Source organism: Salinibius halmophilus, from assembly GCF_003577475.1.
Classification (GTDB): Bacteria; Pseudomonadota; Gammaproteobacteria; order Pseudomonadales; family Natronospirillaceae; genus Salinibius; species Salinibius halmophilus.
In genome coordinates, this window is record NZ_QPEP01000008.1 from 80,128 (window position 1) to 195,470 (window position 115,343).

The following is a 115,343-nucleotide window of genomic DNA, read 5'->3' on the forward strand; positions in this document are numbered from 1 at the left end:
CCATCCCTGTCCGCACCGCAATCATGCTCCTGCGACTTGCTCTGTACGGACATCCCTGTCCGCACCGCAATCATGCTCCTGCGACTTGCTATGTACGGACATCCCTGTCCGCAAGCATTCGCTTCGCGAATGACTTACGGACCTACGGTTAAATGCTTTACAATGTTTCACGTGAAACATGGAGTGCGAACTTGTGAAGCTTGCTGATATTGACCTTAACTTATTGATTTTCTTAGATGTTTTGCTGGATGAGCAGAATGTTTCGCGGGCAGCTGAGCGGATGAATATGACTCAGCCAGCAATGAGTAATGCGTTAAAACGGCTGCGGGCATTATTGAACGATCCTCTGCTCGTACGCACGCGCAATGGCATGACGCCAACTCCAAAAGCGATTGATCTCGCTCCTCAGGTTAAGCAAATCGTAGAGTCGTTGGAGCATATTCTCAGCCCCAGTGGTGAGTTTGAACCGGCTGCCAGTGACCGAGTGTTTCGCATTATGGCGAGCGACTATGCAGCTTCAACATTGATGCCGCCGATCATTGAGCGCATCTCCCCTATCGCACCTAATATCGCCATTGATGTAATGACCCCAAGTGATGTGTCGGTAGCAGACGTTGAGTTGGGCAATGTTGATTTGGCCATTAACCGATTTGATGCGCTACCTGGCTCGTTTCACCAGCGACAAATCTGGCATGATGATTTTGCTTGTGTCATGTCGGCAAACAACCCGATCAGCTCACTTGATTTAACCACCTATTTGCAAGCACAACACGTTTGGGTGTCGAAAACAGGCTATGGTGTTGGTGTTGGTATGAAACGCGAGTCGGTGCAGCAGCAGGGCTGGGTGGATGCCGCGTTGCAAGCACTAGGTCATGAGCGCCATATTCAAGTATTTACACGTAACTACCAGGTGGCCATTCATCTCGCTCGTACTACCAATATGATCGCGACACTTCCCTATCGTGCGGCGATGCTAGTTAAGGATGATCCGGCGCTAAAAGTAGTTCAGGTTCCCTTTACGATTCCTCAGATTGAGTTAAAAATGATTTGGAGTGAGTTGCTTCATAAAGACGCGGGACACCAATGGTTACGTGGTTTAATCATCCAAGCAGCGAACGAAATATCCTTTTAAATTAACAACTTGTCGCACTTTTTTCGTACTCGTCATAAAGTTCTCAAACAGCACTGATACATATTGACCTAATCTTAGATTAGCGATATTAAGATGGCATACCGCCAGCATAAGGTTGGCGCTGTCATCGGTGTGAATTGGAGTCCTCATGACCGTAGATGAAGTGATCGCGCAGTTACAAGCGAACGGCGACGAAAACCATATTGAACAGTTTCAACGCCAAGGGGTTAAGCTTGAAACCTTTGGTGTTTCCTACAGCAAGTTAAAGCGAATTGCTAAAACCATCGACTGCGATCACGAACTGGCGGAAGCGCTCTGGCAGGCGCCAGTTCATGATGCGCGCGCGCTGGCTTGTATGATTGTTGATTTACAGGCAATTGCTAGTCAACGTGAAGCCTGGGCCGATGCAGTGGATAATATTCAGATCTGCGACGCTGTCGGACGTATGTTATCTAAAGTGGTGGCTACGGAGTCTGCCGAGCCGTTGCCTAACTGGCGACAACATGAGAACCCATGGCATCGCCGTATGGGCTGGCAAGCAGTGTTGCTCTCGGCGCAAAAGCATCAGATGTCGGATGATGATGCTGAGGCGTTCCTAGCGGAAATTCATCGCACTATTCGAGGTGAACAAGGTGTGGTGCAAGAGATGCAGCTGATGGCGCTGATGGCGATTGGTTTAATCGACCCAACCTGGCGCGCTGAAGTTGAGCAGGTTGCCGAAGATATTGCTGATTTAAAGATCAAGCACCCAGACAGTAAGTTTCGCCAGCCAGATCCAATTAAGTACCTAGAGAAAAAATGGGATCGCGAGGACTTCTAATCAAAAAAGCCGCACTGAGATGAGTGCGGCTTTTTATTTGGCAAGTATGCTTGCAACTGTTAAGGCTCTATCGCCTCGCACACTTGTTTTTCAATCTGTTTGATGTGTGCTGCAAGTTTGCCTTCTTGAATGTCTACAGCAGGCAAAATTCTCACTACAATGGTGCCTGGGCGTTTGCTAAAACCCTTGGCCGGCCAGAACTTACCAGCATTGTGCGCTACGGGTAGAATTTTTGCGTTGGTTTTTTTAGCCAGCATAAATCCACCTTGTTTAAAGTCACCCGCTTCTCCATGCGCTTTGCGCGTACCCTCAGGGAAGATCAACACGTGAAAGCCTTGTTTTAAGCGTTCACCACCTTGTTCGATGATTTGGTTTAATGCGGCACGGCCATCGGTGCGATCGATCGCAATAGGGTTCGCCATTGCAAAGGCCCAACCAAAGAATGGAATCTTTAACAGGCTGCGCTTCACCACTTGCGTTTGTGGTTGCAGTAGTTTTTGTAAGAAGAAGGTTTCCCAAGCGCTTTGGTGATTAGCGGCAATCACTACTGGTTCGTTTGGCAGGTTCTCTACCCCTTCTATACGATAGTTAATGCCTAGCACCCAGCGTGCTGCCCAAGCAGAAAAGCTCGCCCAGACGCCAATAACAACCCTATAGCGTTGCTGCGGTTTTAGCGGCAGGGCAATCAACAATGAAATGATCGACCAACTGATGGTGAACGGCCCGTAAAAACAGGCGTAAAAAATGAACGTCCGTAAAAAATTCATAGCTCTACTACTACAGTTATCTCAATTGTGATAAGCATAAGGTATTAACTGAACGGGAAATATACAGACTTAGGCAAAGGCGTTATGCCTTAACGACATAGGTAGCTGCACTACCTGAAAAGTGGGTATATTACTCTCCAGCACCCCCCTACTTGCGGCGAAATCATTAAGGAGCCAAAGATGAGCGAGCCAAATCCATATCAGACACCAGAAGCTGAACCTACCAATACGGTGGTAACCAAACATAAGTATCCGCTACTTTCGTCGTTGTTAGATGTCTTCATCGCCCCGAACAAGGTGATGTCGCAAGTCGTAAAAGGCGGTTATGGCTGGTGGTTGCCAACCCTAATCTTAATGATCGCTATGGCAGCTCCCCTCATATTACATCCGTTGTCGATGACCAGTGGCCAGTATGTAGAGATGCAGGTTGAGCAGTTAGAAGCCATGGGGCAGGAAGTGACCTCAGATGTGGTTGCTGGAATCCAGATGACAGCCGATTTCGCCGTTTGGATGAACTTGGTTGGTATTATTATCTTCCCTATTGTGTTTGTCATAAGTGCGCTTTATTACTGGCTAGCGGGTTTAGTCGTCGCAGAAGACCGGCCTAAGTTCTCTATGGCTTACAATCTGACTGTTTGGTCAATGATGCCGGTAGTTTTCACCTCATTGTTGCAGGTGATTAACATTCAATTGAGTGGCGCCCCGCTGAATCAATTCGAACTCGATCCAACAACATTCTCAAACCTATTAGCACTGCCTATGGAAACCTATGCTGGTGCGTTAGCGGCCACACTTAACCCGTTTTCTATCTGGGCTATGGTGCTAGCATTTTTAGGGTTCCGTTACTTAAATGGCGGCGGCACCGTCAGTGCAGTTATTGTTGCATTCGTTTTGCCACTACTCTTAAGTGCAAGCATTGCTGCCATTCCATTTGCCCTGTAAGGACCTGATAAATGGCCAAACTATTTAAAACCCTGCTGCTATTGGCAGTGATTGCCGGCGCGGTCTTCTTTGTGTACCAACGCAATCAAAATGCCAGTGCTGAAGCTGCTGCTGGTATCAGTGTCACGGTTGAGGAGGTGTCGGTGCGCGATATCACACCACTTACGCTTTCTAGTGGCACGATCATTTATGGTGACGTGCGCCGATTGCGCCCAGATATCACTGCCCAAGCCGAGCGAGTGGCCGTGGAAGAAGGTGACCTAGTTGCGCGTGACCAGCTGTTAATTGAGCTAGACACCGAAGATTATGAAACCGAGTACGAAGGTGCGGAGGTTGCTGTGTCGTTGCAACGTCTTGCTGTTGAACGTGCTCGTTTAAACATTAGCCAAACCGAAGAGCAGTTAGCGCGGCAACGTGAATTGGTAAGCCGAAATGTGGTGGGTCGCGATACCGTCGACAGCATTGAGCGTCAGTTAGCCTTTGCTCGCTTAGACTTGCGCACGGCAGAACAACAGCTAAAACAGTCGGAAACTCAACTGCAAGCCATTCAAGATAAACTAGACAGGGCAGAAATTCGTGCCCCAATTGCTGGTATTGTTTCGGCACTGGATATCAAGGAAGGCGAAATGGCAGTGGGTAGTACAGGCCCGGCTGTTATTAGTGTTGCCGACCCTGGCGATGTGCAAGCAGAAGTGCAGGTTAACGAAGCTAAGATTGGTAATGTAGCTGTTGGCCAAGCAGTAGACGTGTATGCAGTGGCCTACCCAGATACACCAATGCGCGGCACGGTTGAGCATATTGCTACGTCGGCCCGCCCTGCGGCTGGTCGTAATGGTCTAACGTTCACTGTCAAAATTCGTATCGACGATGACTCGGGTTTGCCAATTAAACCAGGTATGTCATGTCGGGCGGAAATTAAAGGTGATACCCGCGAGGACGTGATCTCGGTGCCAAGCATGGCGATTCAAATTGATGAAGGCCAGCCGATTGTTTGGGTGGTGGAGAACGACCAAGTTGAGCGGCGAGAAGTAGAGCTTGGCGAGCCAGACTTAAACTACCAAGAGGTGCTAAGTGGCCTAACTGCGGGTGAAACTGTGGTGACAGGCCCAGTAAGCAAGTTCTTGTTATTGGCCGACGGCGAGCCCGTTGCGGTACAAGCGACAGAGGAGTAATGCCTGTGAGCAACGTTATTGAGTTGCGTGGCATTGGTAAAGACTACGCGATGGGCGGAGAGGTATTCTCTGCCCTTAAGTCTATCGACTTGGATATTGGCCAAAACGAGTTTGTTGCCATCATAGGGTCGAGTGGTTCGGGTAAGTCGACACTAATGAATATCATTGGTTGTCTGGACCGCCCAACACGCGGTGACTATACCCTGGCTGGTGACGATGTCGCAAAACTGTCGGCGAATCAGCAAGCGGGTATCCGTAACCGCCAAATTGGCTTTATCTTTCAAAGCTTTAACCTGTTGCCACGTATCAGTGCGTTACATAATGTAATGCAGCCGCTTATTTACCAAAAAGTCGGCCTTAGCAAGCGCAAGAAAATGGCCAAAGAGATGCTAGAAAAAGTTGGTCTTGGTGACAAACTCGGCAATCAGCCCAATGCTATGTCCGGTGGCCAGCGCCAGCGTGTGGCGGTCGCTAGAGCGCTGGTGACTCAGCCGTCTTTGTTACTTGCAGATGAACCTACGGGTAACCTAGATTCAAAAACGACTGAAGAAATTATGCAGTTGTTTGAGCAGCTACATGCCAGTGGCCAAACCATTGTGATTGTTACACACGAGCCAGATATCGCAGCTCGCTGTCAACGGCAAATCACACTGAAAGATGGTGCCGTGGTGTCGGATAGCAAGTATGGAGGGGCGATCTAATGTTTATGGTATTAGAGAGCGTTCGTTCGGCCTTCTCTGCCATTCGGGCAAATAAGCTGCGCTCGGTGCTGACGTCACTGGGCATCATTATTGGTGTAATGAGCACCATTGCCGTGATCTCATTAATTCAGGGGCTGCGCGCCTCGGTGTTGTCAGAATTTGAAGGTTTTGGTGCGAATCAGGTAGTGGTTTTCCCATCTCCAAGTGATGCGGCCGCCTCGTACGGGTTGCCACAAAATATCACAGTTGATGACTATGAGGCCGTATTAGATGCCATTGATGGCTTTGCTGAGGCTACGGCACAAGTTAGTGTTTGGGGCGATCGCATCCGCTTTGGTGAAGAAAGCTCAGGCGCCTCAGTTACAGGTGTTTACCCAGAGCAATACATTATTAATGACCTGAGCATTGCTTATGGCCGCCCTACCGTAGCCGGTGATGGTACGGCCCGCAATCCTGTTATGGTAGTGGGGCAATCGTTATTAGAAGACCTAGAAATAGCGCCAGATGAAGCCGTGGGTAAATACGTTGAGTTTAATGGTGACTGGTACTTAATTGTTGGGGTGCTAGAAAAGATTGGTGCAGTATTCGGCCAAGACCAAGACAACGTTGCCTATGTTCCATTCGAAGTAGCCGCTCAGCAGAGCGCGGTGGAGCCATCCGTGGTGATCTTCGTGAATGTGTTTGAAACCGACAACGTGCCTTTTGTATTAAGTCGTATCAAACAAGCTTTGCGACTTCAGCACGGTATTTCGGGCGATATGCCAGATGACTTCCAAACCTTTACGGGTGACCAAGCCATCGCCCAAATTGACACTATTACCGGTGTGCTCACCGCGGTGTTTGGCGGCGTTGTTGCCATTTCATTATTGGTTGGTGGCATTGGCATTATGAATATTATGCTGGTGTCGGTGACCGAGCGTACCCGTGAAATTGGCATCTGCAAGGCACTCGGTGCTACGCGGGCGCAAATACTGCTGCAATTTTTGATTGAGGCGGTAGTGCTGTGCTTAGTGGGTGGGGTGATAGGTATTCTGCTCGGCTCGGCGATTGGTTTGGGCATTGCGCCATTGATTCCTGGGTTTGAAGCACAGGCCGTGATCCCATTGTGGGCCATCGCCTTGGCACTTGGGTTCTCTACTGGTGTTGGCGTGATCTTTGGCATTTTGCCAGCAGCGAAAGCGGCTAGCCTAGACCCAATCGACGCACTTAGATACGAGTAGCGTTAACCTGTTTCATATAAAGTCGGTGCGCTTTGCACCGACTTTTTTTTGGCTAAAAAAAAATCGACTATGCTTATTAGACGATGCCAATAATTAGGGTATGGCTGTGTCAGATCAATACCGCAACGAGCACTTGCAAACGCTGGGGCTGTTAACGTCCGGCGTAGCACATGAGTTGAATACGCCATTATCGGTGCTACGCAGTAATAGCAAGGTACTCACTGAGCTGTTGGAAGAACTTCGCGAGGCTGAGTCCGACGAGTCTCGAGCGGAGTTGCTAGAAGAATGCCGTCAAATTAATTTTGATGCCGAGCGAGGTATCGAACAGTTAATCGATATTGTTGGCGCCATTTCTGTGTTCAATAAAGACCAAGCCGAACTCGATACCTTCGATATTCGGGTACCCATCGAATATGCTTTAAAACTCGTTTGGAACCGTTTCAAGTACGATGTACAAGTCGTCACCGAGTTTACTGAAAATGCGCTAGTGAGCGGCCAGCTTGGACAGTTGGTGCAAGTGTTCGTTAACTTATCTGTCAACTCCGTGCAGGCCATGCAGGACGTGCAAGAGAAGCGTTTTCAAATTACCACCAAGGTAGACGATAAAACCGTATTAGTGGTGGTATCGGATAACGGGCCGGGTATCCCCTCCGACAAGAAAGATGAAGTATTTCAGCCATTTTTTACCACCAAAAAAGATGGCACAGGCACAGGGCTAGGGCTTGCCATTGTTGCCGATATCCTTGCGAAGCATCACGGCTCGGTTGCAATTAGTGACTCGGTACTGGGTGGTGCAACATTTGAGCTTCGTTTCCCTTTAGGGGGTGAATAATGAGTTTCGTGATCGATCAATTAACGCGCATTTGGTATGAGCAATCAGCAACCCCTATTTTGGCGCTTGAGGATGGCATCATCACCGCGATGAATAATGCAGCAGCCGATCAATTTTCTGATTGCTTGGCTGTTGGGCAAGCTGTTACCTCGTTATTACCCAAGTTCTCCCCGTCCATTACTGGCTTGCAGTTGCTGAAAACCGAAAAAAACCAGGATTTTATGGCAGAAGTGATTCGCCATGGTGATGACCAAATGGCGCTGCTTATTCTGCGCCCGGCTGAAGAAACGGACTTTAAAGAGCTATCTGACCGATTAGCGAAGTTGCACCTAATCAACAAAGGTTTAGCCGAGTGCCAAACGGCCAAAGAGGTCTATCGCTATGCCATTGATTCTTCGCGAGAATACTTAGGCATTGACCGCATGGGGCTACTGTTAATTGACGAAGGGAAAAACGAGTTTACCGGTACTTATGGTACGAATGAGCAAGGCGAAACCGTTTCCGAGTTTGACTATCGTGAACCCATTCCAGATAGCCCATGGGTGGCTGAAACTCTCGCACGTAAAGACTCGGTTGCCGTATGGGAGAACATGCCTTTGTTGCATTTTGGCAAACAAGTCGGCCTTGGCTGGAATGCGATGGCAGCGTTATGGGATGGCGATAAGGCAATAGGCTGGATAGCCTGCGATAACTTGCTCAACCGCCGGCCCATGACACCGGCGTTGCGTGAAACCATTCGATTTTTTGCTTCGTTGCTGGCGCAAGCGATCATTCGCAAGCAAGCCGAAGAAGATATTAAAAAGCTAAACGAGAGTTTGGAAGATTTAGTTAAGGAACGCACTCAAAAGCTAGAAAGCAAAATCGATGAGCTAGAGCGCACGCAACAAAAACTAAGTGATGCGGAAAAACGTGCTGCGCTAGCAACCTTGGTGGTAGGCGTGGCGCATGAGGTCAACACGCCACTGGGTGCTGTCGTCAGTAATATTTCATCGCTACAAGAAAGCAGTGCCGATATTCTCGAAATTCTGCAGGAGTATCGTGAAGCTGCAGAGTTCTTGCCAGCTGAGCGTAAGTTAGCCATTAATAGCAAAGAGCAGGAATTTGCTGTCGATGAAATCATCGAAGATTTTCCGATCCTGGTATCGGAAGTGAAACGCAGCCTAAGTCGAATTCAAGCCATTACTCGTGATCTGCAGGGTTTCTCGGATACGGAATCCGTTGCTGGGCGGTCAAATTTTGATCAGGCGTTAAGCAATGCATTAAAAGCACTCGAGAAGCGAGATTTCCATACACGAGTGATCAATGACGTGCCGCAAGTGCAGTTCAATTTGGAATCAAATCGCCTGGAGCAAATACTCATTCAGTTGCTTAGCAATGCAGAACGAGCCATTGATGAAGCCAGCCGCGGTGATGCCGGTGAAATATGCCTGATGTTGGCCGAAGAAGGCAGTGGCATGGTGAGTTTAATCGTGGCAGACAACGGTATTGGCATGAGCCAAGAAGTCGCTAAGCGAGCCCTCGATCCATTTTTCACTACTCGCCAAGAAGGCTCTGGCACCGGGTTAGGTTTGTCGGTTGTGGCAAGCCTGGTTAATGCGGCGGAGGGCACCATTGAAATTAAAAGTGCGCCAGCCGCTGGTACTGAAATAATCATTAACATTCCAGGGCGGTTGGCAACCGATCAAAAAAGTGTTGGCTGATTAAGTCGCTAAACGAAAAAACCGCCCAGATGGCGGTTTTTTATGGCGCATGACAAGCTGTCCACTACTCGGTGCTGTCATCCTCTTCTTCGGGCATTGGCGCTACGTAAACAATATAATCTTCTTCGTGTTCTTCAATAATACCTTTTAGCCGCTCTATCATACCTTCAGAAAGTTGCGTGCCCGCTGTAACCAGCATAAAGCCGTCTTTACTGATTAGGTTGCGGGTAACAATGTTACCTTCAACCAAATCAGACACGCGTCGACGCCCAGCATCTAGCTCAACTCGATGTTCTTCTAGGGCCTCTATTGCTTCATCAAGTTGCTCACATAACTCGGGGTCAAAGTACTTATCGGCCAGTTTTTTAACGCTCGAAAGTGCCTCGTCATTCGACATTGGCGCGCCAGTTCTAGTACCAGCTTTGAAAGCAAAAAAGGCAATGGCAATGGCTGCTATGCGGGCCTCAATTTTAATGTCTTCACTGCCTAGTCGGTTAGGGAAGCCATTACCGACCCAATGCTCGCGATGTTGCAGAATAATACTGGCAGCATCGCGCAAATAGTCGATCGACATAAGCATGTTGTAGCCATTGCTTGGATACTGGCGGTAAAGCTCTAGCTCTATTTTGCTCAGCGCCGCTTCTGGTTTACTGACTACTCGCTCTGGCATCATGATTTTGCCAATTTCGTGTAGCAATACAGCATGTTCAATGTGAATCATTTGCTCAGCTGAAAGGCCCGCGTGCTTGGCTAGAATACAAGCTAAAGCTGCCGCATTATCGGCAATGCCCGCCACCATGCCATCACGCGACTCCGCCATTTGGGAGAACAGTCGAACAAAACCATGAATACTGTCGCGCATGGCATTATATGAGGCGTCTACCATCAACAGGGACTGTTCCAGTTCGGCACTGCTTTGATTTACTTTCTCGGATAACCCCTTGTTCATTTTCGCCAACAACTGGTTTTGCCGACGCGTTAGGGTGAGTAGTTTGTCGCGTTCACGCTTGGTTTCGATGATTTCTAAGGCGGCTTGAATCGATGCCTTTAATTGCAAATCATCCCAGGGTTTCGACATAAAGCGGAATATGCCGCCACTGTTAATGGCATTAATGGTATCGCTCAAATCAGCCTGCCCAGTCAACAGTAGGCTAATAACTTCAGGTTTGCGCCGCCTTACCTCGGCTAATAGCTCGGCACCATTCATTTGTGGCATGCGCATATCCGACACCACTATGGTAATTTCATGTTCGTCTAAAATCTCTAAAGCTTGCGCACCCGACTCGGCGATATGGATACGGTACGGCTCCTTACGCATAGCACGGCGCAAAGCAGCTAATACCATAGGATCGTCATCAACAAACAGTAGCTCGGCTCGATAGGTTGGTGTTAGTTCTGTCATAACCGTTCACTCAAGGTTTTTTTTAAGTGTAGACGCCTAGCGAGAGACTGAGTCACATCTGCTATAATTTCGCTCATTTTTAAGAAAGGCCAATGCCTAATGCACGCACTTAACCGTTACCAAGACATCGTGGATGACTGGCAGTTGTTTATGGCGGCTTGCGAGCAGCCACTACCTGCCACGATTTGGACCAATCCACTGCGTACTTCTGCTGATGAACTGGAAGGCTGGCTCAAGCGCTACCAGCTTGATTATCAGTCTATTCCCTATATTGAAGGGGGCTTTGAGTTTGCGCACGATGCCCCGGTTGGCCGTTTATTTCCTTGGCATGCCGGCTGGTATCACGTGCAAGAGGGGGTTTCGATGATGGCGGCGGCGATTCTGGCGCCCAAATCCGGTATGCGCGTATTAGACATGTGTGCCGCACCAGGCGGTAAAACTGCGCAAATGGCCACCATGATGGCTGGCGCTGGCATGGTGTTCGCCAACGACTTAACGCTGGCCCGTATTAAAGCATTGCGCGGCACGCTGAATAGAATGGGCATTGCCAATGTTATTTCTACTGTGCAAGATGCCAGCAAAATCGCCGACGATTGGCAGCAGTTTGATGCCATCATGGCGGATGTCCCCTGCTCTTGTGAAGGCAACTTAAGGCGTAATGCCAAAGTGTTGAACAAGCGCCATAACCGCAAGTACCTCACCCAGTTGCAGCAAAAAATATTGTTGAATGCATTTGCTCGCGCCAAAGTGGGTGCCAACATTGTTTATTCCACCTGTACTTTTGCGCCAGAAGAAAACGAATGTGTGTTACACGAAGTGCTTACACAACTTGAAGGCAAGTTAGAGATGACAACCATTGATTTACCTGGCGCACAGGCACAGGCTGGGCTTACCTACTGGCAAGGCCAGAGTCTGCATCCAGACATCGCCAAGGCGTGGCGAATTTGGCCGCATCATAACAACTCGGGTGGCTTTTTTATCGCGAAACTAACCAAGGTGGCGGCATGATTAACTGGTTAACTGAAAGTGAAGCGTTGCACTACAGCGAGCCGCTGCAAAAGCGCTTTGGCATGGCGGATGATTGGCTTGGTGAGCATAGGTTGTTACGCTTTGGTTCCCGTCGAATTTACATGGCGAATCGCCATTTACAGCTACCTGAGTTTCAAGATGATACGGAAATAGAAGGCATTGGCATTAGTCTATTGCGCGTGCATAGCCAGGCAGTGCCTAAACCCACCTTCGAAGGGTCAGCTTATTTACTGCAACATGCCAGTAAAAACGTGCTAGCACTAACTACTGAAGAGGCTGAACTGGCCCGTTCGGCAACACCGTTTTCGTTGGCAGACGAGCGGGCAGAATCGCTGGAGCGAGGGTTTATTTTAATGCATTTGCATGGGGTGAGTTTTGGCTGCGCCACGTTTAAGGATGCCACTGTTACGAGCTACTTTCCCAAACGGTATAGCCACTACAATGCGATGCCATTAACTTAAGATATTGGCGTCCACTGAACTCGTCGTTACGTACAAGTTTGCATAGTTGGTTAAAGGCCTTTGCCTTGGAGGCACTATGCGAATTCTATTGGTCGCCCTGCTGCTATCATTCACTAGCTTGGCTCAAGCCAGCGCGGAAGCAACTGTGCTAGCGCAAATTAAAGCAATGCAAAACGAAAGCTGGCAAGAAGCATGGACCTATGCCAGCGATGGAATTAGACGCAAGTTTGGTAGTGCTGCCAACTTCCGCACACTTGTAGAACAGCAATACATAGAAATATTGGAAGCGGTGGAGACTGACGTAAAATCGACTCGTGCTAGTGAGCGTGTTGCTTTGGTCGTGATAGAATTGCTATCTCCGCGCTTTGACCTGACCGAGGCATATTACATTTTGGCGCGAGAGTCGGATGAGTGGCGCATTATTTCGGTTGAGCTACGCCCTGGTCCGCCATCAATTTAATGAGGATGTCAGTTAATGTGGCAAGTCAGCGAGCCTTATCATGCGGGTCTTTTTTTTCGCAATGCGCATGTCAACACGGTGGCGCCAACCCTAATGCGCAAGCTAGCGTTGCCACCGTATCAGCGCCATATGGTATGGCTGCCCGATGGCGACCGGCTTTGGTTGGATCAACTAAGTTTAGGTCGCAAACGCTGCGTTATTGTTAGTCATGGCCTAGAAGGGCACTCTCGCCGTCATTATGTTACTGGTATGGCGCGGGTATTTAGCGAGGCTGGCTATGATGTGCTGGCTTGGAACTTCCGTGGCTGTGGCGGTGAACCCAACTACCAGCCTAGATTTTATCATAGTGGTGCCACCGAAGACCTAGATGCCGTGGTGCGCTTCGCTTTGCAAAGCGGCTATGAGGAAATTGCTATGGTTGGCTTTTCCATGGGCGGTAACCTAACTTTGAAATACCTCGGTGAGCGCCAAGTTGATTCAGCCATCAGTTCGGCCGTGGTGTTATCGGTTCCAACCGACCTAGCCGGCTGCGCCCACAAACTCGCGGAACCAGAAAATAAGGTTTATATGAAGCGCTTTTTACGAGACCTCAAAGATAAGGTTATGCACTTAAAAAGACGCTTCCCGAATTTGGTTGACGTCTCTGATTATGACCAAATCAGCACCTTTGCTGAGTTTGATGAACGATTCACTGCCCCATTGCATGGTTTTGCTAGCGCCGAGGACTACTGGCAGCAAAGCTCCGCCAATGGTTTTCTTGAGCACATTAATACGCCTGTATTAATGATTAATGCCCAAGACGATCCTTTCTTAACCGACGCCTGTTTCCCTCGGCAAGCTTTCGAGCAAAACCCAAATCTGCAGCTGCTAACACCAGAGCACGGCGGCCATGTTGGGTTTATGCAGCGAAAGTGGAAGCAGTCGCTGTGGAGTGAACGCCAGGCGATCAGCTTTTCTTTGGCGCATTGCCAACGCTGCCCCCGAGCAAAAGCCGCTTAAGTTACTGGCATTGCCCCAAACACTGATAAACTTAAAGTAAGCATGGTAGTCTGCGAAGTGTTTGGGTGAATAGGGGAAAACCTTGTCGATTGCTGAATTAAAGAGCCAACAACGCCAATTGCTCAGTATTGCAGTGAGTGATCGGGCGATGTCTGTGTTAACGCAAGAAGCTGTGCAACTATTGGCTAACGACGCGTTGCTTAGTTCAGTGTGCTTAACCGACAGCCAGCTTTTTCGCCATCAAGCTCATCGCCGCAAATTGTTTGAGTTTCTATTGGATCGCCCTGTTAGCCTATGGCTGCAGCGATGGTTTGGCCAGCAGTTGTACTTCCATCATTTAGCCTTGGTTGACGGAGCTCGCCACTATGGTGTCAGCCCAAAACAATGGGGGCTGGATAATGAGCAATGGCAGCAGATTTACCAGCAGCAAAAGCTGCTGACGTTGCGCATTGTGTTAGCCGATGGTGAGTTTGGCTTGCCTAATCAACCACGGTTGCCTGCTAGAGCGGGACAATATTGGTTATTAAATGGCTGTGCTGATTGGCAAAATGAAACGGGTCGCTACTTTGATATTAAGCTCGCCACAGCGCCTAGTGTGTTGGATGGGTTAATTGCTATTGAAGGGCTACCAACGCCCAAAGACCTACCCTATTTGAGTGCGCCCATGCTTTATCGTCATGCCTGGTCGGCTTGGCAAGCTGCGTCGCCAGATTGAATCAAAGCCAGTTTTTCGCCACGGCTCAACTGTTTAATTTGCCATTCTCTTTGGCAAGCTTGCTGACGATTCTCATAAGACTGCTGGTATAGCAGTGTGACAGGGCGGCGAATACGGGTGTATTTCGCCGCTTTAGTCGTGTGGTTATGTTCGTGAATACGCCGCTCAACATCAGTGGTCACCCCTGTATATAAGCTGCGATCACTGCACTGCACAATATAAACAAACCAACTCAAAAGAACGCTAATCCACTAGCAAGTAATAAGGATAGTGGCACCACTTGCCATATCGGCCGTTGCCACCAAGCAATCGCGCTAAAGAGTATCACAGCGGCCGCGACTTGCCAGACATCCGCCGCGATAGGCAACCATAACGACTGATAAAACACTGCCGCTAACAAGCCAACAACCGCCGCATTAATGCCCGCAATAGCACCCTGGGCTCGGCGCCATTGCTGGAGCTTTAGCCGTGCGGGCATCCAAGCAAGCATCAGCAGAGCGCCAGGTAGAAAGATAGCAAGCAAGGCTAGCCAACCCGCTGCCCAGCCACCAATTTGACTAGCGTACAACATGGCAATGCCAAACATTGGTCCTGGCAAGGCCTGTATAACCCCATAGCCAGCGATAAACTGTTCATTGGTCAAACTGCTCATCACCGGCGTGTATTGCAGCATCGGCAACATGACATGGCCACCACCAAATACCAAGGCGCCTACTTGATAAAAGCCACTAAACAAGGCTTCTGGCCAAATAAAACTGGCTGCGAGTAAGGCAAATGCAAGCACGATTGGCCACATCATCAACCTGCCCGACTGTTTTTGGCTTTTTGCTGGCGCTAGCCAGATTGCACCGGCTATGGCACCTAGGGCTATTACCAAGTACTGCGGGTAAAACCCGCTCATTACTAGGGTTAATAGCAATGCGGCAATAAGTAAGGTGCGCGGAATGCGTTGGTTTAACTGGGGTTTGGCCATTTTGACAATGGCATCGGCGACTACGGCAACGGCTAGTAGCTTTAGGCCTTGAATCACTATGGTTAACTGGTCGAGTGCGTTAAAGCCGAAATACACCAAAGACAGTATGAGTGCCACGGGCAAGGTAAATCCAACAAAGGCAGCGAAAAACCCTGCAATACCAGCTTTTTGATAACCAATGGCCATGCCTAGCTGCGAGCTGCCAGGCCCTGGCAATGCTTGTGATACGGCCAGCAGTTCGTTAAATGTGGCTTGATCGAGCCACTTGCGCTGCTCTACGAACTGACGTTGAAAATAGCCAATATGCGCGGCGGGCCCACCAAAGGCCACCCAACCGAGCAAAAAAAAGCGCCAGAAAACTTCAAACATTATGCCACTCCGTCAATAGAACACCGCCAACACCAGAATGCTGTTCACTTAGGCAATGTCGGTTTGAATCATTTGCTTTTTCGGCACGGCGCAAGAACGTCCCTGTAGCCTCGACACCGGCTCCCTGCGGGTGACGGCCTTAAAGCAAACAATCCAAACCAACAAATACTTGCCTAAGTGAGCAGCATTGCGCCAACACGAAACTGTTATTAAAGAGATATAGATCGTGCAGGATGCATGCTATGACAATTTTATGAAACCCGTATTGCAAGGCGAGCGTGGATGATTAAAAAGGAAGTGGTGTGCCGTCCCAGTTATATAACAAACCACTTTCGGTAGCGGTGTTCATTACGGTTTCGATGCGCTCAGCACTGACCTCTGCTGTCCAGTACTTGTTCGGGTCGATGTTGCCGGCAAAGGGCTCTGTCAACGGCGACTTGGTAGTGCCAGGATGAATAGCGAGGACTTTGTGTTCGCCTTTACGGCGCCACTCAATGGCGATGTCTTTTACTAGCATATTAAGCGCCGCCTTGCTCATACGATAGCTATACCAGCCGCCTAGTTGGTTGTCGGTTATTGAACCAATCTTGGCCGACAATACGGCTAGGGTCAGTGGTTGCTGGCGCTTGAGTTGTTTCGCTAGCGCTTGCGCGAGGGTAGCGAAGCTGAGCGCGTTCAGTTGCATGCTATGAAGTGCCGCGTGCGTTGAGAGTTGTTGTAATGATTTCTCTACCACTAAGCCGTCGCCATGCAAACCACCAACACAGCTAATGGCTTGGCTAACTTGATACTGGTTAAGGAAATTTGTTAGCACGCTCGGGTCGTCGGCTAGCGGGTTGAACGCTAGTACCTCAGCATTAGGAAACTGCTCAGCCAACGGCTGTGGATCTCTTGCCGTTAATAATAGTGGTTCGTGCTGCCAGCGCTTAGCGATCGCTGAGCCAATCGTTGAACCTGCTCCGTAAACTAGGCGATAACCAATATGATTAGATGACATAAAATGACCACTGCGGTTAATTGACTGCGTAAACGACGATACTCACAAGAATAAACTTGCTTGAATGCATGGGTCTGCTCAAAGCGCCAAAGCCCTGCAAACGCGGCGATAAGCAATAGTAAGCTGACAGTTGTGGGCAGTAATAAAGCCACCCAGCCTAAGATGGTGAGTGCCACGGCAACGGTGAGCGCTGGTTTTTCTTTAATGCCGGAAACGAATAGTGCCAACCCCCATATTATGGCCGCCATAAAAGATAAAATGATGGCGCTCCAGTAAAGGAACAAGTCAACCGGCTGCAAAGAAAATGGCAGAGTAACAGAGGCTGCGGTCAAAGCTGTTAAGCCAACAAATGGAATCAACCCTCCGTAACCGTACCAACGAACAAACTCAGTTATACGCTCAGACATCACTTCCACTCCAATGCAAGGGGATGCATGCCGGTTCAATGCGTTTCTCTTCAAGGCCAATCATCTCGTTGTATGGACTTTGCTGAACTAGCCAAGCTGCCGTAATGTTTGTACCAAGGAAGTGCTGGCGCACTGCTTCTAGTGAGCGAAATTTTTTTGGTAAACCGCGCTCATCCCTTAACCAATCTTTATTTGTTTTTTCACCGGTTTTGGCCAGGTAAATGCCACCCTCGCAACTTTCAACCCAAATTTGCATCGTACTGTCTCCAAAATGGTACCTTGTGTACGAGCTAAGCCGTGGATTGGTTTTTACACTTGTTCAAGAAATAATCGCCAGTTTCTGCCAAGATATCTACTCAGGCACTATAATTACCGTCAATACATGCGTACAATACGCGCCCCCGCATTCGCGGACTGCCATACATCTATCCGAGACCACAAGATGACAACTGACGCCCAGCCAACGATAAAGTTCGCCGACCTAGGTTTACCTGAATCACTACTCAAAGCGATTCAAGAACTTGGTTACGAGACGCCTTCGCCAATTCAAGCGCAAGCAATTCCCCACTTACTTGCAGGCGACGATGTTGTTGGTCAGGCGCAGACTGGTACCGGTAAAACGGCAGCGTTTGCCTTGCCGACATTGAGCCGCATCGATGCAAATAAGCGCAAGGTACAAGCCTTGGTGCTTACCCCTACGCGAGAACTCGCTCAACAGGTCGCTGAAGCATGCGAACGATATGCACGTGGCGTGAAAGGTATGTCGGTATTGGCAGTTTATGGCGGGGCTGCTTATCGACCTCAACTACGTGCCCTAGAGCGTGGCACGCAAATTGTTGTGGGTACGCCTGGTCGTATTATGGATTACTTGCGCAAAGGGCATCTTAAACTAGATTCGCTGCAAACGCTGGTGCTCGATGAAGCAGACGAAATGTTGAAGATGGGCTTCCAAGAAGATGTTGAGTGGATTCTTCAGCATACGCCAAGTGAGCGCCAAACGGCTTTGTTCTCAGCGACTATGCCACCGGAAATTCGCGCCATCATTAACAACTATCAGCGTGACCCGGTTACCGTTCAGATTACCGGTAAAAAAGTAACCGTTGATTCAGTTAAACAAAGCTATTGGATGGTTCAAGGCCGCCACAAAGACGAAGCGCTTGACCATGTAATGGACCGTGTGGAGTTTGATGCGGCGATCTGTTTTGTGCGTACGCGCGATCGCTGTGAGAGCATGGCATCGCATCTTCGTGGTCACGGCATTGCCGTCGCTTCGCTGCACGGTGATATGGCACAACGCGAACGTGAGCGCACAATTGAATCCCTTAAGTCGGGCGATATTGATGTGATTGTAGCGACTGATGTTGCCGCACGTGGCCTAGACGTGCCTCGTATTACCCTAGTCGTGAACGTTGACATTCCACACGACAGCGAAGCCTACGTGCACCGCATCGGTCGTACCGGCCGCGCCGGCCGTACCGGCCAGGCCATTATGTTGTGCACACCACGAGAGCGCCGCTTATTGCGCTCTATCGAGCATACTGTTGGTCAAAAGATTGAAGCATTCAAGCTGCCGTCGGTGGACGATGTTGTTGAACGTCGTACCAGCGAGTTGGTGGAACAACTTGCTGAAGTGCAAGCCGATGGCGATCTATCGGAGTCTTTGTCTCTTGTTGAAACGTTTTCTGAGCAGTTAGAGATACCAATTGAAGAAGTTGCTGCACTGCTGTTGAAGAAACTGACCGATCAAAACCCTCTGCGGCCACAAGAGCGTCCTGATATCACCGCTAGTGACCGCCCTGATCGAGGTGATCGAGGTGATCGCCCTCGACGTGAACGTGGTGAGCGAGGCGGCAAGGGCAAAGGTCGCCGCGAACCAGATGTTGCCTTAGTAACTTACCGTGTTGAAGTAGGTGCCCAAGATGGCATCAAGCCAGGTAATCTAGTGGGTGCTATTGCCAACGAAGCAGGCTTGTCGAGCAATAATATTGGCAATATCCGCATTCGCAACGGTTTTACACTAGTCGACTTGCCAGATGAAATGCCAAAACAGATTGAGTCACACCTAGCCAAAGTGCGCGTGTGTGGTAAACAGCTTAAAATCTCTCGCGACAAAGGCCCCCGCAAAGGCTAAAACGCTGATTTCAAAACAAAAAAAAGCGACCTAACTGCTTAGGTCGCTTTCGCTTTTCTTACGTATTCTTCTTATTCGGCTCTATCAAACTTAACACTGGGTTAAGCTGATTGGTACCCTCGACGATACCCCGCTAGCGTGAATGCCGCAAGTTTTTTTACCGCCTAAGACCTACTCAAAAGGTTAGTTATGATAGGTCGGTCTCGAAATTTTGTAACGTAATGTAAAAATTGTGGTTACAAAAACATATACCAATTTTTTTAGCAGTTTTTTTTTCTTTGACTATCTTTGTGTTTAACCCTTTTTTAAACCGGTTTAAATGAGAACCGGTTGGTTAATCGCTAACTTGAGGTAGTGAGAAAATGAAAAAGTTAATACTAGCCAGTGCAATCAGTTCATTAACCATCGCTGGTGGCGCACAAGCTGCCGAGATCTCAATTTCTTGCGGTGCGGTTGGTGCAGAGCTTGAGCTTTGCCAAGAAGGTGTCGCCGCATGGGAAGAAAAGACTGGTCACACAGTAAACATTGTTTCCACGCCTAATAGCTCAACAGAGCGATTAGCCCTTTACCAGCAGTTGCTAGCCAGCGGTGCTGATGACATTGATGTATTCCAGATTGACGTGGTGTGGCCAGGTATTCTAGGCAGCCACTTTATCGACCTAAGCCAATATACTGACGGTGCCGAAGACGCGCATTTTGACGCCATTGTTGAGAACAACTCAAAGGATGGTTCGCTTTTGGCAATGCCTTGGTTTACTGATGCTGGGGTCCTGTACTACCGCACGGATCTTCTAGAAAAGTACGGTAAAGACGTACCAGAAACTTGGGAAGAGCTAACCGAAACAGCTCGTATGATTCAAGATGCCGAGCGCGAAGCCGGCAACAGCAGAATGTGGGGCTTTGTTTGGCAAGGTAAAGCATACGAGGGTCTAACCTGTGATGCGATTGAATGGGTAGCGAGCTACAACGGTGGCACCATTGTTGAACCAGACGGCACCATCTCGATTAATAACCCGAATGCCGTAAAAGCCATTGAAACCGCTGCAAGCTGGGTAGGTACTATTTCACCGCAGGGTGTACTCAACTATGCCGAAGAAGACGCACGTGGTGTGTTCCAGTCGGGTAATGCGGTATTTATGCGTAACTGGCCATATGCTTGGGCACTAGGTAACAGTGACGACAGCCCAGTAAAAGGCAACATTGGTGTTGTCGCTCTGCCTAAAGGCGGCGAAAACGGTTCAAACGCTGGGGCACTTGGTGGCTGGCAGCTAGCGGTATCTAAGTACTCAGATAATGCGGAAATTGCTGCCGACCTCGTGATGTACCTCACATCATACGAAGAGCAAAAACGTCGCGCTATTAAGGGTTCTTACAACCCAACCATCGAAGCACTTTACGAAGATGAAGAGGTTCTCGCTGCGGTACCGTTCTTTGGTTCGCTATACGACACCTTTGCCAATGGTACGCCTCGCCCTTCAACTGTGACTGGCGAGAAGTACAACCAAGTATCGAATGCGTTCTACAACGCCGTACACCAAGTGCTATCTGGTCGTGAAGACGCTGATGATGCAATGAGCTCACTTGAGCGTGACTTGAACCGTTTAGCTCGTGGCGGACGCTGGTAAGTACTATGACTGTTGAAAAGTCCCAACTAACCCGGCGGCGCGTAAGGGTCGCCTGGTTATTCCTAACGCCAATGTTGGTGACGATTGTAGCAGTGGCCGGTTGGCCACTGTTGCGCACCTTCTGGCTGTCGCTGACGAATGCCACGCTCAGTGGTAATTCAGTCACTGAATTCATTGGATTCGCCAACTACCTAGAGATTTATGACGGCGAGTTCTATGGTGTGTTAGCCGACCCGCTCTGGTGGCAGTCGGTTTACAACACACTTTATTTCACCGTTGTCTCGGTTGGATTAGAAACTGTGCTGGGCATTTTGGTGGCACTTGCGCTCAATATGAAGTTCCCAGGGCGCAGTATTGTGCGCGCTGCGGTGCTGATTCCTTGGGCAATTCCAACAGTGGTATCGGCCAAGTTGTGGGGCTGGATGCTGCACGACCAGTTTGGCATGGTCAACGATCTATTGATGACGCTGCATTTGATTAGCGAGCCACTAGCTTGGACAGCCGACCCGGACTTAATGATGACATCCATCATTATGGTTGATGTGTGGAAGACCACTCCGTTTATGGCTCTGCTGGTGCTTGCTGCACTGCAGATGTTACCAAGTGACTGTTACGAAGCCGCAAAGATTGATGGCATTCATCCGGTGAAGGTGTTCTTTAAGGTGACCTTGCCTTTGATCACCCCTGCTCTATTGGTGGCAGTCGTTTTCCGAGCCTTAGATGCGTTACGTATTTTCGACCTAATTTACGTGTTAACGCCGGCCAGCGAAGACACCATGTCGATGTCTGTTTATGCGCGGCAAAATTTGGTCGATTTCCAAGATGTTGGTTATGGCTCAGCGGCTTCTACCCTGTTGTTCTTTGTTGTGGCGCTTTGCACCATTCTTTACCTATATATTTCGCGTCGCAGCCGAGGAGGTTTGGCATGAAGTTAAAATGGTGGCAATGGACCCTATTTTATATTGGCATTGCGATGATCGTTCTCTATGCCGTGTTTCCTTTCTACTACGCGATCGTCACATCGATGGAGTCTGGCTCTGAGCTGTTCACCGTTGACTATTGGCCGTCGCGTATCAACTTCGATAACTACGCACAGGTGTTCGATGGACAGCCATTTGGACGCAACTTATTGAACTCAGCCGTCGTCTCGATTGGTGTGGTGGCGTTGTCTTTGTTTATTGGCTTAACCGCATCGTTCGCGCTAGGGCGTATCAAGTTCCGTGGGCGAGGCATTCTGCTGTTGGCAGTCCTTGGCGTGTCGATGTTTCCCCAAGTGGCAGTTTTGTCAGGCTTGTTTGAATTGATTCGCTTTATGGGGATCTATAACTCTCTGCCTGCGCTTGCGTTTAGCTATATGATCTTCACTCTTCCGTTTACTGTGTGGGTACTTACTACCTTTATGACACAGATGCCTATTGAGCTAGAAGAAGCCGCGATTGTAGATGGAGCATCGCCATCGGTCATCTTATTTAAGGTGTTTATGCCATTGCTGTGGCCTGCACTGGTTACCACTGGCCTGCTCGCATTTATTGCAGCGTGGAATGAGTTTCTATTCGCTTTGACCTTCACACTTACTAATGAAATGCGCACGGTACCTGTTGCCATCGCATTAATTTCTGGTGCTGGTCAGTACGAATTGCCATGGGGCGTCATTATGGCTGCGTCGGTCATTGTAACCGTGCCACTTGTTGGTTTGGTGTTGATCTTCCAGCGTCGAATTGTATCTGGTTTAACTGCAGGAGCGGTGAAAGGATGAGTACATCTACAACAACAAAAGAATGGTGGCGTGGTGCTGTCATTTACCAAATTTATCCACGCTCTTATTACGATGCCAACAATGATGGCATTGGTGACCTAGCTGGTATTCAGCAGAAGCTGCCGTACATTGCGAGCCTTGGCGTAGATGGCATCTGGTTATCGCCATTTTTTAAGTCGCCAATGAAAGACTTCGGCTACGACGTGTCGGACTACCGCGATGTGGATCCAATGTTTGGCACCGTAGCCGACTTCAAAAATCTTGTGCGCCAAGCACATGATCTTGGTTTGAAAGTGATGATTGATCAGGTGCTGAGCCATACATCAGATGAGCACGATTGGTTTACTGAATCACGGTCGAGCAAAGACAACCCAAAAGCAGATTGGTACGTGTGGGCTGATCCTAAACCCGACGGCACGCCACCTAATAACTGGCTATCGATCTTTGGGGGGGCTGCTTGGCAGTTTGATAGCCGTCGTCGGCAGTACTATATGCATAACTTCTTGGTCAGCCAGCCTGATTTGAACTTCCACAACCCAGAGGTGCGCCAAGCCTTATTAGAGGAAGTGAAGTTTTGGTTAGACCTAGGGGTGGATGGTTTCCGTTTAGACACGGTGAACTTCTACTTTCACAGCCAGGGGTTGGAAAACAATCCGCCTGTTGGCGAAGGTGAAAAAACGAAGGGCGCGCCAGAGGTGAACCCGTACTCGATGCAGAAGCATTTGTACGATCTGTCGCAACCAGAAAACCTTGGCTTTTTAAAAGAGTTGCGCGGCCTGCTCGATCAATACGGTGATATTGGCACTGTTGGTGAAATTGGCGACGACGAACCGCTCAAAATTATGGCGCAATACACCAGTGGTGGTGACAAGCTGCATATGGCTTACACCTTTGATTTATTGAACGTGTTTAATCAACCAAGTTACGTGCGCGATGTGATTCAAAGCCTGGAAGCCAGTGTTGGGGATGGGTGGCCATGTTGGGCGCTATCCAACCATGACGTGGTACGCCACGTAACACGTTGGGGTAAAGGCGAACACCCACCGCTTGCTTACGGCAAGATTTTGTTAGCCATGTTGACGAGCTTGCGTGGCTCCGTTTGTTTATACCAGGGGGAAGAGCTGGGGTTGCCAGAAGCGGATGTCCCCTTTGAAGCCTTGCAAGACCCATATGGCATTGAATTCTGGCCTGAGTTTAAGGGTCGGGATGGCTGTAGAACACCTATACCATGGCGCAATACAGAGCATGGTGGCTTTAGCAGCGAGCAGCCTTGGTTGCCGGTTGATAGCAAGCACTTGCCACTAGCCGTGGCTGAACAGGAAGTTGATGAACAAAGCATGCTGCACCAATATCGCCGCTTTTTAGCCTGGCGTAAGCAGCAACCTGCCTTAATAACCGGTGACATTGAGTTTATTGATCAGTCGGATGTATTGCTGTTTTGGCGACGGGCCGATAGTCAGCAGTTGTTAGTCGCAATTAACCTGACCGGTGAGCAACAAACCGTTAGCCTGCCGCAGTCGATTAATGCAGTCACCGGGCATGGTTTGGATGCAGGCAATCAGCAACAAGGCGAGGTGCTAACGCTGGCACCCTATTCAGCCTTCTATGGCGAGCGCTAGGGGGAATTATGGCGAAGGTAGAGTTGCAATCGATCAATAAAGTCTTTGGCCGAGTGCATATTATTCATGATGTTGACCTAGTGATAGAAGATGGCGAGTTTGTTGTATTTGTTGGGCCATCAGGTTGTGGTAAATCAACGCTGTTACGCTTAATTGCTGGGCTTGAAGACATCAGTAGTGGTGATTTGCTCATTGATGGCGAAAAGAAAAATGATGCCACACCACCCCAGCGTGGGGTTGGCATGGTGTTCCAAAGTTATGCCTTATACCCGCATATGACGGTGTACGAAAACATGGCGTTTGGCTTAAAGCTTGCCAAACATGATGCAGGTACCGTTGATGAGCGGGTGCAAGCGGTAGCTAAAACGCTTCAGCTAGAGGCGTTGTTAGACCGCACACCAAAGCAGTTATCTGGCGGTCAGCGTCAGCGCGTGGCAATAGGTCGGGCGATTGTTCGCGAACCAAAAGTATTCTTATTTGATGAGCCATTATCGAACCTAGATGCTGCGTTGCGGGTGCAAATGCGTATGGAAATCGCGCGCCTGCATGCCCGCCTGAAAGCGACCATGGTTTATGTTACCCACGACCAAGTGGAGGCCATGACGTTAGCAGAAAAAATTGTTGTGCTGCGTGATGGACGCATCGAGCAGGTTGGCAGCCCGTTAACGCTTTACAACCAACCGGCTAATACCTTTGTAGCAGGCTTTATCGGCTCGCCGAAAATGAACTTGCTACAGGCAACCGTGGTTGAGCCAGGTGGTACCTGGACTAAGGTCAAGCTAGACCAAGGCCAAGAAGTTGCCATAGCGGTAGATGGTTCACGGTTAACGACGGGTGATGCGGTGCAAGTTGGTATTCGACCAGAGCACCTGGTGTTTGGCGAAGCTGACTTATTCAATGGCGACCAGCCATCGGAAGTGCATGTTGTTGAGCAACTCGGCAATGAGTCGCTGCTTTATCTAGCCAACCCACAAGAGCCAATGCCGGTCGTGCTGCGCTGCGAAGGGCAAACTGGCTATAAAATGGGGTCTATGGTGAAGGTTCAAATACCTGGCCATCGCGCCCACTTGTTTGATAGCGACGGCAACGCTTTACCACGGTCAAGCGAAGCGGAGCAAAGTTCTATTATTAGTTAGTACTACTACAAGTTTTATGCAACACGACTGGGAGTCGTTGCCCAGCCGATATCGGCTGGGCTTTTTTATAGGCACAAAGCGCGCTGTCCGCTCAATGCCATAAACTTAAGCAAGCAATAAGGGTGGTTGTGGTGTTCGATAAGAGACCGTCACCTGCAGGGAGCGGGTGTCGAGGCTACAGGGAGGTACGCCCGGGGTCGCGCACGACCCGTGTCGATTATCGAATTCCGCGACCACCCAAGGTCCTGAAGTTTATGGCATTGGGTGCCAGCCAGCATTCTTTAGTCAGCGGGCTTGCATCCGTGTCAAAAATCCGTACCTTGCCTCGCTCAATTGATTGCAAGGTGTTTGCCACAATGAGTAAATCTACGCCTATTCTCTACTCTTTCCGCCGTTGCCCCTATGCGATGCGAGCTAGGCTAGCGATTGCCTATAGTCAGGTCGCGGTAGAGCTGCGTGAAGTGAAACTGGCGAGCAAACCACAAGCACTCATTGATGCGTCGCCAAAAGCTACTGTGCCGGTACTGGTTGTAGGGCAGCAAGTGATCGACGAAAGCCTTGATGTGATGTTATGGGCGCTTAAGCAAAAAGACTCACGTAACTGGTGGAAGCGTCAAAAGCCTGCTGTTCAGCAAGAGATTATGGCACTCATTCGCCACAATGATGAAACATTCAAGTATTGGCTCGACCGTTATAAGTACGCCGACCGCCACCCAGAGCATAGCCAAGATTATTACCGCCAACAGGCCGAATCGACACTCGCTGAGTTAGACATTCGAATTGGCCTACATGGCAACTTGGTGGCGAGCCAACTCACCCTTGCCGATGCGGCCATTCTGCCGTTTATCCGCCAGTTTGCCAGCGTTGATAAACAATGGTTTGCCCAAGCGCCTTACCCAGCTCTGCGGCAGTGGCTAGAGAATCATTGTGAGTCGGTTTGGTTTAATAGCGTGATGGAAAAATACGAACCTTGGCAGCCTTCCAATAAGAAAAAGATCATTTTTCCTAACGAGGCAACTAAATCAAGCTACGCTGCGTAAGAAGCCAAGATTGTTAATCAAAGGAGCAGACCTATGACCACTATTACTTTGCAAGGCAACCCAATGGAAACTGTTGGTACATTGCCTGAAGCTGGTCAACAAGCACCAGACTTTACTTTGGCAGGTGCCGACCTTAGTGATATCAAACTAGCCGACTTTGCCGGCCAACGCCTTGTGCTAAATATCTTTCCAAGTGTTGATACAGGCACCTGTGCAAGCTCGGTGCGCCAGTTCAACGAGCGTGTTAGCGGCTTGAGTAACACCACAGTGTTGAACGTGTCACTTGATTTGCCGTTCGCGCAAGCACGCTTCTGCGGTGCGGAAGGCCTAGACAAGGTGCAAAATGGCTCTTCATTCCGCTCAGGTTTTGGCGAGGAGTACGGCGTGACGATCAAGAACGGCCCAATGACTGGTCTACTGTCTCGTGCTGTTGTAGTGATCGACGAGAAAGGCAAAGTACTGCATAGCGAGCAAGTGGCTGAGCTTGCCGATGAGCCCAACTACGACGCTGCGTTAGCGGTTCTTTAAACAAGCGCTTCAAATAAAAACGGTGGCTGATTGAAGCCGCCGTTTTTTTTTGTCTGTCATTTAAAGCACGGCCTGTGGTTTGCCACTATAGTTACCAATGGAAAAGATTTTTTGGAGTGACTAGTGGCTGAAGATTTGCTGCTCAAACAGTTCTGCCAAGTTACCAGTGAACTGGTGCTGATGATTGACTGTGACCAAACGGAGCCGTTAATGGTTTCGGATGCACTGATTCGCCATTTAGGTGGTGATATCCAGCCGCTGATCAATTATTTGCTAAAGAGTCGTAAGTTCGGCCTGAATTATGAGGATTTGGCTTCTGGGTTCAACTGCCAACTCGTTGAGATTAACCAAATTACTGATAGCCGCTGGCTCTACCGATTCATCTCGGATAGTCAACAAACCGCCGAGATGCAATTGTTCATCGAAGCGATGAAAACCATGCAGGAAGTCGCGGTACGACTGAGTAAGTTTCATGACCCTGATGAGTTATTAAAAGAAGCCGTACGCGAGGCGAGGCAGAACCTGTATTTTGATCGTTTAGGCTTTATGTTACTAAACGACGCACAGGATTATGTGGTGGGCTCATGGGGTACCGATCGATTTGGCAAAATTGTTCAACACAGCCAATACAATGGTCCAATAGAATACTTTCATTGGGTTGAACCCATCTTAGACCCGAACGTAATGCAGGTCTTTATGCCCAACACCACGCTATATGATGATGGTGAAGAAGTTGGTTACGGCTGGAACCTTGCCGTGGCAATTTGGGATGGTGAGAAAGTTTTAGGTTGGATCGCTTGCGATAACCTGTTTACCCAGCTACCAATTGCCGACTGGCATCGTGAATTGTTTTCCCAATTTGGCCGTGTTGTCGGGCATCTGTATGCCAAAGCTCGCTACGAACAAAGCTTGCGGCAGTATAGTTCTTCGCTGGAGGATCAGGTCGAAAAGCGCTCCCTCGAACTTGCCGAGCAAATGGAGCTATTGCGCAAATCACAGCAAGAGTTGGTCGATAACGAAAAACTTGCGACTCTGGGTAGCCTAGTGGCTGGCATTGCCCACGAAGTGAATACGCCCATTGGCATCAGTGTGACGGCCGCTTCACATCTGGAAGCCGAGGCCAAACAAATTAAACAAGCTTATGATGCCGCCAATATCACCCGCTCAGCGCTTGAGCAGTTCATCGGCACAGCAGTTGAGTCCACCGAGATTATTCTTGGTAATTTGAATCGCGCTAGCGACCTAATGTTTAGTTTCAAACGGTTAACAGCAGATCAAACAAGCGACTTTGTTGAAACCTTCAATGTTCATGAGCTGATTGATCATCTAGTACGCAGTTTTCAGCATCGGGTTAAGAATAAACCCATCACTATTGTTAATGGCTGCAAAGAGCTGCTCTTTGCCTCTAGTTACCCTGGTCATGTCAGCCAAATATTCACCAACTTACTTAACAATGCTTTGGTACACGCATTTGATGATATGCCGGATGGCCAGGTAGAGCTTAATGCGGCGATTGAGGGGGATAACCTTGTGTTGTCGGTAGCAGATACCGGCCGTGGGATTGATGAGCAAGCTTTGCCTCATATCTTTAAGCCCTTTTACACCACAAAGCGGGAACAAGGCGGTACAGGTTTAGGGTTAAATGTTATATACAACCTAGCGGAACGTTTGAATGGCACTGTTACCGCTGAGCCAGTAATACCTCATGGCGTTAAATTTGTTGTGACCTTGCCTCTAATGGAGTCGACTCATGAGTGATGATTTACTCGACGACGGTTTTTTTGCCCCAGAAAATGAAACTACTGCCAGTATTGAGGCACAAGACGCTTGGCAAATTTTGATTGTTGATGATGAACCAGCAATCCATGAAGTCACAACGATTGCCTTAAGCGGTTTTACCTATCGCAATCGACCGCTGGCATTTATGCATGCTTATTCAGCAGCCGATGCAAAAGCTTTGTTGGCGAGTGAACAAAATCAGTTTGCCGCCGCCCTCATTGACGTGGTGATGGAAACCGACCAGGCAGGCTTAGACTTAGTCGACTGGGTGCGTAACGAGCAAAAAAACGAACTCATTCGACTAATTTTGCGAACTGGCCAGCCAGGCCAGGCGCCAGAACGCAAAGTAATAAGCGATTACGACATCAATGACTATAAAGCTAAAACTGAGCTAACCTCACAAAAGCTATTTACCTTGATGTATACCACGTTGCGCAGTTACGAACTCATTGCTCGCTTAGATGCCAGCAAAAGAGGCGTAGAGCGGGTCATTACGGCTACTCGCGAGATAATGCAGCATCGTGGTTTTATCGCTTTTGTTGATGCCTCTCTTGAGCAGCTAAGTTTATTGTTAGGTGTGCAGAATACCGTGCTAATGCGCCAGCCGCGTGTTGCTATGGAGTATCGAGATGATGGCTTTGAATTATTATCGTGTTCCGGGCCGTTGTGCGAGAAGTTGCAGGCCACCAGCAAAATCTCCGATATGCCATTTGCTGCATTAGCTGAAGAGGCCATTGAAACAGGCGGTAGTGTTTATCGTGAGCACGAGATTTTGGCGCTTATTCAAGATGATGACCATCGGATTCTTTTCTACCTCACCGACGTTCCCAATACCGATGAGTTAGATCGCCGCCTTGTTGCGCTATTTATTGAAAACGTATCCATTGCGCTGCGCAATCTACATTCACAGCTGGCGCTAACAGAAAGTCAGCATGAAATTATTCACCGGCTGACCGAAACCGTTGAAAAACATTCGCAAGAGACAGGGCATCACGTAAGGCGAGTATCGGAAGGCTGTGCGATTCTTGGTAAGCATTATGGCTTATCAAACGACGACGTTGAGCTACTTAGGTTGGCTGCGCCTTTGCATGACATTGGTAAAGTTGCTATTCCAGATGAAGTACTTAAAAAGCCAGGCAAGCTGAATGACGACGAATGGCAAATCATGAAAACCCATGCCGAGCGGGGCTATGAGATACTGGCCTCATCATCACAACCTTTACTCAAAGCCGGCGCAGAAATTTCTCGATATCATCACGAAAAGTGGAATGGTCAAGGCTACCCACTTGGCCTTAAAGGCGAAGAAATTCCAATATTTGCTCGCATTTGCTCAATTATTGACGTCTTTGATGCCCTACTATCGAAGCGTGTGTACAAGGACGCCTGGTCACTTGATGATGTACTTGCCCTGTTAAATGAAGAAAAGGGCAAAAGCTTCGAACCCAAGCTTGTTGAGTTGGTCGAGGAGCATTTAGACAAGCTCCTCGAGCTGCGACAGCATTATCCAGACTGATCGTGCGCAACTAAGTTACTGCATTGCCGCGATGACCGCCGGATGCATTAATTTACCTGCTGCCACATTGAGTCCATTGGCTAAGTGCTTGTCTTCGGCAAGTGCCTGTTGAATCCCCAAGTCTGCTAGCTTCTGTACAAACGGCAGCGTTTGATTGGTTAAGGCGTCTGTTGCTGTACGAGCCGCCGCCGCTGGCATATTGGCCACGCAGTAGTGCACAACGCCATCTACAACATAAGTAGGCTGATCGTGTGTAGTGGCTTTGGAAGTAGTACTGCAACCGCCTTGGTCGATGGCGACGTCAACAAAGGCACTACCGTTTGGCATGCTAGCAATCATCTCGTCGGTGATGATTTTAGGGGCACTAGCACCGGGCACAAGCACCGCACCAATGACCAGATCGGCTTGTCTCAGTGCATTGGCGAGCACCTGCTCATTGGCAATACAGGTTTTAACTCGGCCTTTATATTCGCTGTCCAGCTTCTGCAGTGGGGCAACATTCAGATCAAATACGGTCACGTCTCCCCCTAAACCAACCGCCATGGCGGCGGCATTTTGGCCAACTACCCCAGCGCCAATGATGGCGATATTGGCAGGTAAGGTGCCCGGCACGCCGCCCATTAATACTCCGCGGCCACCGTTGGCAGTTTGTAAACAAAATGCCCCAGCTTGTGCCGCCAGGCGTCCAGCAATAGCAGACATGGGTGCTAGCAGCGGTAGCTCACCCTTATGGTTCGTGATGGTTTCGTAGGCAATACCAGTACATCCAGAAGCTTGCATACCTTTAGTCAGTGATTGGCTAGCGGCTAGGTGAAGGTAGGTAAAGAGCGTGTGGTGGGGTTTAAGCAGTGCTAGCTCCTCGGGCTGAGGCTCTTTCACTTTAACTATTAGCTCTGCTTGAGCAAAAACTTCTTGGGCGCTGAAGAGAATATTCGCGCCGGCTGCTAGGTAATCTTGGTCACGAAATCCTATTCGCTCCCCTGCAGCTGCTTCCACTAATACGGTATGCCCAGACTTGACGAGTTGCTGAGCGCCACTAGGGGTCACGGCAACTCGGTACTCATGGTTTTTTATTTCTTTAGGTACCCCAATAATCATAGTGCTCACCATTGTTGTTATTTAGCAGACACAAGTAACGTTACGTCAATTTGATGCAGCAAGCATGCTGGTTATGGTCTTAACTTAGGAAATATATGTTGACAGAGTACTGTTATGAGGCGCTATCTAGCCTTGGCATTGTTTCTGGCCTCCGCGCTCCTCTCTTTATTGTTGGTGCTAGTCATGCATCGACAAGAAAATATGCGACTAGAACAGTGGCAAGCTGTACAAGCTGAGTTTGCTGAAAACTACCGCTTGGTATCAGGCTTAACCGATACTGAGCTGACTTTACAGGCACGTGCTGCGCTGCGAGCAGAGTTGTCTCTTATGCTGCAAGCACAACAATGGCGCGACCTACTGCAAAGCTTTCGGTTACTGCCAGCAGAGCCACAGTCGAGCAATGATTGGTTGGCTTGGTTGGAATGGAGCAATCGAGCACAAGTTGAACTACTACAACGCCAACAGCGCCGGCTTGACGAGCTAAGAGTCCAGCAGCAAAGATCACAGCAGTTCTCGCTATTGCTCGCGATTTTAGCAGTTTTATTCCTTGCTACTGCTACAGCGTTGTATGTCCGCCAGCGCAAACTTCAAAATCTGCAAGACTCCATTTCAGGCTTTTTTGCCAATGATAATAGAAACCCAGTCACCAGAGTATTGGATGCTGCACCGAATGGTGTGGTGACCACTACCGGTGATGGCACCATTGTCTATGCCAATCCAGCCACGTTTGACTTATTTGGCTATACGGCAGATGAGCTCATTGGTGAAAACATCGCTAAACTCATGCCCCCAGAGTATGCCCGCATACATCCACAGTTGATGCAAGATTCAAAGCCGGGTAAGCATTCAAGTATCATGAGCAGAGCTCGCCAGTTAACGGGCCTGCGAAGTGACGGCGGCCAGTTTCCGATAGAGGTTACGGTGAATGAGTTGTTGGGCGACCAGCAACGCTATTTTGTTGGTGAAATTCGCGATCTTTCTGTTGTCCGCCAAGCCGAACAACAAGCCGCGTTAGCGAAAGCCAGCTTGGCTGCCTCGCAGCAAGCCATGATGTGGTTGACGGTTGACGGCGAGACCTTTGAAATCAATAGTTTTGCGCAATCTCTAATGCGCCACTATCAGGTGAGTCTTGCTCAGTTACAAGCGGCCATATTGGCAAAGATCGACCCTATGCTGCCTTGGTCTGAGCTATGGCGGGCGTTATCTGAAAGGTTGTTATCTGGGCAAGTCATGGATTTAACGGCAGTGGATATGCCAAACGGTGCCAATATAGTTGTTTTCTTTGATGTGAGCATTTTTGCCGTTTCTGAGGGGCAAGGCTTAATTGGTTTGCGTTTGCAAGACGTTACCCAACGAGAGCAAGAAAGCATCAAACTAAAACAATATCAGGCAATTTTTGAAAGCAGCCCTGATTTGGTTATCGCACTATCGCCGGATGGTCATGTCACCCTTGCCAATGAGCCGGCACAAGTTCTTTTTAAAGCACTCGTACATCCAAATGCTAAGGCCGAAAACGCGCTACCGGAAAAGCTATTTAACCTAATGCAGTACGAGCAAAATTCGGTGATTGATATCGACGAGCGATCATTTGGGGTGTCCACGTTTAGGTATCGAGTAGCGAACAGCTTTGGTGTAATTGCTGTACTGCGTGATATGACCGAAGTGAAGCAACAGCAGCGGCTAGTGGATCATTATTTAAAACGCCTGCGCGATGTGATTGACCATGTACCAGTTGCGCTAGCTGAGCTAAGCACGTCAGGTGAGGTGAAAATGCATAACAGCACCTGGCAGAGCTTCACTGACACCAGTGAAGGGCAGCATTGGTTAGCTGGGGCTTTATCGATAGCCAAAGATGAACTTTTGCATGCCCTAACGCCAAGCTTATCTGATTACAGCAAACAAATTACGTTGGCTCAAGCGCCGGGCAAACGCTACTACAACCTGTCTGTTACCCCAAGGTTTACCAACGATGAGGCGGAACTGGTTGGCTACCTACTCACCATGACTGACAACACTGAGTTGGTACTGACTAATGAGGTACTACAAGCTTTATTCGAAGCAGATGTTTCCGCACCAGAGCGAATCGATCTGGCGATTAACAATGTGCTTCAGCAGGGATTGCAGGCTTTATCGATGGATATGGCGATTGTTGCCAATATCGATGGCGATGATTATGAGGTTGTGCACAGTGCAGGTCCTAAAGCGCCGCCGCCAGAGACCAAGTTTCAGCTCGGCGAAACGTTCTGTCATACCGTCGTGGCATCTCATGAACTGCAATCGTATCACCGTACAGGTCAGAGCGAGCTGGCTACCCACCCTTGTTATCGCAATACCGGGCTTGAGTCTTATATTGGCTATCCATTATTTGTGAATGGCCAGCTATACGGCACCGTTAACTTCTCCGGATATTATTATCGTGATGAAGCATTCCTAGAAGCTGAGTTTAAGGTAGTGCGGCTAATTGGTCGTTGGTTTGAATCGTTGTTAGAGCGCAACTACTTAAAACAAGAAGTGACGCGTCAACAAGCCTATTTGACTAGCGTATTTCGCAACGCACCAGACCCCATGCTATTAGCCAATAATACACACCATATTATTGCGGCGAATGCCGCTTTATGTGAATTGTTTGAATACCAACCTGAGCAGTTAACAGGATTGCCAGTGGCTGTTCTGAGCCCAGCTGACAAAAGCGACGAAGATAAAGCCATCACTCAAGCAACGTTAAATGTGATCAATCAGGCTCAGTTTTGCACGCAAGCAGGTGAGCGCTTTTCTGGTGAAGCCATTACCGCCAAGTTAACGGATGAACAGGGCAGTGAACTTGGGTACATGGCACACATTCGAGATGTGAGTGAGCGGTTGCAGAGAGAAGAGTCGCTACGTGAAGCAAAAATGGCTGCTGAAGTGGCGAATAAAGCCAAATCAGAGTTTTTGGCAACCATGAGTCATGAAATACGCACCCCAATGAATGGCGTGCTGGGTACTGCGCAGCTGTTGGCCAGCGAACCGCTTAACAAGCGCCAGCAAGAGTATGTCGATACTCTGATCAGTTCTGGCAGACTTTTACTCAGTGTAATTAATGACATTCTCGATTTTTCTAAAATTGAAGCCGGTCAGATGCATTTAGAAAACGAGCCATTTCACCTGCACAAGCTCTGCCAGGAAACAGTGCAAGCTTTTTATTCCTTAGCACGTGAAAAGCATATTCACTTGGCCCTACAGTTAGCACCAGACATCCCTACCTGGGTGTTAGGAGACGAACTACGACTACGGCAAGTGCTGACCAACCTCATTGGCAATGCCGTTAAGTTCACTGAAGATGGAGAAGTCTTACTATCGGTAAGTTTGTCGAATGACAAACTAGTATACGCAGTGAGTGACACGGGAATTGGCATATCGGAAGCAGCACAAGCCAAGTTGTTTGAACGCTTCACTCAAGCCGACTCATCAACTACCCGAAAATTTGGTGGCACTGGGCTTGGCCTGGCGATTTGTCAAAAGCTGGCGGCATTAATGGGCGGTGAAATTCAGTTAACCAGTGAGCCTAGGGAAGGGTCGGTGTTTGCCGTTGTTTTGCCATGTAGGGCTAGCGAACAACCCAAGGTAGCAGTAGATAGTTCAATGCTTGCCGGTCAAACCGTATGGGTGGTTGACGACAATCAGCGTAACTTGGAAGTGCTAGGCGAGTTGCTTGCTCATTTAGAGGCCAACACAGAACTATTTTTGAGTGTTGAAGCGCTATTTGAGCGTTTTGACAATAGTGACGATATGCCGGATGTTTTGCTAATGGACTACCTAATGCCCGATCAAGATGGCATCAGTGCAGTGAGTGTGTTGCGCGAACGTGGCGAACTTAAACAGTTGCCTGTGTTAGTGGTCTCATCGGTTGATTCAACCGAAATACGCGACTTCACTGATGGTGACGCTTATTGTGAGTTTCTCGCCAAACCAGTCATAGTCGACAAACTGCTCTTGGCCTTGGCTGCACTGTTTGAACCATCTAACTTAGCTACGTCCGACGCCAAAAATACGACTGACAAAGAGGAAAACCTGATGCTTAACATACTGTTGGTCGAAGATAATCAAGCCAACCAGTTGGTTGCCGATGCGGTGCTCAAGCAGATGGGGATCACCGCAAAAATTGCCAACAATGGCCAAGAAGCACTCGACATGTTGACAGACTTCCAACCTGATATGGTCTTAATGGATTGCTTGATGCCGGTAATGGATGGCTTTCAAGCTAGTCGTGCCATTCGCGCATTGCAAGCAAAAAAAGAAGTTGGCTATTTCCCTATCATTGCCTTAACTGCGAACGCCAGCGATGCCGACAGACATCATTGTCTGGCAGCTGGAATGGACGATTTTGTCAGCAAGCCTTTTAACTTTGACCAACTAAAACAAAAAATAATCCAGTGGCAACCGAAAAAGAAATTGGAGGAAACCATGTCGGAAGAAGTAGAGATTAATATCGATATGCAGCAGCTACAGAGCATGCAGCAGTTGCTAGGAGACGCCTTTCAACAGCTGATTGATGCGGCCGTTGAAGTGGCTACGTCGGCATTAGAAGCGCTCGAAAGCGGCGATCAAGCACAAGCAGCGAGTGAGGCGCATCGGCTTAAATCAACAGCGGCAAATATGGGTGCTAAAGACTTGGCTGCGCTACTTAAAGAGGTTGAACTAGCCGGTAAAGCTGGGCAGTTAGCAGACGCAGATCGCCAAAAAGCTGAGCAACAGGTTCAGGCGTTCGTCAAAACAATGAATGAGTTATAGATGCGAGTACTGGTTGTAGATGACAACAAAGCCGATCAGCTAATACTAAGCAGTATTCTTCAGCGGTTGGGTCACGAAGTTATCTTGGTTGATAGTGGCGAAGCGGCGTTGACCTTATTGAATGAGCAAGACGTTGACTTGGTTATTATGGATGAAGAAATGCCGGGGTATTCTGGTCATGAAGTGGTGTTGCTCTTGCGAGAACAAGCCGATGAATGGCTGCCGGTAATATTCTTAAGTGGTAACGATACACCAGAGGCCGTTCTGCGCGGTATAACCGCTGGTGGCGACGACTATCTGAAGAAGCCAGTAGATATCACTATTCTGGAAGCCAAAATGTTGGCAATGCGCCGGCTGCATGAGATGCGCCAAGAATTATTATCGCTTAACGACGAGTTGCAACTAGCGAATGAAAAGCTAAAAGACCTATCCGAACACGATCCGCTAACGGGGTTGAAAAACCGTCGTGCACTTATGATCGCGTTTGAGACCGCCATTACTTGGTGTCGCCGTCACAACACTGAAATAGCCTTGTTAATGATTGACGTAGATTGGTTTAAAAAGTTTAACGACACCTACGGACACCAAGCAGGTGACGCCTGCCTGCAGGAAGTTGCCAGTCGCGTGTTAAGCGCCATAAAACGCAGTACCGATACAGCTTCGCGTTATGGTGGCGAAGAATTTTGTGTGTTGCTGCCTTCTACCAATACCAATCAGGCCGCGATTGTGGCAGAACACATCCATCAAGCCATTGGTGAGCAGGCGCTACCTCATGCGGCGAGTGATTTTAACCGCGTGACCGTGTCGATTGGCATTGCCGCATCGCCTGCTTCATATGCCGACATTGATCAGCTATTTTCAGATGCTGATTCGGCACTTTACGATGCGAAACGCCTAGGTAGAAACCAAACTGTGGTGCACTACCCAGACCTTGATGAAGAACTTGCAGACTAGTGTGCTGCTTGCCAGTTATCGCCCTGATCAATGCCAACGTCTAGTGGCACACTCAAGCTTGCCGCATGCTGCATTCTAAGTTTCACTTGTTTCGCTAACTGCTCAGCATCCTCTGGATGTACCTCAAATACCAATTCATCGTGTACCTGCATAACCATTTGTGCCCTCAGCTTGCTGCTACGCAGCCAGATTTGCACATCGGTCATCGCCTTTTTAATGATGTCGGCGGCGGTACCTTGCATTGGGGCATTAATGGCCGTACGTTGCGCCGCGGCTTTTACTGCCGGTACACCGGTTTTAATACCTGGTAGATACAAGCGGCGACCATAAACTGTTTCTACATAGCCTTTTTCACTGGCTTCAGCTCGGGTACGCTCCATAAACTGCTTTACCCCGGGGTAGCGCTCAAAGTACGTATTCACATACTTACTGGCTTCGCTGCGGCTAATGCCAAGCTGGCGCGCTAGACCATGTGCACTCATGCCATAAATTAAGCCAAAGTTGATGGCCTTGGCTGAGCGGCGCATGTCGTCGGTGACTTCCTCTTCGCTCACGCCCATGACTTCCGCGGCAGTTGCGCGGTGAATGTCACGATTATTGCTAAATGCATCAATCAATGCAGGGTCTTGGGATAGATGCGTCATAATACGCAGCTCAATTTGGCTGTAATCCGCCGCCAAAACCACCCAGCCAGGGCGGGCAACAAATGCACGCCGAATGGCTTTGCCTTCTTCATGGCGAATTGGGATGTTTTGCAAGTTGGGCTCGGTTGACGAAAAGCGACCGGTCGCAGCGCCAATTTGATGGTAGTTAGTATGCACCCGCCCTGTTTCACTGTTGATCAACAAGGGTAGCGGGTCGGCATAAGTGCTAATCAATTTGCGCAAGCGGCGATAGTCCAAAATAAGCTGGGCAATTTCATACTCTTCCGCCAGCTGGGATAGCACCTCTTCATTGGTAGATGCTTTACCAGTAGCCGTTTTTTTAATTGCTGGCAGCTGCAGCTTTTCAAACAACACTTCACCTAGTTGTTTAGGCGAGTCTAGGTTAAAAGACTGACCTGCTAGGTCATGTGCTCGTGCCTCTATTTGCTCGGCTTTGACCTTCATTTGTGCCGATAGTTCGTGCAGATAGTCGGCATCAACCAAGGTGCCATTGCGCTCAACCTGCACCAAAATAGGGAGCAGGCGCATTTCAATATCTTGGTAGACCATATACTGGCCGGTGCGTTGCAACTCAAACCTTAATTGGTAAAACAACCGCAATACCATGTCGGCACGCTCAGCTAGGTAGTCTAGGCTTTCGTTTGCTGGTAGTTCACTAAGTTTTAGCTGCTTTTTGCCGAACTTACCGGCAATGTCGACAATGCTCTTCGCCGGGGTGTTAAGGCGTTTGCGACTGAGATTGTCGATACCGTGCTGATCAAAATGCTTATCTAGGGCCTTGTCACGACTCAGAGTTGATTCTAGTGTTTGTGACATCAGCATCACGTCATCTTTCATGCGCGTGACTTTGCTGTCGCTTAGCCAGTGTAGAATTGGCTTTAAGTTATGGCACACCACTTCAATATTAAAATCTTGCCACAAAGGCTGCAGGGCTTGCTTTATATCGGCAAAATGATGGCAATGAATGACATATGCTTTACCCGGTTGGGTGGCAATACAGATCACTGCCGGTTGGGCTTGCATGTAATGCTGACCATCAAACTCAATAAATAGCCCTACCCGACCCTGCTCTTTTGCTTCGCCTAGCATGGTTTCTAGTTCGGATTGGTTTTCTAGCAGTTGATACTGGCAGTTTTCTGGGTGCGTTAACCTTGCCTCTGGTTTTTCCGCCGAATCGGTCGCTTCTTCCTGCTGTTCAACCGCATTCGCAATGGTTTCTGCAGCAACAGGTTTACCGCCTAGCTCTGGTGCGCCTGACTGTAGTGCACTCAGCCAGCCTTTAAACTCCAGGTCACTATACAGCTGTACCAATAGTTCGCGATCGGCTGGCTTTTTAACCAGCTCATTAAGTTTAAACTGCAACTCGCAATCACATTTAATTGTCGCAAGCTCATAGCTCAGGCGCGCTTGTGCTTCATGCTCAATTAGCTTTTTCGCCATTGATTTAGCGCCACGGAAACTTAAGTCGGCGATGTCATCAAGTCGTTGATAAATATCGTTAATGCCACCAATGCCTTCAATCAGTGCTTTAGCCGTTTTTTCACCCACACCAGGTACACCTGGAATGTTGTCGACCTTATCGCCCATTAACGCTAGGTAGTCGATCATCAGCTCTGGGCCAAACCCATATTTTTCAGTGACGCCGGCAACATCTAACAACTCATCTTTCATGGTGTTGATCAGCGACACATGCGGGCTAACCAGCTGCGCCATGTCTTTATCGCCGGTTGAAATAATCACATCTTGGCCAGTGGCTGTGGCTTCATAGGCTAGGGTGCCAATGACATCATCGGCTTCTACCCCTTCAATGCACAGTAGTGGCAGGCCTAGGGCATGTATAATGTTGTGAATGGGCTCAATTTGCACCCTAAGTTCGTCTGGCATGGGTGGACGATTCGCTTTGTATTCGCTGTACATGTCATTGCGAAAGGTTGGACCTTTGGCATCAAACACCACCACTACTTCGCTATTCGGATACTGGTCAATCATCGAGCGAATCATGTTGATTACCCCACGAATGGCACCGGTAGGCTGCCCTGTGCGTGTGGTTAATGGTGGCATCGCATGAAACGCACGAAACAAATAAGACGAGCCATCAATCAGTATTACTGGTGGTTTTTCAGCCATAACAACCTCAACAAATACAATGCTGGCAAGTCTAACGTATTTTTGTTGTCACTGCCCTGCTAGCAGACTTGTCAGCACACTCGTACAATAGCGATCACTAGACATTCACCTTGTGCCATTCGTGGCATAGGGTATCAACCGAAGGAGAATTCAGATGGCCATTGCTGTGTCACTTGCTACCACGGATAAACCAGAGTGGTTAGCCAGCCCCGTACTGACTACTAACACCGGTTTTCAGGTATTTGTGCAAGCGAATGATTTGCGGGCAGTGCAAGCTGCGGGCTTTGCTGTGCGAGCTCAAACGCAAGAACCGCTGCATTTGCAAGGCGAGTGGCCGCAGGAAGCTCAGTGGGCCTTTTATCAAGGCGCGGCGACTGCCAAGCTACCCAATGCGGTGCAGTTTACCGATGCTGAGAATAAAGAGTTGTTGGCCCGTGCTAAGGCAGTGACCTGGCTTAGGCAGGTGACCAATGGCACGCCGGAAGATATCTCACCGGTGGCCTTAGCCGATGCGGCGGTTACTTATTTAACCAGTTGCTCACCACATGTATCGGTGCGTAACCGTTGGCAGGGCGAAGCCCTAGTGCAAGCAGGTTGGCAAGGGGTTTGGCAGGTAGGCCGTGGCAGCACTCGCCCACCAGTGCTCATTGAAATTGATTACAACCCAACTGGGGATGATGATGCACCTGTCGCGACGGCTTTAGTGGGCAAAGGCATTACCTTTGATTCGGGTGGATATTCAATTAAACCATCGGAAGGCATGCTCAAAATGAAGTCTGACATGGGTGGTGCGGCAACCGTAACAGCTGCTTTGGGCGCTGCCATTGGTGCTGGGCTGCAAAAGCGTGTTCGGTTAATTCTATGTTGTGCCGAAAACCTTATTTCAGGCCATGCCTACAAGTTGGGTGACATCATTACTTATAAAAATGGTGTCACGGCTGAGATTGTGAACACCGATGCCGAAGGACGTTTGGTACTGGCCGATGGCTTGCTGCTGGCAAGCGAAGCTCAGCCTGGTTTGATTATCGACGCCGCTACGTTAACGGGTGCAGCGACCGTGGCCTTAGGACACGACTATTGTGCTGTGATGAGCCTAGATGAGTCTTTATGGCAGCAAGCGGTAAAGGTAGGGCGCAGTGCTCATGATGAGGTTTGGCCACTACCGCTGGCGGACTTCCATCTTGATTATACGCCATCAGCTTTTGCTGACACGGCCAATAGCCGCCCAGTTAAAGGCGGCGGTGGCGGCGGTGCCAGTGTTGCCGCCGGCTTTTTGTCTCGTTTTGTGGCACCGGATCAGGCGTGGTTACACTTCGATTTAGCTGGCGCTTATCAACCAACGAATGGGCTTTATAGTGAAGGTGCAACCGGTAAAGGCGTTCGCACCATCAGCGCTTTGATTTAATCACAAAAGAAGGCCAAGTTTGGCCTTGCTAGCGACTCGTGAGCTTTATTTCAATGCGACGGTTTTGCGCCAGTGCTTCGGCACTGGTGCCAGCCACTAACGGATGGTGCTCACCAAACCCGGTTGCCGCTAAGCGATTGGGGGCAACCCCCAATTGCTCTAGTTGGCGCACCACCGACACGGCGCGGGCGGTAGATAGCTCCCAGTTAGATGGGAATTCTTGGTTGTTAATAGGGATGACGTCAGTATGGCCGTCTACCCTTAGTACCCAGTCTATGTTGTTGGGTATATCAACCCGCTCTAGCAAGGTTGCCAATTCTTGTAGGGCAATCACCCCTTGTTCGCCAATGTCGGCCGAGCCGGTGGCAAAAAAGAGTTCTGCTGGTAGGACAAATCTGTCACCTTCAATACGAATATTTGGCTGCTCAGCTAAAGCTTGGCGCAGGGCGCCAAAAAATTCCGACCGATACTGCTGCAGTTCGTTGACCTTCTCTGCCAAGGCAATGTTTAAACGCTCGCCAAGGTCGGCAATCTCTGCCTTTTGGCTGCTAACGGTCTGCTGCTCAACCTCTAGGGCTTGGCTGATTACCTGTAGTTGCGACTCAAGATTATCAAGCTGGCGGGCCAACTGATCGATTTGCGCGCGAGCAGAAGCTGATAATGCTTGTTCATTAGCAAGTGCTTCCCGCCCTGCTGCTACCACAGCAACCAAGTCTTGCAGGCTGAGCTCGTCATTGTCTTGTTCTACCTGAGCAAGTAGTGTGCGCTGTTGACTGTCACTTAACTGAGCCACTAACTGCTTACTTTCGTCTCTAAGCTCTCCAATCAGCGCGTCAGTGGCTTCTTGTTGGGCGACTAACTGGCCAATTTCACTTTCGAGTTGAGCTCTAAGCTGGCGCAGAGCCAATATGTCCTGCTGTAGCACGCCAAGTTCGCGAAGCTGTACCTCGATGGTTTCACGATCTGCCGCCACTCTTTCTTCTAACGCCGCGATCTGATCTTCGAGTGTTAACTGGGTGCGAATGGCAGCATCGTATTGGCTTTGCAGCAGCGATAAGTCGCTGGCCAGTGTTTCATTGCGCTGATTGCTAAGGCGCAGTGCGTTGCTAATTTCTTCAATGCGTTGGTTGAGGTCGAATAATTGTGCGTCTTTGTCACTCAGGCTTTTGCTCAAAAACATCTGTGCCAAGGTGAAAATCAGCACCATAAAAATAACTAACAACAGCAGGGCCGACAGGGCATCAACATACCCCGGCCAAACATTCACCTGGCTTTGGCTGCGGCGGCGACTGGCTAACATAGCTTACTCCTTGTCAACTAGTTGCTGCTTTAACGCCTCGTTCTCTGCTATGAGCGCTTCGATTTGCTCATTTACCACTGGGTGGTGAGCATTTTGGGCCGGATCAATAAGATTAGTCAGGCCGGTTAACCACTCTTCTAGGCTGTCGTAAAAGCGGTTTTGCGCTTGCCCTGATTGGATATCTAAAAAACCCAATACCAGAGAGCCCCCCAAACCAAGCAGTGACGAGCTGAACGCAGTGCCCATGCCACTTAAAGGCTCTAATAAGCCAGCTTGCAGCTCGGTAAATACCTGCTCAAAGTTGCTGTTATTAATATCTAATTGAATGATGACTTTGCCAACCGCTTCAATGGTGCCAAGCAGACCCCAGAACGTACCTAGCAGACCTAAAAAGACCAGCAAACTGATGAAATAACGCGAGATTTCACGTGATTCATCCAAGCGAGCCCGAATGCCATCCAATATTGTTCTAAGCGCCATCGCCGACATGCTAAAGCGGTCACGCTTAGTGTCTTCGTCTAAGTGTTTGGCTAAAGATTTAAGCAATACAGGTTCAGTGAGTGACGTGCCTGAACGGCCAGTACGAAACAGTGCGATCCATTGTTGTTCGGGTTTTAGCGCCCAAACTTGCCGATAGCAGTAAAAAATGCCAACTAACAAGACTGAAGCGATCAAGGAGTTGAACACCCAATTTGCTAAAAATGCCGTTTTCAGAGCCGGGAAAATGGCGACTAATACTGCCAACACGATGGCTAAAAAAATACTCATCCACAACAGCGACTGCTTGGTACTTGTCATGATCACGTCTCGAGTTATTTAACATTGTTTTAGCCACGCTATCACATTTGATTGATAAAAAAATGACCAGAAGCTGAAGCAACCTCTTACACAGCCTTACAATTTTAATGGCAATGAATCCTGATTTTAGCCGATGCCATCTTAAGCACCTGCTAGTCTCAAGCTAGGTAAAGGAGTAATGAGATGAACAAAATACTACGTCGCATTCCCTTGCGTCAGGCATTGCAAATTTTGGTTGGCATTCCAACATTGTTGGCAGTGGTATTGCTCGTGTTGACGGTTAACCAATACAACCAAACAGTTGAAAAGGCGCGCGCTGCCCAGCAAGCGGTAGTACTCCTAGGTTATTTCGATAATGTTGCCCACAACTTTGCTGTTGAACGCGGTCTAACGGCTGGATTTATTGGTAGTGGCGGTGCGAACAACGAAGCGGCTATGCGTGATCAGAGGCGGGTTGCAGACCAGCAGGTGCAAGCGTTGGAGCAGTTGAACTTTTCTAATTACCCCGACTTGCCAACGGATCTACTAGAAACTCTGCGCAACCAGCTTTTTGCCCTCACCGATCAACGCCAACAACGCCGCCAGCTTATTGATAATCTCGATCCAGCAAGTAATGCATTCGGTTATTATTCCCGCATCAACAGCACGGCGCTTACCAGTGTTGAACTGATTGCCGACTACATCGACATCCCTAGTATTGCTGCCGCCACCAAAACTAAAATTCATTTGCTGTGGCTAAAAGAGCGCGCCGGCCAGGTACGCGGCAAGCTCAATGGGGTCATTGGTGTTGGTTATTTAACCTCGGCCAACTTTAATGAAGTATCGGGCTATATGACCGATGAAGCTGCGCGCATTGAGTTAGTGCGAGTATCAGGTTCTGATTCTCTTGTTGGCCAGTTGCGCCAGTTACAGTCACAAAGCCATTGGCAGGCGGTCGCCAACACCGCCAGTTCGCTAAATCAATTTATTGAACAAGACTACAGCGACCCAACGTCTGGCTGGTTTGCCGTAGCAACCAAACGCATTCAAGACATTAAAGCAATGTCTGACAGCCTAGCGGAGCAAGTCCAAAACGAAAGCATTTTGGTACTAGCAAATGCGCAGTCTGCACGCTTGCAGCTGCTAGTGGTTAGCATTCTGTTAGTTGGACTAGCGTTATTGCTGTCTATGGTGATAGGTCGCGGCTTATCAAAAGGCGTTAAGCAAATTGCCGAGGCCATGCGTGGCATGGCACTGAAAAAAGATTTTTCGGTACGTATTGATGACCAAGCGAGCCCAGAACTGCAAAGCATTGCCGACTCAATTAATCACCATTTGGATACTTTGGTTGATTTTTTAATGGAGCTGCGGGCATTTTCTTTGGTCACCGTTGGTGCATTAAAAGATTCCAATGCGTTTGGTCGAGAAATTCATCAAGCTGCCATTGGACAGCGAGATATCACTAATCGGCTCGCCTCCGCCATTGCTGAAATGGATCAGTCGGCAGGTAGCATTTCCGATTTGATGCAAGAAACTAAAGAAGAAATTATGCGCGAGCTAGAACAGGGCCACGAAAGTGAAAAGCGCATGGTGGAGGTGGCTAACTTAATGCGTCAACTGTCTGAAGATGTGGGCGCAACCAACCAGCGCATGACCAAACTTGCCGACGAAGTTGCTACTATTGATTCAATTCTCAACTCGATTAATGCCATTGCTGAGCAAACCAACCTTCTTGCTCTCAACGCTGCCATTGAAGCCGCCCGCGCAGGTGAGCAAGGCCGTGGCTTTGCTGTGGTGGCCGATGAAGTTAGATCTCTAGCTGGCAAAACAGCAGAATCGACACAAGAAATTAGCCAAATTATTAGTAAGCTTCAGGCTCGTTCGCACGAGGCGGTGCAAGCATCAGAGAATAGCCAGGTTTTAACCGAGCGTGCAGCTGGGCAGGTGGCGGATAATAAAAACCTAATTGTTGAATTGTTTGAAGGTATGAAAACGTCCACTAATCGTTTGGATGAAGCGGCTAGTGCTGCCAGTCAGCAAAAAGCAGCGGTAGCTGAAATCAATAGCGAGGTTCATCAACTCGCCAACGATGCTGACGATACGTCGCAAACCGCCTCGGGTGTGATTAATCGTTTAGAGGCGCTAGAGCATCAAGTGGACCGACTACCTGGTAAAGTGGCGGCATTTAATTTGGGCTCAGGTGCAGCGGCAAAAGTAGACGAAGTGATGGCCGCGATTGAAGCAGCTGCAAGAAAAGAATCTGCAGCGGACTGACTACATGATTAGCAAAACGGCGTGATGACAGCTCTATCAGGATTGGTTATGTTGTGGGGAGAGCGTTGAGAGAATGGACTTAGGGGTGTCATGCAGCAGTTTATAGAAGCTTATCTAGAGAAGTTGCAAGCCGAACATGACCTACAGGGCGTTATGCAGGTTGGGGCGCAGGGTGGTTACGTGTATTTATTTTGCATAGGTGAGCAAACTGTCGCACCAGAAACCCGTATTTTCCAAGGGAAAAAAATTCGCCAATCGGTCGCGTCATATCAATGGTATCAACAACAAATTGAAACTGACGACCTTGCTATCCGACGCTTTAGCCAAGCGGAAATCCTCTACGATCCAGAGGAGCTTGCCGCTCAGTTGGTGACGCTGGCTCAGGCTAAGCGAGCTGTGTATCAAGCAGACGTTCGTGATATTGAATTGATGTTGGCTTCGATTCAGTGGCGCAACGACGTTATTGCCGAGCTGTTTTTCAGCCGTCAAACCAGTGAGGCTTTAATGCTGTCTGGGTTATTGATAACTGACGTTGCTGAGGTGTTTCGCCGTTTTCATAACCAGTTACCACTGCAACCCGAGTACTTGTTGCAAGAGATAAAAGCCTTCGATGAAGCAATGGTGTTAATGATTGAAGGTTTTTGGCGTCAGCCAAGTGCTGCCCGTCTTGCCCGTATTGTGCGCTATGGCACCGATAGCGTCGCTAAATATAGTTAGCCTCATCCTCTAAGCCGCAACGCTGTAATAAAAAGTAATAGAACTGCAACCTACAGCGATGATCAACAGGTGACAAATCGATCACCTTGGTTGTGTTGTCGTTTAGTCTTACTTGCAAACGATAACTTCCAGGCCAATATGGCATAAACCATTGCAAAAAGAAGTTTGTGTTGTGGTATGGCATGGCTTCGACATGAATCACGTCTTGGTAGTAAACGGTATCTTGCTGCCAATTTGGACACGTAAAGTGATCTTCTGCTAGGTGAATAAAAGGCTTGCGGAACCAACTGTGTTGATAAGGAAGTAGTTTATAGAAAATAAATGCCAACACGCCCATTGGTAACAATATGAAAAGGTTTAGCGTATAGGCGATGAATAAGCTTACTAGCAGGGTGGTTGCAACGGCTATTACGTACAAGCGAATAAGATGTTTTATGAGTAATGCTTCTGGTCGAACGTAAAGGAGCGGTGCAGCTTGATTTGTCATGGTCAATCCCTGAAATAGACAACATTTCTAATGTATATCAATTAGCGTAAAACGTCCAATAACTAGCTCACAGTAGTACAAACGTGAATACAAGCAAAAAAAAGCGCAGCTCGAAGGCTGCGCAAGGGTAGTCAACAAAAGCTGCTGTTGAGTCTATGCCATTAACTTAAGCTGTTAGGTAATTGCGGAACTCGATAGTCGACACGGGGTCGTGCGCGACTCCGAGCGTACATCTCTGTAGCCTCGACACCTGCGTCCTGCAGGTGACGGTCTCGTATCGAACACCACAATCACCTAAGCAAAATGCTAAAGTTAATGGCATTGGTAAGTGAACTATCAACAAGTGAACAAGAAGTTACTCACCAATTCTTTACCGGCTTCGGTGGCAAATGATTCAGGGTGGAACTGGATTCCATGAATTGGATAATCACGGTGCACAACGCCCTGGATTTCAAAATCGCCGCCTGCCGTTACTTTGTTGTGGTCGTCAAAATCTGCAACGGCAAAATCCCCCGTCACAGCGGTCACTTTTAAGCAAGCGGGCAAGGTTTCAGGCTTAGCTACAAGCGAGTGGTAGCGCATAATGTCGAGTGGGTTAGGCACGTTTTTGAACACTGATTCGCCACTGTGAACAATTGGGCTAATTTTGCCATGCATAGGCACCTTGGCTTTTACAACGTCGCCACCAAATACATGGCAAATGCCCTGCATGCCTAAACACACCCCTAGCACGGGGATGGTTTTGCCTAGCTCGGCAATTACCTCGGCACAAACACCAAAATAGGCGGGGTCGTCTGGTGAGCCAGGCCCAGGTGAAATGATAATTCGATCTGGCTGTGCCGCTTTAATGTCCGCAAGGGTGACTTCGTTGTTGCGTTTTACCAAGACTTCAAAGCTTTCGACCTTGCCTTGATTGCGCGCGGTTTCGAGCGTTTCACCTATGTACTGATATAGGTTGTAGGTAAAAGAGTCGTAGTTATCGATGATATAAACTTTCACTGTGATGACTCCTTGATAAATCTTGCCAACACTTTTTGCGTGCCAGCAAACTTGCGGCGAATCTCTTCGTATTCGTCGGCTGGGTTTGAGTCGTAAACGTTGCCACCACAGGTTTGCACATAACCATCTTCACCATTGGCAAAAACGGTACGAATTGGAATGGCAAAGGTGCAATCGCCATTAAATGAAAAGTGACCTAGGGCGCCACCATAAGGGCCTCGGCCATCGTTTTCTTGCCCGTTAATAATCTTCATCGCTTCAATCTTTGGTGCACCGGTTAATGTGCCGGCTGGAAAATTCGATGCTAATGCCGAGAACATATCGTGTTTTTCGTCGATGATGCCGACGATTTCTGAGGAAATGTGCTGAACGTGCGAGAAACGTTTGATGTCCATCAGACTGCGAACTTTCACCGTGCCAAAGCGCGCTACCCGGCCAATGTCGTTGCGGTGTAAATCAACTAGCATGTTGTGCTCAGCGATCTCCTTGGGATCGTTTAGCAGTTTGCGCGCTAGCTGCATATCTTCTTCGGCGTTAGCACCACGTTTGGTCGTACCGGCTAATGGATAGGTTTCCATCTCGCCTTGGCGCAAACGGAATAGCAGTTCAGGGCTAGCACCAATGACCTTTTGTTCACCAAACTTCATGTAGTACATCTGTGGTGATGGGTTCACTTCGCGCAGTGCTTCATACAGGTTGATGGTATCGCCCTGCACTTTTAGTTTGCGCTTAAAGCCTACTTCACATTGGAAGATCTTGCCGTCAATGATGTTTTGTTTCACCTTGGCAACGGCTTCGGCATGCTCTTCACGCGTCATGGTATCGCCAAGGTCTTCAATGGCTAGCTCACCATTACCAGCGTACTCTTGCGCTAAAAGCTGTTCCACAATTTCTATGCGATTATCGTCGTAGTAGAAATAAAACAACTCTCCGGTCATCTTGTCGAACACTAGGCCGTCTTTGAACAAACCAAAACGGAAGGCGTCGAACATCTCAGATGATTGGATATCCAGCGATGGCTCAAAATAGTTCATCGCATCATAGCCTAGGTAGCCGGTTAGACCACCACAGTACATGCGGGAGATAACATCCTGCGGCATGATCTCGCGCAGCAGGTAATAAGGGTTGACTGAGTCATAGCTTTCAACGTTGCCATCGCGATGGGCAATGTTGAGCTGCTTGCCATTGGCATACAGCTGATATTCTGGATCAAAGCCAATGATCGAGTGGCGAGCGATATGACTGTCTTCACCTAAGGATTCTAAAATAAAGCAGTTATCGAACTGCTTCTCGATCTTTTTAAACAGCAAAAACACATCAATGTCGGCGGCAAGCGACACATAATGCGGTTTACGTGGCAGGCTAAACTTAGCAGGCTTCGTCATCTTACGGCTTCTCTTGATTCAAGGCGCGGGCACCACGAGATACTGTGGCGATGCCAACACCTAGCGTTTGGGCGATTTGACGTTGTGGTACACCAGCTTCGAGCATTTTAAAAATCTGCAAACGCTTAACCACTTCACTGAACTCGGCGTCCGTCAGTAGTTTATGTAAAGCACTGGTCATTGCTTCTGGCGTTTGTTGTGCCAAAAGGTGCTCTATTAACTCTGCTTGATAGCGCTGCATATCTATATTTGATGTACTCATGTACTAGTACGATATAGATGCAAATAGAATTTGCAAGTGATTTGTTTCAGTGTACTAGTACATTGTTGGTAGCGTGCGATGTCTCACAATTTTCGACTATTATTACTGAAGACTATTGCGAGGTACTCGTGCGTAGACTTCTTCTATATTTTGCCATTTTTTTAACGTTGCCTTGTTCAGCAGATCGGTTGACGCTGTCTAACAGCGAAAGTGCAGACCGGTTTAACCCTGAGGCAGCAGCGCGTGCCCAAGATATTTTCTCGTTGGCTGACATTGAGCTAGCCATTGAGGTACTGCCAAATCATCGAGCACTGATCGCAGCAGATCAAGGTTCAGTAGATGGTGTGCTCAGTCGAGTAAGCTATAGTGAGTCTTATACCAGCAATCTAGTTCGGGTCCCCACTGCTATAGAGGTCTTAAACTACTATGCGTTTGTTGAGCAAGGACAGGCTTGTCCACAGGCAAACGATGTGTTCTATCTGGATGCGGTTATTGTAAGAGGCCTACCGTATTTTGATTATTTAGCTCAACGAAGTGAGGCGAATCTTTTCGTTGCCAGCGATCTGAGCTCTGGTATTCAAATGCTTGAAGCCGGCAGAGGTCAGTTTTCAATCGCGCCCATTGAAGTGCGAGGGATATTGAGTCAGGCGCTAGGGCTTCAGTTCTGCGAATCAGAGCCAATTTATCAGCTCGAAAGCTATATTTATTTGCACAAGAAAAATGAACACCTTGTTCCCCGCATCAACGATGCGATTCAGCGATATTTTGAGCAAGCAGATGCGGGGGAGCAAAGCTAATTTATTGTGAAACAACTCTGCCGTTTAATGGCTGCACTGGTCGATTATTATGACCGCCCATAGCGGCTAGCAACTGTTTAACTTGCGCTTCTGATACCGTTAGCGTGTCTTTCATCACCATCCAGTTGACGCCCTCAGAGCACGGAGGTGTGGTTAATGAGCCGTCGAACGCGTAGTAGTCTCGGCTTTCTGGCAATAGGGCGTCGGCCATTGCACCGATAACTAGTGTTGCTTTGCCATCTTCCTCGGGCATTTGTGCCCAAGCTTTGGCAATGGCAGGGTTGGCGTCACCAAAATCAAAGAACACACCAATTACCGCGAGCTCTCCTTCGGCGCTTGCGTGCACTAAGTGCGCTTCCATCGGGAATAGTCGGCCTGCTAGAGTATTTTCGCTTGGTGAGTGGAAGTGGAATTGCTTGAGTTCAAATGTGGTGCCAGCTACTTCAATAGCGTTACCCGGTGCAAAGTTTACTTGCACGGTGTGGCCATTATTGATGACCTGTTCGCCCGCGACTTGGTAGTCGAACTGAATTGCAGGCAAATTGCCATCAACAAAGTCAGCTAAATTAACCGGTGACTGTTTGGCACCATTGCATGCTTCAAATTGTTCACCCCAGTGTTCGGGACTGTGATCGCCGTGATAACCCCACTCTGCGGCTTGCGCAGTTAATGTAGTAAGAAGTGTAGCGGTGCCGAGTGTTGCGCTTAATAGTAGCTTTTTCATTTACTTTTACCTGTTGGTGAATGATTAACAGGCAGGCAAGCTACTCTCTTTGTTTCATTGAACGTAAGTTGAAGAAGTTTCTGGAAGCGTTACGATTTGTTGGGCTGCGGTTGGGGCTACGTAGTGGTAACCCCAGCGAAGCACTTGGTAGTTCGGTTTATTCCGTAACCACCTGTGCATTCAGGGTTTCGGCAGCTTGCGCAACACTGCCTAGGTTGAATACTTTTTGGTAGCCCAACTCCTGTAGAATATCGACTGCGTAACCTGCCCGGTTGCCACTGCGACAGTACACGTAAATCGTTTGTTGTGGATCGGCGGTATATTCAATTATCTGATTGGCAACCTGTGTATGAGGTATGAGCACCGCATTTTCAAGATGGCCAGTGTCCCATTCGGCTTGGGTGCGCACATCAATAATTAGAGGCTGGCCTTGGCCAATTGCTTGGTCTGCATGAGCGCTAAGCGCTGTGAGTGCGAAGAGCACGGTCATTAATAGCTTTTTCATCTTGTTTCCCTAGCCGTAGTTGATCGTTGGCGCTTCATGAACATCAAGCTCACTTTTCAAGTGAATGTCATTGGCGGCATCGTACGTATATTTTAATAGAAATTTCATTGTTGCACTGTTGCAACCTGTCTGTGCTGGCAAAGTTTTGTAGCTTTGTAAGAATGTAGTTCGACAACGGTTCATAATTAGGTGGCTGCCATGCAAGAGTTCGAAAGCATTATTCGGCTAAGTGTTTTTTTTGGCTTGTTGCTAGTGCTTATGGCAGCGGAAGCGTTATGGCCCCGTAAACAGCGCCGCCTTGCTCGCGGACAACGCTGGCTGAACAACTTGTTGTTAACCTTTGGCAACACGCTAGTGCTTCGCTTGTTAGTTCCCGTTACTGGGGTGGCGGCAGCGGCCTTTGCTGCCAGCAATGGCATCGGTGTTTTTAATTGGCTTGCTGTGCCGGCATGGCTGGCGGTTGTGGCTTCGGTGTTGTTGCTCGATATGCTGATTTACTGGCAGCATGTTGCCTTTCACAAGGTGCCTGTACTGTGGCGTCTACACAGAGTGCACCACTCAGATACAGACATCGACGTGACAACAGGCTCGCGTTTTCACACCATAGAAATAATTTTGTCCATGCTGATCAAGCTCGTGGCCATTATGGTATTGGGTGTACCTGTGGTAGCGGTGATTCTGTTTGAAGTAATTTTGAATGGTATGGCGATGTTTAACCACGCCAACTTAAGGTTGCCTCATAGCGTGGATAGACTGTTACGACAGGTGCTCGTCACCCCAGATTTCCATCGGGTGCACCACTCGGTGCACCGCGATGAATGTAATTCAAATTATGGTTTTAACTTGTCGCTGTGGGATCGGCTGTTTAACAGCTATGTAGCGCAGCCAAGAGATGGCCACGACGATATGCAAATTGGCCAAAAGCAGTTTCGCGACCAGCGCAGCATTGGGCTGCACTGGCTACTCATTCAGCCTTGGCTTAAATAAAACAACTAGCGTAGGCGTATGGTTTGTGCTTCATAAGCTTGGCGGCAGTCGGTTGCATCACGACGCGCATTGCTGTCATCCAATGAACCGGCCATGCCTTCACCTACAAACCTTGGGTCGTCGCAAACGCCATCATTGGCCCACAAGCTTGAGTCGTTACCAAAATCGACGCCTGATGCTGGCGTTTGATTCGTTGCGCCTTTGCCGCGCGTTGCTTTAAGGCTGATACGGCCAGCTTCCATTAGCTCGCGGCAATCGAAGGCGTCTTTTTTCAAATCGTTGTCTGATAAGAAGCTAGCCATGCCTGGGCCTTCAAACCTAGGATCGTCGCACTCACCATCAAAGGCATAACTACTTTCGTTGCTGCCAAAGTCGATAGAGCTATCAACTGGGTTGCCGCCGTCTAGATAAACACGGCCCTCTTTATACAAAGCAACACAGTCATTGGCATCAGCTTTTAAGTAGCTATTACCGGCTAAACCAAGGTTCGAACTACCTGGGCCATCAAACCTAGGGTCATCACACTCGCCATCATCGGCATGGGCACCGCTGTTATTACCAAAATCAATATTGTCGAAAACAATGTTATCAAACTGATTGCTTTGATCGGTTAACCGGATAGTGCCCATTTTATAAGCGGCAATACAGTCAGCTGCGTCGGCTAAGCGGTGGCTGTCTGAGCTCAATGAGCTAGCGCCACTGCCGCTAAATCTTGGATCATCGCATTCGTCATCAAAGGCAAAGGCGCTTTGGTTATTGCCAAAGTCGATGCCATCGTAAACCCCTTCGGTTTGCGATTCCGACTTCAGATAAATTTCACCATTGCGGTAAGCACGCTCGCAATCGGTGCGGTCTTTGGCAACATGTTCGCGGTTGGCAAGTGATGATGCACCTGGACCAGCGAATCGATTATCGTCACATTCACCATCTTCTGCATAGGTTCCCGAGTCGTCACCAAAGTTGATGCTACCGTCTGGCAGGTAGAGCTCTGGTTCAACGAACACACTGATTAAACCCGACAAATACAACACGCGGCAGTCGGTCGCATCGGTTTTTTCGCTGCTGCTGTCGTAAACTAGGTCACCACTGAAACGGCGGTCGTCACACTCCCCATCCAAGGCTGCACCGCCGCTGTCATCACCAAAATCTATATTGCGATCAATATTTTTTAAGTTGCTTGCCACTGTTGGATTGATAAATGCTTCACCATTACGATAGGCGCGCATGCAGTCGGTTTTATCGCCACCTATATCGTCATAATCACCAGCGGCAGTTGTGCCAGGGCCTGCAAACCTTGGGTCATCACAGTCATCATCGTTCGGGTAATTGCCTGTGTCGTCACCGAAATTGATGCTGCCGTCGGCTAAATACAATGGCACAACTTTTGGCTGCTCACGTAGGCGGATATTGCCTAACGCATATTGTTCACGGCAATCATTGGCATCAGTGCCTGCGGTCCCCGCGCTCGAAGCGCCGCTACCAACAAACCTTGGATCGTCACACTCGCCATCATTGGTGTAACTGCCACTATTATCACCAAAGTCAATTCCGTCTGTGCCGGCAAGCGTGATGAGCCCTTGCTGATAAAGGTCACGGCAATCGTTGGCATCATGGAATCGATCAATAAGTTGTGGGTCGTTACTGGCCTTTCTGCCCTCAAATCTTGGATCATCGCAGATGCCATTGTTGGCATTTGGGCTGGTGTTATCACCATAAACTAGGTTGTCAGCATAACTGACAGACACGCAAAACAAGCATGTACTTAGCAACCAAAATAATTGTTTCATTGTTTATGTGTCCTTTGTTACTTAACTTGTTTGCCTATCTGGCAGCTCACATCCAATGCCGTTAACTTAAGCGGCTGAGGTGATAGCGGCATTCGATCTTAGACACGCCGCTAGTACATCCCTGTAGGCTCGACACCCGCTCCCTGCGGGTGACGGTCTTATATCGAACACCGCTACCACCTTTAGATTTGCTTAAGCTAATGGCATTTGGCTCACTGCGAGCCATTTTTTGAGTGAATGACATTGAGTGTAATAAGGTTTTCAGCGTTACCCAAATGATAACTAACGGTTTGTTCAGTTTCGTTGGCAGTGGTTTTGCTGATTTAGCTCTGCCGGTTTAGCAATAATGCCTGTTATGATGAGCGACTATTTTGAATTCGAATAAATTCTGGAGGATCTATGTTAGGTTCTGCGGGCTGCCCGTCAGCCAAACGTGTTTTACTGCTGGGTGGTGGTGAACTCGGTAAAGAGGTAGTCATTGAGCTGCAACGTTTAGGTGTAGAAACCATCGTTGCCGACCGTTATGACAACACCCCTGCCATGCAGGTTGCTCACCGTAGTGAAAGCATAGATATGCTCGACAAAGATGCGCTGCGCGGCTTAATCGACCGTGTGCAGCCACATTTAATCGTGCCTGAAATTGAAGCCATTGCAACCGACGTGCTCGTGGAGTATGAGCAACGTGGCGTGCAGATTGTGCCAACTGCCAAAGCAACCCAGCTAACAATGAACCGCGAGGGCATTCGCCGGTTAGCCGCTGAAACGCTGTCGGTTGCCACATCGCCTTATGTGTTTGCCGATAACGAAGAAGATTTTAGTGCCGCCATCGAACAGGTCGGTATGCCTTGTGTGGTAAAACCTATTATGAGTTCTTCTGGTAAAGGTCAGAGTGTTGTCAACGCGCCTGAGGATATCGCCACGGCTTGGGCATATGCGCAAGAAGGTGGTCGCGCTGGCAAAGGCCGTGTGATTGTAGAAGGTTTTGTTGAGTTTGATTACGAAATTACCTTATTAACGGTAAGCGCCGTCGATGGCATTCATTTCTGCGAGCCAATCGGCCATCGTCAAGAAAACGGTGATTATCAAGAAAGTTGGCAGCCACAGCCTATGAGCCAGGCTGCTTGGCAGCAAGCGAAAGCGGTCGCCGAGAAAGTGGTTAGCGAGCTGGGGGGCTATGGCCTGTTTGGTGTAGAGCTATTTATCAAAGGTGACGAGGTGATCTTCTCTGAGGTATCGCCACGCCCGCATGATACCGGGTTAGTGACCTTGGTTTCACAAAATTTGAGTGAGTTTGCCTTGCACGCCCGCGCTATTTTAGGCCTGCCAATTACTGAAATTGAGCAGCGTGGCCCATCAGCATCAGCGGTGGTTTGCCCCGAAGGCAACAGCAAAGACCCAAAATTTATTGGTGTAGACGATGCGTTGCGCGAGCCGCGTGTTGAGGTGCGTTTGTTTGCCAAGCCAGAAATTCAGGGTAAGCGTCGCATGGGGGTTGCGCTGGCACGGGAAAAAACCTTAGAACAAGCGATCAAAACAGCTAAAGCTGCAGCGAATAAAATCAAACTTGTCTAACTAGTCGTTAAAAAGAATCGTTCTTATTTATATGGAATTTAAGAACGATTCTTGTTATCTTTCCCCGCAGTTCAATGCTTGGGGAAAATTATGGCTGATATCCTACTGGTTTATGGCACCGACACCGGCAACACTGAAGACGTCGCCGACCGTCTGCAGGCTCGCTTTGCTGAGCTTGGCGTAGTGGTTGAGTGTGTCAATGTGACGGATGTGGATGCGGAAACGCTGCTGGCACACCAAACCTGTATTTTTGGTATTCCTACTTGGGACTTCGGTGGCATTCAAGCCGACTGGGAAGGGTTTGAGCCTGTTTTGCAAGAAATTGACTGGCAGCACCACCATGTTGCCCTGTATGGGTTGGGTGATCAGTTCGGTTATGGTGATTATTTTATCGACGCCGTCGGCTGGTTACATGAAATTCTGCAGCCACGTGGTGCCAACATTGTTGGTTATTGGCCAACCGAAGGTTATGAGTTTGATGGCAGTCGAGCTCTATCGGCCGATAAAAAGCACTTCTATGGCTTAGCAATTGATGAAGACCAGCAGTTTGAACTAACCGACCAGCGCTTAGATGAGTGGGTTGAGCAGTTAAAGCACGAACTGCCTTTGCTCGCCGCCGCAACCGCATAATCGGCGAACTCACCGACTAGGCGAACAAAGCTGCGCTTCATCGTTTTGTTCACATCATAGTCATAGATGCCGCGTACAATGGCAAGCCTGATTGAAGGAGAGAGCAATCAGGAAACGCTTTTCTAGTATTCTAGAATTCGGCCCGGCCAATTTGGCCGGGTTTTTTTATTGCCCAGCACAACCCGCCGTGCAAGCAAGGGTAGGTTTTACAAACCGAAGGTTTGGCAAACGATAATTGCTACCCAAGGGTTTTGGTCATCATCCAAGGGTTGGCGAAATCATCTGCTTCACCCTCACGCAAATCGTAACCTTGGTGTTGATAAAACCGCACTGCTGCCATGTTTTGCTTATTCACGCCAAGGTGAATGCCGGTAACGTTATGGCTAATGAGCTGATGCTCTAGCTCTTTGATTAATCGGGCGCCAACGCCTAGCCCGCGACAGTCGCTGGTCATATTAATATGAAGGTGGGCTGGGTAGTCGTCTAGTAGCTCTGTTACCGCCGGGTCGAGCTTGCCACCGTTTAAAAATTGATTGGCAAACGGGTGGCTGCCATCAATCAGAGTTTGCATCTCTGGTAGAATATTGCGCTCAAAGTTAAGCACTTGTTGTTTCGTGTCTGGCGTGCCCACAATGTAGCCAATCACTTGCTCGCCAATCACGGCGACAAAGCAAAATTGCGGATCATCACGCAAATAGGGCAGCGCCCAACGCAGGGCAAACGCATATTTACCTTCTTCTGCTATGTCGACTGATCGTGTTTCATAACAAATGTCGACAATTGCGGCTTCATCGCTGGGTTGCACTGGCCGAATTAGAACGTCGTTTGGATCTGGCATATAAAGCTCTCCTTCCTCGGTGATAATCATAGCTCAAAGAGAGAGCGCATTCTTGGGTTAGATTAAAAGTGAGTGCTTATTTGCACGTAGCTAGTACCAATCTTGGCGTGGCAATAAGCATTAAATTCTTCGTAGGTCATGGTTACCTATCCTGCATTCCCTTTCCCGCCATTACCTTATCTCGAACTTTGGCAATTCGGTTGCTACGGGTTGCGGCTTGTTTAGCTTGGTTAAAGTGCAGCAAATAACCTCGTTGTCGGCCGGGTGTTAGGGCTAAAAAGGCGTCTTGGTAATCTGGGTCAAGTTCGAAGGTTTTAACCAGTTCATCACAATAATCAGGCAAGTCATTTGGATCGTAAATCACCTGCTTCCCTTGTTTGGCATTGCTGATGGCTTGTTGAATAAAGTCTTCGACTGCAGCTTGGCGCTGCTCAAACTCGGCAATACTGTTGAACTTAACAACGCGGCCGTGGCGAACATTCTCACCTGGCTTTTCCAGCAAACCTTCAGGGTCGTCGAGAAAACTACCCTCCAAAAAACTGATTGCGCTGTAGTCTTTAAATACCGCAATCATGATTAGGTTTTTACCTTTAAAACCGTAGCAGGGCGCACCCCATTTAGCGGCTTCATCGAGCTCGGTTTGCTGCAAGAGTTGGCGCAATCGTAAAACGATTTCTAACCAATTATGTACCTTACACTCAGGCGTGCCGGCTTTGTCGCAGCGGCCACAACCTGATTCAATAAACTCATCAACTGTTGCTGCTTTTTGGCGCATGGCTACTTACTCGAATTTTGCTGCAGTAAGCTTAATACACCTGTTTGACAAAAGGAGTTTTAGCTTTTGCAAGTAAAAATTAAGTCGGCATATTGTTGACCTGCAATTTGGTAGTTATCAGCGACTCGCTCTGTTTGATAAAAACCGCACTTTTCTAACACTCGCACAGATGCCTCATTGCCTTCTGTAACTGTGGCGGTTAAACCTGTGATTGCTTCATGACTGAACAGCCACTTCCTTAGCGCAAATAGTGATTCTGAAGCATAACCGTACCCACTGGCACTGGGGTCAATTAAAAAGCCGACTTCAACCGTGAACTCGCCCGCTAGTTTCCTTGCTTGCCCACCCGTTACACCAATGATTGCATCAGTCTCTGTATTAATGATGGCGAGCATCAGCCAGTGATCTGCTTCAGGACTCCACGCAGGTAAGCTACTTTCAAAGCGTTGGCGAATATCTTCGCGGGTTTGAATGTCGCCAACAAAACGCATTACTGCTGGGTTGGTGGTTAAGGCTAAATAAAACGGCCAATCATCTTCAATAATTGGCCGCATGGTTGTTCTTGTAGTTTGAAGCATCTGTTTCCCTCAATTTAAGTTTGAGGGTAACAAGACTATTTATTGTTTAGAACTGAAGTTTTTAGCGGCTCTATTAGGCTTTCCAAATTAGGCATTGGTGGCAGCGGCACGCCATAGCCATGGTTTAGTTCAGTTAGTTTGTTGGTAATCAGGCTTTTAACTGGTGGGCAATATTGGCTAACCCGCAGCGCGGCATGGCGTAGTGGTTTGACCAATGGGTTTTCATTGTTAAACAAGGTGACCAAGGCATTGGTGCCATGGAAGGTTGGTAGCGTGGTTTTCATATGGGCTAGCTGATAAGGCATTAGGGTTCGCTGGCTACCCAATGGCCGGCCTTTTTGTTGCGCGCTTATAAGTTGTTTGGCGAGTAAATCGGCGCTGGCTAAGCCAAGGTTATAACCATGTGCCGTTACTGGGTGCATGCCAACGGCGGCATCGCCGATCAGTGCGGCTTGTTGGGCAACAAAGCGTTTGGCGTGAGTGGCCATCAGTGGGTAACGATGGCGGCTGCTGATCAGGCGCATATCACCTAGTTGATACTGCAACTGCGCTGACACTAGCTGAGCAAAGGCTTCTTCGCTCATATTCATTAGCTCATCGGCTTTTTCGGTAGGCAGAGTAAATACCGCAGAGCATTGTTTGCCGTTTAACGGCAAAATCGCCAGCGTATTGCCATAAAAGAAACACTCGCGGGCAATACCATCGTGATTTTGCTCATGCTGTAGGCGCGCGACAATCACCGTGCGGCCAAAATCGAGCATGTCGGTAGCAATGCCTACCTTCTGGCGCGTTTTTGAGTAGCGGCTGTCAGCGATAGCCAGCAAGTCGGTGCCAATGGTGTTGCCTGAGGCTAATTCAACAATTCGGGCTGGGCCATTGCTATGAGTATTGGTAACCGAGTCTTCGAGTAGCCATTCAATATTATCGAGCTGCTGAGCTCGCTGATAAAGCGCCCGGCGAATGGCGTAGTTGCTGATCAATACGCCAAGCTTGTCCTCACTTTTGGCTGACTGATTGGCATGAAAGTCGAGAATAAAGGGCGAGTTGCCGTTCTGCACCGCCGCCCCATTTAGTGGTGCAATGGCTTCCGGTTCAATCAGCTCCCAGATACCTAACTTTTGCAGCAAGTGCATCGACAAATGAGTCAAGGCAATCTCACGGCCATCATCTTTGGCATTCACTAACGCCTCAGCACTATTCGGATCAACGATGGCAACCTTGATGCCACTGTTGGCTAGCGCACATGCCAAACTTAAACCTGCAGGGCCAGAACCAGCGATAACTAAAGGATGATGACTCATTTTACCTAACCCCGATATTTATTTAATTGATCAACAAATCAAGCGCGGGCGCAGACCACCCCAAATGCCCAGCATAACGCCAAGCGGGCGAAAAACATTGATTAAATGCAATTGGTAGGCTTGGTTGCCGTAGGTTTTTGCCAAAACTCTGTAAACCAGCAGCGAAGAATGTTTGCAATAAAAGTTAAGCATGGCTGTCATATTTGACCGATAGGGTAGTGCGCCATAACTAGAAGGAGCACTCTATGTCTACATTTGCCAAACTACCCTTGTTAGCCGTTTCTGTTGCGGCGCTGTCTGCCTGCCAAACAATGGCACCAAAAACTTCAGATACGTTTTCTGCCAACCTAGTTGGCCGCGCCGTATTAGGCGGTGAAGGGGCGGCTGAGATTGTGCAATATCATGCTGCTAGCCAACGTGTATTTGCAATTAATAACTCAGGAGATGCAACGGTTGTAAATGCCATTTCTATTGCTGATCTAGCTGGTGAAGCCATGGCAAAAAATGCTGAAGGCGTGGTAACTGGCACTAACCTCAGCAGTGGACAAGTGATTGATATGCTCGCCGATGCACAAAATGTGGGTGGCATTAACTCAATCGCTATCAATGGCGATTTGATGGCCGTTGCTGCTGAGGCAGAAGAACATGCTGATGATGGTCAAATTCTGTTTTATGACCTAAGCGGTGAGCAGGTTACTTTTATCGCTTCTGTGCCTGCTGGCAACCTGCCAGATATGGTGACCTTTACACCAGATGGCAGCAAGGTAATTGCTGCCAACGAAGGTGAACCAAGTGATGACTACACCTATGACCCAGAAGGGTCTCTCACGGTTGTAGAAATTGATAACGGCCAACCTGGCAAGGTCACACAGCTGAACTTCCGCGCTTTTAATGATCAAAAAGCGGCACTGTCAGCCCAAGGCATGAGTTTCCCAAGCCCTGCAGCCGGAAGCAAAATTAATGGCGCTACCATCAATACAACGGTTGCCCAAGACCTTGAGCCTGAGTACATCACTGCGACCAATGAGCAAGCCTTTGTGGCGCTGCAGGAAAACAACGGCTTTGCCATTCTGGATTTGGATGACTACAGCCTGCAAGTGAAAGGCCTAGGTGAAAAGTCGTGGTCTGGCCTAAATATTGATACCCAAGAAGAAGGCAAAGCAGAGTTTTACAACTGGGACAACCTATATGGCTTATACCAGCCAGATACCATTGCTCAGTTTGAAATTAACGGTGAAACCTTCATCGCTACTGCCAACGAGGGTGATGCGCGCGAATATTTCTTTGATGTTGCCAATGAAACCTTCTGTGAGCTATCAGGTGGCATGGACTACGACGAAGATGATGGTTGTTTAGCGTTTATCGATGAGTTCAAAGTAAAAGACTTACCGCTAGATGCCAGTATTGCTGCCTATGGCGACGATGACCGCATTCGCGACCTGCGCGTTACTAGTGCCAAAGGCGATGTAGATGGCGATGGTGACTACGATAAACTATATGCTTATGGCGCCCGTTCGTTCTCAATCTTTAATGCCAATGCTGAGTTGGTATATGACTCGGGCGACGAATTTAGCGTACGCACCAAAGCCACACACGGCGATTTGTTTAACAACAATGACGACGAAAACGAAGGTGATAGCCGCTCAGAGAACAAAGCGCACGAGCCGGAAGCCCTAGCAATTGGCAAAATTGGCAAGCAAACCATCGCCTTTATTGGTTTAGAACGCATGGGTGGAATCTTTGCTTATGATGTATCTGAACCTGCCAATGCTCAGTACCTAGGTTATATGTTTAACCGCGGTTTAGAGAATGGTGCTGACTTATCAGGTGATTTAGCACCAGAGGGCATGGTCTTCATTGATGCCAAACAAAGCCCAACGGGTGAGCCGCTATTAGTAGTAGGCAACGAAATCTCAGGCTCTGTTTCAATCTGGCAGATTCAATAAGCAGTTGGTTGCCGTTACAAAAAAGGGTGCCCTAGCGGCGGAATGCTGTTCACTTAGACAAGCATTTGTTGGCTTGGATTGTTTGCTTTAAGGCCGTCACCCGCAGGGAGCGGGTGTCGAGGCTACATGGACGTACTTGCGCCGTGCCGAAAAAGCAAATGATTCAAACCAACATTGATTAAGTGAACAGCATGCGCCTTAGCGCGCCCTTTTTTCAATCAACCGCCATGCTTGTTGTATTTCAGTGCAGCGCTTAACATTCGCCTGCTGACTAATTCGGCTATACTGACAATTCAACTAACAGGTATAGATTGGAATTTGCTTTTGACCACAGTGAACTCAGACAATCCAGAAGTGTTACGCCAGAAGCTTGAACAGTTTCTGTGCGAGCAAGATGGTGCGACCTGGTGTCGTTATGGTCAGTTTGCTGTCGGTACCGCTTTTCAAAAAATATTCTCTGTTGACCATTCGGTGGTAGGTGTAGAAGCGCTAGCGCGACCATTTATTGATGGCCAGCCTTGCTCTCCTTTAGAACTAATCGCGACGGCTACCGACAAGGGTGAGAACATATTTTTGGATCGAATGCTGCGTGCCGTGCATTTACGCAACTTTGCCAGGCTCAATAAGCCGGCTCGCCAATTATATTTGAACCACGACCTACAAGCATTAATTGAAAGTGAAGCAAACATGGCTACCCGGGCACTATATCAGGCCCGCATTATGGAGCTAGGCCTCACTGACACAGAAATTGTGGTAGAAATTCTGGAGCACGAAGCCAGTTGTGAAGACGCACTTGCACTCGTGAGTCGTAATCGAAGAGCCATTGAGCGCGAATTGCTGGCGCTAGATGACGTAACCGATTGTGAGTTGGTGTATCAACGTTGCCAAAGAATTGAGCCAGACATCATCAAGTTAGACATTAGTGTTTTGGCTTACCCAAACTATGCTGCTTTTGTTGCGCAAGTTCGCCGGCCTGGCTTAGTAATTGTGCAAGAAGGCATCGAAACACAGGCCGAGTTGGAACGCGCTAGCCAGCATTGTGATTTGTTACAAGGTTTCTATTTGCATCGGCCGCAGCTTGCGACCGATTTTTAAGTCATCACTGGCGGCTACCGTGGGGCTGCAAACACTGTCGTCCAAATATGTTGCATGTTATTAATCCAGCCATTGCTATAGGCCACACCAAACTCACGTGCATTGGGACTCATCAGGTTGGCGCAATGTCCATCACTGGCTAACCAGCGGTTTACCGCGGTGTAAGCATTATCTGGGCCTGCCGCTAAATTCTCTGCGACAAAACTAGCGCTATAACCGCTATCGGCCACGCGCTGAGCAGGTAACCAACCATTGCTGCCTGTATGGCTAAAGAAATTGTACTGAACCATGTCGTTGGTATGCGTTAGGGCTGCACTCGTGAGCTGGCAGTTGTACGCAACAGGTGTAGTTGGAGGGTAATAGCCCATGCTGCCGCACGAGGCGCCACTTGCCCGTGCATTGTTGATGGCATTTAGCATGTCATTGGCATAACCCGGCGTGGCATACCCACAGTAGTTAGCCGCAATGTTGTCGTAACTTGGTGCTGTACCGGGTGCGTCGGTGCAGCCAGTTAGGGCAATAACAACTAAAACAGGAAGGCAAATTTTTTGCATAGCGGGTCACTCTGTTAAGAACGCGCGCAGCATAACAGGGATTTGATAAACAAATGATTAAGCTGTTCAAATTTTTAGCAAGTAAAAAAAACGGTGCCTGCAGGTTCTGCAGGCACCGTTAATGAACGATCTTAAAAGTTGGTGACTAGCCAATCATGGCAGGTATGCCTGGTAGCATGCCTACAACTGCTAGTGCTACCACGCAGACGATTAGCGTGATGCCAGGAATCACTATTTTGTCGATCGCGCTGAGCGACTCAGCGCGTTCTTTGTTACCAATTAGACCATTGTTATCCAAGAACATCGCCAGCGCCCAACCAAATACTGGGTTAACCACTGCCGAAGCAAAGATACAGGTGCCGGCAGCATTGGTATTAACATTGTCCTTCACCATCTGCATGCCCGCTTCTAGCAGTGGCATAAAAACGCCAACGAGTAGAGCAACACTCATCACTGGGCGCCAAACGGTTAAATCCATTGGGTAGCCAGTAACGGCGAGGATGATGCAAAGCACACCAGTTAAAATTGCCCCTGCTGGGATTGGGCGTTTAGCAATGGCAGCTGGGATCATGTAAGTGCCCCATGAGCTAGTAATATTACCGCCACCAAAGAACGAACCGACAGCTTGGCGAATAGAGCAAGCGGCAGCGGTGTCATCAACGTCCATCAATGCATTTTCCGATTTTTTCGGATAGTTCATTTCTTGGAAAACACGGTGGCCAAGGAAATCTGGTGACCACATTGCCACGGCAAGAATGGCGAATGGCAGTACAGCAATAAAATGCTCTAAATTTGGTAAACCAAGTTTCCAACCGGTTTCGGTACTACCCCACCAGTACGCTGGATTAAGGTTTGGCATGCCCGGCGTAGTTTGGAACTCAAACGGGGCGCCCATAAGCAAGGCAATGGCTAGCGCTGCAGCAGAACATAATGGAATGGCTAACCAGCGTTTGCCAATTTTTGCCAGCCAAGCGTAGATAATGACGGTCGCGCCCAATACTGGGAAGATCACTCGCCCCGCATCATTAGCCATGGCCCAGTCACTAAGCCCCGATATTTGGCCCATGACACCTGTGGCGCCTAAATAAACAAGTAGTCCACCGGTCACCCCTGCGCTGGTAAGATTGACGAGCCTGGAAGCACTCTTGGTGGCACTGAGCAATAGCCCAAAAACACCAATTAAAATACCTAATGCCAGTGGGTGTCCGCCTGCCGCAGCAATAAGGCCAATCAATGGAATCATTGGCCCATGGTTACCCGCTAGGTTCGCCCTTGGGTTTAAAAAGCCAGAGGTTAGAATAACAAACAAGGTTGCTGAAACCAGCAGCTCAACACGCACGTTTTCGATAACAAATGCTTGGTCTAAGCCAAAGCCTGCCGCATAGGCACTCATTACTGCCGAGTACATCACTGTAATCCCAATGGTGCCTGCCAGTGCTGGAACTAAATCCTCCCACTCAAAGCGGAAGTCACGGCCTGGTAAATTGAGCCGCCATCGTCGGGGGCGCATAATTTGCAGCTCATGGTTTAAGTAGTCTTCGCGCGTATCAAACTCAGACGCCGGACGGTGATTCTGCTGATAACTACCTTCAGCAAAATCTTCCGCTTCATTATGTGTGGTTTCGGTCATAGCAACATCTCTGCTTTGTCGAATAGGGAAACTGTGACTGGCTGACTTAGCCTATGCGGTAAAGGCTAGTAGAAAGCGCTCGAAGAACCATTGCGCCGAATCAAGAGTGTTGTAATAAACCTACGGGATTTGGCTGAAAAGCCCTTGATATCGTTCAGTTTTCAGCAAGGTTTGGTAATAAAACTACCAAATAGTTGGTATGCTGGTTGCGCGAATTTACGCGAGACAGTTAGGCAATTGCGCCAAAACATGGAATTTTGCCAACAAATGCGCGATAACTGCCTAATAATTGCAGTAAATGTGGAACAGGCAGTTGGCACACAGAGTTTTATTATTTGCCCATCCTAAAAGAGCCCGGTTTGGGCGCTTTAACCTAGATAATGTGCAGGCAACCTTGGTTGCATTAGGTCACCACGTGAGTGTGCTTTACAGCCTGGAAGATAGAGCAACGAGTATTGCTCTATTGGCGCGAGCGGCACAGTCGACAGATGAAGTTGTGGTATTGGGTGGTGATGGCACGGTGAATGCCGCCGCGAATGCGCTGGTGCACTCGGATGTTATTTTAACCATTCTGCCCACTGGCACAGGAAACGATTATGTGCGCAGTCTCGGTAGGCGCAAGGTAAGCCTCACCGATCGCTTGCTTGCTAAGCCTCGTTGGGTGGATGTAGGAGAAGTAAACGGCGACGTATTTGTGAATGCTGCTGGGCTTGGGTTTGATGTTGCCGTGCTGCAGCACATGGCAAGCAAATCAAAAAAGATGACACAGCTCGCCTACAAGTTTGCAGCCTTGTTGGTAATCGCTAGGTATTCTCCCAACACAGTGGTTGTTCACTATGGTCAGCGGCGACTTTGTTTACCAACATTATTGTTAGTGGTTGCCAAAGGTGGCTTTTTCGGTGGTGGCATTAAGATTGCCGAGCAATTTAACCTCGATAACAGCAAGCTGAGATTAGCTTGGTCGAGCCATGTTGGCGCACTTCAGCGTTGGCCATTTCTGCTTAATATTTTGGCTGGCAGAATCCCTGCAACCAGCGACGAACCACCCATCATTCAGCAAGACATTACATCGATAAAGGTTGTGACACCCGGCTTAGCCATGCAACTGGATGGTGAACTTATTCAGCAAACACCCGCCTACATCCGAGTATTACCAAGGGCGTTGCGAGTGAGGGCGCTTTAGCTTATTGGCTGGTCATGCACTGATAAGCACCCACTAGGTCGTGATAGATGGCGTAAGCATTCATCGTCATGCTATCTGCCTCATATTGCACCGATATCTTATCGTTATTGAGCATGCTTCCCAATAACTGCTGCAAGGCGCTTTGCTCGGTACCGTCAATTGCATAACTACTAATAAATGGGTTCTTGCCACGAATGGTGCCGTCACCGCGCAGATTGCCGGTTTCTAGCTCAAGATTAGCAAACATAATGCGCAGCTTGCGCGCACTAGCGGCATAATACTGAACAAACAACGGGTAGCGCCCACTAGCGGTTGGCTGATCGGAAATTGACCAGTTTATGCTGTTTTCGGCAAGCGTTGTGGTGTAGATGCTACGCAAAGATGCGGCTTGATCGCCAGAGAGTGAAGTTAAAATGAGTAGCTGGTTGTAGCCATACTCATCAATAACCTCACAATTGTCGCGTGCTAATGACATGGGTGCTATCATGAGCGAAGTTGCAGCGATCGCGCTAATTAGAACCGGTTTCATTGCCGGATTCTTAGGTTTGGCACCAAAGCGGTGCTCGGCATTATAAGACATAGTCATATACCGTTTTTAAAGTAAGAGAGACGGTGGTGAATTATCCATAAAACAGGATTGTATGACTATGAACATTGTTAGATTTATGTATCAGATCAATACTATGGGTGGTTTTTTGTCAATCTTGCCAGTTGGCAATCTTAGAACGTTGTTTCAGCTTTTTGTGCCAAATGAGACCTTGTTTGCTAATCATTATCAACAGCAGCAAATTAGCGGTGATGAGTAATACGGTAATCATTGGATCGTTGGCGAATACGGTGACACTCAGCCAGACAGTAAGGTAGCTAAGGCTCACTGCAAAAATGGGTAGCATGCCATAAGTGTAAATTCGGTTTAATAGAATCATATCTATCCGCAAAACTTCCTCCTAAGCATCATGCGCGAATACAATTTGAGGAGCAGTCCTTGCTGGCCTGATTAGCTAATTCCTAGCTGAGAGTGTGCCACAATTGTTTGCGGACACTACTGCTCAGCTGTTGCAGAAATGTTGCAGTTGTCTTGCGAAAACTTAGTAAGCTTCGTCGCCGGCAATCGATAGCTTGTCAGCCGATTCCGACAGCTGGCGCGCATCGGTTTCTTGCCCTAGTTTGATTAACAAGCGTAGGTCGTTGGCTGAGTCGGCGTGAGCTAGGGCGTCTTCGTAAGTAATCTCACCTGCTGCATATAAGTTATACAGAGCTTGGTCGAAGGTTTGCATGCCTTGCTCGTTTGACTTTTTCATCAACTCTTTTAGCAAGTGTACTTCGCCCTTACGAATGTGATCCGATGCAAGAGGTGTATTTAACATCACCTCAATGGCGGCGCGGCGGCCTTTACCGTCGGGTGTTGGCACTAGCTGCTGCGCAATAATGCCCTTCAGATTCAACGATAAATCCATAAACAACTGCTGATGGCGGTCGGCTGGGAAGAAGTGAATAATCCGATCGAGCGCTTGGTTGGCATTGTTGGCGTGTAGCGTGGCCAAGCATAGGTGACCTGTTTCAGCAAAAGCGATGGCGTGTTCCATGGTCTCGCGTGAGCGAACCTCACCAATTAAGATCACATCCGGTGCTTGGCGCAGGGTATTTTTTAGTGCGGTTTCAAACGAGTCACAGTCAATGCCAACTTCTCGCTGGGTAATAATGCTTTGCTCGTGCTGGTGAACAAATTCGATCGGGTCCTCAATCGAAATAATATGGCCATGACTATTGCGGTTTCGGTGTCCAATCATGGCCGCTAACGAGGTCGACTTACCTGTGCCTGTGGCACCAACAAACAACACTAACCCACGCTTGGTCATAGCCAGTTTTTTAATAATGTCTGGCAGCTTTAGTTCTTCCACGCGCGGAATACGGGTTTCAATCCGGCGTAACACCATGCCCACTAGATTGCGTTGGTGGAAAGCCGAAACACGAAAACGACCAATGCCACGAGCCGACAGCGCAAAGTTGCACTCCATGGTTTCATCAAACTCATGGCGCTGGCGCTCATTCATAATAGAGTTGACCACTTCGCGCGTTTTTTCTGGGCTCAGTGGCTGTTTGGTCACGTGTACCACCTGACCGTTAATCTTCATGCTAGGCGGCACACCAGCGGTGATAAATAAGTCAGACGCGCCCTTATCTACCATCAACTGCAATAACTTATTAAATTCCATGCCCTACCCCTTAAAAATTCTCTGGCATTTTGGCTTTAGAGCGAGCAATGTCTGATGCAATCACCCCTTTCGCGACCAAGTTGTGCAAGCATTGGTCAAGCGTTTGCATACCCACCGAGGCACCCGTTTGAATGGCTGAGTACATTTGTGCAACCTTGTCTTCACGAATTAGGTTACGAATGGCTGAGGTGCCAATCATAATTTCGTGCGCTGCCACACGCCCGCCAGTTTTGCGCTTGAGCAGTGTTTGTGAAATAACCGCTTGTAGCGACTCCGACAACATTGAGCGCACCATGGATTTTTCTTCGGCTGGAAACACGTCAATAATACGGTCGATGGTTTTGGCGGCACTGGTTGTGTGCAAGGTGCCAAAAACCAAGTGACCTGTTTCGGCAGCGGTCAACGCTAAGCGGATGGTTTCAATATCCCGTAGCTCACCCACCAGAATGATGTCTGGGTCTTCACGCAATGCCGAGCGTAGGGCTTCGTTAAAGCCATGGGTATCGCGGTGTACTTCACGCTGGTTAACCAAGCAGCGCTTCGACTGGTGAACAAACTCAATTGGGTCTTCAATGGTTAGAATATGGTCGTAGCGGCTTTCATTGATGTAGTTAATCATCGCCGCCAGCGTAGTTGATTTACCAGAGCCGGTTGGGCCAGTAACCAATACTAGGCCACGTGAGTTCTCTGAAACATCTTTAAACACCTGCCCCATTCCAAGGTCATCCATCGTAAGTACTTTTGATGGAATGGTACGGAACACGGCACCGGCGCCGCGATTGTGGTTAAAGGCGTTAACACGAAAGCGAGCCACGCCTGGCACTTCAAACGAGAAGTCAGTCTCCAAAAACTCTTCGAAGTCTTTGCGCTGCTTGTCGTTCATAATGTCATAAATCAGGCCATGCACCTGCTTATGTTCCATTTCCGGCAAATTAATGCGACGAACGTCGCCATCAACACGAATCATAGGTGGCAAGCCCGATGAAAGGTGTAAATCTGATGCGCCTTGTTTAGCCGAAAAGGCGAGCAAATCAGTAATGTCCATGACCAAAACCCCAAAAACTCTAGTATTCAACAAATGGCAGGCTGGGTTCATTACTGCGAGCGCGGTAAACTATCCAAGTGCCATTAAAAGGAACGCGTATGACAAGCATAGCAACTCAACTTGACACTGTTGTGGCGCGCATTCGCAGCAGCTGTCATCAAAGTAACAGAAAGCCAGACGGCGTCAAATTGCTTGCTGTTTCGAAAAGGTTCAAAGCCGATGCAGTTCAACAAGCATTTGCGCATGGTCAGCGAGCGTTCGGCGAGAATTATGTGCAAGAGGGCGTAGAAAAGATACAGCAACTCGCGCACTTGCCATTGGAATGGCATTTTATTGGCCCTATACAAAGCAATAAAACCAAAGACATCGCCGCCAACTTTGCTTGGGTACACACGGTTGAACGAGAAAAAATAGCACGCCGCTTAAACGACCAGCGCCCAGCCGATATGCCACCACTCAATGTTCTGCTGCAAGTAAATGTCAGTAATGACCCAGCAAAATCTGGTATCCTCGTTGAGCAAATTGATGCGCTGGCGCAATGTGTTGCTGAGCAGCCTAATTTACGCTTGCGCGGTTTAATGACCATTCCAGCTGTCGATCTGTCGCCAGAACAGTTAGCGCAAGATTTTAATACTATGCGGATGGCGTTTGAGCGCTTGCAGCAAGGTTTTGACAGTTGCGATACACTGTCGATGGGTATGAGTGGTGATTTAGAACTGGCGATTGCAAACGGTTCTACCATGGTGCGCATAGGTACCGCAATTTTTGGCCAGCGAACAAACTAAGGAATTTAGATGACAACAGTAGCGTTTATTGGTGCAGGCAACATGGCGAAGGCCATCATTGGTGGCATGCTAAACGGTGGTTTTGCTGGTGGGCAAATTATTGCTTCCGACCCAAATCCAGATCAGCTGGCTGAATTTGCTCAGCAGGGTGTGCGTACGGTTAGTGATAATGCAACCGCCATCAGCGAAGCCGATATTGTGATACTGGCAGTAAAACCGCAAGTCATGAAACAAGTGTGCGAGCCACTGGCAACGGTTGCCCAGCAAAAACAGCCGCTGTTTGTCTCAATCGCTGCAGGTTTACCGGCCGACAATATTGCAAGTTGGCTTGGCGGCGGTGTTGCCATGGCCCGTGTCATGCCAAATACGCCAGCGATGGTAGGTAAAGGTGTGAGTGGGTTGTGGGCACCAGAGTCAGTGACGCAGGCACAACGACAAACGTTAAGCGATATTTTCGCTGGTACAGGTTTGGTGCAGTGGGTTGCTAGTGAAGAGACACTGCATGACATAACGGCAATTTCTGGCAGTGGACCGGCGTATTTCTATTTGTTTATTCAAGCCATGGCAGAAAAAGCACAAGCATATGGCTTTAGCGAAGAAGACGCTAAGCTCCTTGCCGCGCAAACTGCATTAGGCGCAGCCGAGATGGTTTTGCAAAGCGATGACTCGCCAGCTCAGCTGAAGCAAAACGTAATGTCGCCAGGTGGTACAACTGAACGTGCTATCGCAACTTTTGAAAACCAAGGCCTGCCAAAACTTGTCGCAGATGCCATGGATGCCTGCAAAGCCCGCAGTGAAACCCTAGCCAAAGCACTGAGTGATTGAGGAACTAAATTATGGGAGCACTTGCTCAAATTGCCCAAATTATTCTAACGGTGGCCTTTTCAATTGTGGTGATCGCACTCATTGTGCGCTTGCTCGCGATTCTGGGGCAGGCCGATTTTCGCAACCCGCTCGCGGGTACCATTCTGCAAATCACCAACCCATTTGTTCGGCCGCTGTATAAAATCATGCCGCCAATCGGGCGATTCGACCAAGCTTCGTTATTAGTCTTGTGGATTGCCCAGGTGGTGTTTGCCATCTTATTGGTCGGTATTGTGCGCGGATTCGATGTGGCGTTTGCGAACATTCCGCAGCTGGTCATCTGGTCTATTTTGGCGGTTGCTGGTGCTATTTTAATGGTGTTGCGCTGGTCAATGATTATTGTTGCGATTGGCAGCTGGCTTACGATGGGGCAATACAACCCGTTGCTAGCTTTCTTGAGTCGAATCATTGAGCCGTACATCGGGCCGTTCCGCAAACTGAACCTACAAATTGGCATGCTAGACCTGTCGCTCATTGTTGGTTTTGTTGTGATTTACATTATCGAAATTGTTGTGATTGCCACCATTGCGCAAGCCATTGGCTACCCAGGCGGTTTGTTTATCGGTTTATAATTCGCCGCCGCGCTCAGTGCGCGGCGCTTCTGTCTCTTTCTTTTCCGGTTTGGAGAATTTCCACCCATGCCCGAGCAAATTCCTGCCAACTCAGTTGGCTTGGTGACCCCGCAAACCATGGCGTTTGATGAGCCATTGCCCTTGCGTTGCGGTCGCAGCATCGACCAATATGAGTTGGTATATGAAACCTATGGCGAGCTGAATGCAGATCGCTCAAACGCCATCTTGATCTGCCATGCACTATCTGGCCATCATCACGCGGCTGGCTACCACAGCATGGAAGACAAGAAGCCTGGTTGGTGGGAAGCATGTATTGGCCCTGGTAAAGCCATAGATACGGATAAGTTTTTCGTTATTGCGATGAACAACCTCGGCGGCTGTCACGGTTCCACTGGACCAACCAGTATTAACCCTGAGACTGGCCAGCCATTTGGCCCTGACTTCCCAGTTATGGCAGTGCGCGACTGGGTGAAAAGCCAGTATCGACTGGTAAAAGCGTTAGGCATTGAAAAGCTGCTAGCGGTTGTTGGTGGGTCATTAGGTGGTATGCAGGCCATGCGCTGGTCGATAGATTATCCAGATATGATGAGTGCGGTAGCGATTATTGCTGCAGCGCCTAAGCTGACGGCACAAAATATTGCCTTTAACGAAGTTGCCCGCCAGTCGATTGTTTCTGACCCAGATTTCCGTGCTGGTCGTTACTACGAGCACGACACCTACCCAGCTAAAGGTTTGGCATTGGCGCGCATGCTTGGCCATATTACCTATTTATCCGATAACGCCATGCGCGAAAAGTTTGGCCGTGACCTGCGCAACGGCAAACTTAATTTTAACTTTGATGCCGAGTTCCAAGTTGAGAGCTACTTGCGTTATCAAGGGGAAAACTTCTCTAGTAAGTTTGATGCCAACAGCTACCTGTTGCTGACCAAAACATTGGATTATTTTGACCCAGCGGCAGATCACGACGGCGATTTAGCCAAATGCATGGCGCAAGCGAAAGCCAAGTTTTTAGTTATTTCGTTTTCTACCGACTGGCGCTTTGCGCCATCACGCAGTGAAGAAATTGTGCAAGCGCTTATTGCCGCCGAGAAGCAGGTTTCCTACCTAGAAGTCGAAGCCGACCAGGGCCACGACGCCTTCCTGTTCCCAATTGATGATTACGTCAACGCGCTATCAGGCTTCTTAAACCGTGCGCAGCAGGAGGTGCATGATGCGGCCTGATTTAGCCATTATTGAAAACTGGATTCCAGCGCAAGCTAAAGTACTCGACCTTGGCTGTGGTGACGGCGAGTTATTGGCTCACCTGAGCACCCGTGGCGTTAAGGGGCTGGGTATGGAAATTGACCCAGCCAAAATCAACCGATGCATCGCGCGTGGCGTAAGTGTTGTACAACGCGACTTGAATGACGGCCTGACCAACATTAACGACAACCACTTTGATGTGGTGTTAATGACTCAGGCGCTGCAAGTGGTCGAACGCCCCGACGAAATGCTTAGAGAAATGCTGCGCGTCGCTGACCAAGCCATTGTTACGTTCCCTAACTTTGGCCATTGGAGCACGCGGGCCTATTTGGGTATTTTAGGGCGCATGCCGATGAGTAAAGCGCTGCCGAATAGTTGGTACGACACGCCAAACATTCATCTTTGCACATTCAAAGACTTTGAAGTGCTCGTGAATGACCTTGGTTTTAGGGTGCTGCGCCGCTCGGTGGTAGACCGCGAACACAACTCAGGTCGATTGATGAACCTAATGCCTAACTTGTTAGGCGAGATAGCGATATATCAATTATGCAGAAGATAATCATTGCCGCCTTGGCCCTGTGCTTTAGCCTGAGTGCTTTGGCTGAACAGAAAGTTGCAATACGTGGTTACGACGTACACTACATGGCTCTGTCGACTGCCGAGTTAACCGAAGACGTCGCCGCGGCTTATGGGATTAACCGTTCGAATAAGCAGGCCTTTTTAAGTATTTCGGTGCTTAAACCACAACCGGATTCAATTGTTGCTGTGCCGGTTGAAGCTAATGTGACGGGCAGCTTTCGCAATATGATCGGCCAAACTAGGCAACTCGAGTTTCGACAAGTGAAAGAAGGCTCGGCTATTTACTACTTGGCTGAGTTTCGGTTTTTGAACGAAGAAATTTTGCGCTTTACCCTTCAGGTTGAGCCCGAGGGTGGTGCAAGCCAAACAGTCGAGTTCCAACAGTCTATTTGGGAAGCGTTATGAGTAAAACCATTGTTTTAGCCACGGGCAACCAAGGCAAGGTGGCTGAGTTACAAAACTTATTGGCACCTAAGGGCTTTGATGTGGTGCCACAAAGTGACTTTGTAGTGACTTCGGTAGAAGAAACTGGGCTGACCTATGTTGAAAACGCATTACTCAAAGCACGCAATGTTTGTCGCTTAACTGGCCAGCCCGCTCTAGCCGACGATTCTGGTTTATCCGTGAAAGTATTAAATGGCGCCCCTGGTTTATACAGTGCACGTTATGCCGGAGCGCAGGCAAGTGACCAGGACAACATCGATAAGCTGCTTAGCGACCTCGCCAACGAAGAGCACCGCCTAGCTACCTTTCATTGTGTTCTAGTCTACTTGCGCCATGAACACGACCCGGCACCAATCATTGCGCATGGCCAGTGGCATGGTCATATTTTGCGAGCGCCAAGAGGCGAAGGTGGGTTTGGCTATGACCCCGTTTTTTACGATTCAAACCTAGGCAAAGCGGCGGCTGAGCTGACGCGAGAAGAAAAAGCAGCGGTCAGTCATCGGGGTAAAGCCTTAGCGCAGCTGATGGAGCAGCTTGCTTGAGTTTGCCGCCATTGTCTTTGTACCTGCACACCCCCTGGTGTGTGCAAAAGTGCCCGTACTGCGACTTTAATAGCCATGAAGGCAGTATTGATAGCCAAGGCTACCTTGCCAAGCTTAAGCAAGACTTTTTACAAGACTTGCCAAAAATTGAAGACCGCACCATAACGACGATTTTTATTGGTGGTGGTACGCCTAGTTTATTGTCGGCCGAGTTTTATCAAGACTGGTTTCACTTTTTGCGCCAGCATGTTGATTTAGCTGACGACTGTGAAATCACCCTAGAAGCCAATCCGGGTACCGCCGAAGCAGGTAACTTTTGCGGTTACCGTGAGGCGGGTATCAACCGATTATCACTTGGCGTGCAAAGCTTTGCCAACGAGCAACTTAACACGCTAGGGCGCATTCATAGCGCCAATGAAGCACAGCAAGCCTTTGCTATGGCACGTGCGGCGGGGTTTGAGCGCATTAACATCGACCTAATGTTTGCCCTGCCCAATCAAACCGTTGCACAGGCACTGGCCGACCTAGAGCAAGCATTTGCGCTCAATCCCGAGCATATCTCTTGGTATCAGTTAACCATAGAGCCGAATACCGCCTTTTATCGCCATCCGCCTGAGCTGCCCGATGATGAGCTGAGCAGTGATATCTGGTTGGCTGGTATGGATGCGTTGGCAAACCATGGCTATCAACAATATGAAATTTCTGCTTATGCCAAAGCGGGCGAAGCTTCGCGCCACAACCTAGCCTATTGGACGTTTGCTGACTATCTTGGCATCGGCGCTGGCGCACACGGTAAACTTACCATGCGTGATGGCAGTATTTGGCGCAGCCAAAAAACTCGTACACCCAGCAACTATTTGGCTGCCATGCCACAAACCATGGGCAAATGGACGCAAGTTGCGCAAGCGGACCTACCCTTTGAGATTATGCTCAATGTGCTGCGCCTTAAATCTGGCATCCAGCACAGCCCCATCCCCCTGCCGAACTGGGCTGAGGACACGCTGAATATGCTGAGAAAGCAAGGCTTAGTCCACCCAAATCGCTTACAGCTTACCGAACATGGCTGGCCTTATTACAACGACATCGTTGGCCAGTTTATCGCCGATTAGCGCTGGTCAGACCGGCCCTAGCCCTGCACCAGTTGTAATTGCTGGTTGAGTTGCTTAGTGAGGTCTAGCCAGTATTGTTCGGTGTTAAACCATGGAAAGGCTTGCGGGAAGGCTGGGTCACTCCAGCGCTGGGCGCGCCATGCTGCCTGTTGCACTATGCGCAGAGTGCGCAGGAACTCAATGTAGTTGAGCTGGCGGCGGTCAAAGTCGGCGACTTGTTCATAGCCTTCGATAATTTCGCTAAGCTGCTGCTGTTGCTCCACTTGCTCACCACTTAATAGCATCCAAATGTCTTGAATGGCTGGCGCCATGCGCGCATCGTCAAAATCAACAAACAGTGGTGCTTGGTCGTAGAGAATATTGCCGGTATGGCAATCACCATGCAGGCGAATTTTGTTTAGTTGTTCATAGCCATTATTGAGCGCTTCGAGGGGCTGCTCTAGCTTTTTGAACACTTCAGCTAGTGGTTGGCGCTGGCCGTTGCCAACAAAGTTTAATAGTACTTCCGCGGGTTGCTGGAAAAAACTGGTCAGAGTGAGGGCTGGGCGGTGATTGAACGCCTGGTCTCCACCTACTAAATGCAGCTGGGCAAGTGCTTCCCCTAAATCAAACAGCTGATCAGGGTTGGTGAACTCAGCTGGGCGGCCAACTAAGCGGGGAAATAAGCTGAATCTGTGCTCTTGGAAGTGGTGCAGCGTGGCGCCTTGGTGGCTTTGTGCCGGTGCTACGAATATGTCTGCATCAGCCAAGGCCTGAGTAAAGCTATGTTCTTCAATGATTTGCGCATCCGACCAACGGTTCGGGCGGTAAAACTTGGCAATCACACTTGGGGCTTGGTCGATACCAATAAGAAAAACGCGGTTTTCAAAGCTGTTTAGCGCCTGAACTTGGCCTGTGCAATATAAGCCAAGTGATTCGATGGCATCGAGAACGGTATCTGGGGTAAGCGTGTTGAAGTCAGCAGTCATCATGGCAGCTCAAAAACAAATGAGCTGCCATGGTAACGCACATTTGCCTATTTCGCTGCCTGCTGTTGTGCTTGGCGAGCTGCTTCTTTTTGCTGCTTACGCGCTAAGCGAGCTCGCTCTGCATCGGTGCCAATGTGGGCTTCGCCACGCGCTTTAGCCAGTTGAATTTGCCTTTGGCGCTGAGCAAAGCGTTGTTTTTGCTTGTCGGTCAACTTGTCGTAACAGTGGTGGCAACTAATGCCAGCTTGAAACTTGTCAGACTGCTTGTCTTCCGCTGTAAGTGGCATGCGGCAGCCCGAGCACATGTCGTATTTTCCTGGCTCTAGCTTATGGTTCACCGCGACACGGTTGTCGAAGACAAAACATTCGCCTTGCCACTTGGTGTTTTCTTCTGGCATCTCTTCTAGGTATTTAAGAATGCCACCTTTTAGGTGGTACACCTCTTCAAAACCTTGCTCTTTTAAGTATGCCGTTGATTTTTCACAGCGAATGCCCCCGGTACAGAACATCGCCACTTTTTTGTGTTTTACTGGGTCGAGGTTTTCTTGCACATATTGAGGAAACTGGCGGAACGACTCAGTATTTGGGTTGATCGCACCTTCAAAGGTACCAATCTGGTACTCGTAATCGTTGCGGGTATCAATTAAAACAACTTCAGGGTCGTCTAACAGCTCGTTCCATTCTTGTGGGTTTAAGTAGGTGCCCACTGTTTGTTTTGGGTCGATTCCTTCAACACCCATGGTGACGATTTCTTTCTTAAGCTTGACCTTGGTGCGGTAGAAAGGATGCTCGTCTACATAAGACTCTTTAAAGTCGATTGGGTTAAAGCGCTCATCGCTATTAAGGTAAGCTAATAGTGTGTCGATGGCTTGGCGGGTACCTGAAACCGTACCGTTAATGCCCTCATTGGCAAGCAATAAGGTGCCGCGAACATCGTGTTCGGTCATTACGTCAATCAGCGGCTGGCGTTTGGCCTCAAAATCATCAAGGCGCACAAACTTATACAGTGCACATACAACTATGCTCATTTTCTTCTCCTGCAAGCTAGGTCGTAAGCCTAGGGCAATTTGGGAGGGCGAATTTTACTGATATAAATCAATAAATACAGAGCGGCTTACAAAGCAATCACGTTATTAAGATTGTGAGGGCGCCTCGTGACGAGGCGCTATGCGATGCCTAGCTGGTTGTTATCGGCAATAGGTTGGCTTTGCAGTAGCTGCTGGTCTTGGTATACGCAGCGCTTGAGCTGAGAAATAGTGTGAGGTGGAATGGTAATCTGGCCATTCGCTGTTTTGATTTTGAGCGTTACATCGGATGGCAACAGTTTAACTAAGTGGCCACCTAGCGCACGATTAAACAATATTAGGTTTACACTGTTTTCAACAATTTCCGAGATTTCTAGGCTTTTTAATTCACCACGCTGCAACGCTCGCCAAGATGCCTTAGAAAAGCAGAACTTGCCGTTGATAAAAGCACGCCAGAAAATCTTCTGGTCTTTTTCAGCGGCCGCTTGGCTCGCCCCTGCTTCTAGTTCGCTGAATTTCTTCGCCATATTGCACCTCCATGCTGCGGCTCACGATGCTTGCACCTGCTTCTGCTCTAAGTCGCTTTTTTTGCTGCTACCGAGTTTGAACAAGTTGCAAAACTCATGTGAACAAAATTTAGCCATGATTATTAAATTGTGCCAACAGAGATTTGCTCTTTTTCTTGTAAGAGATTTGCCATCTTGATGTGCCAGACTCACGCAGTGATTTGATAAGCGTTTGAAATGAACGGATTTTGACAGAGATTCGTGTAATTTCGTCAATAACGCATTAATTGCTGCAGATAAGGGTCAAGTTGCCGGCAAATCTTGCTATGGTATAGGGACGTGTAATTTTTTGATTGCTGGCGTCAATAACAAGAAGTTACGATTTCTAGCGAATTATTGACACAGTAAAATTTGTATTCTGTTTTTTCACTGTTAAATTATGCGTCACAGATTGGCAGTATTCTGTCAGACCAGTCACAAAAATTGAATGAAGCACAGCGCTGCGCCAAAGGTAGGGAGTGTTATGAACGTCGAAATAGTAGTATTGGCTGCGGGTAAAGGTTCACGGATGAAGTCGAAGCTGCCCAAGGTGTTACACCGCCTTGCGGGCAAAGCGTTGGCAGAGCATGTCGTAGATACCGTTGAAGGGTTAGGCAAAATCCATTTGGTAGTGGGCCATGGTGCCAACCAAGTGGAAGATCACTTTAGCGAGCGTGCCGTTAGTTTTGTTACTCAAACCGAGCAGTTAGGTACTGGCCACGCTGTGGCACAAGCCATGCCTAATGTTGACCCCGAATCGATTGTACTTATTTGTTATGGCGACGTACCAGGCGTGCGCCGTGAAACCTACGAAGGCCTAATTGCGATTGCCGAGCACGGCGACGTTGGTTTGTTGACGATTCGTATCAAAGACCCTACTGGTTATGGCCGCATTATTCGTGATGAGCGCGGAAACGTAGTCGGTATTGTTGAGCAAAAAGAAGCCACCATCGAAGAACTAAGTATTGATGAAGTTAATACGGGTTTGATGGCGGTGAAAGCTAAGTATCTCAACGAGTGGTTGCCAAAACTGAGCGCTGCCAACTCAAAGGGCGAGTACTACTTAACTGATATTATCTCGATGGCATCTAATAATGGTGTCAAAGTAACTGCCATGATGGGTCGCGATGAGAAAGAAGTCGCAGGCATCAATAACAAAGAGCAGCTAGCGGTGATGGAGCGCGCTTGGCAGTTACGCGAAGCACGTCGTTTAATGCAGGCAGGTGCCACGGTCATTGATCCGGCTCGTATTGATGTACGCGGCACGCTCAAGATCGGTCAAGATGTATTCCTAGATGCCAATATCTTGTTTGAAGGTTTGGTGGTGTTAGGTGATGATGTGCAAATTGCCCCTGGCTGTGTCATTCGCAATTCAGTGATTGGCAATGGTGTGATTATAAAACCAAACACTGTGATTGATGGCGCCACCATTGGTGATGACGTATCGGTTGGACCATTTGCTCGTATCCGCCCTGGAACAGTATTGGCGCCAGATGCACAAGTTGGCAATTTCGTTGAAGTGAAAAACGCTACCATCGGCCAAGCCAGCAAGGTCAATCACCTGTCGTACATTGGTGATGCCGAAGTGGGGCGCAAGGTGAATGTTGGCGCAGGTTCAATTACCTGCAATTATGATGGGGTTAAGAAACATACCACTCATATTGGTGATGAAGCCTTCATTGGTTCAAATAGTACCTTGATTGCGCCAATTAACGTGGGCGACAATGCTTTTGTTGGTGCTGGTTCAACGCTAAGTAAAAATGTGCCAGCGCAAGATCTGACCATTGCACGCGCAGAGGCAAAAACCATCACGGGTTGGCAGTCGCCACTGGTGAAAGCGCAAAAGGCAGAAGCAAGCGAAAGCTAAGCACCGCTATCTACGGCCATAGTCGTTTAGGGCAATGATCTTCCGTCATTGCCCTTTGTTGTTATATATAGGGATGTATGTACTGTGCCGCACGCAGGAGCAAAGCGGCGGTTTTGGAGTCCGGCATGTTTGCCAAGTTCGTTTATCCCGCAAAAGCTTACATATTGTTACTTAATGCCTTGGTATTGGGTCTAAGTGGTGCTGCTGTATTTCCCGTGCTCGGGTTGTATCTGGATTCACAGCATAACGCGACGCCATTGCAGCTGGGGTTTTTCTTAGCGGTGAACGGCTTGCTGGCGGTTGTTTCTAGCCAAGTATTAGCGCGATTTTCTGATCGTGGCCTGAGCCGCAAACTCTTGGTACAAATAAGCAATATCGCCAGTATTGGCGCGTGCTTTTTGCTTGCAAGTGCTAGTAGTTTTTCGATGGCGCTTACCGCAGGCGCAATCATTGCCATTTTTAGTTCAACCGGCTTGCCGCAGTTGTTTGCCATTGGTCGCGAGCAGGTAACCGGCGATAACGCTCGCATGTTCCAGTCGGTGATGCGTACCATGATTGCCATTTCATGGGCATTTGGGCCAGCAACCGCTTTTGTGCTAGCTGAGGTATTTGGCTATGCCACGCTATTTACCGTGGGAGCAGGTTGTTATGCGGTGTCGTTAATCATTTCAACGCAATTGCCAAAAGCCATCTTGCAAGCAGCACAAGAAGTGGCTGAAAAAGTGAAAGTGCGCGATTACCGCCCATGGTTGCTAGTGGCGGCGTTTATCTTTTTGTTTGCTGGTAACAACCTCTACTTGGTTGGTATGCCCCTGTATATCACCAAAATACTAAGCTGGCCGGAGTCTTATGTTGGCTTTCTGATGAGCACGGCTGCGGCTTTAGAAATACCTGTGATGATTGCTACTGGCTTGCTAACTGGGCGGGTACGCTACAGTTGGATGATGCTGTGGGCGGCGTTGTCGGCGGTGACCTTTTTTGCCATTCTCATTAGTACCCAAAACGTTGTGTTCTGGTTTTTGGCACAAATTTTTAACGGTATGTTTATTGGCGTTGCCGCAGCGGCGGGTATTTCTTACTTCCAAGACTTAATGCCTGAACAGCTAGGCACTGCCTCTACACTCTATAACAACGCGATCAAAGTCGGCGGTGTGGTGGGGACTTTGTCGGTGGCTTTAGTGGGTCATTTTGTGACTTATGCTGGCGTATTACCGGCAGCGCTTACTACAACCAGTATTGCATTGCTGATCTTTATCGCGCTGCATTGGGTGCAGAAGCTTGGCAACTATGCTGTTTCTTGAGGGGGCTTGCTGAGCAGTTTGCTCGGCTGGGCACAGACTTGGTTGCGGCCATTTGCCTTGGCTTGATACAGCGCTTGGTCGGCAGCTTTAACAAGGTTGCTTACTAGGCCGAGTTGATCGGGCGTCGTGCATGCTACCCCGACGCTCACAGTCACCATACCTTGTTCTGTTACATGATCAATGGCCAACGCAGCCACCTGAATCCGAATCGATTCAGCAATAAAGCGCGCACAAGCAATATTCGTTTCCGGCAACACCAAAGCAAACTCTTCACCACCATAGCGAGCCGAACAGTCGGCAGCACGCTTGCTGTGTATGCGCAAAACCTTGGCGACTTGTTGCAGGCATTGATCGCCCGCAATATGGCCGAAATGATCGTTGTATTGTTTAAAGTAGTCTACATCCACCATGATCACGCTTAGTTCTCTGTGCTGGCGTGCTAGGCGCGCCCACTCTTGCGCCAACTTTTCATCTAGGTAGCGGCGGTTGTACAGCTGGGTTAACCCGTCAACGCGAGACAATTGAGCAAGCTTTTTATTGGCTGCTTGCAGCTGGGCCGTGCGCTGATTGATTTTTTCTTCTAGGTCTCGGTTGATATTAACGAGCTGGCGTTCTTGGCGAATGCGAATAATATTTTGCGACAACGCCGTACCGAGAAGCTTCACTGCTTCTTTTTGAATTGCCAGCAGTGGCTTTTGCTCTATTAGATTATCCACGGCGAGCCAGCCAATAGCGTGATTCTTGTGCCACAGCGCCACCATAGCATTCCAGCCAATACCCAGGGCTTCGCCATCATGGGTGAGCACGGCATTGTCTCGCACGACTACGTGGTCCTTACGTTTGATCGCTTCATTAACCAAAGGGTGCTTAGGCCAGCGGCAGCGATAATCAGACTCATCACTGAGTTCTCCTTCTGGCGTGGTCCCCCAGGTGCCACGCACATTTTCGCCGTCAATTAAAAACACTGCTAGGCGGTCCAGGTAAAGGGCTTTTCGCCCCCGCTGAACCGCCATTTTGATTGCATCTTCTTCAAAGTGTTGCGTTGCTAAACCAACGGTTATGTTGTGCAGGGCAATAAGTATGGCTTGCGAGTAGTCGGAGGCGTCTTGTGAAAGGCGCACGTGGCGAGTGCGCGAGGGTATGTAGTGGCTAATTTGTGGTGCTAGCTCGCGGCAGTAAGCAAAAGCGCGCTGCAAGAGCTGTTTGCTGATCGGTTTTTCAACAAACACATAAATACTGCCAAGGTGGCGATATTGGTCGATTAGCGGCAGGGCTAAACACACGCCTTGTGGCTGTTCTATTTGTTCAGGTTCAATGCGGCGCAAACATACTTCGTTGTCCCAGCCGGCGATCAGCTTTTTGGCTTGTGTGGGGAGGTCATGAATTTCCACACTCGGGTCAAAGTGCCCTGCTTGGTCATTGTTTACCCATGCACTGAGGCGACTTTCATGGTCTTGCAAAATAAGCAGGCAGCGCTTCGCGCGCAATGCGGCCGATAGCTCTAGCAACGCGCTTTCAGCGGTTTGGCATAAAGTTGCCATGCCCCCTATGGGCAATAGCAAGCTGCTGTAACAAGGCTCCCTCAGCCCCATATCGATGTGGCCACCATGTTGGGTTCCATTCAAATTGTCTATACATACCATAGTCCAAACTGGCGTTGGCGTAGATATTTTTACCTGTCAGTAACAAGTCTAAACATCTCACAACACCTGCATGGGCAATGACTAGTGAATGGTTAGGCAATAGTGCTAGCGCGAGCAGGATGCGTTTCAGCATGTCCCACAAGGATTCCCCATTTGGTGGGGCAAAAAAGAAGGGGTCATTAGCCCAGTTATCTAGTGCTGATTTACCGATGTCATCCCAGGTTTGCCCTTCCCAACTACCAAAACTACGCTCGCGCCACAGGGGGCTGATAACATATTGATAAGGCAATTGCTCTGCTAGTGCTTGGCATCGGTATAGGTCGCTGCTGATGACGTGCTGAACACGAAATGGGCGCAAAGCGCTAGTGAGGTGTTGTGCAACCAGCTGTAGATGATCTTCTTGCGCGTTAACATCAAGTTGACCGTAGCACACACCCGGCTGAATAACGGGGCGAGGGTGGCGGGCGATAATTAGGCGTTTCATACAAGCCAAATTAATAGCAGGGCAAGTTCTGTGAGTACCTGTAAAGCGCCAAGCGTATCGCCTGTCCAGCCACCTAAGCGGCGCTTTAGCCAATGGCGCCATAGCCAAACTAACGCAACTAGAATTGTGAGTGTCCAAACTGGATTAGGGGCTAGCACTAACCAGGGTAGGCTGATTAGGGTGGCAATGCTTAGGCCTAATTTGCTCTGTTGAGTGGCAGAGGGCTTGCGGTTAGCTTCGTTTGCTTCGGCATAAGCCAGCATATTCATTACCGCGACAGGCGCCCAGCGGCTAATCACCTGAGCAGCAATTAATAGCCAAAGCGCCTGCGGTAACAGCTCACTCCATAGCTGCCATTTAAGCAATAAAGCCAGTATGAGCGCGCTGGCGCCATAGGTGCCGATTCGGCTGTCTTTCATGATGATGAAGGCTTTCGCACGGTCTACATGACCCAATAAGCCATCTGCACTATCGGCTAAGCCATCTTCATGAAAACAACCCGTTAACCAAAGAGCGAAAAACAAAGTTATCACCGCGGCAATAGTGGGCGACCACAATTGCCAGGCTAGCCAGAACACCAGCGCCTGCAAAATCCCTAGCACTGCCCCCGCTAGTGGATACCAGCGGTTACTTGCCGCAAAAGCATGACTGCTGAAACGCGCGCCTGGCAACATAGGTAGGCGCGATAAAAAACTCAGTGCTAAGGCAAACTGCGAATAAGCAGCGCTAAGCATTTTGCTCACTTACGCCTGCGTCGGCAAAAGAGGCCATTTCTCGCATCATTAAACAGGCTGATTGCAGCAGCGGCCAAGCTAATACTGCGCCGGTGCCTTCGCCCAATGCTAAATCCAGATGAAGCAGTGGCTGTGCGTTGAGTGCTTGCAACGCCAACTGATGGCCTGGCTCGGCGCCTTGGTGCGCAAAGATGGCGCGTTCAATCATATTTGGTGCCATGGCTGCGGCTACAGAAACCGCCGCTGTGGCTATGATCCCGTCAACAATAAACGGCACATTTGCCGCGGCTGCAGTGAGCATTGCGCCAGTGAGCGCTGCTATTTCAAGCCCGCCGACCTCGCATAGTAGTTCGAAAGGACTGATTTGCTCTGGCAAACGCGCTAAGGCTTGCTCAATGACCTGTTGTTTGCGCTGCAGGCCTGCATCATCCACGCCAGTGCCTCGGCCCGTTGCGGTGGCAACGTCCAACTGATGCAATTTGGTCAACAAGGCGGTGGCCGAGGTGGTGTTACCAATGCCCATTTCACCAAAACTAAAGCATTTAATGCCACTATTAAGCAAGTGCGTAACGCGCGCTCCGCCTAGCATCAAGGCCGCTTGGCAATCACTGCTGGTCATCGCTGGTTCGTGGAGAAAATTGTTAGTGCCATGTGCTACCTTGGCATGGGCGACACCTTGAATAGCAGAAATGTCCCCTTTGACTCCCACATCCATGACTTCAAGGGTAATATCGTGCTGGCGACAAAAAACGTTTATCGCCGCGCCGCCGTTAGCGAAGTTAGCCACCATTTGCTGGGTCACTTCTTGCGGGAAGGCGCTCACGCCCGACGCCACCACCCCATGGTCAGCGGCGAACACAATATGAGCAGCAGGTGCGACCTTAGGTCGGCGGGTTTGTTGAATGCGCCCTAAAGCGAAGGCAAGCTGTTCAAGCTTGCCTAGCGAGTTAAGCGGTTTGGTTTTATTGTTGATGACCGCCATCAGGCGATCATCATAGGCTGAGCTAATAGGCTCAATATTTGGCGCTTGCCACGTCATTAGCGAAACTCGTCTAGTTGTTCACACATTTGTGTCGCGCCTTTCACCAAGCCTGGAACAGGGCGACTAATATCATCTGGTGCTATCTTAACAAATTGTTGGCTAGCAACGGCAGGGATTGACGTCAGTCCTTGCCAAACTTCAGCAAAACTATCGTCGCGAGCGGCCATTACAATGGCATCAGGTGCTGCTTCTACTACCGCTTCAAGCGATACCGGTGGGTAGCCACTATTGCCTTCGGTATCAGCAAACACATTTTCGGCACCACATACTTCCATAATGGCATGAAGGAAGCTGATGTTATTCACCGTGTAAATCGGTGCTGTTGGCGAGATCTGATAAAAGGTACGAACAGGTGCTTTATTAGCATATTCGGCACGCAGTGCTGCGATCGTGCTCGAAAACTCTTCGATACGGGCCTGAGCTGCTGCTTCTTTACCCGTGGCAATACCGGCATTGCGAAGGCTGAGTTCAATTCCCGTAAAGGTTTCTGGCTTCATATAAAGTGTTTGAATGCCCATGCCTTCCAACTGGTCAACTTGATCATTTCGCCACCCCCAAATAATCAAATCTGGGTTGAGCGCTAACACAGCTTCGGTATTGATTTTGCTTGAGTTACCTACACGTGGAATGGCTTTTGCTGCTTCTGGATAGTTCGACCACTCCACAGCGCCAACAATTAAATCACCAGCGCCTACTTCAAATAACACTTCGGTTGCCGACGGCACGAGCGAAACAATACGTTTGGCCGGCTGCTCTAGGGTGACTGTATTACCTAGGCCGTCGACCAGGGTAACGGCCAGTGCTTGACCGGCCAATATCAGACCTGCGAATAAAGCTATACACTTAGTTTTCATCATTGCATCCTATTTAAGTTGAGTTGGGATGCCTGCAACGACCCAGTGTACTTGGTTAGCAATTGTGGCCATGCGTTGGTTCATGCGACCGTGTTCATCAACATAACGGCGGGTTAGTTCGCCAAGTGGCACAATGCCTCCACCAACTTCATTAGATACCATGACTAACTGACCATGTTGCTGCCAATGCTGAGTTAGTTCAGAGGTTAATAAATCAAGTTGATGCATGGCTTGCTGATGCATTAGGTTGCTCAGCCACACGGTTAGGCAGTCCACCATGACCTTCTGACCACGCAACGCTGCAAGTGTGGTGGCTAAGTCAATCGGGCTTTCTATTGTGCGCCACTGTTGGTTTCGCTGTTGCTGATGATGGGCGATGCGCGACTGCATTTCACCATCAAGCGCTTGCGCGGTCGCAATGTAGGTTACGTCGTCACAGTTGTGGAACTGTTGTTCGGCAAACTGACTTTTGCCTGAGCGAGCAAAGCCCAAAACCAAGTGAATCAATGCAAATCCTTGTACTGGTTGCAAACATCATAGTTGTTTTCGCTTGGTGGCAGGCCACCTTAAACGCGAGGTATACACGCATTTCTAGTGCGTGACTTGGCAGGTCTTCGGGCTGTAGAGTGGGCTGGCTGTACCAGTTTGCCTTTCTGCACGGCTTCCCACATATCAATGCAGTGCCATGTGTACAGATTGTGCTCTATTACCGCTGCGCGACAGCTCCGGATTTGCACCGGATTCCCTTTTCATGCGTAAATCGCAACCAAGATGCGGGCAACTATACTGCCAGGCGGGCGACATGCAATGCTTTTGTTGTAGGGATTGGTTATGCACAGTACAGATTATTTATTTATTGGCTTTGGCGCGCTAAATCAAAATGTAGCAGCCCTACTAAAACAAACAGGTCGAACAACACTGGGCATTCGCCGCCGCCAACAGACTGGCGCTTTAGTGTTGGATGCAAGCTTGCCGTGGACCGAAACTGTGCACTGCAAAGTGGCAGTGGTTGCTGTGAGTGCTGATGAGCGCACACCAGATGGCTATCGAGCGAGTTATCAAGCCGTCGCCGAACAGGTTTCATCAGCGCTGTTGCAAGGAAAGCTAGTCGCTAACGCGCTAATCTGGGTCTCGTCGACGCGAGTACTAGGTGCGGCAACTGGCAATATTGATGATGAGACGGCGGCACAGCCTAATGATGAAGCGGGTGAAGTGTTAGCCCACTGTGAACAAATCGTCGCTGATATGCCGATTACAACAACAGTGGCCAGGTTAACTGGCATCTATGGCACGGGCAGGCAATGGATGCTGCGCCAGTGGCGTGAAGGTAAGCTGCATGGCGATGGTACGCTTACCAATCGCATCGAAGCAACCGATGCCGCTAGGGCACTGGCGCTGATTGCCCAGCGTTTAGCCGACGGCATGCCTGTGCCGGAAACGCTTTTGGTAACCGATCTAGAAAGCGTCAGTCGTGATGCCATTGCTCGCTGGTTAGATCAGCAAATAGGCCAGACGCCTAGCGATAGCATGCCAGTGCCTGCAACAGGGCGCATTATGACGCCAAAATACTTACAGGCCACCGGATTTCAATGGCGTTACCCAAGCTTTCGCTATGGTTATTTGCCTTGGTTACACAAACTCGACTGAGTCGGCATCCCAAAACTCGGAGCGTAAACGCTTCATCTCAAGGTGATCTTCAATGGCTCGCCGTGCAGCAAGCTTGCGATGGTTCGCTGAGCGCTTGCTCTCCGACGACTCGCCAGCTTTGTGTAAGTTGTCGTCTTCTAGGTTTACCATTTCACGTTCAAAAAGACCTTGTGCCATAACGATGACTCCTTATGTAAAACGCGTACTGCGCATCGTGTAATTGTCTTTCTTGTTGTTTTTTTGACTTGTCAAACTCCGTCGACGTCAAAATACTACGACGAATGCCAACTGATTCGCAAATTGTCTCTTGACCCTGTTGCATTTGTGTGACTGAGTTTTACTGGCCTTTTGGGTTGGTTAAAAAGCAAGCAGCCCAGTTACCACGCGGGTTTGGACGTTTTTTGAACGATGTCGACTCGGTAGCATTTTGTTACAAAAAAGATGATAACGTTTCCAGCAATTGATATCGGTCGCTGCGCTAAACGGTAAAAATGCTAGGGTTAGTGGTGGCTCTCAGTGCGCAATATGATCTGGTTTGTGTTATTTTATACAGTATTGGCTAACTTGGGATTGAGGCGGACATGGCGCAATTGAATCCAGCCCAGGCGGCAGCGGTTGAATCAGATGCTCAACATCTTCTGGTGCTCGCCGGTGCAGGCTCGGGCAAAACTCGGGTATTAACCCAACGCATCGCTTGGTTATTAGAAAATGGTTTGGCGTCCTCTTGGTCGGTATTGGCGGTCACCTTTACCAACAAAGCTGCACGCGAAATGAAAGGCCGCATTGAAACCATTCTTCCAGGCGGCACACAAGGTATGTGGATTGGCACCTTCCATGGCATCGCTAATCGCTTGTTACGGCAATATTGGCAAATTGCCAAACTGCCAGAGAACTTCATTGTTTTAGACTCTGATGATCAAGTGCGCTTGGTGCGTAGAATCATTGCTGACGCTCGATTAGACGAAAAGAAGTACCCCGCAAAGCAAGTAGCGCACTTTATTAATGAGCAAAAAGATGAAGGCCGTCGCGCCGCGCACGTCCCACCTTCATTCGACCCTTATGAGCAGCAGTTGGTGGCAATTTATGAGGCGTATGAGCAAGTTTGCCAGCAGCAAGGCGTCGTCGATTTTGGTGAGTTGTTGCTACGTGCCTTAGAGCTCGTGCGTGATAATCCTGATGTTGCTGAGTCTCTTCACAAACGCTTTCGTTATGTACTCGTTGATGAGTTTCAAGATACCAACGCTGTTCAGTTCGCTTGGTTGCGGTTAATGGTTGGCAACAGTGGCTGTTTGACTGTGGTAGGGGATGACGACCAATCTATTTATGGTTGGCGAGGCGCGCGCATCGAGAACATTCGTGACTTCAACCAAACCTTTGTTGGCGCTGATACCATCCGCTTGGAGCAAAACTATCGCTCCACCAACAATATTCTAAAGGCTGCGAATCACATTATTGCCAACAATACCGGGCGCTTGGGCAAAGACTTATGGTCTGAGTCTGGCGATGGTGAGCGGATTAAACTTTACACGGCGTTCAATGAGCAAGAAGAAGCCAGCTGGATCGCAGAGCAGATTCAAGCGATAGAAGAAGAAGGTAATAATTGGCACGAGTGTGCCATTTTGTATCGCTCAAACGCTCAGTCGCGTGTGTTAGAAGAAGCGTTGTTGCGCCGCCAAATTCCTTACCGAATTTATGGCGGCATGCGCTTTTATGAGCGCTCTGAGATTAAACACGCTACTAGCTATTTACGTTTATTGCATTACCGCCACGACAACGTTGCCTTTGAGCGCGTAGTCAACTTCCCTACCCGTGGCATGGGCGACAAGTCTCTGCAAAAGGTGCGTGACCTCGCCCAACAAGCACATTTGTCGATGTGGGATGCTGCTTGCCTTGCGGTGGATCAAGGTGTTGTGACAGGCAAAGCGCGTACAGGTTTACATGGGTTTATCCACTTGATTGACAGCCTTGCCGAGGCACCCGTGAAAAGCTTGGAAGAGCTGACCAAGCTGATGCTCGACCAAACTGGTTTGTTGGATGCCTTCAAAAAAGAAAAAGGTGAAAAAGGCGAAGCTCGGGTTGATAACTTGCAAGAACTTGTTGGCGCGACCAAATCTTTTGAAATTCAGTATGAAGACCCTGAGGGTGATGTATTAGCCGCATTCTTAGATGAGGTATCGCTCAATTCAGGAGATCAACAAGCAGAAGAAGACGAGTCGGCGGTGCAACTGATGACGCTGCATAGTGCCAAAGGCTTGGAGTTCCCTTATGTTTATTTGGTTGGCATGGAAGAAGGGTTGTTTCCTCATAAGATGTCGATGGAATCGCCAACTGGCTTAGAAGAAGAGCGTCGTCTATGTTATGTGGGTATTACCCGTGCCGAAAAGCAGTTAGTACTCACCCAAGCAGAATCACGCCGATTATGGGGCAAGGATCAGCTCTGTCGTCCATCGCGTTTTATCCGCGAATTGCCTAGTGAGCTGCTCCATGATGTACGCATGGGGGTGAACGTTAGCCGGCCAATGAGCGCTCAACGCCCAGTGGCGCCATCTGGCTTCGCTTATCATATTGGCCAAGCGGTACGTCACAGTAAGTTTGGTGATGGCATTGTTACCAATGTAGATGGCACTGATGCGCAAGCAAGAGTGGAAGTGCACTTTGATGATGTCGGCGCTAAGTGGCTGATGGTGCAATTTGCCAAACTCGAAGTGCTGTAATAACTGGTAGCCATAGGTGTTATGGGAAAGTAGGCATAAATCATTGTCAAATCGTTAGGATTGGGCGAACCTAGGTTTATCGCCCAATGCAGATTCGCCCAAGAAGAGGGATTAACATGTCGAATATATTAAAAGACGCGGGAATTACCGACGTTGAGAACATTGAAAAGTACACCTTGCGCCAAGAGGGCGACAACGATGTCTTAAAGATTTATTACAAAAAGGCACCGAATGAATTTTTTGCCCGCAGTGCCAAGTACAAGTACCCACGCGAGAAAAAACGCATCACAATTGATAGTGGCACTAATCGCAAAGAAGACATTTGGGAAATTAACCCGGTAGTGTCGTCTGTGGTAGACGAACTTGATCGCATCACGCACCGCGAAGTGATTGTGGTCGATACGAAGAAGAAAATTCTCAAAGATTTGCGTCATTTAGAAAAAGTTGTGGCAAATAAAATTGCCGAAATTGAGCGTGATTTAGAAACGCTTACCGAAAACCAGCGCTAATCTCTGCGAGCCCCTGCTACGCCTGCACTCCAAGGTGTGGGCGCCTTCTCTTTTTTTGCCCCTATCCATAGAGACAAGATTACATTTGTGTAATTTTGACAAAAATATTTCATCCAGATTGCTGATTGAAATATTTATGTAACATTCAATTCATAAAGTTGTCATCGGTCGCCCTTAGCCTGATCTGCGACTTGAACGTCATACGACAAAAACTTTTAAGAATAGCTTCTCTTTGGAGGTTCATAGTGAAACTTAAGGCGCTTTTCACAGCCGCAGCTGCTACAACAGCAATCATGGCTGGTACTCATGCTCAGGCTGCTTCTCGCGACTACATCAGCATTGTAGGTTCATCTACTGTTTACCCATTCGCTACTGTTGTTGCAGAGCGCTTTGGTCGTTCAACTGAATTCTCAGTGCCAAAAATTGAATCAACTGGTTCAGGCGGTGGTCTGAAACTGTTCTGTGAAGGTCTTGGTGAAAACACGCCAGACATCACAAACGCTTCTCGTGCAATCAAGAGCTCTGAAATTGAGCTATGTGCATCAAACGGCGTTGATGAAATCATCGAAGTTAAAATTGGTTACGACGGCATTGCTTTTGCGAACGCAAAAGACGCTGAGCACCTAGAAATTTCTCGCGCGCAACTTTTCATGGCGCTTGCGAAAGATCTTCCAGATGCAAGCGGCGAACTTAAGCCAAACCCATACAACAAGTGGAGCGACATCGATCCGTCTCTACCTGATTACGAAATCGAAGTATTGGGCCCACCACCAACTTCTGGTACTCGCGACGCATTCGTTGAGCTAGTAATGGAAGAAGGTTGTGCGGAAGTACCAGCCGTTGCAGCACTTGAAGACCAAGACGAAGACGTATTCGAAGCAGTTTGTAAGAGCATGCGTGAAGACGGTCGTTTCATCGAAGCCGGTGAAAACGATAACCTAATCGTACAGAAGCTAGTGGCTTCACCAGAAGCATTCGGCATCTTTGGCTTTGGCTTCCTAGAAGAAAACTCTGACAAAGTACAGCCAGCTCACATTGGTGGCGTGATTCCTACTTTCGAAACAATCGGCGATGGTAGCTACCCTGTTTCACGCTCTTTGTTCTTCTACGTGAAAAAAGCACACGTTGACGTAATCCCAGGTATGGCTGAATACCTAGCTGAGTTCACTTCGCAAGATGCGATTGGTGAGTTCGGTTACCTAACTGACCGTGGTTTGATCCCTCTAGATCAGCGCGAGTGGACTAAAGTTCGCAACGCTGTAGTAAACCTAGAGCCAAACCTTTAATTAAGAAAACCGCACCGAGCCTGCTTGGTGCAATCAGTAAGGTGGCTCATTTGAGTCACCTTTTATTTTGTAAAGAGGCAACACATGCAAACACCTACTTTGCTAACCGTTCTGGTTATCCTGGTGCTAGCTGGTTACTGGATTGGTCGACAACGATCGATTCAACTTGCACAGCCAGCAGGCGGGATTCGCTTTTTGCGCTCCCTACCCAACTATTATGGTTTGATGGCCGTAGTATGGGCTGGCGTACCCGCTGTACTCGTGTTGTTGCTTTGGGGCGCATTCGACTCGGTATTAGTTCGTGGCATGGTAATGGCTGGCCTGCCAGAGCAGTTCCAGCAGTTAACCGCAGAACGCCAAGGGCTTATTTTTAACCAAATTGGCAACATCGCACGTGGTGCCGATCCATCGGCTGATCCAGCGTTACTTGCAGCGGCCGAACATTATAAGAACTTGCTTCAAATTAGTGTTGTAGCACGCTCAATAGTTCTACTTTCTATAGTGTTTGCTGGTATTGGTATTGCGTACTTCTATATCAAGCCAGAAGTGCGTGCTCGTGAACATTTCGAAGCAGTATTACGCACGTCACTACTTACGTGCTCGTTAATCGCCATCTTTACCACCCTAGGTATTGTTATGTCGGTTTTGTGGGAGTCGATTAAGTTCTTCCGCATCATTCCACCAACTGAATTCTTATTTGGCTTGCAGTGGTCACCACAAATTGCTCTTCGCGCCGACCAACAAGGTGCGAGTGGCGCATTTGGTGCTATTCCATTATTTGCCGGTACCCTATTAATTGCTGCCATTGCGCTAATTGTGGCAGTACCAATTGGTTTAATGAGTGCCATTTACCTAGCTGAGTATGCTAAGCCAAAAGTACGTAACACGGTTAAACCACTGCTAGAAGTACTTGCTGGTATTCCAACCGTTGTATATGGCTTCTTCGCGGCACTGACTGCGGCACCCTTTATTCGTGATGTTGCCCATTGGATTGGTAACACCTTCGGCTGGGAAGTGTTTGCTAATGCCTCGGCGCAAAGCGCACTCGCAGCTGGCGCGGTAATGGGCATTATGATTATCCCATTTATTTCATCGCTGGCTGACGACGTGATTACTGCAGTGCCACGCTCGCTACGAGATGGCTCTTTAGCTATTGGTGCAACCCGCTCGGAAACCATTCGCAAAGTAATCTTCCCAGCCGCCCTACCAGGTATTGTTGGTAGTATCATCCTAGCTGCCTCACGAGCAATTGGTGAGACGATGATTGTAGTAATGGCGGCAGGCCTTTCTGCCAAGCTCACAGCGAATCCGCTGGACTCTGTTACCACAGTGACCGTGCAAATTGCCACGCTATTGGTTGGTGACCAAGAGTTTGATAGTCCGAAGACAATGGCAGCGTTTGCCTTGGGTCTAACCCTATTTGTGGTAACGCTTGGCTTGAACTTCATTGCCCTAAAAGTTGTTAACAAATACCGAGAGCAATATGACTGATATTCTTAATGAAATGGCGACGCGCCGGGAGCAAAAGCTCAAGCGCTCGCTAAGCAAACGCTATCGCCAGGAAGTGGTATTTAAAGCTTTTGGTGTGGCATCGATTGTGTCGGCATTGCTGTTCCTAGTCATTTTGCTTTGGACCATCTTTGCCCAAGGTCACACTGCCTTTCAAACGACTCAGGTGCGGCTGTCGGTTGACCTAGATCCGGTAACGCTTGGCTTGCCAGACAATCCAACTGAGCAGGACATCTTCCGAGCAAGCTTTGGTACAGTGCTGCGTGATGCCATCATGGCAAAAATACCTGAGGCATCTTCGCGTCGTGAGCGACGGGCTGTGATTGAGTTTATCTCTACCGGGGCGACATACGACTTGCGCGACAAAGTCATCGCTAATCCAGAGCTTATTGGCCAAACCATCGAGTATTGGGCATTGGCTGGCGACGATTTAAATCAGTTCAACAAAGGCAATATTGATCGCAATGTTGATGAGTCGAACCGTCAGTTCAAAGACAACCAAATTGCTTGGTTCGACAAACTAGATGCCAACGGCGATATAAAAACGACGTTCAATACTAACTTCTTCACGAATGGCGATAGCCGTGATGCGGAGATGGCGGGTATTGCTGGGTCTATTGTTGGTTCGTTTTATGTGTTAGTGGTGACTTTATTGTTGAGCTTCCCGATTGGAGTTGCAGCAGCGGTTTACTTGGAAGAGTTTGCACCAAAAAACCGCGTGACCGAAATTATTGAAATCAACATTAATAACCTTGCTGCAGTGCCATCGATTGTGTTCGGCCTGTTGGGCTTGGCCATTTTCTTAAATGTAGCGCATCTACCTCGTTCAGCTCCGGTAGTAGGTGGTTTGGTGCTGACTTTGATGTCGTTGCCGACCATTATTATCTCAAGCCGTGCGGCCATTAAAGCAGTGCCACCGTCGATCCGAGAAGCGGCGACCGGTATGGGTGCCTCAAAGATGCAGGTAGTATTGCAGCACGTATTACCGTTAGCGATGCCGGGCATGATGACAGGTACCATTATTGCCATGGCGCAAGCGCTGGGTGAAACGGCACCATTGCTAATGATTGGTATGGTTGCTTTCATTGTTGATATTCCAAGTGGGCCAATGGATGCAGCAACGGTATTGCCAGTTCAGATTTACACTTGGGCAGAAAACCCAGAATTAGGCTTTAGAGAAAACACATCGGGTGCGATCATTGTATTGCTTGGCTTCTTAGCCTTTATGAACGCAACCGCAGTATATTTACGCAAGCGCCTAGAGCGCCGTTGGTAAGACAGGAGTAACTCATGGATACCACTTTCAAGCATACATCTGTGGAAACCTCGACTGGGCCTGTTGCCAGCGAGCCGACTACGTTAGGAACAGATTTAGAACAAGAAGTAGGCGAAACCGTAGGTGACGCCTTTGTTGACGATCCAAGAATGAAAGCACGTAATGTAGATGTGTTCTATGCTGACAAGCAAGCCATCCATAATGTGAGCCTAGATATTGGTCGCAATGAAGTGCTATCGATGATTGGCCCTTCTGGCTGTGGTAAATCGACATTCTTGCGCAGCATCAACCGCATGAATGACACCATTGATATTTGTAAAGTCACCGGCTCGATCACACTAGACGGCGAAGACATTTACGATCGATCAATGGATGTTGTAAGCCTACGAGCGCGTGTTGGTATGGTGTTCCAGAAGCCGAACCCATTCCCAAAATCGATTTACGACAATATCGCTTATGGCCCACGCATTCATGGTTTGGTGGAGCGCCGAGCTGAGCTTGATGAAGTGGTTGAAACTTCATTGCGCAAAGCCGGTTTATGGGAAGAAGTAAAAGATCGTCTGGATCAACCGGCAACTGGGTTGTCTGGTGGTCAGCAGCAGCGTTTATGTATTGCTCGTACCATTGCCATTAGCCCAGAAGTGATTCTAATGGATGAGCCGTGCTCAGCGCTTGACCCAATCGCCACTGCGCGTATTGAAGAGTTAATAGCTGAATTATCAGAAAACTACACCATTGCGATTGTAACGCACTCTATGCAACAAGCAGCGCGTGTATCGGATCGTACAGCTTACTTTCACTTAGGTAAGCTAATTGAAGTTGGTGCGACAGATAAAATCTTTACTTCGCCAGATCACAAGCTGACTGAAGACTATATTACAGGTCGATTCGGTTAATTAGGGGATACGCATGGATCGTTTACAACTCGACAAGCACACGTCTAAAAGTTTCAATGAAGAGCTTGAGGCGGCGCGCAAGAACCTAATGCAAATGGGTGGCGTGGTAGAACAGCAAGTTCGTGAAGCCATCAAAGCATTGATTGAAGCCGACAGTGACCTAGCGGCTAAAGTAATTGCCAAAGACGAAAGGGTGAACGATGCAGAAGTATCGTTAGACGAAGAGTGTGTACGCATTCTTGCCCGTCGCCACCCAGCAGCCGGTGACTTGCGCTTTGTGATCGCGGTGACCCGAACGGTAAGTGACCTGGAACGCATTGGTGATCATGCCTCGCGTATTGCTAATCACGCAATCAACCTAGCTGAGTCTGGTGAAGCGCCGCGAGGCTATGTAGAGATTCGCCACATTGGTGAGCGGGTAAGCCGAATGGTGCAGAATGCACTCAATGCGTTTGCTCGTTTGGAAGTGGATACGGCGCTGGCTGTTTTGCACGAAGACGAGGCTGTCGACCTTGAGTACGCTTCTGCTATGCGTGAGCTGATTACCCATATGATGGAAGACCCACGCACCATTTCACGCACGTTAGATGTGATTTGGAGCTTGCGTTCTTTAGAGCGCGTGGGTGACTTAGCAAATAACATTGCTCAGCACGTGGTTTACCTTGTGGAAGGTAAAGATGTACGCCACAACTCAGCGGAAGAAGTCGAAGCGGCTGTACGCGATTGATTTTAAAGGAAAAAATTTAAAAAAAAGTGTTGACGCATAAAACGGAATCCCTATAATGCGTCCCCGTGAGCCGACATAGCTCAGTTGGTAGAGCAACTGACTTGTAATCAGTAGGTCCCCAGTTCGAATCCGGGTGTCGGCACCACAAATTCTAAAACCCCGCTAGCAATAGCGGGGTTTTTTCGTTCTCGCCTGAAAAATAGTCGAACACTGTTTGTTGTTTGTCACATTGTCATAGTAAATTAGCGCCAAGTCAGTTTTTTAGCCTAAGCTAACCTTATAGTACTAGTTAGTTGGATTTACTTTTGAACATTCGTAGTGCCAAACACCAATGGTTGACGCTATTGCTACCTACTTTTGTTGTAGTGTGCATGCTGTTTGCGATTGACTACCTTAGTCAAGCGTCGTTGATTTTTCGTGCGCAGTTGCAAATCGTCCCCTATTTTGCCGCGTTTATGACAATGGTGCTGGCTACCCAGTTCCATCAATATCGGTTTGTTTTTCTAACACTCGTGCTCACGCTGAGCTATGCGGTCTTTTCGCAAATCTTTCGTGGCGATGCGGCGTTGTCGCCCTTGGGTTTATATTGGGGTTTATCTGTTGTTAGCTGTTTAGCGTTTCTTTACGTAATTTTGATGCGTGAAACCTACCCGTGGCAGTTGTCTGGCATATTGCAGATAACCTTAATCATTTTGCCGTTTTTAGTGCTATTACAACCACAAACCACTCGTTTCCTTCGCACCCTTGTGACTGAGTTGCCAGACAGTTTATTCGATAGTATGTCGAGTACTATGTGGACCTCACCGTTAACCGCAACTATGTTCGCGCTTGTTATATTTCTAGCCATTCGGGCTTGGTGGGCAAACAAAGATGCCTCAAGTGGCGGCGCTGTACCCGCCATTGTTGCCTGCTTTGCTGCCATGACCTGGTTATCTGAGCCCCTAATTGGGCTTGCATTGTTCGTTGGTGCGAGTGTGGCGTTAATGGCAAACATATTCTTACAAGCCTGGGTGTATGCTTACCGTGATGAACTAACCGGTATCCCTTCGCGGCGTGCCTTCCAGCAGTATTGCCATCGTTTAAACCGTCGCTACGTTATTGCCATGATCGACATTGATCATTTTAAAGGTTTTAACGATACCTATGGTCATGATGTTGGCGATGACGTTTTGCGCGTAGTGGCCAGTCGAATGAGCCGGGTGAAAGGCGGTGGTAAAGTATTTCGCCTAGGTGGTGAAGAATTTGCAATGGTGTTTCCGCGCAAGTCAGTTGAAAAATCCTTGCCGTACATCGAACAGGTGCGCAAGCAGATCGCTAGTAACCCAATTACAATTCGCAACTTCGCTGCGAGACCAGAGAAAGACCGGCACGGCAAGGTTCAGCGAGGGTCTGCCGCGAAGCCCAAGCAAGTTCGAATTACTGTCAGCATAGGCGTAGCCGAACCAAACAACCTCAATCGCCGCCCTAAAGCCGTGCTGCGTTTGGCAGATCAGCTGCTTTACCGCGCCAAGGAACAAGGACGCAACCAAGTTGTGCATTGATTATTGTGCGCTTTAGTTCTAGCTCGATTTGGCATAAGGTTGGCAGCAAAATTCTTGAGTGAACTGGCATGGACCTAATACAAGACTTCTTATACCAACTCACTGGCTGGTTGCGCCCCCACCTCACTACCATTGTTTATGCGGCCATTGCTTCGTTACTAGTAATTTTTGGTAACCGTATCAACCGAGCTGTGTTTAGCTTTGTTAAAGATGCTCACTTTTTGCTGCGCACACTGGTGTTTATTCTGCTTTGCGCGGTGGGCTATGGCTTGCTATTGATCTTTTTTGCCGACTTGCTACGCCAAGGACTATTGATGATTCCATCACTTTGGCTAGGCTTGGTTATAGTGCTTGGCTTCTTGGTGATTGGATGGTTAGCGGAAAAAAACAGTCGATAGTGCTCGTTGCTCTGCTCTGGATAACTTCAGCAGCTTTTGCGTGGCAAGAAGGCACACACAAGCTCATTCAGTCGCTCGCTTACAAGCAACTCACACCCGAAGCGCTGGCTTTTGTGGAACCCTTAGTTGGCCAGCCACCGGCGCTGCAGTGGCTCAACCTAGATCAGCAGTTTTATCAACGACGTATTGATCCTAGTGCACGCTGGGAGCGGGCATTAGACCTAAACCTAATGCCCAAAAGTGATGAGGCTTTTGACCCACAAAGTCATTGTGCAAACCGTGATTGCTTAGTAGCTGGTGTGTTGTCTTCGTACCGAGTGCTTGAGGATGCATCACGTAGCAAAGCCGAGCACCAGCGTGCTTTGCTTTTTTTTGTAGTGCTGACCGCACGGCTGCATCAACCATTAAATGCTGGTTTTGTAGTTGATGAAGGTGGACGGTTAGTGGTTATTCCGGCCGCTGAGTCCGACGTAAACTTAAGGTGGATTTGGGAGCAAGGACTGTATCAGCAAGCTGGTGGTGACTGGCAGCTGCTGTCGGCCAACTGGCGTGCCCCTAGTGACCTGCCGGAATTTGCTGGCATGCAAGCCACAGACTGGTTAGCGGAGTCACGCACACTTGCGATAGAGCAGGTGTATTTACCCTCTCTCAATGCTAAATGGCCGGCTATTGCCGGTCGTTACGAAGATTTGTGGCAGCGCCAAGTGAGCCTAGCAGCCATGCGTATTGCCGAATCAATCAACCAGCTTGTCGCCCCCACTACGACCTCTCAAGATTAGTTTTTTGTGACAAGATTTTTATTGAATTGAGATTTGCGTCACATGAAAACGTTACCAAATGGCGTTAGATAAGACGTGCATCACATTACTATTCAGTTACCTCAAATCAAAGCTACCTAAAAGGCTAATATTTAAACAGTCTGAAGCAGGCTAGCAAACAATAACAATATTAGAGGTAGTCAAATGAAGTCGACTGCAATAAAAGCGCTTTCTGCCGCGGTGATCTCAGCATCAGTTGCGTCAGTGTCTTACGCTGCCACTGCATGGGAACAAGGCGCAGCCTATTCCGGCGGTGACCAAGTAAACAATGCTAATGGCACCTACGAGTGCAAGCCTTTCCCTTATGAAGGCTGGTGTGGCTTGTCAGCCTATGAGCCAGGTGTTGGTTTCGCATGGACCGACGCATGGATTAAGGTAGACGGCACAACCGCCACGCCAACACCTGTTGTAACAGCGACACCAACCGCTGTTGTAACCGCAACGCCAACCGCTACACCAACAACCGTTGTGACGGCTACGCCAACAGCAACACCAGTTGTTGGAGAGTATGAAGCATTTGAGCCAGGTGTTACCAAAGCAACGAATGGCCAAGTATATAGCTACGGTGGTAGCTGCTGGGAAGCGAAAAACAACCCAGGTATTTGGGAAACGCCGCGTGAAGGCTGGTTCTGGACTGAAGTTGCATGTGCGACAACGTCACCAACGCCAGTAGTCACTGCAACGCCAACACAGGTTGTAACGGCTACACCAACAGCGACTGCAACGCCAACAGCGACTGCAACGCCAACAGCGACTGCAACGCCAACAGCGACTGCAACGCCAACAGCGACTGCAACGCCAACTGCGACTGCAACCCCAACTGCGACTGCTACACCAACGGCAACACCAACTCAAGTTGTTACTGCAACGCCTGTTGTGACGGTTACGCCAACAACGCCTGTATCTAGCATTTGGTGCCCAACTGAGGACAGCTATGATGCTGCGGTTGCATACCAGCCAGGTGACTCGGTTATCTATGACGGCCACAGCTTCGAAGCAGGCGCGTGGACTAAAGGTAATACGCCAGTGAAAGGTGTAACCGAAACTAACTGGGAAAATGTTTGGAAAGATCTAGGCCCAATCGCTTCAGATTGGTGTGCAGGCAAAGCTGTTGACTCATCTGGCCGTGAGCTAGATATGACAGGTTGGCCACACCCAATGAAACGTATGTGGAAAGACTACGACACTGCGTCTGGTAAGTCGGTAGGTGCTTACTTCGTTGAGTGGGGTGTATATGGTCGTGACTTCATGCTTGAAGACACACCACTCGCATCACTAACGCACATGTACTTTGCGTTCTTCACCATTCGTGGTGATAACTCAACGGCACTGAATGCCGGTGCAGCGAACGACGGTTTTGCTGTTCGTGATTTTGAAGTGAATACCTATGATGAGTTCCCTCTGGCTCAAAAAGGCTTCCACCCTTCAGACCGTTACCCAAGTGGTGATGGCCTAGCGCCAGGTGAATTCGCCGGTATGTTGGCAGAAATGACGCGTGCTAAAGCTGCACACCCACAGTTGAAGATTCTTCCTTCAGTGGGTGGCTGGACATTGTCGCGTCCGTTCTACGAAATGGCTTCAACTGAAACGAATCGCCAGATCTTTATCGATTCAGTAGAGCGTTTATTGCGCACTTACCCAACAACGTTTGATGGTATCGACCTAGACTGGGAGTTCCCAGGTAATGGTGGTAACGACCCAGATATGGGCTGCTACATCGAGAACTTTGCCGACTGTCAGAACCCAGAACGTAAGAAAGACTACCGTAACTTCACGCTGCTTTCGAAAGGCCTACGTGAAATGCTCGACGCCTTGTCTAGCGAATACGGTAAGCCGTTTGAGTTGCATGCTGCCGTTGCGCCTAGCCCACAAATGTTGATGGGTCTTGAGTGGAACGAGTTAGGCAACTACTACGATGGCATCAACTTCATGACCTACGACTACGCCGGTGGTTGGAACAATGTAGTTGGTTATCAAACATCATTGTCTTACCCACAGGGTCCTACTTTCGACTTAGTTGGTGGTGGTGAGTTCAAAGCCAACAACTGGAACGCAACTGGCGCGATTCAAATCGCTCTAGACGGTGGCTTCCCTGCTGACAAAGTGAGCATGGGTGTTGGTGCTTACGGTCGTGGTTGGGATAATGTACCTAACGATGGTAACGGTGCACGCGCTTCTTTAGGCAAGGCAGTTGACGGCGCTGAAGCTTGGGCAACTGAACCAGATGTGGCTTACTCGCTTGGTGGTATCCAAGTTGGTAACACGGCTGCATGGGAAGCAGGTAACGTTGACTACGCTTATGCGCGCCAAAACTGGATGAGCGGCCCAACAACTGGTGCCAATGGTTACGAGTACCACTATGATGCACAGCATGGTGCGGCATGGTTGTACAACCCATCGAATGGTCGTTTTGTTACCTTCGACTCGGTTGACTCGGTTACTGCCAAAGGTAACTACGTTCGCAACAATGGCTTAGGTGGCTTGTTCATGTGGTCGATCGATGGCGATACCGGTGAACTACTGAACGCGATGAACGAATCTTTGGGTAACAACCAAGAGTAAGTTCTACCGCGATGGTTGCAAATGGACTTGCAACCTCATTCATTCCTTTCTTGTAGGGAATAAATAACGAGAACGATCCCAACTTACGATGTGTTACAGAATGTAGATTCGCCCTACACTTTTTCCTGCCCTTAATGTGAGGTTGGTCACGCCTTTCACTTATTTAACTTCATTGCACCCTGTTCGATTGTCTATTTTTTGTATGACCCTTAAAGGGTAACTCGAATAAAAACAACAATGAGGTAGTCAAATGAAGTCTACTGCAATGAAAGCGTTAACTGCTGCAATCGTTTCTGCATCAGTTGCGTCAATTGCTCAAGCTGCTCCAGCGTGGCAACAAGGCACGGCTTACAAAGCCGGTGACCAAGTAACAAGCGCACAGGGCACATACGAGTGTAAGCCATTCCCTTACGAGGGTTGGTGTGGACTGTCTGCGTACGAGCCAGGTGTTGGTTTCGCGTGGACTGACGCATGGATCGCGGTAGATGGTTCTGTCATTGTTACACCGACTCCGGTAGTAACCGCAGCACCAACAACTCAACCAACTGCAGCGCCAACTGCAGCACCAACTTCTGCTCCAGTAGTAGGTGACTATCCAGAGTTTGTTCCTGGTACAACCAAAGCAACCAACGGCCAAGTGTACTCATTTGGTGGTGCTTGCTGGGAAGCTAAGAACAGCCCAGGCACTTGGGAAACACCTCGTGAAGGCTGGTTCTGGACTGAAGTAGCATGTGGCACTGCGCCAACAGCTGAGCCGACTGTTGCGCCAACAGCTGAGCCAACCGTTGCTCCAACGGCAGAGCCGACTGTTGCACCAACAGCTGAACCAACCGTTGCTCCAACGGCAGAGCCGACTGTTGCACCAACAGCTGAACCAACCGTAGCACCGACTGCCGTACCAACCACTGCACCAACTGTGCCACCAGTTGCTGGTGATGTTTGGTGTCCAACCGGTGACAGCTTCGACGCAGGTGTTGCTTATCAGCCAGGCGACACAGTTATCTACCAAGGTAACAAGTTCGAAGCTGGTGCTTGGACACGTGGCAACGCGCCAGTTAAAGGCGTGACGCAAACCGATTGGGAAAATGTCTGGAAAGACCTAGGCCCTATCGCTGCTGACTGGTGTGCTGGTATTGCTGTTGATACATCTGGTCGTGAGCTAGACATGACTGGTTGGCCACACCCATTGAAGCGTCAGTGGAAAGACTACGACAACGCTTCTGGTAAGCAAGTAGGTGCTTACTTCGTAGAATGGGGTGTATATGGCCGTGACTTCTTGCTAGAAGACACGCCGCTAGCGTCAATCACGCACATGTACTACGCCTTCCTAACAATCAAAGGCGACAACTCAACAGCCTTGAACGCAGGTGCTGCGAACGACGGTTGGGCTGATGTTGAATTCGAAGTAAACACTTACGACGAGTTCCCACTAGCACAGAAAGGCTTCCACCCTTCTGACCGTTACCCAAGCGGCGACGGCCTTGCTCCAGGCGAGTTTGCTGGTTTGCTAGCTGAAATGACACGTGCGAAAGCAGCTCACCCACAACTGAAGATCATTCCTTCTGTTGGTGGTTGGACACTATCGCGTCCGTTCTACGAAATGGCTGATTCACAAGCGGCTCGTACAACGTTCGTTAACTCTGTAGAGCGCTTCCTACGTGACTACGCAACAACGTTTGACGGTATCGACCTAGACTGGGAGTTCCCAGGCGCTGGCGGTAACGATCCAGACAAAGGTTGCTACGTTGAAGGTCTAGCTGCGTGTCAGAATGCTGACCGTGCACGTGACTACCGTAACTTCACACTGCTTTCTAAAGAGCTACGTGAAATGCTAGACAAATTGTCTGCTGAATACGGTAAGCCATTCGAGTTGCACGCAGCAGTATCTCCAGACCCTCGTCGTCTAGAAGGCATCGAGTGGGCTGAGATTGGCAACTACTACGACGGCATTAACTTCATGACCTACGACTACGCGGGTGCATGGAGCAATGTAGTGGGTCACCAGACTTCATTGTCTTTCCCACAAGGTCCTGAGCTAGAGTTCACTGACGGCACAACCGTTAAGAAGAACGACTGGAACGCGATTGGTACAATTTCTGTAGCAATCGACGGCGGCTTCCCAGCTGACAAAGTAAGCATCGGTGTTGGTTCTTACGGCCGTGGTTGGGTAGGTGTACCAGACGACGGTAACGGTGCGCGTGCTTCGTTCGGTAAAGAAGTTGCACAAGGTCCATTCAGCAAAGAGCCTAACATTGCTTACGCTGGTCCTGGCATCCAAGCTGGTAACGTAGCTGCATGGGAAGACGGTATCGTTGACTATGCATACGCTCGCCAAGAGTGGATGAGTGGTCCAACTACTGGTAAGAACGGTTGGGAATACCACTACGAGCCAGAATACGGCGCGGCGTGGCTATACAACCCAAGCAACGGTCAGCTAGTATCGTTCGACTCTGTTGAGTCGGTAAAAGCGAAAGGTGACTACGTTCGCCAGAACGGCCTAGGTGGCTTGTTCATGTGGGAAATCGACGCCGACAACGGTGAGCTACTGAACGTAATGAACGAATCTTTGGGTAATAACCTAGAGTAATTATCGTTCACTGCTTCGAGAGAAGCGGCTGCACACGGAGGTGCAGCGCTAGTCAAAAGGCGAGTTTTAACAAACTCGCCTTTTTTCTTTTCAGTAAATGGGATCGTTCTCCAATGTGCTAATTCGAACGTTTTTCGAATAAATCTAATGATTATAGAATTAACATAACCTGTGATTTGTATCACAAATACCCTCAAGATCGTTACGGCTTTTCATTTCACTAGGTCTACCTTGAAAGTACCTCTGTTGTATCGAGGACAACAACAATAATCTGGAGGTAGTTAATGAAGTTCAGCTCAATTAAAGCTGTATCGGCAGCAATTGCGACGGTCACGGTTGCATCAGCTGCATATGCCGCGCCTGCTTGGCAGCAAGGACAAACTTATAAAGGCGGCGATCAAGTCAGCAATATCGACAACATCTACGAGTGCAAGCCGTTCCCGTTTGAAGGGTGGTGTGGGTTAGGTGCTTATGAACCAGGTGTTGGTTTCGCTTGGACGGATGCTTGGGTGCTGGTTGGCGACAATGTGGTCACGCCTACACCTGTCATCACAGGTATGCCAAGTGCTACACCGACTGTTACACCAACTCCGGTAGGCAATCCAGGCAACTACCCTGAGTTTGTGCCTGGTGTTACGCGTGCAACCAATGGCAGCATTTATAGCTACGCTGGTGCTTGCTGGGAAGCGAAAAACAGCCCAGGACCTTGGGAAACACCACGTGAAGGCTGGTTCTGGACATCAGTGCCTTGTGGCGATAGCAATCCAACGCCAACCGTTACACCTACATCTACGCCAACACCGGTGGTTACACCAACCAACACACCAACGCCTACCATCACGCCGGTTATATCAGGCATCATCACAGAAGTGCCAACCCCAACGCCAATTGTGAGCTCACAGCCTGGTGTTTGCCCTACTGACAATACTTACGACCCACGCCGTCAGTATGTTGGTGGTGACTTAGTCATCTACAACGGTCACCAGTTTGAATCATCTGGCTGGGTGCGCGGCAGTACACCTAAGATTGGCATTACCCAACCTGATTGGCAGAACCCTTGGAAAGACCTTGGCCCAATTGCCGATGATTGGTGTGTGGGTGTTGCCTACGACACCTCTGGTCGTATTCTAGATACCTCTGGCTGGCCACATCCAATGAAGCGTATGTGGAAAGACTACGACACGTCATCGGGCAAGCAAGTTGGTGCTTACTTTGTAGAATGGGGTGTGTATGGTCGTGACTTCTTATTAGAAGACGCACCACTCGCTTCCATGACCCACATGTACTACGCCTTCCTAACGGTGCGCGGTGATAACTCAACGTCATTGAACCAAGGTGCAGCGAACGACGGCTGGGCGCAGCGCGACTTTGAAATCAACACCTATGACGAGCTACCGTTAGCGCAAAAAGGCTTCCACCCAACAGACCGTTATCCAAATGGCGACGGCCTAGCACCGGGTGAGTTCGCTGGCCTACTAGCAGAAATGACTCGTGCCAAAGTGGCGCACCCACAGCTGAAGATTTTACCATCCGTTGGTGGTTGGACACTCTCGCGTCCATTCTTCGACATGATCAACAATGCCGGCAACCGTGCCATCTTTGTTGACTCCGTAGAGCGCTTCTTAACTGAGTACGTTACAACATTTGACGGCGTTGACCTCGACTGGGAGTTCCCTGGTGCCGGTGGCAACGATCCAGACAAAGGCTGTTATGTTGATAACCTAGCTGCTTGCCAAGACCCAGAGCGTAAGAAAGACCTTGCTAACTTTACTCTGCTGGCAAAAGACCTACGCACCATGCTTGATGGTCTAGAAGCTAAGTTTGGTAAACCATTCGAGCTACATGCTGCCGTATCGCCAGACCCTCGTCGCCTGCAAGGCTTAGAGTGGGCAGAGCTTGGCAAGTACTTCGATGGCATTAACTTCATGACCTACGATTACGCAGGCGCGTGGAGTAATGTTGTAGGGCACCAAACGCCTCTGTCTTACCCACAAGGCCCAGAGCTAACCTATCTGGATGGCACCACTGAGAAGAAACAAGACTGGAATGCCATTGGCACAGTTATGACCGCCATTAACGCTGGCTTCCCGGCGAACAAGGCAAGCATTGGCGTTGCCGCTTACGGTCGTGGTTGGGATGGTGTGCCAGATGATGGCAATGGTGCCCGTGCTTCAGTTGGTAAAGCAGTAGAGGGTGCAGCAGGCTGGCGTGGCGCTGAAGGTTTGCGTATCCCATACGCTGGCCCTGGCATTCAAGCAGGTAATATTGCGCCTTGGGAAGACGGTATTGTGGACTACGCTTATGCTCGCCAAGAGTGGATGAGTGGCCCAACACAAGGTGCTAATGGCTACCAATACCACTACGAACCAGAGTTTGGCGCAGCCTGGTTGTATAACCCTAGCAATGGTCGCTTTGTATCGTTCGACTCAGTCGATACCGTACGCGATAAAGGTGAATGGGTGAAAGCCAATGGCCTAGGTGGTTTGTTTATGTGGGAAGTAGACGCCGATAACGGTGAGCTATTGAACATGATGAACGAATCTTTAGGTAACCGCCTAGAGTAAACGCCTGGTGTGTTTTTATTCGAGAGAGCCAAGGGGTAGCATTGCTACCCCTTTTTTGTTTGATTCAATGATTGTCCGCAAAAATGGCTTCGCCATTATTTACGGACCTACTAGTGTACGTTTGTAGGTCCGTAAGTCATACGCGCAGCGGATGCTTGCGGACAGGAAGGTGCGCAGGAGCAAGGCCATGGTACGGACAGGAAGGTGTGCAGGAGCAAGGCCATGGTACGGACAGGAAGGTGTGCAGGAGCAAGGCTACCGTGCGGACAAGTGTTTATGCCCGCTGCTCATACAAGCGGCGAAACTCGCGAGGGGTTTGCTGCTTAACTTGGGCGAATTGGCGGTTAAAGTTCGACAAGTTATGAAAGCCAGTTCGCTCGGCAATCATGGCGATGGGTTGCTCTGTGTTAATAAGCAGCTCACACGCTTTGCCAATGCGATATTGCTTAATGTGCTCACTAAAAGATTCGTTAAAGTGCTTTTGAAACAAACGCCGCACCGAGCTTTCACTGGTATTTAGGTAGTGAGCAACATCGGCAATCGTGATCGGATGATCGTAGTTAGCTTCAACAAAGCGGGTGATCTTGCTCGCTTTTGAGCCATCTTCTTCGTTAGGCGGGCAAACGCTGACTTTATTGAAAGTATGGCGCTGCTTGGCTTGTGCCAAAATCTGTAATATCTGCAGCACATGAATAAGGCGTTGACCATCGTTTTGGCACTGGTCAATGGCGGCAAATGGCTCGGCCAGTGCCAGGCCTACTTCTGGGTCGAAGCCCAACCCTTTGCCACTCTCGGTGAGCACTTCGTGCAAGTCAGATAGCTCAGGCATGGCTTGAATAATATTGCTTACCCACTGATGGCTAAACCAAAGAATATAAGTGGTAGGCTGTTCGCTACTGAGTAGGCGAGAGATAATACTTGTATGCGGCAAATGAGGCGCTGCCATCATCACCGAGCCATGCTCAAAATCGCCAGTGTAGCCCCCCACAAACCACTTACCCTCGCTGCCAAGGGTGAGCACTAACTCGTATTCTAAATGGTAGTGCCATTCAAAGTGACTCTCACGGCAGTGAAACTGTTTTACTAACCAATTTAAACTTTGGTCCCGCGACACACGCTCGATAAAAGGCTTCATAATGCCGTCTCGCTTGCGAATAATGCCACTATTCTATCATTGCTATACCTTGAATTTATCTGCCACCTTAACCACTTCTTCTGATAATCGATTCACTTCTGCGAACTGATCAGTCGTTTCATGGGTAGCTATGGTCAGTGCTTGGGCAGCGTCATCTACTTCCTGTACGGTTGCAGCAAGTGTTTGGGCTGTTTGTGATTGTGCCATGGCGGTTTCATCAACGTCGTTGTTCATGCTGTGTAGTTGTTGTATCCCTGCAGTAGCAGTATTGACGAGGCTGCTAATTTCAATCATCGCTTGAGTAACACTTTCGCGAGCATTTGCCGAAGTATTAATTTCCGCTAGGGTTTTACTCGCGCTGGCGCGCAAGTTTTGTAGAACTTGCGAGATTTCTTCTGTGCTTTCTTGGGAGCGCTGAGCTAAATTGCGCACCTCATCAGCCACAACGGCAAACCCTCTGCCTTGCTCGCCAGCCCGTGCCGCCTCAATGGCAGCATTGAGTGCCAATAAGTTGGTTTGCTCAGAAATAGACTGTATCAGCTCTAGCGCGCTAACAATTTTATCGACATTGCCGCTTAACTCATTCGAAGCACTTTCAACATTTTGTAAAATACCACTAAGTGAGTCGAGCTCCTTGCGAGACTTCGTCACTTGCTCTATTACCAACTGAACTTGCTCAGCACTCTCGTTAGCGACTAAATTGGTGGAGCGCGCCGTGTTAGCAATTTCCAAAGCGGTTGACTGCATTTGTTCAATGGCACTGCTTAGCTTGCCCGTGGCGGCCTGTTGAGATTGAGCCTCTGTTTTAAGACCGCTTTGCTTGCTTACCGCTGTTGCTGCCATAGCGGTTAATTGCTGGCTGGAGTGCTTAAGTCGTTTTACATCTTTTGCCAGCGCTGCTAGGAACTGGTTAAAAGCACTGGCTATGTCGTCTAGTACCGTGATGCCGCGCAATGGAAGATTGCGAGTTAAGTCACCCTCTCCACGTGCGAGTTCAACAATGGCATTGCGAAGCTGCTGCAGTGCGCCATACACGCGGGCAACAGAAAACCAGGCAACTATCGCAATAATGATTGAGATGAGCAGCGTAACTAAAATGTTGTTGCGTAGTTGTTTCGTTTTCTCTTGTTGTACAAGATTATCAATGCGAGACGTTAGCGGTTCAATGCTCTCAAGATAAAACCCCGAACCCAACATTAAGTCCCACTCGTCGATGAAAATGGCGTAACTATACTTTTCTGAAGACTCTTGTTCGCCAGGCTTGGGGAAAAAATAGGTCACATAGCCGCCGCCTGCTTGCCCAGCCTTGATCAGCTCGCGAATCAAGTACTTGTCGTTAGTATCTTGCAGGTCGAAAAAGTTATCTCCTAAACCAGCAGAAGTATTGCCTTGCAGAACCCGGGTACCATCACTGCGATACCCAAACACATAGCCATCACCATCATCGTAAATATAATTGCGCAGTAAGTTCAGCGCAGCTTCTTCACCACCGGGCATATCGCCAGCTAAGAATGGCGATATCATTCCCTCAACTGATTCCATAACAGTTAGTAGGCGGCGCTTTTCAATACTGATGATGATCTCTTCAGATACGCCTTGAACAAATGAATTTAGTTCGTTGAACGCGCGCGCTTGCAAAAACTGAGAACTAATTGCAACAACTAAGAAGGGCACAAGAGCAAGCAACAAGATCTGAGCACGAAGTGATTTGAACATAATCATTATCCAAGTTTGTGACGAGCTGGTAATAGTTTAGTTGCATTTAGAGAAATTTTTTTCCTGCATTGATTTCTGATTAATATCAGCCAAATATTTTTTCAAAATTGGTTGATTAGTACCGCTATATGGTCGTTGCTCACCACTTTAACGTTCGCTAAGCGCCTAAAATGCGTCGATATGAAGCGTTCTGACTAGCTCAGTTGGCTGCTCTAAATGTTGGCTTTATTGCAGGTGATCTATGTTCAACAAGCACTCTATTCTTTTTATGCTTTCAACAACCTTTGCTGGGCTGGCGTTTGCATTCTTTCATCCGCTGATTAGCTTGTATTTGGTGGATGAACTTGGTGCGTCGCCATTGGCCATGGGCATCTACATGGCCATTGTTTTAGGCTCCGGTGTGCTGGTATCAACCTACTTAGGTCATCGCTCAGACAAGGGCATGGCTAGGCGCCCGTTGGTCATTGCTGGGCAAGTTGGTTTTACCTTGCTGGCGCTTACGCTTATTTTTACCCGTGATTATTGGTTGGCTTTGGTGGCGGGTATCGCGTTTTTGAGTGTGTCTACCTGCGCACTGCCACAGCTATTTACCTTAGGGCGTACTTACGCTGATGAAAAGTTAGATAAAGAAAAGGGCAGCACCTTTATTGCTTTTATGCGCGCCGGCATTGCCGTGGCTTGGGTGGTTGGGCCGCCGTTAGCGTTTATGACCAAGGCTCAATTTGGCTTTAATGGCGCCTTGGCGATTGCTGCCGTGACGTCTTTAGTGGTGGTCGCCATCACGCTATTGCTACCAGAATATGCGGCACAGCATCACGAAGACAATCGTGGACCAAACATGAAAAGCTGGCAGCTTACACGCCCAGCCTTACTGTTTTTATTGGCAACGTTAGCGATGTTTAGCGCTCTAAACATGTACTCACTCAATATGCCCTTGTACTTAACCAAAGTATTAGAGGTAAGCGACCAATGGGTAGGTAATTTAATGGGCATTGCTGCGTTTGTGGAAGTGCCGGTGATGATTGCCATTGGTGCCTTGTCGGTGAAGTTTGGCAGCCGGCCATTGCTGATTATTGGTGTGATTGCTGGTGGTGGCTTCTATTTTGGCCTCACTCAGGTGGATAGCATTGCCGCGCTGATTGCTTTGCAGTTATTAAACGGCATCTTTGTTGGCATTACGGCAAGCCTAGGGATAAGTTTTATGCAAGACCTAATGAAGCACGCGCTTGGTTTGGCGACCACCTTGTTTAGCAATGCCCAAACTGCTGCAATGTTAATTGGCAGCTTCAATGCTGGCTTGGTAGCCAACTACTTTGGCTACGAGTCGGTATTTTGGGTCTGCACCCTATTGATAGCCTTGGCCTTAGTGTTGCTGCTCATGGTGAAACCAAACAGCCAGACGCAACCGGCAGCACAATCGTAGGTTGCACGGCGCTTTTAGCGCCGGGCAACGTGTATCGCTAATGCTCAATGTTTCCCAAACCTTCGGTTTGTAAAACCTACTCCAGATTTTGAGCGATCGGCGTTCCCGTTATCGCTAAATAATCCCCAGCGAGCGGGCTTTTTCAATGGCTTGCTGGCGATTATCGCAGCCAAGCTTTTGCATGGCTTCGCTTAAATAATTACGTGCCGTGCCATAGGCAACGTGCATGCGTTCACTGGCTTGTTTTGCTGTAAGTCCCTCGGCTGCAAGCGCCAGTACCTGGGTTTCGCGCTCGCTTAGTGGAGAGTGAAACTGCATGGCTTGCCTAGTGAGCTGAGGGTCAATCACCTGAGCACCTTGCATAATTACCCTAAGTTTTTCGGCAATTTGATCGGCTGGTGTGTCTTTCAGTAAGTAGCCTTGCACGCCACTACTTAACGCCTTCTGCAAATAACCGGGTTTGGCAAAGGTGGTCAGTATCATCACTTTAATGGTCGGGTGGTGCTGGCTAAGCCATTGCGCGAGCGTTAACCCATCACCGTCTGGCATTTCAATATCGCTCACTACTATGTCTGGTTGCTGTTGGGTAATCACCTCTTGGGCGGCTAAACCACCACTCGCCGTACCGACTAATTCAATATCCGGCTCCAAATTTAGCAATATAGCCATGGCGCTTTGCACTAGCTGTTGGTCTTCCACGAGCACAACTTTCATCTTGCTTTCCTCACAGATCGCCAGCCTCATTAACAGGCATACATATTAGGGTGGTCCAACCTTGGCTGAACTCTACCACGCCACCTAGTTGCTCTATGCGAGCTTTTAAACCAGTCAGCCCAGTACCAAGCTGTGCGGGATGGCCGCCCCCGTTGTCGGCGATGCGAAGCTCGATCTGTTTATGGCGGCGAAGCTGCACAATAATCTGGCTGGCTTGGCTATGTTTAATGCTGTTGGTAATCGATTCACGCAGCGCTTGTGCCAAGGCATGGCTTTGCTTTTCGCTAAGGTCATCAAACTGACCGCTTACCCTAAGTTCAATGCCACGCGCTAGGCAGGCAATGCGGCTGCTCGCGAGGACTTCTTCAATGCTTGCTTGGTAGTTATTGTGCAGCGTATTGCGGGCATCTTGCAGGCATTGTTTGGCAAGTTGGTCGGTTTGTTGAATAAGTTGCTGCTTACTGGCCGCATCGAGTTCGGCGCGTGCCAGCACCTGCATATTAAGCGAAATCGTCGTCAGGCTTTGCCCTAGCAAGTCATGAATGTCGCCACGAATGCGTTCTCTTTCTTGCAGGCGAGCAATGGCTTGCGCCTCGGCTTGCGAGAGTTTTAGGCTTAGGTTTTTTAAGTCATTGCGCCGATGCACTAGGTTGCCAATACCCCACAGCAAGGCTGTCCACAGTACAAACAGCACAAACGGCGGCAAGCTCACCATAGCCGTTACTACGGCTGCGCATAAACTATAGAGGCCAAACAAATAATAACTATGGCGTTTGTGGGTGACAAAAGCGGCCATGCTAGCGCCATAAAACATGAGCACAACACCACCGGCGTAAATAAAACACACGGCTGTGCCAATGCCTAGCATAGCGGCCACAAGCCAGGCATTGGCAAGGCGCTGGCTAGCAAAATACAGCGCGAGTACCAGAATTCCGGCAATGATTAACAGGGTTCGTTGCCAAGTGGGCATGGGGTAAATAAACAGCGGTGCAAAGTACACCGCCATATAGCTCAGCCAAAGGTAAGGCAGCCAGTCGTACTGGTTATTAGGGCCTAGCAGCCATTGGTGTAGGCGCTGGCCCTGTTGTGTTAACCCACTTAATAACGGCACAGACGAAAACTCCCTATCGTTAATAATGCGCAGCCTACCGCAGTGGTGATAAGGCCAAGTGTTGGTTCACCATTACTCAGTTGTAGCAGCTGCATAGGTGGCAACCAAGGCGCTGCTTGCGCTAGCCAACTCGGCAGGCTGCTTAGTGGCACAGTAATGCCAGAAACAATAACTAGTGGAAAAAATATCACGTTTACCACGGCAATCGCACCGCTTTCACTTAATAGCATACCCATGGCGATGCCTAGCGAAGCAAACACAACACTGGTTAACAGGCTTAGCAGCAACAACTGTACAACTTGCTGCCAGCTAATCACTACCTGCCCGGTTAACGTGGCCAGCAGAATGACCAAGGTGCTCGCAACTAAAGCCGTGATAGCCAAGGCAACCTGCTTGCTTAGCCACCAGTTCAATTTGCCAAACTGCCACCTTAGATTGAGCCAGCCAGACTGACGCTCATTGGCTACATAAATAGCGCCACTAAAGGCACCAGGCGTCATTGAAGCAATGATTACAATGGCCATTAGCATGCGGTAATCCATTAGGTTAAATAACCCCAAGCTTACCCAATAAAACAGCAAGGGCATCAGCAAGGTTGGTATGCTGGCTTCGCTTAAGCGAAATAGGCGCAGGCTTTCCAAAAAGCTCTCTTTAATTAGGGCATTCATGCGGCAACTCCTTGTTTAAACTGACTAATGGCTTCATTGAGGCTAATTTCGCGCACACGCAAATTAGCTAGGTTTTGGTCTTGGTTAAGCAACCAGCGCACATCTTGCTCTGGCGTATTGGTTAATAAATTTAATTGGCCTTGGGCAACGGCTGGGTGCGCAAGTGAGGTGCTGGCTTGCACGGTAAAGCGTTTTAGCTGCTCAAACATTTGTTGTTTGGCGCCATGGAATACCAGTTCGCCTTGTTCCAACACTAATAACTGCTCGCCAAGTTGCTGAGCTTCGTCGATATCATGGGTGCACAGCACAATGGCGCAACTCAGTTCGGCTAAACCTTGTTGCAGGCGAACTTTGCTGTCGTAGTCCAGTGCATTGCTTGGCTCATCAAGCAGTAGCAGATCGCAGCTTTCCACCAGGCTTAACGCAATGGCCAAACGGCGATGCTGGCCGCCAGAGAGCCCATCCACTTTATGTTTAAGAAAATCATCGAGCTGGCAGGTGTTGATCAGCCAGTCGAGTGGTCGTGGCTGAAGTGCGAGTTGGTGAACAAGGTGCAATACCTCCTGCACGGTTAGCCCTTTGGGAAAACCAACACTTTGCCCTAACACCGCAATACGCGCTTGGCTGGTAATCACCCCATCACTGGGTGGCTGCATACCGGCAAGCGTGCGCAGCAGGGTTGTTTTGCCAGCACCGTTTTCACCGAGCAGCACAGTTCTGCTACCGCTGCTAAGGGTAAAGCTAATGTGCTTGAGCACTGCCGCCCCACCGAGCGTGACCGAAATATTCTTGGCTTCTAACATGCTAATGGCCTCCTTCTTTTGGCTTAGTTTGCATTGTGCTTGCTTTGGCAAAGTGCCATTAGATGCAGCTGTCATGAGTTGCGATGACAGGTGTCATAAATGTTTCACGTGCATAGATCGGCATATATGGATTAGCATATATATAAGATGTTTTTGAGGACCTCAGGTGCCCCTAGCTCAGCTTTTTAAATTATTGTCGGATGACACTCGCCTGCATTCAGTGCTGTTAATCAAGCAGCATCAGGAACTATGTGTATGCGAGTTAACCGAAGCGTTGGCTATTAGTCAGCCCAAAATCTCGCGCCATTTAGCGCAGTTGCGCCAATCTGGCTTATTGCAAGACCGTCGCCGCGGGCAGTGGGTGTTTTATCGTTTAGCCGATGAGCTCAGCGATGATTACCAGCAGATTATCGAGCAGGCTGCCAAGGCAGTGGACCTAACCGAATGCAATCAGCGGCTGGGCAACATGCAAGACCGGCCGTGTTGTTGAGCTTGGAAACCCAATGGCCGTCACGCCCGAGTGCTTTTATC

General features: G+C 48.9%; 105 protein-coding genes, 1 tRNA gene and 1 riboswitch. Of the genes, 62 read left to right on the forward strand and 44 right to left on the reverse strand.

Annotated elements, in window-relative coordinates; translation table 11 throughout:
- The first annotated feature begins 193 nt into the window (after nucleotides 1–193).
- Both DUW71_RS10400 and DUW71_RS10405 read left to right on the forward strand, forming a co-directional pair.
- Nucleotides 194–1,132 carry a LysR family transcriptional regulator gene (locus DUW71_RS10400; protein WP_119395199.1) on the forward strand — a complete coding sequence of 313 codons (939 nt, stop codon included), beginning with the start codon at nucleotides 194–196 and terminating at the stop codon, nucleotides 1,130–1,132.
- Nucleotides 1,133–1,280: 148 nt separating this feature from the next.
- Complete coding sequence (locus DUW71_RS10405; protein ID WP_119395200.1) at nucleotides 1,281–1,952, forward strand: DNA alkylation repair protein; 672 nt, start codon at nucleotides 1,281–1,283, stop codon at nucleotides 1,950–1,952.
- Nucleotides 1,953–2,011: 59 nt separating this feature from the next.
- Here the strand turns inward: DUW71_RS10405 and DUW71_RS10410 are convergent, their stop codons facing one another.
- The gene (locus tag DUW71_RS10410) at nucleotides 2,012–2,719 is read right to left on the reverse strand and encodes a lysophospholipid acyltransferase family protein (protein WP_119395201.1); all 708 of its coding nucleotides are present in this window, start codon (nucleotides 2,717–2,719) and stop codon (nucleotides 2,012–2,014) included.
- Between the two features lie 180 nt (nucleotides 2,720–2,899).
- On the opposite strand from DUW71_RS10410, the gene DUW71_RS10415 reads away from it, so the two are divergent.
- The 6 genes from DUW71_RS10415 (at nucleotide 2,900) to DUW71_RS10440 (ending at nucleotide 9,286) form a co-directional block, all read left to right on the forward strand.
- Nucleotides 2,900–3,661, forward strand: coding sequence for a YIP1 family protein (locus tag DUW71_RS10415; RefSeq protein WP_119395202.1), 762 nt, complete (start codon nucleotides 2,900–2,902; stop codon nucleotides 3,659–3,661).
- A gap of 11 nt (nucleotides 3,662–3,672) precedes the next feature.
- Entirely contained in the window at nucleotides 3,673–4,833 is a 1,161-nt protein-coding gene (locus DUW71_RS10420) for an efflux RND transporter periplasmic adaptor subunit (RefSeq protein WP_119395203.1), read from the forward strand.
- Nucleotides 4,834–4,838: 5 nt separating this feature from the next.
- Nucleotides 4,839–5,534 carry an ABC transporter ATP-binding protein gene (locus DUW71_RS10425; RefSeq protein ID WP_233546098.1) on the forward strand — a complete coding sequence of 232 codons (696 nt, stop codon included), beginning with the start codon at nucleotides 4,839–4,841 and terminating at the stop codon, nucleotides 5,532–5,534.
- Nucleotides 5,534–6,754, forward strand: coding sequence for an ABC transporter permease (locus tag DUW71_RS10430; RefSeq protein WP_119395205.1), 1,221 nt, complete (start codon nucleotides 5,534–5,536; stop codon nucleotides 6,752–6,754). Before DUW71_RS10425 ends, DUW71_RS10430 begins: the two co-directional genes overlap by 1 nt.
- Nucleotides 6,755–6,860: 106 nt before the next feature.
- Nucleotides 6,861–7,586, forward strand: a complete 726-nt coding sequence (locus DUW71_RS10435) for a sensor histidine kinase (RefSeq protein ID WP_158583982.1) — start codon at nucleotides 6,861–6,863, stop codon at nucleotides 7,584–7,586.
- A complete protein-coding gene (locus DUW71_RS10440) occupies nucleotides 7,586–9,286 on the forward strand; it encodes a sensor histidine kinase (RefSeq protein WP_119395207.1) in 1,701 nt (566 codons plus the stop codon). Before DUW71_RS10435 ends, DUW71_RS10440 begins: the two co-directional genes overlap by 1 nt.
- 64 nt (nucleotides 9,287–9,350) lie before the next feature.
- On the opposite strand, the gene DUW71_RS10445 is transcribed toward DUW71_RS10440, so the two are convergent.
- Nucleotides 9,351–10,688 (reverse strand): HD domain-containing phosphohydrolase, encoded by a 1,338-nt coding sequence (locus DUW71_RS10445; RefSeq protein WP_119395208.1) that lies wholly within the window; start codon nucleotides 10,686–10,688, stop codon nucleotides 9,351–9,353.
- Between the two features lie 99 nt (nucleotides 10,689–10,787).
- Here DUW71_RS10445 and DUW71_RS10450 point away from each other — a divergent pair, with 99 nt between their 5' ends.
- The 5 genes from DUW71_RS10450 (at nucleotide 10,788) to DUW71_RS10470 (ending at nucleotide 14,352) form a co-directional block, all read left to right on the forward strand.
- Complete coding sequence (locus DUW71_RS10450; RefSeq protein WP_119395209.1) at nucleotides 10,788–11,696, forward strand: RsmB/NOP family class I SAM-dependent RNA methyltransferase; 909 nt, start codon at nucleotides 10,788–10,790, stop codon at nucleotides 11,694–11,696.
- Nucleotides 11,693–12,178: a hypothetical protein gene (locus DUW71_RS10455; protein WP_119395210.1), complete on the forward strand. Its 486-nt coding sequence runs from the start codon at nucleotides 11,693–11,695 to the stop codon at nucleotides 12,176–12,178. Before DUW71_RS10450 ends, DUW71_RS10455 begins: the two co-directional genes overlap by 4 nt.
- A gap of 76 nt (nucleotides 12,179–12,254) precedes the next feature.
- Nucleotides 12,255–12,638 (forward strand): DUF4864 domain-containing protein, encoded by a 384-nt coding sequence (locus DUW71_RS10460; protein ID WP_119395211.1) that lies wholly within the window; start codon nucleotides 12,255–12,257, stop codon nucleotides 12,636–12,638.
- Nucleotides 12,639–12,653: 15 nt separating this feature from the next.
- Complete coding sequence (locus tag DUW71_RS10465; RefSeq protein WP_119395212.1) at nucleotides 12,654–13,637, forward strand: YheT family hydrolase; 984 nt, start codon at nucleotides 12,654–12,656, stop codon at nucleotides 13,635–13,637.
- Between the two features lie 82 nt (nucleotides 13,638–13,719).
- A complete protein-coding gene (locus DUW71_RS10470; protein ID WP_119395213.1) occupies nucleotides 13,720–14,352 on the forward strand; it encodes a hypothetical protein in 633 nt (210 codons plus the stop codon).
- Here DUW71_RS10470 and DUW71_RS10475 read toward each other — a convergent pair.
- The 5 genes from DUW71_RS10475 to DUW71_RS10495 form a co-directional block, all read right to left on the reverse strand.
- Nucleotides 14,313–14,588 carry a GIY-YIG nuclease family protein gene (locus tag DUW71_RS10475; RefSeq protein WP_119395214.1) on the reverse strand — a complete coding sequence of 92 codons (276 nt, stop codon included), beginning with the start codon at nucleotides 14,586–14,588 and terminating at the stop codon, nucleotides 14,313–14,315. The two genes, DUW71_RS10470 and DUW71_RS10475, sit on opposite strands and share 40 nt — an antisense overlap.
- Complete coding sequence (gene chrA, locus DUW71_RS10480) at nucleotides 14,585–15,694, reverse strand: chromate efflux transporter (RefSeq protein WP_119395215.1); 1,110 nt, start codon at nucleotides 15,692–15,694, stop codon at nucleotides 14,585–14,587. The genes DUW71_RS10475 and chrA overlap by 4 nt, the downstream gene beginning before the upstream one ends.
- Before the next feature lie 286 nt (nucleotides 15,695–15,980).
- A complete protein-coding gene (locus tag DUW71_RS10485; RefSeq protein WP_119395216.1) occupies nucleotides 15,981–16,691 on the reverse strand; it encodes an SDR family NAD(P)-dependent oxidoreductase in 711 nt (236 codons plus the stop codon).
- Nucleotides 16,661–17,098 carry a DUF3429 domain-containing protein gene (locus DUW71_RS10490; RefSeq protein ID WP_119395217.1) on the reverse strand — a complete coding sequence of 146 codons (438 nt, stop codon included), beginning with the start codon at nucleotides 17,096–17,098 and terminating at the stop codon, nucleotides 16,661–16,663. The genes DUW71_RS10485 and DUW71_RS10490 overlap by 31 nt, the downstream gene beginning before the upstream one ends.
- Nucleotides 17,091–17,354, reverse strand: a complete 264-nt coding sequence (locus tag DUW71_RS10495) for a DUF6482 family protein (protein WP_119395218.1) — start codon at nucleotides 17,352–17,354, stop codon at nucleotides 17,091–17,093. Before DUW71_RS10495 ends, DUW71_RS10490 begins: the two co-directional genes overlap by 8 nt.
- 186 nt (nucleotides 17,355–17,540) lie before the next feature.
- On the opposite strand from DUW71_RS10495, the gene DUW71_RS10500 reads away from it, so the two are divergent.
- The 10 genes from DUW71_RS10500 to DUW71_RS10545 all read left to right on the forward strand — a co-directional run bounded on the left by DUW71_RS10500 (nucleotide 17,541) and on the right by DUW71_RS10545 (nucleotide 30,225).
- Entirely contained in the window at nucleotides 17,541–19,229 is a 1,689-nt protein-coding gene (locus tag DUW71_RS10500) for a DEAD/DEAH box helicase (protein WP_119395219.1), read from the forward strand.
- Between the two features lie 362 nt (nucleotides 19,230–19,591).
- On the forward strand, nucleotides 19,592–20,854 hold the full coding sequence (locus tag DUW71_RS10505) for an ABC transporter substrate-binding protein (RefSeq protein WP_119395220.1): 1,263 nt from the start codon (nucleotides 19,592–19,594) through the stop codon (nucleotides 20,852–20,854).
- Nucleotides 20,855–20,859: 5 nt separating this feature from the next.
- Nucleotides 20,860–21,783: a carbohydrate ABC transporter permease gene (locus tag DUW71_RS10510; RefSeq protein WP_119395221.1), complete on the forward strand. Its 924-nt coding sequence runs from the start codon at nucleotides 20,860–20,862 to the stop codon at nucleotides 21,781–21,783.
- Complete coding sequence (locus tag DUW71_RS10515; RefSeq protein ID WP_119395222.1) at nucleotides 21,780–22,610, forward strand: carbohydrate ABC transporter permease; 831 nt, start codon at nucleotides 21,780–21,782, stop codon at nucleotides 22,608–22,610. The genes DUW71_RS10510 and DUW71_RS10515 overlap by 4 nt, the downstream gene beginning before the upstream one ends.
- Nucleotides 22,607–24,229 carry an alpha-amylase family glycosyl hydrolase gene (locus tag DUW71_RS10520; protein WP_119395223.1) on the forward strand — a complete coding sequence of 541 codons (1,623 nt, stop codon included), beginning with the start codon at nucleotides 22,607–22,609 and terminating at the stop codon, nucleotides 24,227–24,229. The genes DUW71_RS10515 and DUW71_RS10520 overlap by 4 nt, the downstream gene beginning before the upstream one ends.
- An 8-nt stretch (nucleotides 24,230–24,237) precedes the next feature.
- On the forward strand, nucleotides 24,238–25,365 hold the full coding sequence (locus tag DUW71_RS10525; RefSeq protein WP_119395224.1) for an ABC transporter ATP-binding protein: 1,128 nt from the start codon (nucleotides 24,238–24,240) through the stop codon (nucleotides 25,363–25,365).
- A 356-nt stretch (nucleotides 25,366–25,721) separates the two neighbouring features.
- A complete protein-coding gene (locus DUW71_RS10530) occupies nucleotides 25,722–26,405 on the forward strand; it encodes a glutathione S-transferase (protein WP_119395308.1) in 684 nt (227 codons plus the stop codon).
- A gap of 33 nt (nucleotides 26,406–26,438) precedes the next feature.
- Complete coding sequence (tpx, locus tag DUW71_RS10535; protein ID WP_119395225.1) at nucleotides 26,439–26,933, forward strand: thiol peroxidase; 495 nt, start codon at nucleotides 26,439–26,441, stop codon at nucleotides 26,931–26,933.
- Nucleotides 26,934–27,056: 123 nt separating this feature from the next.
- The gene (locus DUW71_RS10540; protein WP_119395226.1) at nucleotides 27,057–28,691 is read left to right on the forward strand and encodes a GAF domain-containing sensor histidine kinase; all 1,635 of its coding nucleotides are present in this window, start codon (nucleotides 27,057–27,059) and stop codon (nucleotides 28,689–28,691) included.
- Complete coding sequence (locus tag DUW71_RS10545; protein WP_119395227.1) at nucleotides 28,684–30,225, forward strand: HD domain-containing phosphohydrolase; 1,542 nt, start codon at nucleotides 28,684–28,686, stop codon at nucleotides 30,223–30,225. The genes DUW71_RS10540 and DUW71_RS10545 overlap by 8 nt, the downstream gene beginning before the upstream one ends.
- A 15-nt stretch (nucleotides 30,226–30,240) precedes the next feature.
- Here the strand turns inward: DUW71_RS10545 and ald are convergent, their stop codons facing one another.
- Entirely contained in the window at nucleotides 30,241–31,323 is a 1,083-nt protein-coding gene (gene ald, locus DUW71_RS10550) for an alanine dehydrogenase (protein WP_119395228.1), read from the reverse strand.
- Nucleotides 31,324–31,506: 183 nt separating this feature from the next.
- On the opposite strand from ald, the gene DUW71_RS10555 reads away from it, so the two are divergent.
- Both DUW71_RS10555 and DUW71_RS10560 read left to right on the forward strand, forming a co-directional pair.
- Entirely contained in the window at nucleotides 31,507–36,093 is a 4,587-nt protein-coding gene (locus tag DUW71_RS10555; RefSeq protein WP_158583984.1) for a PAS domain S-box protein, read from the forward strand.
- Entirely contained in the window at nucleotides 36,094–37,047 is a 954-nt protein-coding gene (locus DUW71_RS10560) for a GGDEF domain-containing response regulator (protein ID WP_119395230.1), read from the forward strand.
- Here DUW71_RS10560 and polA read toward each other — a convergent pair.
- Nucleotides 37,044–39,839 carry a DNA polymerase I gene (gene polA, locus DUW71_RS10565; protein WP_119395231.1) on the reverse strand — a complete coding sequence of 932 codons (2,796 nt, stop codon included), beginning with the start codon at nucleotides 39,837–39,839 and terminating at the stop codon, nucleotides 37,044–37,046. The two genes, DUW71_RS10560 and polA, sit on opposite strands and share 4 nt — an antisense overlap.
- A 154-nt stretch (nucleotides 39,840–39,993) precedes the next feature.
- Between polA and pepB the strand changes: the two genes are divergently transcribed.
- On the forward strand, nucleotides 39,994–41,244 hold the full coding sequence (gene pepB / locus DUW71_RS10570) for an aminopeptidase PepB (protein WP_119395232.1): 1,251 nt from the start codon (nucleotides 39,994–39,996) through the stop codon (nucleotides 41,242–41,244).
- Between the two features lie 28 nt (nucleotides 41,245–41,272).
- On the opposite strand, the gene DUW71_RS10575 is transcribed toward pepB, so the two are convergent.
- Both DUW71_RS10575 and DUW71_RS10580 read right to left on the reverse strand, forming a co-directional pair.
- Complete coding sequence (locus DUW71_RS10575; RefSeq protein WP_119395233.1) at nucleotides 41,273–42,544, reverse strand: peptidoglycan-binding protein; 1,272 nt, start codon at nucleotides 42,542–42,544, stop codon at nucleotides 41,273–41,275.
- 3 nt (nucleotides 42,545–42,547) lie between these two features.
- The gene (locus DUW71_RS10580) at nucleotides 42,548–43,342 is read right to left on the reverse strand and encodes a hypothetical protein (protein WP_233546100.1); all 795 of its coding nucleotides are present in this window, start codon (nucleotides 43,340–43,342) and stop codon (nucleotides 42,548–42,550) included.
- Nucleotides 43,343–43,525: 183 nt separating this feature from the next.
- Here DUW71_RS10580 and DUW71_RS10585 point away from each other — a divergent pair, with 183 nt between their 5' ends.
- On the forward strand, nucleotides 43,526–45,595 hold the full coding sequence (locus DUW71_RS10585; RefSeq protein WP_119395234.1) for a methyl-accepting chemotaxis protein: 2,070 nt from the start codon (nucleotides 43,526–43,528) through the stop codon (nucleotides 45,593–45,595).
- A 90-nt stretch (nucleotides 45,596–45,685) separates the two neighbouring features.
- Nucleotides 45,686–46,312, forward strand: coding sequence for a hypothetical protein (locus DUW71_RS10590; RefSeq protein WP_119395235.1), 627 nt, complete (start codon nucleotides 45,686–45,688; stop codon nucleotides 46,310–46,312).
- Here DUW71_RS10590 and DUW71_RS10595 read toward each other — a convergent pair.
- From DUW71_RS10595 to DUW71_RS10610, 4 genes are all read right to left on the reverse strand, one after another.
- Nucleotides 46,299–46,799 carry a hypothetical protein gene (locus tag DUW71_RS10595; protein ID WP_119395236.1) on the reverse strand — a complete coding sequence of 167 codons (501 nt, stop codon included), beginning with the start codon at nucleotides 46,797–46,799 and terminating at the stop codon, nucleotides 46,299–46,301. The two genes, DUW71_RS10590 and DUW71_RS10595, sit on opposite strands and share 14 nt — an antisense overlap.
- A gap of 336 nt (nucleotides 46,800–47,135) precedes the next feature.
- Nucleotides 47,136–47,798, reverse strand: a complete 663-nt coding sequence (locus tag DUW71_RS10600) for an anthranilate synthase component II (protein ID WP_119395237.1) — start codon at nucleotides 47,796–47,798, stop codon at nucleotides 47,136–47,138.
- On the reverse strand, nucleotides 47,795–49,183 hold the full coding sequence (locus tag DUW71_RS10605) for an anthranilate synthase component I family protein (protein WP_119395238.1): 1,389 nt from the start codon (nucleotides 49,181–49,183) through the stop codon (nucleotides 47,795–47,797). The genes DUW71_RS10600 and DUW71_RS10605 overlap by 4 nt, the downstream gene beginning before the upstream one ends.
- 1 nt (nucleotide 49,184) lies before the next feature.
- Nucleotides 49,185–49,445: a Trp family transcriptional regulator gene (locus DUW71_RS10610; RefSeq protein WP_119395239.1), complete on the reverse strand. Its 261-nt coding sequence runs from the start codon at nucleotides 49,443–49,445 to the stop codon at nucleotides 49,185–49,187.
- A gap of 128 nt (nucleotides 49,446–49,573) precedes the next feature.
- Here DUW71_RS10610 and DUW71_RS10615 point away from each other — a divergent pair, with 128 nt between their 5' ends.
- The gene (locus tag DUW71_RS10615; RefSeq protein ID WP_158583986.1) at nucleotides 49,574–50,242 is read left to right on the forward strand and encodes a hypothetical protein; all 669 of its coding nucleotides are present in this window, start codon (nucleotides 49,574–49,576) and stop codon (nucleotides 50,240–50,242) included.
- 1 nt (nucleotide 50,243) lies between these two features.
- Here DUW71_RS10615 and DUW71_RS10620 read toward each other — a convergent pair whose 3' ends face one another.
- Together DUW71_RS10620 and DUW71_RS10625 are read right to left on the reverse strand one after the other, a co-directional pair.
- On the reverse strand, nucleotides 50,244–50,966 hold the full coding sequence (locus DUW71_RS10620; RefSeq protein WP_119395241.1) for a carbonic anhydrase: 723 nt from the start codon (nucleotides 50,964–50,966) through the stop codon (nucleotides 50,244–50,246).
- A 157-nt stretch (nucleotides 50,967–51,123) separates the two neighbouring features.
- On the reverse strand, nucleotides 51,124–51,471 hold the full coding sequence (locus tag DUW71_RS10625) for a rhodanese-like domain-containing protein (RefSeq protein ID WP_119395242.1): 348 nt from the start codon (nucleotides 51,469–51,471) through the stop codon (nucleotides 51,124–51,126).
- 198 nt (nucleotides 51,472–51,669) lie between these two features.
- Here DUW71_RS10625 and DUW71_RS10630 point away from each other — a divergent pair, with 198 nt between their 5' ends.
- Nucleotides 51,670–52,458, forward strand: coding sequence for a sterol desaturase family protein (locus tag DUW71_RS10630; RefSeq protein ID WP_119395243.1), 789 nt, complete (start codon nucleotides 51,670–51,672; stop codon nucleotides 52,456–52,458).
- Nucleotides 52,459–52,463: 5 nt separating this feature from the next.
- On the opposite strand, the gene DUW71_RS10635 is transcribed toward DUW71_RS10630, so the two are convergent.
- Nucleotides 52,464–54,245 carry a hypothetical protein gene (locus tag DUW71_RS10635; protein ID WP_119395244.1) on the reverse strand — a complete coding sequence of 594 codons (1,782 nt, stop codon included), beginning with the start codon at nucleotides 54,243–54,245 and terminating at the stop codon, nucleotides 52,464–52,466.
- A gap of 399 nt (nucleotides 54,246–54,644) precedes the next feature.
- On the opposite strand from DUW71_RS10635, the gene purT reads away from it, so the two are divergent.
- A complete protein-coding gene (purT, locus tag DUW71_RS10640; RefSeq protein WP_119395245.1) occupies nucleotides 54,645–55,817 on the forward strand; it encodes a formate-dependent phosphoribosylglycinamide formyltransferase in 1,173 nt (390 codons plus the stop codon).
- Nucleotides 55,818–55,907: 90 nt separating this feature from the next.
- A complete protein-coding gene (locus DUW71_RS10645) occupies nucleotides 55,908–56,447 on the forward strand; it encodes a flavodoxin (protein WP_119395246.1) in 540 nt (179 codons plus the stop codon).
- A gap of 238 nt (nucleotides 56,448–56,685) precedes the next feature.
- On the opposite strand, the gene DUW71_RS10650 is transcribed toward DUW71_RS10645, so the two are convergent.
- The 4 genes from DUW71_RS10650 to ubiM form a co-directional block, all read right to left on the reverse strand.
- The gene (locus DUW71_RS10650) at nucleotides 56,686–57,285 is read right to left on the reverse strand and encodes a GNAT family N-acetyltransferase (protein ID WP_158583988.1); all 600 of its coding nucleotides are present in this window, start codon (nucleotides 57,283–57,285) and stop codon (nucleotides 56,686–56,688) included.
- Nucleotides 57,286–57,427: 142 nt separating this feature from the next.
- Nucleotides 57,428–58,060 (reverse strand): YdeI/OmpD-associated family protein, encoded by a 633-nt coding sequence (locus tag DUW71_RS10655; RefSeq protein WP_119395248.1) that lies wholly within the window; start codon nucleotides 58,058–58,060, stop codon nucleotides 57,428–57,430.
- A gap of 59 nt (nucleotides 58,061–58,119) precedes the next feature.
- On the reverse strand, nucleotides 58,120–58,638 hold the full coding sequence (locus DUW71_RS10660; protein WP_119395249.1) for a GNAT family N-acetyltransferase: 519 nt from the start codon (nucleotides 58,636–58,638) through the stop codon (nucleotides 58,120–58,122).
- Between the two features lie 35 nt (nucleotides 58,639–58,673).
- Nucleotides 58,674–59,939: a 5-demethoxyubiquinol-8 5-hydroxylase UbiM gene (ubiM, locus tag DUW71_RS10665; protein ID WP_119395250.1), complete on the reverse strand. Its 1,266-nt coding sequence runs from the start codon at nucleotides 59,937–59,939 to the stop codon at nucleotides 58,674–58,676.
- 245 nt (nucleotides 59,940–60,184) lie between these two features.
- Between ubiM and DUW71_RS10670 the strand changes: the two genes are divergently transcribed.
- Together DUW71_RS10670 and DUW71_RS10675 are read left to right on the forward strand one after the other, a co-directional pair.
- Nucleotides 60,185–61,885: a choice-of-anchor I family protein gene (locus DUW71_RS10670; RefSeq protein ID WP_119395251.1), complete on the forward strand. Its 1,701-nt coding sequence runs from the start codon at nucleotides 60,185–60,187 to the stop codon at nucleotides 61,883–61,885.
- A 333-nt stretch (nucleotides 61,886–62,218) separates the two neighbouring features.
- A complete protein-coding gene (locus DUW71_RS10675; RefSeq protein ID WP_233546105.1) occupies nucleotides 62,219–62,980 on the forward strand; it encodes an EAL domain-containing protein in 762 nt (253 codons plus the stop codon).
- Nucleotides 62,981–62,994: 14 nt separating this feature from the next.
- Here the strand turns inward: DUW71_RS10675 and DUW71_RS10680 are convergent, their stop codons facing one another.
- Nucleotides 62,995–63,534 carry a CAP domain-containing protein gene (locus DUW71_RS10680; RefSeq protein WP_119395253.1) on the reverse strand — a complete coding sequence of 180 codons (540 nt, stop codon included), beginning with the start codon at nucleotides 63,532–63,534 and terminating at the stop codon, nucleotides 62,995–62,997.
- 145 nt (nucleotides 63,535–63,679) lie between these two features.
- Nucleotides 63,680–65,164 carry a DUF3360 family protein gene (locus tag DUW71_RS10685; protein WP_119395254.1) on the reverse strand — a complete coding sequence of 495 codons (1,485 nt, stop codon included), beginning with the start codon at nucleotides 65,162–65,164 and terminating at the stop codon, nucleotides 63,680–63,682.
- Between the two features lie 313 nt (nucleotides 65,165–65,477).
- Between DUW71_RS10685 and DUW71_RS10690 the strand changes: the two genes are divergently transcribed.
- Nucleotides 65,478–66,347, forward strand: coding sequence for a diacylglycerol/lipid kinase family protein (locus tag DUW71_RS10690; RefSeq protein ID WP_158583992.1), 870 nt, complete (start codon nucleotides 65,478–65,480; stop codon nucleotides 66,345–66,347).
- Between the two features lies 1 nt (nucleotide 66,348).
- Here the strand turns inward: DUW71_RS10690 and DUW71_RS10695 are convergent, their stop codons facing one another.
- From DUW71_RS10695 to DUW71_RS10710, 4 genes are all read right to left on the reverse strand, one after another.
- Nucleotides 66,349–66,876, reverse strand: coding sequence for a hypothetical protein (locus tag DUW71_RS10695; protein ID WP_158583994.1), 528 nt, complete (start codon nucleotides 66,874–66,876; stop codon nucleotides 66,349–66,351).
- Nucleotides 66,877–67,045: 169 nt separating this feature from the next.
- Nucleotides 67,046–67,285 (reverse strand): hypothetical protein, encoded by a 240-nt coding sequence (locus tag DUW71_RS10700; RefSeq protein WP_158583996.1) that lies wholly within the window; start codon nucleotides 67,283–67,285, stop codon nucleotides 67,046–67,048.
- A gap of 150 nt (nucleotides 67,286–67,435) precedes the next feature.
- Nucleotides 67,436–68,563: a PilT/PilU family type 4a pilus ATPase gene (locus tag DUW71_RS10705; protein ID WP_119395258.1), complete on the reverse strand. Its 1,128-nt coding sequence runs from the start codon at nucleotides 68,561–68,563 to the stop codon at nucleotides 67,436–67,438.
- A gap of 10 nt (nucleotides 68,564–68,573) precedes the next feature.
- Complete coding sequence (locus DUW71_RS10710; RefSeq protein ID WP_119395259.1) at nucleotides 68,574–69,608, reverse strand: type IV pilus twitching motility protein PilT; 1,035 nt, start codon at nucleotides 69,606–69,608, stop codon at nucleotides 68,574–68,576.
- Nucleotides 69,609–69,706: 98 nt separating this feature from the next.
- On the opposite strand from DUW71_RS10710, the gene DUW71_RS10715 reads away from it, so the two are divergent.
- From DUW71_RS10715 to hemW, 8 genes are all read left to right on the forward strand, one after another.
- A complete protein-coding gene (locus tag DUW71_RS10715; protein WP_119395260.1) occupies nucleotides 69,707–70,393 on the forward strand; it encodes a YggS family pyridoxal phosphate-dependent enzyme in 687 nt (228 codons plus the stop codon).
- Between the two features lie 9 nt (nucleotides 70,394–70,402).
- A complete protein-coding gene (gene proC, locus DUW71_RS10720) occupies nucleotides 70,403–71,218 on the forward strand; it encodes a pyrroline-5-carboxylate reductase (protein WP_119395261.1) in 816 nt (271 codons plus the stop codon).
- Between the two features lie 11 nt (nucleotides 71,219–71,229).
- On the forward strand, nucleotides 71,230–71,829 hold the full coding sequence (locus tag DUW71_RS10725; protein WP_119395262.1) for a YggT family protein: 600 nt from the start codon (nucleotides 71,230–71,232) through the stop codon (nucleotides 71,827–71,829).
- 66 nt (nucleotides 71,830–71,895) lie between these two features.
- Nucleotides 71,896–73,050 (forward strand): homoserine O-succinyltransferase MetX, encoded by a 1,155-nt coding sequence (gene metX / locus DUW71_RS10730; RefSeq protein ID WP_119395263.1) that lies wholly within the window; start codon nucleotides 71,896–71,898, stop codon nucleotides 73,048–73,050.
- On the forward strand, nucleotides 73,037–73,630 hold the full coding sequence (gene metW, locus DUW71_RS10735; protein WP_325048582.1) for a methionine biosynthesis protein MetW: 594 nt from the start codon (nucleotides 73,037–73,039) through the stop codon (nucleotides 73,628–73,630). Before metX ends, metW begins: the two co-directional genes overlap by 14 nt.
- Nucleotides 73,618–74,055, forward strand: coding sequence for a DUF4426 domain-containing protein (locus DUW71_RS10740; protein WP_119395265.1), 438 nt, complete (start codon nucleotides 73,618–73,620; stop codon nucleotides 74,053–74,055). Before metW ends, DUW71_RS10740 begins: the two co-directional genes overlap by 13 nt.
- Complete coding sequence (gene rdgB / locus DUW71_RS10745; RefSeq protein ID WP_119395266.1) at nucleotides 74,052–74,636, forward strand: RdgB/HAM1 family non-canonical purine NTP pyrophosphatase; 585 nt, start codon at nucleotides 74,052–74,054, stop codon at nucleotides 74,634–74,636. Before DUW71_RS10740 ends, rdgB begins: the two co-directional genes overlap by 4 nt.
- On the forward strand, nucleotides 74,633–75,745 hold the full coding sequence (gene hemW / locus DUW71_RS10750) for a radical SAM family heme chaperone HemW (protein ID WP_233546102.1): 1,113 nt from the start codon (nucleotides 74,633–74,635) through the stop codon (nucleotides 75,743–75,745). The genes rdgB and hemW overlap by 4 nt, the downstream gene beginning before the upstream one ends.
- A gap of 17 nt (nucleotides 75,746–75,762) precedes the next feature.
- Here the strand turns inward: hemW and DUW71_RS10755 are convergent, their stop codons facing one another.
- From DUW71_RS10755 to DUW71_RS10765, 3 genes are all read right to left on the reverse strand, one after another.
- Nucleotides 75,763–76,716, reverse strand: a complete 954-nt coding sequence (locus DUW71_RS10755; RefSeq protein ID WP_119395267.1) for a serine/threonine protein kinase — start codon at nucleotides 76,714–76,716, stop codon at nucleotides 75,763–75,765.
- Nucleotides 76,717–76,760: 44 nt separating this feature from the next.
- Nucleotides 76,761–77,741, reverse strand: coding sequence for an oxygen-dependent tRNA uridine(34) hydroxylase TrhO (trhO, locus tag DUW71_RS10760; protein WP_119395268.1), 981 nt, complete (start codon nucleotides 77,739–77,741; stop codon nucleotides 76,761–76,763).
- 137 nt (nucleotides 77,742–77,878) lie between these two features.
- The gene (locus tag DUW71_RS10765) at nucleotides 77,879–78,265 is read right to left on the reverse strand and encodes a hypothetical protein (RefSeq protein ID WP_119395269.1); all 387 of its coding nucleotides are present in this window, start codon (nucleotides 78,263–78,265) and stop codon (nucleotides 77,879–77,881) included.
- Between the two features lie 502 nt (nucleotides 78,266–78,767).
- Here DUW71_RS10765 and glmU point away from each other — a divergent pair.
- Nucleotides 78,768–80,150 carry a bifunctional UDP-N-acetylglucosamine diphosphorylase/glucosamine-1-phosphate N-acetyltransferase GlmU gene (glmU, locus tag DUW71_RS10770; protein WP_119395270.1) on the forward strand — a complete coding sequence of 461 codons (1,383 nt, stop codon included), beginning with the start codon at nucleotides 78,768–78,770 and terminating at the stop codon, nucleotides 80,148–80,150.
- A 125-nt stretch (nucleotides 80,151–80,275) separates the two neighbouring features.
- Nucleotides 80,276–81,451: an MFS transporter gene (locus tag DUW71_RS10775; RefSeq protein WP_158583998.1), complete on the forward strand. Its 1,176-nt coding sequence runs from the start codon at nucleotides 80,276–80,278 to the stop codon at nucleotides 81,449–81,451.
- Here DUW71_RS10775 and DUW71_RS10780 read toward each other — a convergent pair.
- From DUW71_RS10780 to cobU, 6 genes are read right to left on the reverse strand one after another with little or no spacing between them, the layout of a single operon-like run.
- Nucleotides 81,436–82,992 (reverse strand): GGDEF domain-containing protein, encoded by a 1,557-nt coding sequence (locus DUW71_RS10780; protein WP_158584000.1) that lies wholly within the window; start codon nucleotides 82,990–82,992, stop codon nucleotides 81,436–81,438. The genes DUW71_RS10775 and DUW71_RS10780 overlap by 16 nt on opposite strands.
- Nucleotides 82,967–83,578: a histidine phosphatase family protein gene (locus DUW71_RS10785; RefSeq protein WP_158584002.1), complete on the reverse strand. Its 612-nt coding sequence runs from the start codon at nucleotides 83,576–83,578 to the stop codon at nucleotides 82,967–82,969. The genes DUW71_RS10780 and DUW71_RS10785 overlap by 26 nt, the downstream gene beginning before the upstream one ends.
- Nucleotides 83,575–84,312 (reverse strand): adenosylcobinamide-GDP ribazoletransferase, encoded by a 738-nt coding sequence (cobS, locus tag DUW71_RS10790; protein WP_119395274.1) that lies wholly within the window; start codon nucleotides 84,310–84,312, stop codon nucleotides 83,575–83,577. The genes DUW71_RS10785 and cobS overlap by 4 nt, the downstream gene beginning before the upstream one ends.
- The gene (gene cobT, locus DUW71_RS10795; RefSeq protein WP_119395275.1) at nucleotides 84,305–85,351 is read right to left on the reverse strand and encodes a nicotinate-nucleotide--dimethylbenzimidazole phosphoribosyltransferase; all 1,047 of its coding nucleotides are present in this window, start codon (nucleotides 85,349–85,351) and stop codon (nucleotides 84,305–84,307) included. Before cobT ends, cobS begins: the two co-directional genes overlap by 8 nt.
- Nucleotides 85,351–86,208 (reverse strand): ABC transporter substrate-binding protein, encoded by an 858-nt coding sequence (locus DUW71_RS10800; RefSeq protein WP_158584004.1) that lies wholly within the window; start codon nucleotides 86,206–86,208, stop codon nucleotides 85,351–85,353. Before DUW71_RS10800 ends, cobT begins: the two co-directional genes overlap by 1 nt.
- Nucleotides 86,209–86,217: 9 nt before the next feature.
- Entirely contained in the window at nucleotides 86,218–86,715 is a 498-nt protein-coding gene (cobU, locus tag DUW71_RS10805; protein ID WP_119395277.1) for a bifunctional adenosylcobinamide kinase/adenosylcobinamide-phosphate guanylyltransferase, read from the reverse strand.
- A gap of 81 nt (nucleotides 86,716–86,796) precedes the next feature.
- Nucleotides 86,797–86,994, reverse strand: a riboswitch (cobalamin riboswitch).
- A gap of 45 nt (nucleotides 86,995–87,039) precedes the next feature.
- On the opposite strand from cobU, the gene DUW71_RS10810 reads away from it, so the two are divergent.
- Nucleotides 87,040–87,855 carry a Rossmann-fold NAD(P)-binding domain-containing protein gene (locus DUW71_RS10810; protein ID WP_119395278.1) on the forward strand — a complete coding sequence of 272 codons (816 nt, stop codon included), beginning with the start codon at nucleotides 87,040–87,042 and terminating at the stop codon, nucleotides 87,853–87,855.
- On the opposite strand, the gene DUW71_RS10815 is transcribed toward DUW71_RS10810, so the two are convergent.
- On the reverse strand, nucleotides 87,838–88,032 hold the full coding sequence (locus DUW71_RS10815; RefSeq protein WP_119395279.1) for a PA3496 family putative envelope integrity protein: 195 nt from the start codon (nucleotides 88,030–88,032) through the stop codon (nucleotides 87,838–87,840). The genes DUW71_RS10810 and DUW71_RS10815 overlap by 18 nt on opposite strands.
- Nucleotides 88,033–88,436: 404 nt before the next feature.
- Here DUW71_RS10815 and uvrD point away from each other — a divergent pair, with 404 nt between their 5' ends.
- From uvrD to DUW71_RS10890, 14 genes are all read left to right on the forward strand, one after another.
- Nucleotides 88,437–90,569 (forward strand): DNA helicase II, encoded by a 2,133-nt coding sequence (gene uvrD, locus DUW71_RS10820; RefSeq protein ID WP_119395280.1) that lies wholly within the window; start codon nucleotides 88,437–88,439, stop codon nucleotides 90,567–90,569.
- Nucleotides 90,570–90,685: 116 nt separating this feature from the next.
- On the forward strand, nucleotides 90,686–91,078 hold the full coding sequence (locus DUW71_RS10825) for a DUF3461 family protein (RefSeq protein ID WP_119395281.1): 393 nt from the start codon (nucleotides 90,686–90,688) through the stop codon (nucleotides 91,076–91,078).
- A gap of 293 nt (nucleotides 91,079–91,371) precedes the next feature.
- Complete coding sequence (locus tag DUW71_RS10830; RefSeq protein WP_119395282.1) at nucleotides 91,372–92,364, forward strand: substrate-binding domain-containing protein; 993 nt, start codon at nucleotides 91,372–91,374, stop codon at nucleotides 92,362–92,364.
- Nucleotides 92,365–92,448: 84 nt separating this feature from the next.
- Nucleotides 92,449–93,855: a phosphate ABC transporter permease subunit PstC gene (pstC, locus tag DUW71_RS10835; protein WP_119395283.1), complete on the forward strand. Its 1,407-nt coding sequence runs from the start codon at nucleotides 92,449–92,451 to the stop codon at nucleotides 93,853–93,855.
- On the forward strand, nucleotides 93,848–95,149 hold the full coding sequence (gene pstA, locus DUW71_RS10840; protein ID WP_119395284.1) for a phosphate ABC transporter permease PstA: 1,302 nt from the start codon (nucleotides 93,848–93,850) through the stop codon (nucleotides 95,147–95,149). Before pstC ends, pstA begins: the two co-directional genes overlap by 8 nt.
- Before the next feature lie 149 nt (nucleotides 95,150–95,298).
- Nucleotides 95,299–96,045, forward strand: coding sequence for a phosphate ABC transporter ATP-binding protein PstB (gene pstB / locus DUW71_RS10845; RefSeq protein WP_233546107.1), 747 nt, complete (start codon nucleotides 95,299–95,301; stop codon nucleotides 96,043–96,045).
- A 13-nt stretch (nucleotides 96,046–96,058) separates the two neighbouring features.
- Nucleotides 96,059–96,772: a phosphate signaling complex protein PhoU gene (gene phoU / locus DUW71_RS10850; protein WP_119395286.1), complete on the forward strand. Its 714-nt coding sequence runs from the start codon at nucleotides 96,059–96,061 to the stop codon at nucleotides 96,770–96,772.
- A 69-nt stretch (nucleotides 96,773–96,841) separates the two neighbouring features.
- A tRNA-Thr gene (locus tag DUW71_RS10855) sits at nucleotides 96,842–96,917 on the forward strand.
- A gap of 160 nt (nucleotides 96,918–97,077) precedes the next feature.
- Nucleotides 97,078–98,313 (forward strand): GGDEF domain-containing protein, encoded by a 1,236-nt coding sequence (locus DUW71_RS10860; RefSeq protein WP_119395287.1) that lies wholly within the window; start codon nucleotides 97,078–97,080, stop codon nucleotides 98,311–98,313.
- 68 nt (nucleotides 98,314–98,381) lie between these two features.
- On the forward strand, nucleotides 98,382–98,711 hold the full coding sequence (locus tag DUW71_RS10865) for a DUF3392 family protein (protein WP_119395288.1): 330 nt from the start codon (nucleotides 98,382–98,384) through the stop codon (nucleotides 98,709–98,711).
- On the forward strand, nucleotides 98,684–99,490 hold the full coding sequence (locus tag DUW71_RS10870) for a S1/P1 nuclease (RefSeq protein ID WP_119395289.1): 807 nt from the start codon (nucleotides 98,684–98,686) through the stop codon (nucleotides 99,488–99,490). The genes DUW71_RS10865 and DUW71_RS10870 overlap by 28 nt, the downstream gene beginning before the upstream one ends.
- Before the next feature lie 183 nt (nucleotides 99,491–99,673).
- The gene (locus tag DUW71_RS10880; protein WP_158584006.1) at nucleotides 99,674–102,091 is read left to right on the forward strand and encodes a glycosyl hydrolase family 18 protein; all 2,418 of its coding nucleotides are present in this window, start codon (nucleotides 99,674–99,676) and stop codon (nucleotides 102,089–102,091) included.
- Nucleotides 102,092–102,341: 250 nt separating this feature from the next.
- On the forward strand, nucleotides 102,342–104,678 hold the full coding sequence (locus DUW71_RS10885) for a glycosyl hydrolase family 18 protein (RefSeq protein WP_119395292.1): 2,337 nt from the start codon (nucleotides 102,342–102,344) through the stop codon (nucleotides 104,676–104,678).
- A gap of 284 nt (nucleotides 104,679–104,962) precedes the next feature.
- Nucleotides 104,963–107,242: a glycoside hydrolase family 18 protein gene (locus tag DUW71_RS10890; RefSeq protein WP_119395293.1), complete on the forward strand. Its 2,280-nt coding sequence runs from the start codon at nucleotides 104,963–104,965 to the stop codon at nucleotides 107,240–107,242.
- Between the two features lie 274 nt (nucleotides 107,243–107,516).
- On the opposite strand, the gene DUW71_RS10895 is transcribed toward DUW71_RS10890, so the two are convergent.
- Nucleotides 107,517–108,377 carry an AraC family transcriptional regulator gene (locus tag DUW71_RS10895; protein WP_119395294.1) on the reverse strand — a complete coding sequence of 287 codons (861 nt, stop codon included), beginning with the start codon at nucleotides 108,375–108,377 and terminating at the stop codon, nucleotides 107,517–107,519.
- Between the two features lie 42 nt (nucleotides 108,378–108,419).
- On the reverse strand, nucleotides 108,420–110,093 hold the full coding sequence (locus DUW71_RS10900; protein WP_158584008.1) for a methyl-accepting chemotaxis protein: 1,674 nt from the start codon (nucleotides 110,091–110,093) through the stop codon (nucleotides 108,420–108,422).
- 241 nt (nucleotides 110,094–110,334) lie between these two features.
- Between DUW71_RS10900 and DUW71_RS10905 the strand changes: the two genes are divergently transcribed.
- Nucleotides 110,335–111,516: a sugar efflux transporter gene (locus DUW71_RS10905; RefSeq protein ID WP_119395296.1), complete on the forward strand. Its 1,182-nt coding sequence runs from the start codon at nucleotides 110,335–110,337 to the stop codon at nucleotides 111,514–111,516.
- A 114-nt stretch (nucleotides 111,517–111,630) separates the two neighbouring features.
- Here the strand turns inward: DUW71_RS10905 and DUW71_RS10910 are convergent, their stop codons facing one another.
- Genes DUW71_RS10910 through DUW71_RS10925 form a run of 4 tightly spaced genes read right to left on the reverse strand, consistent with a single transcriptional unit; the run spans nucleotide 111,631 to nucleotide 114,812 of the window.
- Nucleotides 111,631–112,230: a response regulator transcription factor gene (locus DUW71_RS10910; protein WP_119395297.1), complete on the reverse strand. Its 600-nt coding sequence runs from the start codon at nucleotides 112,228–112,230 to the stop codon at nucleotides 111,631–111,633.
- Nucleotides 112,231–112,240: 10 nt separating this feature from the next.
- A complete protein-coding gene (locus DUW71_RS10915) occupies nucleotides 112,241–113,341 on the reverse strand; it encodes a histidine kinase (RefSeq protein WP_119395298.1) in 1,101 nt (366 codons plus the stop codon).
- On the reverse strand, nucleotides 113,329–114,009 hold the full coding sequence (locus tag DUW71_RS10920) for an ABC transporter permease (protein WP_119395299.1): 681 nt from the start codon (nucleotides 114,007–114,009) through the stop codon (nucleotides 113,329–113,331). Before DUW71_RS10920 ends, DUW71_RS10915 begins: the two co-directional genes overlap by 13 nt.
- Complete coding sequence (locus DUW71_RS10925) at nucleotides 114,006–114,812, reverse strand: ATP-binding cassette domain-containing protein (RefSeq protein WP_158584010.1); 807 nt, start codon at nucleotides 114,810–114,812, stop codon at nucleotides 114,006–114,008. The genes DUW71_RS10920 and DUW71_RS10925 overlap by 4 nt, the downstream gene beginning before the upstream one ends.
- 166 nt (nucleotides 114,813–114,978) lie before the next feature.
- Here DUW71_RS10925 and DUW71_RS10930 point away from each other — a divergent pair, with 166 nt between their 5' ends.
- The gene (locus DUW71_RS10930; protein WP_119395301.1) at nucleotides 114,979–115,302 is read left to right on the forward strand and encodes a metalloregulator ArsR/SmtB family transcription factor; all 324 of its coding nucleotides are present in this window, start codon (nucleotides 114,979–114,981) and stop codon (nucleotides 115,300–115,302) included.
- The last annotated feature ends 41 nt before the right edge of the window (nucleotides 115,303–115,343 follow it).

Coding starts and splice junctions, on each gene's coding strand:
- DUW71_RS10405 (WP_119395200.1), top strand. CDS start 1,281: ATGACCGTAGATGAAGTGATCGCGCAGTTACAAGCGAACGGCGACGAA.
- DUW71_RS10410 (WP_119395201.1), bottom strand. CDS start 2,719: ATGAATTTTTTACGGACGTTCATTTTTTACGCCTGTTTTTACGGGCCG.
- DUW71_RS10415 (WP_119395202.1), top strand. CDS start 2,900: ATGAGCGAGCCAAATCCATATCAGACACCAGAAGCTGAACCTACCAAT.
- DUW71_RS10420 (WP_119395203.1), top strand. CDS start 3,673: ATGGCCAAACTATTTAAAACCCTGCTGCTATTGGCAGTGATTGCCGGC.
- DUW71_RS10430 (WP_119395205.1), top strand. CDS start 5,534: ATGTTTATGGTATTAGAGAGCGTTCGTTCGGCCTTCTCTGCCATTCGG.
- DUW71_RS10440 (WP_119395207.1), top strand. CDS start 7,586: ATGAGTTTCGTGATCGATCAATTAACGCGCATTTGGTATGAGCAATCA.
- DUW71_RS10445 (WP_119395208.1), bottom strand. CDS start 10,688: ATGACAGAACTAACACCAACCTATCGAGCCGAGCTACTGTTTGTTGAT.
- DUW71_RS10450 (WP_119395209.1), top strand. CDS start 10,788: ATGCACGCACTTAACCGTTACCAAGACATCGTGGATGACTGGCAGTTG.
- DUW71_RS10455 (WP_119395210.1), top strand. CDS start 11,693: ATGATTAACTGGTTAACTGAAAGTGAAGCGTTGCACTACAGCGAGCCG.
- DUW71_RS10460 (WP_119395211.1), top strand. CDS start 12,255: ATGCGAATTCTATTGGTCGCCCTGCTGCTATCATTCACTAGCTTGGCT.
- DUW71_RS10465 (WP_119395212.1), top strand. CDS start 12,654: ATGTGGCAAGTCAGCGAGCCTTATCATGCGGGTCTTTTTTTTCGCAAT.
- chrA (WP_119395215.1), bottom strand. CDS start 15,694: ATGTTTGAAGTTTTCTGGCGCTTTTTTTTGCTCGGTTGGGTGGCCTTT.
- DUW71_RS10485 (WP_119395216.1), bottom strand. CDS start 16,691: ATGTCATCTAATCATATTGGTTATCGCCTAGTTTACGGAGCAGGTTCA.
- DUW71_RS10490 (WP_119395217.1), bottom strand. CDS start 17,098: ATGTCTGAGCGTATAACTGAGTTTGTTCGTTGGTACGGTTACGGAGGG.
- DUW71_RS10495 (WP_119395218.1), bottom strand. CDS start 17,354: ATGCAAATTTGGGTTGAAAGTTGCGAGGGTGGCATTTACCTGGCCAAA.
- DUW71_RS10500 (WP_119395219.1), top strand. CDS start 17,541: ATGACAACTGACGCCCAGCCAACGATAAAGTTCGCCGACCTAGGTTTA.
- DUW71_RS10505 (WP_119395220.1), top strand. CDS start 19,592: ATGAAAAAGTTAATACTAGCCAGTGCAATCAGTTCATTAACCATCGCT.
- DUW71_RS10510 (WP_119395221.1), top strand. CDS start 20,860: ATGACTGTTGAAAAGTCCCAACTAACCCGGCGGCGCGTAAGGGTCGCC.
- DUW71_RS10515 (WP_119395222.1), top strand. CDS start 21,780: ATGAAGTTAAAATGGTGGCAATGGACCCTATTTTATATTGGCATTGCG.
- DUW71_RS10520 (WP_119395223.1), top strand. CDS start 22,607: ATGAGTACATCTACAACAACAAAAGAATGGTGGCGTGGTGCTGTCATT.
- DUW71_RS10525 (WP_119395224.1), top strand. CDS start 24,238: ATGGCGAAGGTAGAGTTGCAATCGATCAATAAAGTCTTTGGCCGAGTG.
- DUW71_RS10530 (WP_119395308.1), top strand. CDS start 25,722: ATGAGTAAATCTACGCCTATTCTCTACTCTTTCCGCCGTTGCCCCTAT.
- tpx (WP_119395225.1), top strand. CDS start 26,439: ATGACCACTATTACTTTGCAAGGCAACCCAATGGAAACTGTTGGTACA.
- DUW71_RS10545 (WP_119395227.1), top strand. CDS start 28,684: ATGAGTGATGATTTACTCGACGACGGTTTTTTTGCCCCAGAAAATGAA.
- ald (WP_119395228.1), bottom strand. CDS start 31,323: ATGATTATTGGGGTACCTAAAGAAATAAAAAACCATGAGTACCGAGTT.
- DUW71_RS10555 (WP_158583984.1), top strand. CDS start 31,507: ATGCATCGACAAGAAAATATGCGACTAGAACAGTGGCAAGCTGTACAA.
- DUW71_RS10560 (WP_119395230.1), top strand. CDS start 36,094: ATGCGAGTACTGGTTGTAGATGACAACAAAGCCGATCAGCTAATACTA.
- polA (WP_119395231.1), bottom strand. CDS start 39,839: ATGGCTGAAAAACCACCAGTAATACTGATTGATGGCTCGTCTTATTTG.
- pepB (WP_119395232.1), top strand. CDS start 39,994: ATGGCCATTGCTGTGTCACTTGCTACCACGGATAAACCAGAGTGGTTA.
- DUW71_RS10575 (WP_119395233.1), bottom strand. CDS start 42,544: ATGTTAGCCAGTCGCCGCCGCAGCCAAAGCCAGGTGAATGTTTGGCCG.
- DUW71_RS10580 (WP_233546100.1), bottom strand. CDS start 43,342: ATGACAAGTACCAAGCAGTCGCTGTTGTGGATGAGTATTTTTTTAGCC.
- DUW71_RS10585 (WP_119395234.1), top strand. CDS start 43,526: ATGAACAAAATACTACGTCGCATTCCCTTGCGTCAGGCATTGCAAATT.
- DUW71_RS10590 (WP_119395235.1), top strand. CDS start 45,686: ATGCAGCAGTTTATAGAAGCTTATCTAGAGAAGTTGCAAGCCGAACAT.
- DUW71_RS10595 (WP_119395236.1), bottom strand. CDS start 46,799: ATGACAAATCAAGCTGCACCGCTCCTTTACGTTCGACCAGAAGCATTA.
- DUW71_RS10605 (WP_119395238.1), bottom strand. CDS start 49,183: ATGACGAAGCCTGCTAAGTTTAGCCTGCCACGTAAACCGCATTATGTG.
- DUW71_RS10610 (WP_119395239.1), bottom strand. CDS start 49,445: ATGAGTACATCAAATATAGATATGCAGCGCTATCAAGCAGAGTTAATA.
- DUW71_RS10620 (WP_119395241.1), bottom strand. CDS start 50,966: ATGAAAAAGCTACTATTAAGCGCAACACTCGGCACCGCTACACTTCTT.
- DUW71_RS10625 (WP_119395242.1), bottom strand. CDS start 51,471: ATGAAAAAGCTATTAATGACCGTGCTCTTCGCACTCACAGCGCTTAGC.
- DUW71_RS10630 (WP_119395243.1), top strand. CDS start 51,670: ATGCAAGAGTTCGAAAGCATTATTCGGCTAAGTGTTTTTTTTGGCTTG.
- DUW71_RS10635 (WP_119395244.1), bottom strand. CDS start 54,245: ATGAAACAATTATTTTGGTTGCTAAGTACATGCTTGTTTTGCGTGTCT.
- purT (WP_119395245.1), top strand. CDS start 54,645: ATGTTAGGTTCTGCGGGCTGCCCGTCAGCCAAACGTGTTTTACTGCTG.
- DUW71_RS10645 (WP_119395246.1), top strand. CDS start 55,908: ATGGCTGATATCCTACTGGTTTATGGCACCGACACCGGCAACACTGAA.
- DUW71_RS10650 (WP_158583988.1), bottom strand. CDS start 57,285: ATGCCAGATCCAAACGACGTTCTAATTCGGCCAGTGCAACCCAGCGAT.
- DUW71_RS10655 (WP_119395248.1), bottom strand. CDS start 58,060: ATGCGCCAAAAAGCAGCAACAGTTGATGAGTTTATTGAATCAGGTTGT.
- DUW71_RS10660 (WP_119395249.1), bottom strand. CDS start 58,638: ATGCTTCAAACTACAAGAACAACCATGCGGCCAATTATTGAAGATGAT.
- ubiM (WP_119395250.1), bottom strand. CDS start 59,939: ATGAGTCATCATCCTTTAGTTATCGCTGGTTCTGGCCCTGCAGGTTTA.
- DUW71_RS10670 (WP_119395251.1), top strand. CDS start 60,185: ATGTCTACATTTGCCAAACTACCCTTGTTAGCCGTTTCTGTTGCGGCG.
- DUW71_RS10680 (WP_119395253.1), bottom strand. CDS start 63,534: ATGCAAAAAATTTGCCTTCCTGTTTTAGTTGTTATTGCCCTAACTGGC.
- DUW71_RS10685 (WP_119395254.1), bottom strand. CDS start 65,164: ATGACCGAAACCACACATAATGAAGCGGAAGATTTTGCTGAAGGTAGT.
- DUW71_RS10695 (WP_158583994.1), bottom strand. CDS start 66,876: ATGAAACCGGTTCTAATTAGCGCGATCGCTGCAACTTCGCTCATGATA.
- DUW71_RS10705 (WP_119395258.1), bottom strand. CDS start 68,563: ATGGAATTTAATAAGTTATTGCAGTTGATGGTAGATAAGGGCGCGTCT.
- DUW71_RS10710 (WP_119395259.1), bottom strand. CDS start 69,608: ATGGACATTACTGATTTGCTCGCCTTTTCGGCTAAACAAGGCGCATCA.
- DUW71_RS10715 (WP_119395260.1), top strand. CDS start 69,707: ATGACAAGCATAGCAACTCAACTTGACACTGTTGTGGCGCGCATTCGC.
- proC (WP_119395261.1), top strand. CDS start 70,403: ATGACAACAGTAGCGTTTATTGGTGCAGGCAACATGGCGAAGGCCATC.
- DUW71_RS10725 (WP_119395262.1), top strand. CDS start 71,230: ATGGGAGCACTTGCTCAAATTGCCCAAATTATTCTAACGGTGGCCTTT.
- metX (WP_119395263.1), top strand. CDS start 71,896: ATGCCCGAGCAAATTCCTGCCAACTCAGTTGGCTTGGTGACCCCGCAA.
- metW (WP_325048582.1), top strand. CDS start 73,037: ATGATGCGGCCTGATTTAGCCATTATTGAAAACTGGATTCCAGCGCAA.
- DUW71_RS10740 (WP_119395265.1), top strand. CDS start 73,618: ATGCAGAAGATAATCATTGCCGCCTTGGCCCTGTGCTTTAGCCTGAGT.
- rdgB (WP_119395266.1), top strand. CDS start 74,052: ATGAGTAAAACCATTGTTTTAGCCACGGGCAACCAAGGCAAGGTGGCT.
- DUW71_RS10755 (WP_119395267.1), bottom strand. CDS start 76,716: ATGATGACTGCTGACTTCAACACGCTTACCCCAGATACCGTTCTCGAT.
- trhO (WP_119395268.1), bottom strand. CDS start 77,741: ATGAGCATAGTTGTATGTGCACTGTATAAGTTTGTGCGCCTTGATGAT.
- DUW71_RS10765 (WP_119395269.1), bottom strand. CDS start 78,265: ATGGCGAAGAAATTCAGCGAACTAGAAGCAGGGGCGAGCCAAGCGGCC.
- glmU (WP_119395270.1), top strand. CDS start 78,768: ATGAACGTCGAAATAGTAGTATTGGCTGCGGGTAAAGGTTCACGGATG.
- DUW71_RS10775 (WP_158583998.1), top strand. CDS start 80,276: ATGTTTGCCAAGTTCGTTTATCCCGCAAAAGCTTACATATTGTTACTT.
- DUW71_RS10780 (WP_158584000.1), bottom strand. CDS start 82,992: ATGGCAACTTTATGCCAAACCGCTGAAAGCGCGTTGCTAGAGCTATCG.
- DUW71_RS10785 (WP_158584002.1), bottom strand. CDS start 83,578: ATGAAACGCCTAATTATCGCCCGCCACCCTCGCCCCGTTATTCAGCCG.
- cobS (WP_119395274.1), bottom strand. CDS start 84,312: ATGCTTAGCGCTGCTTATTCGCAGTTTGCCTTAGCACTGAGTTTTTTA.
- cobT (WP_119395275.1), bottom strand. CDS start 85,351: ATGACGTGGCAAGCGCCAAATATTGAGCCTATTAGCTCAGCCTATGAT.
- DUW71_RS10800 (WP_158584004.1), bottom strand. CDS start 86,208: ATGAAAACTAAGTGTATAGCTTTATTCGCAGGTCTGATATTGGCCGGT.
- DUW71_RS10810 (WP_119395278.1), top strand. CDS start 87,040: ATGCACAGTACAGATTATTTATTTATTGGCTTTGGCGCGCTAAATCAA.
- DUW71_RS10815 (WP_119395279.1), bottom strand. CDS start 88,032: ATGGCACAAGGTCTTTTTGAACGTGAAATGGTAAACCTAGAAGACGAC.
- uvrD (WP_119395280.1), top strand. CDS start 88,437: ATGGCGCAATTGAATCCAGCCCAGGCGGCAGCGGTTGAATCAGATGCT.
- DUW71_RS10825 (WP_119395281.1), top strand. CDS start 90,686: ATGTCGAATATATTAAAAGACGCGGGAATTACCGACGTTGAGAACATT.
- DUW71_RS10830 (WP_119395282.1), top strand. CDS start 91,372: ATGGCTGGTACTCATGCTCAGGCTGCTTCTCGCGACTACATCAGCATT.
- pstC (WP_119395283.1), top strand. CDS start 92,449: ATGCAAACACCTACTTTGCTAACCGTTCTGGTTATCCTGGTGCTAGCT.
- pstA (WP_119395284.1), top strand. CDS start 93,848: ATGACTGATATTCTTAATGAAATGGCGACGCGCCGGGAGCAAAAGCTC.
- pstB (WP_233546107.1), top strand. CDS start 95,299: ATGAAAGCACGTAATGTAGATGTGTTCTATGCTGACAAGCAAGCCATC.
- phoU (WP_119395286.1), top strand. CDS start 96,059: ATGGATCGTTTACAACTCGACAAGCACACGTCTAAAAGTTTCAATGAA.
- DUW71_RS10865 (WP_119395288.1), top strand. CDS start 98,382: ATGGACCTAATACAAGACTTCTTATACCAACTCACTGGCTGGTTGCGC.
- DUW71_RS10870 (WP_119395289.1), top strand. CDS start 98,684: ATGGTTAGCGGAAAAAAACAGTCGATAGTGCTCGTTGCTCTGCTCTGG.
- DUW71_RS10880 (WP_158584006.1), top strand. CDS start 99,674: ATGAAGTCGACTGCAATAAAAGCGCTTTCTGCCGCGGTGATCTCAGCA.
- DUW71_RS10885 (WP_119395292.1), top strand. CDS start 102,342: ATGAAGTCTACTGCAATGAAAGCGTTAACTGCTGCAATCGTTTCTGCA.
- DUW71_RS10890 (WP_119395293.1), top strand. CDS start 104,963: ATGAAGTTCAGCTCAATTAAAGCTGTATCGGCAGCAATTGCGACGGTC.
- DUW71_RS10895 (WP_119395294.1), bottom strand. CDS start 108,377: ATGAAGCCTTTTATCGAGCGTGTGTCGCGGGACCAAAGTTTAAATTGG.
- DUW71_RS10900 (WP_158584008.1), bottom strand. CDS start 110,093: ATGTTCAAATCACTTCGTGCTCAGATCTTGTTGCTTGCTCTTGTGCCC.
- DUW71_RS10905 (WP_119395296.1), top strand. CDS start 110,335: ATGTTCAACAAGCACTCTATTCTTTTTATGCTTTCAACAACCTTTGCT.
- DUW71_RS10910 (WP_119395297.1), bottom strand. CDS start 112,230: ATGAAAGTTGTGCTCGTGGAAGACCAACAGCTAGTGCAAAGCGCCATG.
- DUW71_RS10920 (WP_119395299.1), bottom strand. CDS start 114,009: ATGAATGCCCTAATTAAAGAGAGCTTTTTGGAAAGCCTGCGCCTATTT.
- DUW71_RS10925 (WP_158584010.1), bottom strand. CDS start 114,812: ATGTTAGAAGCCAAGAATATTTCGGTCACGCTCGGTGGGGCGGCAGTG.